We start from the raw sequence: 83,920 nt of genomic DNA, 5'->3' as shown, positions 1-83,920 counted from the left end.
AACCCGAACGGGGGAGCGGAGAACTGGATGCGCAGCACATCGTCGTGGGTGAGCGCATCCTCGAACCGCCCCGACGGCACCCGTCCCCGCCCGCGCCGCACGAATTCCAGTTCGGTGCACACATGGTCGAGGAAGTCGTCGACCTGTTCGATGTCGTACCCGCGATGCCCGCGCGGCGGCGCGTCGAATTCGACCAGGCGGATATCGGCGGCGGTGAGGTGATCGTGTCCCGCGAGGGTTTCGGCTATGCGCGCGCAGAAGGCGTCCACCTGGGCCGGGTGGTAGCCGTGGTGCCCGAACGGCGCATGGCCGAATCGTTTGCGGCGGACGTCCTCGGGGGTCACCCGCGTCATTGTGCCAATGCGCTCATGTCCGAATCGCCGCCGCCCCATGTGAATCCGAATTGCCGGATCAGTCCGCACGCACGCCGTCGATGAGCAGCCTGCGAATGGCCTGGCCGAGCCCCTCGACGGCGGTCATATCGGGATCGCGCAGCCCGTGGATGATGGCCGCCAGAATCATGCCCGTCACGGCGCGCGCGGTGTTGGCGGTATCCAGATCGGCGCGCAGGTAGCCCTGTTCCACGCCGTGTTCGAGATATCCGGCGGTCAGCGCGTCGGCCGAGTCGAGCAGGCCGTATAGGCGCATGGTCAGTTCGGCGTCGATGCCGGTGGCCTGGAACAGAAGCAGCTGCGCCACCCGGTGATCCTCGAGGAATATGCCGATGAGCGCGGTGCCGATGCGGTCGGTCTGGGCTCGGTAGGCCTCCAGCGTGTCGGCCGCGTCGGGGGCATTGTCGGTGCCGAGCGCCTCGATGATGCGCGCGGCCAGATCGTCGATGACGTGATCGATGATGTCGCGCTTATTGGCGAAGTAGCGGTAGAAGGTGCCGTGCCCGATGCCCAGCTCGGCGGCGATATCGGCAATGCCGGTGGCGTGATAGCCCTTCTCGGCGAAGCGGGCGAAGGCGGTGTCGATGATGTCCTGGCGGAGCTCGGCCTTGCGTCGTTCGATTCTCGAGGATGGCTTCGTCACGCTCCCGATGATACGGTGATCACAAACGGAATGATATGTCATTCCGTGATACGGGCATCATTTTCTTTCGGGAGGTTCGGCGTGGCACCTCAGTACGACGCCATCGTGGTCGGCGCGGGCTTCGGCGGTATGGGCGCGGGCATCGAATTGGATCGGCTCGGCCTGAGCAACTTCGTGATCCTGGAGCGCGAGGACGACCTCGGCGGCACCTGGCACGTCAACCGCTATCCCGGTCTGGCCGTGGACATAGCCTCGGTCACCTACTCGTATTCGTTCGAACCCAATCCGCACTGGTCGCGGCTGTTCGCGCCGGGCGCGGAGTTGAAGAAGTACGCCGAGCACGTGGCCGACAAGTACGACCTGCGGCGGCGTATGCGGTTCAATACCGTGGTCGGCGGGGCGCGCTGGGACGAGGAGAACCAGCAGTGGACCGTCGCGCTGGAGAACGGCGAATCGCTCACTGCCCGTTACCTGATGGCCGCCACCGGCTTCCTGTCCCAGCCCTACACGCCGCCGTTCCCGGGCATCGACACCTTCCAGGGCAAGATCATCCACACCACGGCGTGGGAGGACGACTACGACCTGACCGACCGCAAGGCCGCCATTATCGGCACCGGCGCGACCGCCGTGTAGCTGATCCCCGAGGTGGCCAAGAAGGCGCGGGCGCTCACCGTCTTCCAGCGCACGCCGATCTGGGTGGTGCCCAAGGTCGACACCGCCATCCCCAAGCCGGTGCAGAGCCTGTTCGCGCGAGTTCCATTGACGCAGAAGGCCGCCCGCATGGTCAACACCACCATGCTGGAAGCGCTCATGGTGGTCGGCGTGCTGCACTTCAAGGAGGCCAAGCCGCTGAACCGGGCCGCGGGCGTGCTGGCCAAGGCGCATCTACGGGCCTCGGTGCGCGACAAGGAGACTCGTGAGAAGCTCACGCCGGACTACGATTTCGGCTGCAAGCGGCCCACGTTCTCGAACCAGTACTTCAAGATGTTCAACGAACCGCATGTGCGCCTGGAGACCAACTCCATCGATCACCTCGAAGCCGACGGCATCGTGACCGCCGACGGCCACAAGACCGAGATCGACACCCTCATCCTGGCCACCGGATTCAACCTCTGGGGCGTCAACTTCCCGGCCATCGAGATCATCGGCCGTGACGGCGTGAATCTCGGAAAGTTCTGGCGCGACAACCGCTTCCAGGCCTACGAGGGCATCACCGTGCCGAAGTTCCCCAACTTCGTCTCGCTCAACAGCCCCTACTCCTACAGTGGCCTGTCCTACTTCACCACCATCGAGGCGCAGATGAAGCATATGGCGCGCCTGTTCGGTGAGATGTTCCGCCGCGGCGAGCAGGTCTTCGAGATCACCGAATCCGCCAATGCCAAGTTCCTCGACCGCGTGACGGAGAAGCTCGGCTCCTCGGTCTTCTACGGCGGCCAGTGCGCCACCGCCCGCAGCTACTACTTCAACCAGCACGGCGAGGCGGCCCTGTTGCGCCCCACCAGCACCGTGAACGCCCACCGCGAGGCGGTCAGCTTCCCGCTCGACGACTACACCTACGGGGTGAAGTCGGCCTGAGCAGGGAGCGCGCGGTCGGCACGGTCGGCGGTCGACCGCGCGTCCCGGACTCCTCAGTCCGGAAGCACTTGATAACGGGCGCAGGCGAACTCGCCGTTCATCGCGACTTCGGTGAGCTTCAGCTCGCGACGCCGGGGCAGCAGGGGAGCCCCGGCGCCCAGGGTGACCGGCGCGAACGAGACGATGATCTCGTCGAGCAGGCCGTGATCGGCGAACTGCCCGGCCAGATCGCCGCCGCCCATGCCCCAGAGGTCCTTGTCCCCGGCGGCGGCCGCCATCTGCTCGTACACCGCGGGCACCGACTCGGTGGTGAACCGGATATCGCGCCCGGGCGCGGCGGTGAGGTCGCGATGGGTGAACACCCAGACCGGCGCCTTGTACGCCCAGGCGTCCGGGTGGTAGTCGATGATCCACTGATAGGTATTGGCGCCCATGGCGATCGCGCCGATGCTCTCGATGAACGGATCCAATCCCATCGGTCCCTGCTCATCGGATTTCCGGTGCAGCAGCCATTCGAGGGAGTTGTCGGAGTCGACGAGGAAGCCGTCGAGACTGGCGGCGGTGTAATAGGTGGTGCGGGTCATCTCATCCTCTCTGCCGGAGCCACATGATCGGGTCTCCGTAACCGAGTTTCTCTGCGATATCCGGTGATTCGGTGCGCAACCAGTGCCGCACGAGCAGCCGCCGATGCGCGGAGAACGTCAAGACATGCGCGATCACGCTGCCGAGCACGAAGCTCTCCGGCGGTTCGCACAGGGCGTCGATGAGGGTGTCGTTCCAGCCCCCGCGCCGATCGATCTCCGGCACGACCTCCAGCCAGCGCGGCGCGATCTTGTCGAACCGCCGGATCAAGGTGTCGGGATCGTCTGCGCCCTCGGGCGGGGTGTCCTTGCCGTCGATCGAGGTCAGCCACAGTTCCCGGGTCCGCACCTGCCGGTGCAGTACGGCCGCGATGGATTCCTCCGGTCCGTCCCATGGCAGCACCGTCAACCCGGGCGCCTGCACCCGCCGATACCGTTCCTCATCGAGACCCGCTGCGGCCGTGAGCAATTCCCGCGTGTCATCCAGATCGTTGTGCAGCATGACCGCTGTCGGATCCATATCCGCCCGTCCTCTCGGCTCGCTCTCCACCCACAACGACATCGGCGGATGGAAGTGAACCCCATTGACCGCGGGCAGCCACCGCTGCTTCTGCTCGTCGCCGGTCCCACTCGGCGGATGCCCGTACGCCCGGCTGAACGCCCTGCTGAACCCCTCCACCGAGTCGTACCCCCACATCCGTCACGCTCCGCCCCCGGCTCAACTGCCACGCCGCCCGCTCCAACAGCACCCGCCTGCGCAGTGCCACCGGCGTCTCCCCGGTCCCGCGCGAGAACTGCCGCGAGAAATGAAACGGCGAAGCATACGCATCGGCAGCCATCTCCCCGAGCGTGGCGTTGTCCTCGTCGAGCACCGCGTCCAGCAACTCCCGAAGCCGATCTCGTCCTGTGTGCACCGACCCAGTCTGGCGCAACCGCCCGCGCGCCCGCTTGACCGAAATTGCTCACGTGCGCACGGCCCGCATTGACACCGGTCGAGCGCGCCGCGAAGGATGATCATGAACAAGGGAGCGGTGTTGATTCCATCTGCCGAAGTGACCACCGAGATCGTGCGAGCCGGGGACGGGGAGACCTTCGAAGCCCGCGTCTACCGCAGGACCGATGCGCCCGCGGCCCCGGTCCTGATCTGCATGCCCGCCATGGCCACTCGCGCCGCCGTGTACACGCCGTTGGCGGAAGCGCTGTCGCAGGCGGGTTTCCAGGTGGTTCTCGGCGAATTACGCGGTCAGGGAACAAGTTCCGTGCGCATCGAGCGTGGTGTTCGCTACGGCTACCACGACATTGTCACCCGCGACTATCCCGCCCTCTTCGCCATGGTCGACGCCGCCTTCCCCGAAGCCCCCCGCTACCTGCTGGGCCACAGCCTCGGCGGCCAGCTGGGCGCCCTCTGCTTGGGGCAGCACCCTGAAGCCGCCACCGGCGCCATCCTCATCGGCGCCCCTTCCTGCCACCACTCCGGTTGGCCCTTCCCCAAGAATCTCGCCATCCTCGCCGCGTCCCAACTCGCCGCGGCCGTCAGCCCCCTGGTTGGCTACTTCCCGGGCCGCCGCCTCGGCATCCTGGGCAATGACTCGACCCACCTGTTACGCGACTTCGCCACCCAGATCCGTACGGGCCGCTACCGTGTCCCTTCCTCCCCAATAGATTTCGAATCCGCCCTGTCCCGCCCAACCCTCCCGGTCCTCGCGATCTCCATCACCGGCGACGCCATGGCCACCCCTGCGGGCGTTCGAGCCCTCGCCGACAAGCTGACGAGCGCATCCGTCACCCGCTGGACCCTCACCCTCGATGCCCCGGCCAACCCGCACTACGCCTGGATCCGTGACAACTCCGCCCTGATCACACGCATCGACTCCTTCGTGAGTGGTTCTACGCAGCGAATCGGGTAATCGAGCGCAGTCGCCGCGGCTCGCGGTCCCGAAGGATCGACCCGTCCCACTTCGTGAATGGAAGGTCGATCGATGAATCGGGCAGTGCTTATCGGTAGTCAGGTGGTCATCGCGCTTCTCGCGCTCGGCGTACGCTTCGCGGCCCCCGGATGGTGGCTCATCATCGTTTTCATGACCATCGGCTTTGTCGCACTGGCCATTCTCGCCCCGTTGATTCTCGCGACAACCCTCACCGCGGTATTCGCCCCCGCATTGCGCCCCCGCACCCTGATCGCCCTCTGCGTCGCCGATATCGCCCTGCTGACCTTCGCTTCGACGCTCCCCGATTTCACCGATGTCTCCGACCAGTACCCGGTTTCGCTGGCGGCGTTGGCAACCGGCGAGGCCGAGGTTTCCCGGCAGGCGATGGACGTCTTCAGCGCCATCGCCGGGTACGCGCTTCCGGTCTATGCCGCGGCGGCTCTCGTGACCATCGTGCTCGCCGTGCTGGATCACCGTCGCGCCCGCCGTGTGCCGGTCGGACCCCGTCCGGGCGAATTCGGGGCTCCGGCCGTGTGGGAGGGCGCTGTTCGCTGATCGCGGGCGTAGCGTCGAATTCATGGATCGCGAGGGTGTAGCGCGGTGGGTCGGAGCGTACGAACGGGCCTGGCGGACTCCGGGGACCGCGGGGCTGGGGGAGTTGTTCGGCGAGCGGGTGCGGTATGTGGTTTCGCCCTGGGCGAAGCCGATAGTGGGGCTGGAGGCTCTCGCCGCGTTCTGGGAGGCCGGGCGGAGCGGGGCCGACGAGCCGTTCCGAATGATGTCGGAGGTGGTCGCGGTGGAGGGGGGTACCGCTGTGGTGCGGGTTTTCGTGGAGTACGAGAACGATGATCCGGGCAGGTGGCGGGACCTTTGGGTGGTGCGGTTCGATGGGATGGGGCGGTGCGTGTGGTTCGAGGAGTGGCCCTTCGCGCCGGATCAATGGGACGGGCAGGAACGCGTTGGCGGGGTCGGATAGAGAGTCGGCGCGTCTAGTTCGGGTGATTGCTGGCAGACTGTGGGGGACACGCACCCATTCGACCATTGACTAGGGGCTGACTTCGACGATGGACCTTCTGCTGCCGCTGCTGCTGGTTGCTCTGCTCATCCCGATGTTCCTCGGTGTCCGCCGCCAGAAGCGCGAGATGGCCAAGGTTACGGAGATGCAGGAAAGCCTGAAGACCGGCGACCGGGTCGTCACCACGTCGGGGCTGTACGGCACCGTGGTGGACGTCGATGACACCACCGTCGACCTCGAGATCGCCGAGGAGGTCGTGACCACCTGGTCGCGCGCCGCGATCCGCGAGGTGCGCACCGACGATGTCGAGACCACCACCACCGAGGACACCACGGCCGAGACCACCGGCACCGCCGTCAACGGCACCCCCGCGACCGCCACCGAGGCCGTCGCGGACGCCGCCGACGACACCACGCGCCTGTCCAAGGACTGACACAGCCAGCGCCGTCGGCCGCCGGACAATCCGGCGGCCGACGGCGCTGCGGTGTGCCCGCTCGCTCCCCCCGATTCCGCCTAGGAGATAAGTACTGTGCCACCTTCCCAGGGAAAGGCGCGCCATCTGCGCCTGCTCGGCGTCTACGCCGCACTGGTGGCCGTGATGTTCGGCCTGGTGTTCTTCACCGGTGACAAATCCGCGACCCCCAAGCTCGGCATCGACCTGCAGGGCGGTACCCGCGTCACGCTGACCGCCCGCACCGTCGACGGTGGCAAGCCGAGCCAGGACAGTCTGCGCCAGGCGCAGGACATTATCGAGCGCCGCGTCAACGGCCTCGGCGTCTCCGGGTCCGAGGTCGTCATCGAGGGCGACAACCTGGTCATCACGGTGCCGGGTGAGGACGGCGGCCAGGCCAAGTCGCTGGCCAGCACCGCCAAGCTCTACGTCCGCCCGGTGCTGCAGTCCATCCCGCCGCAGGTGGTGAATGGCCAGCCGGTCAATCAGCAACAGCAGCAGCCGGTCCCGCCAGCGGGTGCGACCGTGCCGCCGACCGATGCCACCGCACCCGGCGCGGAAACCGCGACCCCGCCCACCACGGGTGAGGCCCCGGCCGTGCATAACCGCGTGTTCCCGGCCCAGCAGCCGACCGAACCGGCCCCGACCACGGAGCCCGCGCCGACCACCGAACCCGCGCCGACCACGGAACCGGCCCCCACCACCGCACCGGCCCCGACCGCCGAGCCGCAGACCCCGCAGCAGCAGCAAGCACAGGACATCGCGGCCGCGAAGGCGTTGCGGCAGAGCACCGATCAGTCGGTGCAGCAGATCGCCATGATGATCATGGACTGCTCCAAGCCGGATCCGCTGGAAGGCAACGACGACCCGAACCTGCCGCTGGTCACCTGCAATACCGAGGGCACTGAGGTCTACCTGCTCGACGTCTCCAAGCTCGGCGGCCAGGAGATCAAGAACGCCACCGGCGATTTCAACTCGCAGGAATCCAAGTGGATGGTGAGCGTCGAGTTCAAGTCCGGCGGCGCCGACACCTGGGGCAAGCTGACCACCGAGTACTACAACCAGCAGCTGGCCTTCGTGCTCGACTCCAAGGTCGTGAGCGCGCCGGTCGTGCAGCAGGCGGGCCAGTACGGCGGCAGCACCGCCATTTCCGGCACCGGCATCAACAAGACCACGGCCAAGGAACTGGCCAATACCCTGAAGTACGGTTCGCTGCCGCTGTCGTTCTCCACCTCCGAGGCGGAGACGGTCTCGGCGACCCTGGGTCTGTCCTCGCTGCGCGCGGGTCTGATCGCGGGTCTCGTCGGTCTGATCGCGGTCTTGCTGTACTGCCTGCTCTACTACCGCATGCTGGGCTTCCTGGCCGGTTTCTCGCTGCTCGCGGCGGGTGCGGCCGTCTACGCCCTGATCGTGTTGCTGGGCAGGTCCATCGGCTTCACCCTCGATCTCGCCGGTATTGCCGGTCTGATCATCGGTATCGGTCTGACCGCCGACTCCTTCGTGGTTTTCTTCGAACGCATCAAGGACGAAATGCGCGAAGGCCGCAGCTTCCGGTCCGCGGTCCCGCGCGGCTGGGCCCGCGCCCAGCGCACCAACCTGTCCGGTAAGACGGTCAGCCTCATCGCCTCCGCGGTGCTGTACCTGCTCGCCGCCGGTCAGGTGAAGGGCTTCGCCTTCACCCTGGGCCTCACCACCGTGCTCGACCTCATCGTGCTGTACCTGGTCACCGCGCCGCTCATGATGCTGGCGTCGCGCTCGCCGTTCTGGGCGAAGCCGTCGGTGAACGGTCTCGGCGCCGTTGCTCAGATTGCCCGCGAACGCAAGGCGGCCGCCGGCGTCGCGGTGAAGGAGGCGTGATCATGCGCAGCAAATCCAGCACCCCGGTCCTGGACATCGATTCCGAGCTCGACGCCGAGGCCGATCGGAGTACGCCGCAGCACAGCCTGTTCGAGCGGCTCTACACCGGCACCGGCGGTTTCGAGATCGTCGGGCGGCGGAAGTTCTTCTACAGCCTCAGCGCCGTCCTGGTGATCATCGCGATCCTGAGCATCGCGGTGCGCGGGTTCACCCTTGGCATCGACTTCGCCGGTGGTTCCCGCATCCAGCTGCCCGCCGCGGACAATGTCACCACCTCCAAGGTGGAGGAGGTCTACAGCTCGGCGCTCGGCCATGCACCGGTGACGGTGCAGAAGGTGGGTTCCGGTGCGGCGGCGGCCATTCAGATCCGCTCTGACTCCCTCGACGAGGAGCAGACGGTCACCCTGACCGATGCCCTGTTCGACGCCTTCCAGCCGAAGGACTCCGACGGGCAGGTCAACCGCAATGCCATCTCCGTGGCCGAGATCAGTGAGACCTGGGGTGGTCAGATCACCCAGAAGGCCCTGATCGCGCTGGCGGTGTTCGTGGTGCTGACCATGATCTACATCGCCATCCGCTTCGAGAGAGATATGTCGATCGCGGCCATCGGGTCGCTGTTCTTCAACCTCGTCGTCACCGCGGGCATCTATTCGCTGGTCGGTTTCGAGGTGACCCCCGCCGCGGTCATCGGCCTGCTCACGATTCTGGGCTACGTCATCTACGACAACGTGGTCGTGTTCGACAAGGTCGAGGAGAACACCCAGGGCGTGCTGCATCTGCGCAAGCACACCTATGCGGAGAAGGCCAACCTGGCCGCCAACCAGACGCTCATGCGTTCCATCAACACCACCGTCATCGGCATGCTGCCGATCATCGGCATGCTGGTGATCGCGGTGTGGCTGCTGGGCGTCGGCACCCTCAAGGATCTGGCCCTGGTGCAGCTGGTCGGCATGATCGTCGGCGCCTATTCCTCCATCTTCTTCGCGGTGCCGCTGCTGGTGTCGATCAAGGAGCGGTTCGGCCCGGTGGCCGAGCACACCCGCAAGGTGATGGCGCGCCGCTCCGGCGCCGCCAGCGCCCGCGCGGCCGAGGTGGGCGCCAGCCGGGCCGGGGCCGCCAGCCGCACCTCCTTCGAGAAGACCACGTCCTTCGATGGTTTCGCGGCCGGACGGGAGAGCCACGGTCCGCGCACCCGGGACGGGGGCGGTCCACGCCCCGGCGCCCGGCCGAGCGGGAAACGACACAAGAGAAGGCACTGAGCATGCGCAGGGGGTTGCGAACGGTGGGACGGCGAGACAGCGAATCGATCGGCCGGACCAGCGGCCCCCGCGCTCTGCTCCGCCGTGGCCTGATCGTGGCCACGGCGGGTGTGCTGAGCGCCGGTCTGCTGGCCGGTTGTGCGGGCAAGAACCAGGTGCCCTCCATCGGCTACGGCGTGGACACGGCCGTCGCCAGCTACAACGGCAGCTCCACGCTGGGCGCCAACAGCGGTGCGGCGGCGGTCTTCTCGCGCGTGCTGACCGGGTTCTTCTATACCGGTCCGGACGGGCAGCCGGTGGCCGACACCGATACCGGCACCGCCAAGGAGGTGCCGGGGGAGTCGCAGACCATCCAGTACCGGCTGAATCCGGACGGCGTCTACTCCGACGGCACCGCCACCTCGTGTGACGATCTGGTGCTGGCCTGGGCGGCGCGCTCGGGCCGGTTCACCAAAGCCGGTCCGGGCGGGCCAATTCCGATGTTCGACGCGGCGAGCACGCTGGGCTACCGCGATATCGAGCGGGTGGAATGTCAGGCCGGGTCCAAGGACGCGACGGTGACATTCCGTCCGGGCAAGCATTATTCGGCGTGGAAGACGCTGTTCAATGCCGGTGAGATCATGCCCGCGCACGTGGTCGCCACCGCCGCCAAGGTGCCGAATCTGGTGCAGGCCGTCACGACCGGCGATCAGGCCGTCATGGAGCGCATCGCCGACTTCTGGAATACCGGCTGGATCCTCACGCCCGGCAAGCTGGACCTGTCGGTGCTCCCCTCCTCGGGCCCGTACCGGGTGGAATCGTTCAGCAAGGACGACGGCCTGGTGCTGGTCAAGAACGATAAATGGTGGGGCAATTCCGCCAAGACGCCGCGCATCGTGGTGTGGGACAAGAACACCGATCTGCAGAAGGAGGTCGACGACGGCGCGGTCGGCGTGCTCGATATCGGCGGGGGCTCCCTGGGCGAGGTGAGCCTGGACGGCTTCAATGGTGAGACCGTGCCCGGTCGCGGCGCGGAACTGCTGACCCTGAGCACCGGCGGCGTCTTCAGCTCCACCGACGCCCGTCGCGCGCTGGCGTTGTGCGTGCCCCGGCAGTCGCTGTTCGACAAGCTCGGGCATCCCGGCTTCGAGGCCTCCTCCGCGCTGGGTTCGGGTCCGCTGAATTCCCGTACCCTGCAACAGGACTCGCTGTACTACGTGGCGGTCGCGGGTGCCTCCGATCGGTACAAGAACGCCGATACGGCCGCGGCCGGTCAAGCCCTGAAGGCCGCCGGGGTGCAGAACCCGACCGTGCGCATCGGCTATGTGGCCCCCGATGAGCGGCGCGCCCAGACGGTGTCGATGATCGCGGAATCGTGCAAGGCCGCGGGCATCAATGTCGTCGATGCGGGCGCGCCCGATTTCGCCGCGGCGCAACTGGCCGAGGGCAAGGTGGACGCCGTGCTCGGCGGCGCGGCCGCCATGCCCGGTCCGTCGGGTTCGCTCACCGGCACCGACGCGATTGCGGCGCTGTACACAGGTCAGGGTGTGAACTACGGCCGCTTCGGCAATGGCCGCTACGATGCCATCGCGGATCAGCTCGCGGGCGAGCAGGATTCGGCGACCGTGCTGAACCTGCTGACCGAGCAGGAGAATCTGCTGTGGAGTGAGATGCCCTCCATCCCGCTGTTCGCCACCCCGCGCACCATCGCGTTCGGCGACGGCATGGAGAACGGCATCGCCAGCCCGACCCGCGCGGGTGCGGGATGGAATATGGATCGCTGGGTATTGAAACGGTGAGTGCCGTGGTGGCGTTGGTGACGAGGAGCAGGTGCAGATGAGCAAGCACGAGATGGCAGAGACCGCGGAATTCGCCGGGGAGCGGGCCGCCCGCGCCGGGGAGGCGGTGGCGCGGCTGACCCGCTGGCACGACGACTTCCCGACCCCGGGCGTGCGTTTCGCCGATCTGACGCCGGTCTTGGCCGATGCCGACGGCTTCCGCGCCGTGCTGGACTGCTTCGCCTCGTGCGCGCCGGACGCCGATCTGGTGGCCGGTGTGGACGCGCGCGGCTTCCTGCTGGGCGCGGGCGTGGCGGCGGTGCTGGGCACCGGCGTGATCGCGGTGCGCAAGGCGGGCAAGCTGCCGCCGCCGGTGATCTCGCGCGAGTACACCCTCGAATACGGTTCGGCGGCACTGGAAATCCCGGCCGACGGCATCGATCTCGCGGGCCGCCGGGTGCTACTACTCGACGATGTGCTCGCCACCGGCGGCACCCTGGCCGCCGCGGCGGAGCTGTTCAAGGCGGCGGGCGCGGAGGTGGTGGCGGCCGCCGTGGTACTGGAGCTGAGCTTCCTCGGCGGCCGGGACCGGCAGGGCGACTACCCGCTGACATCGATCGTCAAGCTGGACTAGACGGCTGGTCGCCGTCAGTCCGTTATCCGGGCGATGAATCCGGCCACGACGAGCCAGAACACCGCTGCCAGACCGTAATTCACGACAATGTCGAGTTTGCCGTCACCGGTGTGGAACAGGCCGGGGAAGAACAGTGCGAGCGGTTCGGCCAAGGATTTGATGCCTTGGAAGAACCGGTTCGCCTGGTCCGCCTCGAAAACGAGCATGAGAATGTAGATCGCCTCGATGAGGGCGAACAGGGCACCGACGCCCGCGATAATGCGGGCCCCGGCGCCCTCTCGGGTTCGGTACATGTAGGGCATGCTCGGGTGATGCCCGCGGTGTGCCGATCGAAACAGCCCGGTCAGCGGCCGGTTCCAATGGCCTGGCCCAGGAGCGCGGCCAGTGCGGTGGGCAGCACTTCCGAGGCCGTCTGCCAGAAGCGCGGCTCCGCCATCACGAATGTGGGGCTGCTGATCGAACACCCCGTGACCGCCGGTACGCCATTGAGCCGATCTCGCAGGAATTTGATGGCCCCCGGCAGTTGCGCGGCGACGCCGGAAATGTGCTCGCCCACCAGTTCCCGCTCATAGGTGACGCTGGGCGCGCCCTCGGCGCAGTACTTGTCGACGAGGCGGTTCACCCCCGCATTGGGCAGGATCTCGTCGAACTGCGCGTGATAGATGTACACCGGCATATCCGGTGTGGCCTGCCCGAGCGAGTTCTCGGCCAGAAAGCGCTGAATCGCCGGATGCTGGAGCGGATCGCCCTGGAACGCGCCGAGATAGTCGTAGAACGGGACGAGCGCGGTGCCCATCGGATGGCACAACAGGCTCTTCGAGGCCAGCAGCAGCTGGCTCACCGGGTCCACGATGCCATTGCGCAGCATCTCCCGCACTTCGGGGTACTCGTTGGCGTTGCCCGCGAACACCCCCATGACCAGGCCGGTGTAGAGCCCTCTGTTGTTGTGCCGCAACGCATGCCCGAAGTCGGCCGCCGCGATTCCGCCCGCCGCGACGCCGACGATATTCAGCTCCGGCGCGTAGGTCTGGGCGATCTCCGCGGCGAAGGAGGAGGGCACGGTGCCGCCGGAGTAGCCCCACAGCGCCGTCGGTGTTTCCGGCCCGGACAGCTGGGCGGGCGCGAAATTCTCGACCGCCCGGATGCCGTCGAGGGTGGTTTGCGCATTGAGTTTGGAGGTGCCGTAGGAGGATTTCGGGCCCTCGTAGTCGGGCAGCGCTACAGTCCAGCCCTCGCCCACCCCAGCCGCGATGGGGATGAGCACCTCGGCCGCATTGACATAGTCGAAAGGTATTGCACCGGACTGGATCACATACGACGGCGCGCAGTACTGCGCGGCGCTGTCCTCCGCGATCTGATACGACAGCAGCTTGCGTCCGCCCTCCGGCGGGGGCGCTTTGGGCACCAGCACGGTGGTGACCGTGGCAATGGCGTCGCCGAAACTATTGGTCGTCCGGTACAGCAGCTGCCAGGCATCGACATTGAGATGCACGAACCCGAATAACGCGGGCATGATCCGCCGCACCCGCAGGATCTCACCGGGCTGCGCCGCCGCCACCAGCCCGGCCTCGGGCGCGTAGAACTCGTCGAATTCCGGCGGCAGCGTCACCGCTGGCGGCGGCTTGATCGCGACCTCCTTGCTCGGCTCGGCGACGGCGATCACCGGAGCCGCCTCGAACAGCAGTCCGATGGTGACACCGGCCGCGAGCAGCCGTCCCCATCTGCGTGATGTCATCGAATCTCTTTCTGCGCACAGCGATGTGGGCATCAACCGTCTCAGACGAGGGTGGTCGCGGTCTCTGTGCGCGGAATCAGGGTTGGAGTCCGGCATTTGTTCGAATGACAGGATTTCGGCCCGGCTGTGCCGGAACTGTCCTGTTGTGCGCGAATATCCTGCGGGTGCTTTGGTTCAGCGCCACAATGTCGGGATGAGCACCGCATCGGGGGACCCGGCGCTACCCTTCCCCGACTTCGTCAACGACCACCTGCCCGAGGTCGCCCGCGAGGTCATGGCCGCCGTCGTGCGCAGCGTCCCCGACTACGAGCAACTGCCCCGCGATGTGGTCGAACACGATCTGGTGCATCGCGCCGAGGACAATCTGCGCCTGTTCCTGCGCCTGCTGACCGAAGGCCGCGAGCCCTGCGCGGGCGATCTCGACGATATGATCGACGTCGCGGTTCGCCGTGCGCGCGAAGGCATTCCGCTCGACGCCGTGCTGTCGGTGTACCACCGGGGCGCACTAGCGGCCTGGAATTTCCTGGCGGCCTCCGTCCAGGGGGAGGGGCAGCGGGAGGAGCTGCTCGCCGCGGTCCCGCGTCTGCCGGAGTACCTCGGCGCGGTCATCCCCGGCGTCGCGGGTTCGTATCTGCGCGAACGCCAGGACCTGCACTGGGAGCAGCGCGAGGCCAAACGCACCCTGGCGCAGGCGCTCCTACAGGGCAAACCCGTGGAATTGCTGGCCGAACGATTCGGCCTCACCCTCGGCGGCTATCACGTGCTCGCCCTGCGCACCGCCGACGCCGCCGCCACCGCGGACGGGGTGCGCCCGGCCATGCGGGTCATTCACGGCGAGATCGATGCCCTCTCACCGCAGGCGTTGACCCTGCTGGACCGGGCCGGGGGCTGGGTCCTGGTGCCGAGCGGCGAACCGCCCGCCCGGCTGGAAGCCGCGGTGGCGCGTATCGCGGCTGCGGCCGGGGTCCGCGTCATTGCCGGAATGGCCACCGCCGCATCGGTTTCCGAGGTTCCGTCCCGCGCCGAGGAATCCGGCGAGATCGCCCGCTTGGCCCTGGGGCTCGGCCGCCCCACCGGCGTCTACCGCATGGCCGACCTGGCCCTGCAATACCAATTCGCCCGCCCCGGTCCGGCCCGCGCCTGGCTGCTCGAACTGCTCGCCCCCCTCGCCGATCACCTGCATCTCATGGACGCCCTGCGCGCCTTCCTCGCCCACGACCACAATCGCATTGCCGCGGCGGAGTCCCTGGTGGTGCACCGCAATACCCTCAACTACCGCCTGAACCGCATTGCCGCCCTCACCGGCTACGACCCGGGCCGCTCCGAGCACACACCCTTGTTCGCCGCCGCGCTCACCGCCTACGATCTGCGCGCCGCCGACCTCTGAGGGTGAAACGGCCGGAATACCTTCGGAAACCTCCCGCTAATGTGCGACGACCCGGGCGATGAAGCCGGTGACGATGAGCCAGAAGATCGCTGCCAGACCGTAATTGAGGATGATGTCCAGGTCGGGATTGCCGAGTTTGAACAGTCCGGGGAAGAACAGCGCAAGGGGTTCGGCCAGCGATTTGATGAATTGGAAGAACCGATTGGATTGATCGGCGTCCAACAACAACAGCAGTATGTACACGCCCTCGATCAGGGCGAACACGGCTCCGACCGTCCCCATGATGCGGGCGGCCGTTGCCTCATTGCGGGCGACGTACGGCATATGCCCAGGATGCCCGTTCGCGGGCGGCGTTCAAACCGTTCGTCGGCCACGTTCGAGCGACACGCGGGGGAGTGAAAGCGCGTGTCGGGCAACCTCATCCTCGGCGCGAGACATGGCATGATGTCCGGGTGATGACCGCGGCAGCCGGGAGCGTTCGGGCGTGAGGCCCAAGGTCATTGTGGGCGCGGTGTTCGGCACCGCCTTGGCGCTGGTCACGCTGGTTCTCGTGATCATCCTGCCCGCCACCGAAGAGGTGTGCGCGCCGGGTTCGCCGATGATTCCCGCCGCCACCACCGCGCGCACCGAACCCAATTGCCCCGCCACCGGATCACCGGCCGAGGACGGGTTGCAGGACGGCGCCCTGCGCGCACTGCGCTGTGTGGTGGCCCGATTCGGGTTGATGGATATGCGCGGGGTCATTGCCGACGACGACTATCCCGATCATCGCGCGGGTCGCGCGGTGGAGTTCATTGTCGGCGAGGATCAGGCCAAGGGCGAGCAGATCGTGTCCTTCCTGCAGGAGAACACCGCCGCGTTCGGGATCGAGTACGTGATCTGGAAGCAGCGCAGCTGGACTCCCGACGCGGCCGCGGGCATTCAGTGGCGTCCCCTCGAGGATCGCGGGGACGCGGCGCGCAATCATCAGGACCGTGTGCAGATGACCGTCAAGGCGGCCGTGGCCACCTCGACCGTCGCGCCGAGCGTCTCGCTGGCCGCGCAGAATGCCGCGGTCAACGAGGCGGGTCTGCTCGAGGGTCTGGGTCGTCGCCAATACCCTATGGCCGCAGGGACTTTCACCATCTCCGATGTGTTCGGCGCGCGCGGCGGGCACCATCTGGGCATCGATATGGCGGCCGCCTCGGGAACGCCGATCTATGCCGCCTCCGACGGTCTCGTGGTAGCCTCCGGCGCGGCGTCGGGCTTCGGCAACTGGGTGGTCATCGACTCCCTCGACGAGAGCGCCCGCCGCTATTCGACCGTCTACGGGCACATGTACGTCTCGGAGATCTTCGTGAAGGTCGGCGATGTGGTGACCATGGGCCAGCACATCGCCGATGTCGGCAACGACGGCGAATCCTCCTGCCCGCACCTGCATTTCGAGGTCGTGCCCGGCGGCCGCCTCACCGGCGGCTCCCAGGTCGATCCGATCGCCTGGCTGCCCGGGTCCAGCCTGCCCGTGCCCAGTACGCCCCACTGCGACAATGGATTCGGCACCGCGGGCGGCAATCTCGCGTCCGGTAAGGTGCCGCCCGAGCTCGAGGTCTGGTACCGCCGCGCCGGATCGCTGTGCCCGCAGATCTCCTCCTCGTTGCTGGCCGCCCAGGGCCAGGCCGAATCCGGCTTCCGCCGCGGCCTGACCTCCCCGGCGGGCGCGCAGGGGCTGGCCCAGTTCCTGCCCGGTACGGCGGCATCGCTGGCCCCCGACGGCCAGCCCTATGTGATCGACGCCGACGGCAATGGCGTGGCCAGCGTGTGGGACGACGGTGACGCCATCATCGGCCAGGGCCGCTATATGTGCACCATTGCCGCCACCGTGCAGGGCTGGCTGGAAGAGGGCAAGGTCAGCGGTGATCTCACCGAACTCACCGTCGCCGCCTACAACGCCGGTGAGGGCGCGGTGCTGGCCTCCGGCGGCATGCCCAACCAGTACGCCGCCCACTTCAGCGAAACCCGCCCCTATGTCGCGAGAATTCTTGCGGCCGAAGCGGGTTTCCGCAGTATGGGCAGCGGCGGGCGCTTCATCCCCGACGCCGCCGAGGATCTCGGCCCGCAGGTCGTGGAGGCCGCCGACGACTGGCGCGGCACCCCCTACGTATTCGGCGGCGGCGGCCCGCAGGGCCCCACCGGCGGCGGCTTCGACGAGGCCGGATTCACCGCCGCCGCGGTCTTCGCCGCCAGCGGCGGCACCATCACCCTGCCCACCACCGCCGAGCAGCAGTGGGAGCAGGGCGTGGAGGTCCCGCTGCTCAAAGCGCAGGCCGGTGACCTGGTCTTCGGCAATTTCGGCGACCGCGGTCCCGCCACCGTCGGCATCTATCTGGGCAACGGCCGCATGCTGCACGCGGAACCCAATGCCAAGGTCGCCGAGGTGCCCCTCCTCAATGGCATGAAAGCCCGCCGAATCGGCCAGTAATCGCCCGTAGCACATTGCCGCGCATTTCATCGGAGAATGCCGGTCACGACCCAATACCCGAGTGATTACGAAATCCTCGAAACAGGATGAATCACCACTGACTCTGGTAACCATGAATTTGCTATCCGGCTGCCGAAATCAGTGTGCCGACAGCCGCTCCGACCAGCACGGAAAGAGGAGCGATGAGAATCAAACGATTTGCAGCAACCGCCGTGCTCAGCATCGGCGCCATATGTCTCACGGCGGGCGTCGCAGGCGCGGATACGGATGGACTCCCCGTCACCGATCCCTCCGGAGTCGCCGTCCAGGACAATTCCACTCCACCGGGCACCACTCCCGTCGATGCCGCCGAGCAGGAATTGATCACCCGCCAATGCAACGCCATGATCGGCGCCCTGGTCGGCGGCGTCATCGGCGGCACGGGCAGCGCCCTCCCGGGCGCCTTGATCGGCGCCGCCATCGGCGCGGCCGTCGGATACACGATGACCTACCCGCCGGGCCCGCCCCTGGGCTGCTGGCAGGTCCCGGACTGACCCTCGACATCCGCCATCCGAGACGGCTCGCCGCGCCCGGCGGCGAGCCGTCCCGGGCGGGGTGACCGCCTTCACACGGGATTCGCACTTGCACAGTCGCGTTGGCGTTCGCTACCGTGAATGTCGTTCACATCCCCGTTGATCGGAGACAATGCGTTGATTTCCTGAGGTAACCGCCGAGTGGCCCGCATCATGCGCGCCGCATTTTTTCGCGATTACCGGTAGGAGTCCGTATGTCATTTCCTGTTGTTTCCATGTCCGATCTCACCTTCGCGTGGCCGGACGGCACCCCCGTGTTCGAGGGGCTCGACGCTGTCCTGAGATCGGGTCATCTCGGGCTGGTCGGCGCCAATGGCGCTGGTAAATCCACTCTCTTCCGGCTGATCACCGGCGAGCTGCGCCCGCTCAGCGGGTCGATCACGGTGCCCGGGCGGCTGGGGTATCTGCGCCAGGATCTCGGGCTCTCGGCCGGGCAGCGCGTCGATGAGGTGCTTGGGATCGCCGATATTCGGAAAGCATTGCACCGCAACGAATCCGGTGATATCATCGAGGGCGACTTCGATATCGTGGGCAGTGCCTGGGATATCGAAGAACGCGCGGTGGCGCTGCTCGGGCGGCTCGGATTGCATTATGTCGCAAGCGATACCGGGCAGCTGGATCGCCGGTTGGATACCCTCTCCGGCGGTGAGACGGTGCTGCTCGGCCTGGTCGCCGAACTGCTGCGCGAGCCGGATGTGCTGCTGCTGGACGAACCGACCAACAATCTGGATCTGGTTGCGCGCGAACGGCTCTACGACGTGGTGGGGCAGTTCTCCGGAACCGTGCTGACGGTCAGTCACGACCGCGAGTTGCTGGAGCGGGTCGATGCCATCGCCGAGCTGCGGCAGGGCGAGATCCGGTTGTTCGGCGGCAATTTCAGCGCCTACGAGCGGATCATCGAGGCCGAGCAGGAGGCCGCGCGGGCGGCGGTGCGGGATGCGCGCAGCGATGTCAAGAAGCAGGCGCGGGAACTGGTCGAGGCGCGGATCAAGCTCGACCTGCGTTTGCGGTACGGGCAGAAGATGTGGGACCAGAAACGGGAACCCAAGATCGTCATGTCCGAACGCAAACGGCAGGCGCAGGTGTCGGCGGGCAAACTGCGCAACAACCACATCGGCAAACTCGACGATGCGAAGGATGTGCTGACCCAGGCGCAGGAGAAATTGCGCGACGACCGGGAGATCCGGGTCGATCTGCCCGATACCCGCGTGTATCCGGGGCAGGATGTGCTGAAGCTGGAGGAGGCGGTGCTGGCCAATGGGCCGGTGGTGACCCTGAAGGTGAACGGTCCGGAGCGCATCGCCCTCACCGGGCGCAATAGCGCCGGGAAAACCACACTTCTGCACTGCATCTGCGCGGAATCGCCGAAGGTGCCCTTCCGGATGCTGCCGCAGCGGCTGGACATCTTCGACGAGGACAAGTCGGTCTTCGAGAATGTGGCCGCCACCGCGCCGCACGCACTACCCGAACGGATCCGGGGGCAGCTGGCCCGCTTCCTGTTCCGGGGCGGCGACGCCGACGTCCTCGCCGGGGCGCTGTCGGGCGGTGAACGCCTGCGGGCGGCGCTGGCCATGCTGCTGCTGGCCGAGCCCGCGCCGAAGCTGCTGCTGCTCGACGAGCCGACCAACAACCTGGATCTGCCGAGCCTGCGCCATCTCACCGAGGCGCTGGCGAGCTTACAGGGGGCGCTGATCGTGGTCAGCCACGACCCGCGATTCCTCGCCGAGATCGGGGTCACCCGCCGGATCGACCTGTCCGCGGACGGGCTCACCGACATCCCGGTCGGTTAGTCGCGGCGGCGCACGACGTGTGCGGGGTCTCCTATTAATAGGGGGCCCCGCACCGCTGTGCGAACCGGCCGGTAGGGGTGCGACGACCGGTTCGCGGCGCGAATGCGCACCCGGAGCAATCCGGACGCAATGCGGCCTCGAAGTGTCTCCGGTAGCGAGTATCGTTCAATCCCCGACCCGCGCCCGACCGGGGCGGATCCGCGTCCCGTTCTCGAAACGGATCTCGGACTAAAGTGGGTGGTCTGGGAGGTTGAACGGTCCGATAGGGTAACCCGATCGAGGCCGGAGAGGTGGTGGCATGACGCAGAACCTGGAAAAGGCGAATGCCGGGCAATCGGGTAACGGCGACTCCGCCGCCCCGCAGCCCGGTGGTACGCCGCCGCGTAATGCCCCTACGGCCGTGCCCACTTCCGCATCGCGCCGGGTGCGCGCGCGGCTGGCGCGGCGGATGACAGGCCAGCGTGGGATCGCGGCCGTGAAGCCGGTGCTGGAGCCCTTGGCCACCGTGCACCGGGAGTTGTATCCGAAGGCGAATCTGGCTCTGCTGCAACGGGCTTTCGATGTCGCCGACGAGAAGCACCAGCATCAGTTCCGGAAGTCCGGTGATCCCTACATCACCCATCCGCTGGCGGTCGCGAATATTCTGGCCGAGCTCGGCATGGATACCACCACGCTGGTGGCGGCGCTGCTGCACGACACCGTGGAGGACACGGGCTACGCGCTCGAGGATCTGACCAACGAATTCGGTCAGGAGGTCGCGCACCTGGTCGACGGCGTGACCAAGCTGGACAAGGTCAATCTGGGCGCCGCGGCCGAGGCCGAGACCATTCGCAAGATGATCATCGCCATGGCGCGGGATCCGCGCGTGCTGGTGATCAAGGTCGCCGACCGGCTGCACAATATGCGCACCATGCGGTTCCTGCCGCCGGAGAAGCAGGCCAAGAAGGCCCGCGAAACCCTCGAGGTGATCGCGCCGCTGGCGCACCGGCTGGGTATGGCGACCGTCAAATGGGAGCTCGAGGACCTCGCCTTCGCGATCCTGCATCCCAAGAAGTACGACGAGATCGTGCGCCTGGTGGCCGATCGCGCGCCCTCGCGCGACACCTATCTGGCGAAGGTGCGGGCCGAGATCGTCAACACTCTGCAGGCCAGCCGCATCCAAGCGATCGTCGAGGGTCGGCCCAAGCACTACTGGTCCATCTATCAGAAGATGATCGTCAAGGGTAAGGACTTCGACGATATCCACGACCTAGTCGGCATTCGCATCCTCTGCGACGAGGTGCGCGACTGCTATGCCGCGGTCGGCGTGGTGCACTCGCTGTGGCAGCCCATGGCGGGGCGGTTCAAGGACTACATCGCCCAGCCGCGCTACGGCGTCTACCAGTCGCTGCACACCACGGTCGTCGGTCCCGACGGCAAGCCGCTGGAAGTGCAGATCCGCACCCAGGACATGCACCGCACCGCGGAATTCGGCATTGCCGCGCACTGGCGGTACAAGGAGACCCGCGGCAAGCATTCCAACGACTCCACCGAGGTCGACGATATGGCGTGGATGCGCCAGCTCCTCGACTGGCAGCGGGAGGCGGCGGATCCGGCGGAGTTCCTGGAATCGCTGCGCTTCGACCTGAAATCGCCCGAGATATTCGTGTTCACGCCCAAGGGCGATGTCATCACGCTTCCGCAGAAGTCCACCCCGGTGGACTTCGCTTATGCCGTGCACACCGAGGTCGGGCATCGCTGCATCGGCGCGCGCGTCAACGGTCGTCTCGTCGCGCTGGAACGGCAGCTGGAGAACGGTGAGGTCGTCGAGATCTTCACCTCCAAGGCGCAGAACGCCGGGCCCAGCCGCGACTGGCAGAACTTCGTGGTGTCGCCGCGCGCCAAGGCCAAGATCCGGCAGTGGTTCGCCAAGGAACGCCGCGAGGAGGCCCTCGAGGCCGGTAAGGACCAGATCTCCAAGGAGGTCCGGCGCTCGGGTCTGCCGCTGCAGCGGTTGATGAGCGTGGACGCCATGACGGCGCTCGCCCACGAACTGCACTACACCGACATTTCGGCGCTGTACGCCGCGGTCGGTGAGAACCAGGTGTCGGCGCACCATGTGGTGCAGCGGCTCATGGCGCAGCTCGGCGGGGTCAGCGATGTCGAGAACGAGCTCGCCGAACGCTCCACCCCGTCCACGGTGCCGTCGCGGCAGCGGCTCACCGGCGGTGCGGGCGTGGAGATTCCGGGCGCGCCCAGCACGGTGTCCAAACTGGCCAAGTGCTGCACGCCGGTCCCCGGCGACGAGATCATGGGCTTCGTGACCCGCGGCGGCGCGGTCAGCGTGCACCGCACCGACTGCACCAACGCGGATTCGCTGCGCGCGGAACCGGAACGGATCATCGAAGTCAAATGGGCCCCGTCGCCGTCCTCGGTGTTCCTGGTCGCCATTCAGATCGAGGCCCTCGACCGCACCCGCCTGCTCTCGGATGTCACCAAGGTCCTCGCCGACGAGAAGGTGAACATCCTCTCGGCGGCGGTGACGACTTTCGGTGACCGCGTGGCCATTTCGAAGTTCACCTTCGAGATGGGCGATCCCAAGCATCTCGGCCACTTGCTCAATGTGGTCCGCAATGTGGAAGGCGTCTACGACGTCTACCGCGTGACCTCGGCGGCCTGACCGGCGGGAATCCTCACGGATACAAGGGAATCGGCTGGCCCGCGACGCACGGTTGCGGCGCGGGCTCGCCGTAGATGCTGCTGAGGAAGGTCTTGAGCGGGCCGAGCAGCAACGTGACGAGGGTCTGCTGGCTGGGCACCGTCACGCAGTAGCTCGGGCCGGACGGGCCCTGCGGGGAGACCTCGACCGCAACGGCTTTGGACATGAGCGGGTCGGGGGTGACCACGCGGGCGCACGCGTCGGCGTCCTTCTCGATATTGCAGTCGAACCAGTCGACGGAGTAGTTGATCGAGGTGCGCCAGGATTCCAGGGTGCGAGGGAAGAGCATGCCGACGCCGACGGTGTCGTAGTGGCTGCCGCCCTCCAGGGTCAGGAATTGCAGGGGTGCGGTGCCGGTGCGGTTGCGGCGGATCCAGTCGTACCAGGACTTGCCGCCGAGGGCGCCGTCGGTGGGATCGAAACCGATGTGCGCGCCGAAGAAGTCGAAGTCGTTGACCGGGAAGATGCCGCCGCTGGTGAGGCCGGGGATGTCGTTGTCGGAGGTCTGGATCTGGGTCGGCACATCAGCTAGTGAGGGCTCGAATCCGGACAGCAGGACCGCTGCGGCGGGTTTCGGCACCGGGCGGCCGTCCATACCCTGGCCCTGTCCGACCGACCACAGGTAGTGGCTGGTGGCGATGGATCCCATGGACTGGCCCCACACCCCGATCCTGTTGGTATCGAACAGGTCCCGGATGGGGTTGGGTGAATTGTCGCCTACCGGAGCGTAAGCCGGGTCGTAGCGCTGCCCGAGGCGCGGAATATGCACGGTATTCCAGAAATTCACCAGGCTCGACGTGTCGCCGAGCAGGGTCTGCGTATCGGGCGCGGGCAGAATGTCCTCGCCCACCACCCAGCGCATGACGTCCTCGATATCGCGGCACGTGCCGGACGCGAAGCAGTGCGGGGTGTTGTAGGGAATGACGAGATCCAAGGCGGTGCCGTCGCTGGCGCCCTGTCCCGCTTCGTCGTACGTGGGCGCGATGTACCCGCGCCGCACCGCCTGCATCGACCACGCGTAATAGGTGGACTGCAAGGCGATCGCCCCATCGCTGAACACCGTCATCGGGAAGGTGCGTCCCGGCGCCGGGTCGAGCGCCTCCTCCGGCAGCATGATCGTCGCCGCCAGCCGCATGCCCCGCGCGTTCACGATCTGAATCTTGCGTGCCTCACCGAACTTGAAATCCGCGCCCGGCGCATCCCCGGGAACGCAAGTGCCGTCCCGGTTTTCGTACAGCACCACATCGCCCGGCTCCACGCACGGGTACCGGAACCGCGCCACCGCACCCACATTCCCCGCCGAATCCACGTCCAGCGCATCACCATCCAAGGAATTGTCGGCGACCTCGCCGAACACGCCGTTCCCGTTCCAATCCGGCACATACCGCGGATCCCCCGGCGCCAGCTGCGCGCCCGCCAGATTCGGCAGGAAATGCAAGGTGTCGTCGATCAGCTTCTGCACGGTATCCCGCAACCGCTGCTGCCCCTCCTCGCCCTGATACTGCCCCGGCTCCAGCATCGCCCCCAAACTCTGCCCCGCCCGCCCCGGCAGACTCCCGAAATGCTGCAACCAGAACTGCATCAGCGCGGGATCGGTCCAATCCCGCCCGTACCCCTGCAACAGCATGAGCAGGTTCTGCACCACGTACACCGGATCCACCTGCGTGCCCACCGTCGGCGTATCCGCCACGGGCGGCTCCCCGGCCACCGGATCCGCCAGCGCCGGTCCTGTCAGCGCCAGCACCAGTGCCGCCGCCACGGCGACCACACCGATCCGCTTGGTGCGCAGTCGATTCGGCATCTTCATCAGGCATCCTCGGGTGTGACAGTGGTCACAAAGCAGACCTCGACTGTACGTCCGGACCCGCCCGCTGTCCGTGACCGTCGCGGCCAGAGTTGTGACTGTTCACGCCACTTCGGCAACCGGCAGCTCTACGACCCGGCGCTCTCCCGCGCCCGGGAGTGCACGATCACCGGATTGCCGAACAGTACATCCCGTCGCAACTCGGTGAACCCCATCCGACCGGCGACGCGCAGCGAGCGCTCATTGTGTGGCCTGATCATGGCCGTGATGTACGGCACATCCAGGGTCCGGAATCCCCATTCCAAGAAGGCCGCCGCCGCCTCGGTCGCATACCCCCGCCCCCACGCGTCGGCATGCAGCGTCCACGCCGCCTCGACCTCGTCGAACTGCTCCCAATAATTCAGCCCCGCCCGCCCGACAAAGCTCCCGTCCACCCGCGATTCGAGCACGAACTGCCCGTGCCCCCGCTCGGCCCACTGCTTCTCCATCCCGGTCAGCCGCTCGGCAGCACTCTCCCGCGTATACCGCCCCACGAACTCCGACACCCGCTCATCCGCATGCAGCTCCAGCCACAATGCGATATCAGCCTCACCAGAAGTCCACGGCCGCAACCGAATTCGCGCAGTCTCCAGCACAGTCATCCCCCCAACCTACGTCTTCCCCGCCCTGTAGCCGAGCGCAGCGAAGGCCCCCCGCTACGATCAGCGAGTTCGCGACCGCCCGCCAGGGCATGTCCCCAACCGATAGGCTCCCCGCCAGCATGAAGTTCGAGAACGTCACCGTCACCAAGAAGGCCAACGTCTACTTCGACGGCAAGTGCGTCAGCCACAACATCGAACTGGCCGACGGCACCACCAAGTCCGTAGGCGTCATCCTCCCCGCGACCCTGACGTTCAACACCGGCGCCCCGGAAATCATGGAACTCCTCGAGGGCGAATGCACCGTCACCCTCGCCGATGAATCCGAGCCCAAGACCTACAAGGGCGGCGAATCCTTCTCGGTTCCCGGCAACTCCTCGTTCCGAATCGAGGTCCTCGAGCCCGTCCACTACGTCTGCCACTTCGGCTGACGATTACTCGCCGCCCACTGCCGCCGGGGATGATGTTCTGATGGTGGCAGTGCGGCGGATTTCGGTGGTGGGGACTTCGGGGTCGGGGAAGAGTTCGCTGGCGCGGGGGATTGCGCGGCGGTTGGGGATTCCGCATGTGGAGCTCGATGCCATCCATCATCAGGCCGGGTGGACGGCCATGGGGGAGGCGGAGTTCCGGGCGGCGGTGGGGGAGCGGATCGCGGGGGACGCCTGGGTGGTGGACGGGAACTATCACGGGAAGCTCGGCGATCTCGTGTGGCGACGAGCCGATGCGGTGATCTGGTTGGATCTGCCGCGTTCGCTGGTCATGTGGCAGATCGTCACGCGGACCGTGGGGCGGTGGGTCTTTCGGCGCGAGTTGTGGAACGGCAATCGGGAACGGCTGCGGGATATGTTCTCGCTCGACCCCGAGCAGTCGGTGATTCTCTGGGCGTGGACGACGCACGCCAGGAATCGTGAGCGCTATCTGCGGGCGCAGCGTGATCCGACCTACGGGCATATCGAGTTCATCCGGGTGCGCAGCCGTCGGGAAGGCGCGGCCGTGCTGGCCGGTCTCGGGCCGTGCCCGGATGCGGCGCGGATCGATGAGCGAGGGTCAGCTGGCGAGGGCGGTGTGGGCGGCGGAGCGGATGGCTGAGGTGACGGTGTCCGGGTCTTCCATCATGACCAGGTGGCCGCAGTCGGGGAGGCGGATGGCGCGGGCGGGGCAGAGGGATTCGTTGAGGTGGGCGCCTGCTTTGGCGGAGAGGATGCGGTTTTTTGCGCCCAGACTGTGGTGATGGGTGGGAAGTTGGGGGTGGGGTGGAAGTCGTCCAGGGTGGAGAGGGCGTGGAGGTCGCGGGCGATTGCGGCCGGGGGGAGGAGGCGGCGGGGTTCGGACCAGCGGCGGCGGAGGGCGGCGAAGGTTTCGGGGTCGAGGTTGCGGCCGCGGGGGCCGAGTTGTTCGCGGACCACCCAGTTCGCGGCCAGGCCCGGGACGCTGATCGCGTTGGTGAGGGTGTCGAGGGAGAAGTGGGAGGCGGCGCGGGCGGTCCAGCCGGTGGGGGTGGGGCGCAGGGTGGCGGCGGTCAGCGGGCTGCACAGCACCAGGGAGCGGACGCGCTTCGGGGTCTGCCGGGCGTAGAGCAGGGACAATGCGCTGCCGAAGCAATTGCCGACGAGGGTTACGTTGCGGAGGTCCTTGGACTCGATGAAGTCGGAGACCAGGCGGACGTAGTTGTCGACGGTGTAACCCGTGGCGGGGACATCGGATTCGCCGTAGCCGAACAGGTCCATCGCGTAGACGCTGTTGGTGGGGGACAGGGCCTGCACCTGATTGGTCCAGATGCGGCGGTCACCGCCGATATTGTGCAGGAACAAGATCGGATCACCCGATCCGGCGTGGTCGTATGCGACTGATACGCCGTGGAAATCGAACACCGGCATCGGGCGCTCTCCTCATTGAGTAGCGGTGCGGCACTGCATCTCCGCTCATAACTGGTCATCGATCGACACAGCTGTGAGCGTTAATACGGTCCATGCTAGCCGGTACCGCTCGTAACACAAGTTTTGGCCCGGCAGCGCCCGATTGCTGGTCAGCGTGTTATTGCGGCGTTAGACTCCCCACTTTTGATCCAGGATTGCAAGTGAGCCATGCCCGAATCGCGATCTACGACCGGTCGGTATCCGAAATCCCTGGTGGCGGCCCCGGTGTCGTATGTCCCGGTCCGGGGCATGACCGCGACCGAATAACGCGACAGCGGCGGCGTCCAGCGGGTGGCGAGATACGGTACGCGCCGCAGGGATTCGATCACGCACACGACCGCGCTCACCGCACGCGGGTCGAGCTTGCGGCGCGGTGGCTGATAGCCCAGATCGATCGCCACCTGGCTGAGGAACGGCCACACGTTGGTCGTCTCGGCATCGGCGATGAAATACGGTTTGCCGCCGACCTTGTCGCTGGCAGCCGCCTTGACACAGGCCTCGACAGTATTCTCCATGTGACACAGCGAGGCGTAGACGTCCTTGCCGCCGGACAGATCCGGCAGCGTGCCCGCCGCGGCCCGATCCAGCAGCCGCACGATCGGCCCGGACCGGTCGCCCGCACCCCAGGTGGCGCGCGGCCGCAGCGCACAGGTGGTGAAACCCTCGGTATTCGCCTTCAGCACCAGGCGTTCGGCCGCCGCTTTCGTCTCGCAGTAATAGTTGAGATACCGCGTCGGATACGGCACCGATTCGTCGACGTCGACCTGATCGCCCCCGTCGCGATCCATCAGGGCGCTCGGACTGGAGATGAAGACGAACCGCGACGCGCCCCCGGCCTGCGCCGCGCTCACCAGCAGCGAGGTGGCGGCCACATTCTCGGCCCAGAACTGCTCGCGCGTACCGCGCTCGTCCACCCGCGCGGCACTGTGGAAGACGACATCGACGCCCGCGACCGCCCGTTCCAGCGACTCCGCGTCGGCGAGATCGCCGGTGACGACCTCGATCTTGTCGAGCACCGATTCCAGATCGCGCAGATTACTGGTGGGCCGCGCCAGAATCGCCACCTCGTAGTCACCGTCGCGCACCAACCGCCGCGCCAGCGCACCGCCCAGGAAGCCCGACGCTCCCGTCACCAAGGCTTTCACGGCGCCTCCTGCAGTTTCTTGTTCTCGATGGCCCGCACGGCGGTCAGCACCTTGGCCCGCAATCCGGATTCCAGTTCCCGGCGACTGGCCAGCTCATCGGCGGCCATCCCGAGCAGCATGCGCGCGCCCACGATCAGCCCGGCCAGTACGAGCAGCCGATCGAACAGCTGAATCGCCCGCGGCAGTAGGAGTTTCATTATTTCTCCTTCGCATCGGTCTGCTTGGCCGCCCACACCGTCAGCTTCTCCCGCCCGATCTTGGCGTTGTGCCGGATGTCGACGGGGAACTTGGGATGGAAGAGGAAGCCGGTCACCGGCGCCGCGACCTCGAATTCCTCGCGCCGCCGCCGCAACTTGCCCTCGACGGCCGCCTGATCCGCGCCCGCTGCCAGTTCGACGCACAGCACCGGCCGCTGCGCCCCCCGCTCGCCGATGCCGACCAGCGCCGTGCGCGCCACGCCCGGCACGGTATTGAACACCTGCTCTACCTGCACGGTGAACATGGGCCCGTCCGCGGTATCGAGGCGCTGACTCTTGCGCCCGCAGAACCGGATTCGGCCTTCCTCGTCGAGCCAGGCCAGATCGCCGGTGCGATGCCAGATCGTCTCCCCGTCCACGACCTTGCCGATGAGATTGGCCTTCTGGGGCCAGAAGTAGCGGGTGCTGACATTCGGCCCCGCCACCACCAGTTCGCCGATCCCGCGCGACTTCGCCAGATCCGCCGACCGCGCCTCGACATCGTCCCAGGTGGGCAGCGCGTCATCGGTAATGGCGATGATCCGCGCCCGCACATCCAGTGCGGGCTTGCCCACGCACACGCCCTTGCCGCGATGCGCCTGCTCGACGAGATCGCCCAGCAGTTCCCGGGATTCGATGGTCGCCATGGGCAGCGCCTCGGTGGCCCCGTACCCGGAATACACCCGCGCGTCGGTGGGCAGCACCTTGCGCAGCCGCGCGATGACGGTATCGCGCACAGGCGCCCCGCCGGAGTAGATGCTGTCCAGCGTCGGCAGTTTCGCGCCGGTCTCCTCGACATGCGTGAGCAGCGGAATCAACACCGCGGGCGAGGCGAACATGGTCTTGACCCCGTAGCGCTTCACCGCGTCCACCACATGCACGGGATCGGTGGCGCCCACCTTGGAGGGAATCAATGGCGGCAGCACACAGCGCGATCCGAGCAGCAGCTCCAGAATGCCCGCCACCGGCGCGGTGATGAGCGAAGTCCCCGGCGCGATGTGATCGCGCGCCGCGTCCACCTGCCCGATCATGGCGCTGAGATTGCCGTGCGTGAGCACCACCGCCTTGGCCGGTCCGGTGCTGCCCGTCGTATAGGCGATGAGCAGCGGATCGTCATCGGGCTCGGGCTCCCGATCCGGCAGCGCCGCACTGGGTTTGCGGCCCCAGCTCTCCAAAGTCGGTCCCCGCCAATAGCATCGGCCGCCGACCGTCGCCGCCACCTTCACCTTGCGGAAGTAGGCGCGGAACACGATCCGCACCGCCTGCGCCTCCGGCACCCCCACGAATGCCTCCGCCTGCGCCTCCTGCAGGCAGCGCAGCATCTTGAACAACCCCATGCCCGGATCGATCACCACCGGCACCGACCCGATCTTGAACAACCCGTACAGCACCGCGTACAGCTCCGGCCCCGGCCGGACCAGCACGATCGTCCGCATACCCCGGGTGACGCCCGCCGCCGTGAAGTTCTCCGCAATGGCATCCGACCACGCATCCAGCTCGGCATAGGTGATCTGCGTGTACTGCGGCAGCCCGGCGCTCGTCCGCCCCTGCGGATAGATCACCGCTTCCCGATCCGGATGCTCGGCGACGATATCGCGGAACCGGTCGAGTGCACGCCAGTAGGTCGTGTTGATCACTGCATCACCTCGGTGAATTTCGAGCGCACGCGAATTCGAATAGCAATCGCTACCGCGGGTGCGGAAATGATGGATACGGAATGCGACACACTGCCCCCTGAAATGTCGATGAATGCGATGAGCAGTTGGGGGTGAGGGTACCGCAACCCCTCGTGTTCCGCCACCGCGAGAGAGTTGGGAATGTGTTGTCGCACAATATCGTTGGATTGTGTCAGGATGGCGTTGCTGTGAAGCGGGGTACCGACACGAGTTCTCGCGTAACCCCTACTACACCCCTATGCCGCCACCCCTGTCAACAATCCGTAGATCACCTCCCACCTGTGATTTCCCTGTTGCAGGCAGTGAAACACCGGTGTTCCCAGTGTGTTTCGCGAGGCTGCTGGGCCGGAGTGTTACCAGTGAGTACCGGTAGCATCCGAATCGGCATCGAGGCCTCTGGATAACTGTGGGATGGGCCTCGGGAATTCCGATTGCCACTCGCCGCCCCAGAATTCGACGAACGCGAAACAAGCCAGAGAAGAGGGGGCCATGCGTACACGCTCCGAATCGATCGGCGCGTACACACCCAGCACCGTGCGCTCCACGGAAGATGTGATCGCCAGCCTTTCCGTGCCAAGGGCACTGGACCTGGAGCGGATCACCGGAATCAAGAACCGCCACGTTTATAATTCCGATCCGGAAGAATACGAATCCTCGTTCGCACTCGCCCTGCAGGCCATCGGCGACTGCCTCGAGCATTCCGACTACGACGCCGCGGATCTGGACGTCGTCATCTCGGTCTCCATTACCCGTTTCAACGGACCGGGAACCCACACCTACGCACCGTCTTTCGCCACCATGCTGGCCAACAAGATCGGCGCGACGAATGCCAAGCACTTCGATCTGTCCAATGCCTGCGCGGGCATGATCACCGGCTGCCTGCTGCTGGACCGCATGATCAAGGCCGGCGTGGTGCGCAACGGCCTGGTGGTCAGCGGTGAACAGATCGCGCCCATCGCCGAGACCGCCACCCGGGAGATCAGCCAGCCCTACGATCCCCAGTTCGCGGCGCTCACCGTGGGCGACGCCGCGGTGGCGGTCGTGATCGACAACCGTGGTGACGACAATGACGAGATCCACTACATCGAGCTCATGACCACCTCGGCGGGCGCGGAGCACTGCATCGGCATGCCGAGTGAGAAGACCACCGGTATCGCCATGTACACCGACAACCGGGCGCTGGCCAGCGAATCCCGCTATCTGCAGGGCATCAGCCGCATGGCCGATTTCATGAAGGAGCGCGGACTGGCCTGGGAGAGCGAGAAGTTCGACTACTGGGTGCACCACCAGTTCAGCGGCCCGGCCATCGACTACATCGCTCAGCTCACCGAGCGGCACTTCGACACCCCGATGCCGCAGCTGCTGGACGTGTACGCCGAATTCGGCAATACCGCCTCGACCTCGCACTTCCTGGTGCTGCACGAGAGCCTGGCCAAGGATCGAATCCCCAAGGGCTCCAAGGTACTGCTGATTCCCGAGGCATCCGGTGTCGTCTCCGGCCACCTGGCCGCGACCATCTCCCGACTGGAGGCGTGAAACTTCTATGGCAACCGAAATCGTCTCCGCGGCCGTCTGCACCGACGCCGATACCGCCAGCTACTTCGAGCTGGCCGCCCGTGCCGGGCGCAAAGCCCTGGAACAGGCCGGAGTGTCGCCCGACAAGATCGGCCTGGTGGTGAATGCGGGCGTGTTCCGCGACAGCAATATCGCCGAGCCCGCCGTCGCGGCGCTGTTGCAGAAGCGCCTCGAGGTCGGCCTGGAATACGCCTCCGGCGATGTGCCCGCGTTCTCCTTCGATCTGATGAACGGCGCCAATGGCGTCGTGCACGCGCTCATGGCGGTGGATTGTTTCGTCGCCGCCGGTGACCTCGAATACGCCGTGGTGCTGGCGGGCGACACCCACCCGTCGCTGCAGCGCGATCGCGAGGACTTCCCGTACACCGCGAGCGGCGCGGCGCTGGTGCTGCGCGCCTCGGCGGAGGCGGGCGGATTCGGGCGGCTCTACACCACCGCGGCGCCGGACGCCGTGACCACCGCGTGGGCGGATCTGGACGCGGCGGGTCTGGAAGGGCGCGCGGCCCTGTCGCTCGAACCCGGCACGGGCGATCCGCTTGAGGCCGCGGCGCAGGTCGTGGGGGACCTGCTGGGCGGCGAGGGGCTCGATCGCAATGATTTCGCCACCGGCGCCGCGGTGTTGCTGGCGCCCGCGCCGGTACCCGGTTTCCGGGAGCGGCTGGCCTACAAGCTGGGCATCCCCTCCGCGGCGGTCGCCGGGGTGAACCCCGCGGCGGGCGATCCCTATAGTGCGGCCCCGGTGCACGCCTATGTCGGCGCCGCCGAACTCGGGCTGCTCGGCAATGCCCAGGTGGTGGTCTTCCTGGCGGTCGACGACGCCGCCGCGGCGGCGATCGTCTACCGCACACAGCCGCTGGAACTCGCTCGGACTGCCGCCGGAGCCGATTCGAAATATACTGGCGCGGAATGAAATTCATCCGGTAGACCGCCGTCAGCGGGCAGTGGGGCGCGCCGGTGGTTTGCCGGAGACGTTGTGTCCCGGCTGAACCGGACGCCCGCGAGCGTCCACCGCTGCAATGATGCCGCTCCAGCGCACCTCAGCTCGCCGTGCCATCCCTCAGTCGGGCTCATCAGTAACGATGAAGGGATTGGAATGCAGCGGTCGGTCAGCAGGGGGGACCGGAAACATATGGCGATCGTCGGTGGTTCGCGCCCACTCCCGGGTGTGCGCTCCCGACGACCGGAAGAGGAGGGGGAGATCCTCGCCGGATTGCTCACTGGCGGGGATGCGCGGCGACTACGGATTGCCCGCGCGGTGGCGGTCCTGGGCCCGGCCGCCACCGCGAGCCTCGTCGCGACGCTTCTCGACGCGGATCTCGGGGAGATCGAGAAGGTGGTGGGGGAACTGGCGGAGGCGGGCGTGCTGGCGGGGGAGCGGTGTGCCCATCCCGCCATCGCCGCCCGGCTACTGGCGAACCTGTCCGAGCCGGAGGCGCGCGATCTGCACGGGCGGGCCGCGGAACTCTTGCACCGCAATGAATTTCCCGCCGCTCTCGTGGCCAGGCACCTGGTGGCCGCCGGTGACGCCCGCGGCTCCTGGGCGGCCCGGGTGTTGCTCACCGCCGCCGACGAGGCCGCGGGCGTGGACGAACTCGACCGCACCGAGCAGTGCCTGGAACTGGCCTACCGGGCCAGCCGGCGCGCCGACGACCGCGCGGGCATCGCGGTGCGGCTGGTTACGGTGGAGTGGCGCATCAACGCATCGGACCGCACCCGCAATTTCGGCCGCCTCAAGGCGGCGCTGCGCACCGGCCGGGTGCCCGGCGCGGAGCTGCCCGCCACCGTGCTGCACATGCTGTGGCACGGCTACACCCTGCACGCCGATCACGCGCTCAACCTCATCGATCGCGGGCGCGGTGAGGCCGGACCGGCCGATGCGCGCCTGGATTTCCTGTGCGCCTGGCTGCGCTACAGCCATCCGACCCAGGTGCCGGGCCATCCGCGGCTGCTGACCGGCCGCCCCCGGGTGCGCGGATACGATCCGGCGGAGGAGAATTCGCCCTATCGGCAGGCCAGCGAGCTGCTCATCGCGCTGTGGACCCAGCAGCCGCCCGCCGAGATCGCCGCCGCGGCCCAGCGCATTCTGGCCGGGCACCGTCTGACCCTCGATACCGTCGAGGTGCTGGTCGCCGCCGTGGACTGTCTCATCCATTCCGATCGGCTGGATACCGCCGACGCCTGGTGCGCCGCACTGCTGGCCGAGGCCGCCGCGCGCTCGGCGCCCACCTGGCAGTCCGTCTTCGCCGCCGCCCGGGCGGAAACCCTGCTGCGCAAGGGCGATCTCACCGGCGCGGCCGAATACGCCACCCTCGCACTGAATCTGGTGCCCGCCGAGCATCTCGGCGTCTGGGTGGGCCGTCCCATCGCGGTGCTGGTGCGCGCCTGCACCGCCCAGGGCAAGCATGCCGAGGCGGCCGCGCAGCTGCGCCGCCCCGTCCCGCGCGCCCTGTTCGAATCCCGGTTCGCCCTGCCGTATCTGAGCGCCTACGGTGAGCACTGCCTGGCCACCGGGCGCGCGGAGGACGCGCTGCGGCACATACGCCGCTGCGGCAACCTCATGCACGAGTGGAATCTCGACTTCGCCTGGCTGGTGCCGTGGCGCAACGAGCTGGCGGCGGCCTGGCTCGCGCTGGGCCAGCAGTGGCAGGCGCAGACCTTCGTCACCGCGCATCTGGATCTCATCGGCGGCGCCGAGGCCCATCACTCCGGCGGGACCGCGCTGCGACTGCTGGCCGCCACCAGTGACGCGCATCGGCGGGTGGTACTGCTGCGCCGGGCCGTGGCGCTGCTGCGCGCCGGGGCCGACGAGGTGGAATTGGCGACGGCGCTCACCGATCTCAGCGAGGCCTATCGCGCCATCGGCGATGTGGATCGCGCCCGCCCGCTGCTGCGCGAGGCGGCGCGGCTGGCCGAGGGCGCGGGCGCGCAGGTGCTGCGCGGCCGGTTGCGCGGGGTGCGGCCGCTGCCGGAACCGGCGACCGCGCCGGTCGCCGCCACCGCGCGGCTGGAAGCGCTCAGTCCCGCCGAGCGCCGCGTCGCCGAACTCGCCGCGCACGGCCGCCGCAATCGCGAGATCGCCGCCGAGCTCGACATCACCACGAGCACGGTGGAACAGCACCTCACCCGGGTGTATCGGAAACTGTCCGTCGCGCGTCGCAGCGAGCTGCGTTTCGCCCTGGTCGCGGGGGAGGGCGCGGGCGACACCCGGACCGCCGTTGGATGAAAGCAGTTCGAAAGGGGCAGAACATGGTGGCGAACCCGGTCGGTGCGTTGACTCCGGTGAACGCGGAGGCAGCCGGTGCGCACAGGTCCGATGAACCCGAACCGCTACTGCCGGAGGACGATCCGTTCTACCGCTCGCCGCGCGCGCTGACCCGGGTGAAACCCGGCCGGATATTGCGCACGCGGCCCGTGGAACTCGCCGCGCTGGGCCGGATTCCGCAGCGAATCTCGGCCTGGCAGGTGCTGTTCCGCAGTACCGACCTGAACGGGAGGCCCGAGGCGGCCGTCACCACGGTGCTGCTGCCCTGGGGCGCGGATCCGGCGCGCCCGCGCCCGGTGGTGTTGTATCAATGCGCCATCGACGCCGTCGCCTCGAATTGCCTGCCGTCGTACGCGTTTCGCTGCGGCGCGCAGGCCCTGGGCGCGCTGCCGCAGCTCGAACTGCTGCTCATCGTGCACGCGCTGACCCGGGGCTGGGCCATCTCGGTGCCCGATCACGTCGGCACCGCAGGCCATTTCGGCGCACCCCGGGAACCCGGCTACCGCGTGCTCGACGGATTGCGCGCCACCCTGGCCTTTCTCGGCCGCCCGCCCGATACCCGCGCGGCCGTGCAGGGCTATTCCGGCGGCGGCCTGGCCACCGTGTGGGCGGCGGAGGAGGCCGCCGCCTACGCCCCGGAACTGAATATCATCGCCGCCGCCATCGGTTCACCCGTCGGCGATCTGGAGTCGACCTTCTTCCGCCTCAACGGATCCCTGTTCGGCGGCCTGTCCACGCTGTGCCTGGCGGGCCTGCGCCGGGCCTATCCCGAACTCGATCGCGGCCTGCGCGACCATCTCGACATGCCCTCGCTGGCCCTGCTCGACCGCGCCGAGACCAGCACCACCATCCCGATCCTGCTGCGCGGCACCGGGACCCGGGTGGAGGACATCGACGGCGCGGCCCTGGCCACGCTGCGCACCCTCCCGCACATTCGCACCGTGCTCACCGATCTGCAACCCGGCGACCATCCGCCGCGCTTCCCGGTCCTGGCCGTCTAGGGTGTGCACGACCTCATCATCTCCGTCGGCAATGTGGACCGGCTGGTCGACCGCTACCGCGCCGACGGCACGGCGGTGCAGTACCTTCGCGACCTGACCGGCGGCCACATCAGCCTCGGCCTGCTCGCCGCCCCACTCCTGGAGAACTGGGTGGCCGATCGCTTCGCCGATCGCCCCCTCGGCGCACCGACCACGAAAACCGTACTCTCCCTCGCCTTGTCGCCAGCCGCCCTGAGCGGCTACGCGAGCCTGGCTAAGGTCTTGCTGCGGACCGTGACCGGCAGCCCGATCCGCAGCGCCTGACGTGCTGTCAGCGCGGGGCCATCCGGATCGCGCCGTCGAGTCGGATGGTCTCACCGTTGAGCATCGGGTTCTCCACGATGTGCCGGGGAAGCGCGGCGTACTCGCGCGGGTCGCCGAGGCGCGCGGGGTGCGGAACCTGTGCGCCCAGCGCAGCGATGGCCGAATCCGGCAGTGTCGCAAAGAGAGGCGTGTGGAAGAGACCGGGCGCAATGGTCATCACGCGGATCTTGTAGGACGCGAGATCGCGGGCGACCGGGAGAGTCAGGCCGACGATGCCGCCCTTCGACGCGGAATAGGCGGCTTGTCCGATCTGGCCGTCGTAGGCCGCCACCGAGGCGGTATTGATGATGACGCCGCGTTCGCCGTCCACCTCATCGGTGGCGGCGATCCTCTCGGCCGCGAGTCGAATGACGTTGAATGTTCCGATCAGGTTAACGTTCAGGACCCTGGTGAAGGCCTCCAACGGGAACGCGCCCTGCTTGCCGACCGTCTTGATCGCATTGCCGATTCTGGCGCAGTTCACCGTGATTCGCAGTGTGCCCAGAGCCGCGGCCGCATCCAACGCGGCGGTAACGTCCGCCTCGCTCGTCACGTCGCCGGGCGAGGAGGCGACCCGCGCACGGAGTTCCTCGGCCACGGCCTTGCCGTCGGATGAAGGAAGGTCCAGGATGACGACCTTCGCGCCCGCCGCGTGCAGTTCGCGCACGGTGGCCAGGCCGAGTCCGGAAGCGCCGCCGGTCACTACCGCGACATTGTCTGCTGTCTTCACACAACCTCCATAGAACGTGTTCTAGTTAATGTAGATTCTCAGACGCTGTGACGGAAGAGGGCCCCTCCGGCGTGGTGTGCACGGGCGGTCGGTTCTCCTGATATCGCACGCGCGCGGATTCTTAGGTCTGCCTTGCGGCGCGTCGAGTCGTTGGATTCCTGCACATGCGAGAGAATTTCCGATCGGGAACGTCCCATGGCCGACGACAACCGACAACGACCACCGCCGAGAGGGTCCACCATGCAGCACGACGTGCCTGGCGCCGCGGGGACCGGAGGAATGTTGAAGTCGTACAAAAAAGTCTCGCGCTGGTATCCCGCGCTGGAGCCCGCGGCCGGAGAGGTCGCGCCCGCGCCGGTCGACGCCGACGACGTCCTGGACGCGGGGGACGGTCCCGCCCGCTATCCGCACTACATCCACGACGATCCCGAACCCGAGCTGGATATTCCGCCCGTCCCGGATTCGCTGCTGCGCCGCAGTCATTTCAGCGGCGCCTGGTCGGATTGGATGACCGATCGCGAGTCCGCCTCGGGCGCATCGCGACTGCGCTACCGCGGGTCCACGGTGGTGGAGTTCCCGTGGGAGAGCGAGGAAGCCGAGCGCGAGCCCGTGGATCGCGCCACCGCGCTGCTGGACGCGGTCGCTGACGCACCGTCGGCCCCGCGCGAGCGTTCCACCGGGCGAAGGGTTTTCGCCCTGGTCTTCCTGATTGTTGCCATCCTGTTGCTAGCTGTCGTCGGCGGAGTTGCTCTGTATGCGCTCAATTCGCACAGTGACACTTCGCAATCCATCGGCACACTCAATGGGGAGGTCCGTTCCGGTCCGAGCGACCGCCCGGCGGCGTACAACGAGATGACGGCCACCGTGGTGATCGGCGACCATACTCCCGCGGGCATCCCGGCAGGATAAGAGGAGAGCTGAGACGATGGATCAGGACTGGAGCCGCTGGCTCGACGAGGTGCCCGAGGAGGGCGAAGCGTCGGGCCGGGCCGCGCGTTCCAAGGCTCCGGTGGTGCGATTGCGCAAGCGACGTGGGGATTCCGGTGAATCCGAGCCCGCCCAGCGCCCGGTTCTGGTGGTCGGCGGCTGCGGCGGCGCGGGCACCACGACCACCGCGCTGGGCCTCGCGGGGGAGATCGCGGCGGCCGGTGCGCAGACCGTGGCGGTGGACGCCACCTTCGCGGGCAGCGATCTCGCGCTGCGCGGCGCCGATGAGCATCTGAGCCCGATCAGCCTGCAATCGTGGCTCTACGGTCGCGGTGACGACGAACCCGCGCCGCTCAAGGAATGCCTGTCCCGGGCCACCTCCGGAATCGGGCTGCTGTGGCGCGATCCGGCCCCGCTGCGGCGGCGCGCGACCTATCTGACGGTGGCCCGCGGTATCGACGATGCGGGCTACACCCCGGTCTACGACGGCGGAAACCCCATTGCCGGAAGGCATCTGCGGCCGCTGCTGGAGGACGCCGATATCGCGTTGGTGCTGGCCATCCCGGCGCGCGCCGACGCCGCCAACCGGTTGCGGGTGACCCTGGAGTGGCTCGACGATCAGTTCGGCGGGCAGGGCGAGGGTCAGGGCGGCGGAATTGTCGGCGATACGACGATTGTCGTGTCACATCAGTTGCCGGGCACCGATTCTCGGGTCGCTGATCATTTGCGGGAGCATTTGGACGGTTGGGTGCGCGATATTCGCGAGATACCCTATGACCCACACCTCGCCCGCGGAGAGCTGGTGCGGCACAGCAACCTCGCCGCCGAGACACGCCGGGCATATCGCCGCCTGCTTGCTGGAGTGGCATCATGACCGCAGCCATGACCGAACGCCGATCCTCCTCCGAGAACGCCATGGCGGCCGGTGTGGTGCCGCCGCCGGAATCCCGCCGAGCACCCATCTGGGACCGCCCCGTACCCGGCGGTGGCCGCGCACCCCTGGTGTGGCTGCTCGGGGTGCACGGCGGCGCGGGCGCCAGCACCCTCGCGCATGTGCTCGCCCCCGCGGCGGATGCGTACCGCCGCTGGCCCGGCGGGTTCGAACGCGAATCCCCCTTCGTGGTCCTCATTGCCCGCGAGACCATCGCGGGCCTGACCCGCGCCCATGACCTGCTGCGCCAGCATCACGCCGGGCTGGCCGGACCCTGTGAGGTCCTCGGCCTGGTGACCGTCGCCGCGCGCCCCGGCCGAAATCCGGCGCTACCGCGACGTTGTCGGCTCCCTCGCAGGTCAGGTGTGGCAGGTGCCGTGGCACGAGGAGTGGACCCTGGTCGAACCCGATCAGCTCCCCGTCTGGTCGCCCGGCGATCCGGTCCCGGCCCAGCGAAAGCGCAAAACCGACCCGTTGGAAGAGGTTACGGTTGATATCCGGAACCTGGGTGCGGGCATCGTGGCCGCCGCCCAGGAGGCCCTGGACGCGCCGTCCGCCGACCAACCGGACGCGGACCGATGAGCCCCCGCGCCGCGGGATTGGCCCGTGTGATAGAGATTTCCCGCGAAGCCGACTTCGTGGAAGCTGAATTTAGTAGTGCCGCTTGCTATTTGGAGTCACCCGATGTTGGTCAACGCGCTTCAGGACACCGCCGATCTCCTCGCTCAGATCGGGAATCCGACGCCCGACGCGCCGCCCGCATCGGAGAAGGGCCTGCAGATAGTGCGCTATCTGACCTGGCTGGCGCTGATCGTGGGCTGTCTCGGGACGGTCGGCGGCATCGTCGTCGCGGTCGTGCTGGCCATGCGGCGTTCGGATCGGCGCGAGCCGCCCGGCCAGCCGGGTCCGCAGTACCCCTACGGTCCGCCCGGACCGCATTGAGCGTCTTTGTGAGTGACGGTTTGCTAGTGGACAGGGAAAGACAATGAGCATGCTTCTCGCCGTACATGACGCGTACGGCTCGATCCTCGCCCAGGTCGGCAATCCGACCCCCGAGGCGCCGCCCGCGTCGGACAAATTTATGCGACTTGTTCGTTATTTCACGTGGTTCGTGTTGCTGTCGGGAGTCATGGGAATCACCTACGCGGGCGGCAAGTTCGCCTAGGAGAAGTGGACGGGAGGCGGTTTGGAGTCGCCGAAGATGGTGGCGGGAGCCATGATCGGCGGTATCATCGCGACCAGTGCGGGGACGATCATGAATGCCGTGATCACCTAATGTCCGCCACCCTGGCCGTGCTGGCCTACAAGCAGATGCCGGCCGATGTGCTCCGGCCCATCATGCAGCTCATCGACTGGCTGCTGTGGTGCGTACTGCTGTTCTGCCTGGCCTGGATGATCCTCGCGGCGGGCAAGCTCTGGTACGCCTTCCGCGACGATATGGCCGCCAATGACGCGACGCACGGGGTGGTGATGAGCCTGCTGGGCGCCATCATGGCGAGTTCGGCCAGCGGGATCGCATTCGCCTTCCTGCCGACGTAGGGCTCGGGATAGCTGAATTGTCCAATGGCACAGACACTGTGGAGGCGCCGAGATGAGCGAGAAGGAGTCGCCGGAGCGCGACCGCGTCTCGTTCGGCGTCATCGCCTCGGCGGCCGTGGTGGCGCTGATCGTCATCGCGGGCGTGGTGGTGTACATCACCCGCGACGAGGCGCCGGCGAGCGCGACAACCGAAGGGACGCCGTCCACTTCGGTATCGACGGGGCAGACCGGCTTCGCCGCCCCGGAGATCGACCTGTTCGGTCGCCGCGTCGACATTCCGAACAACCCTGCGGGACAACCGTTGCCGCAGGATCCCGGCAAGCAGCGCAAGCCCGCCGACACCGATTGGCTGACGGGCGTCCCGGCCGGGCTCACCGAACCGCACGGCTGGCAGCGGGTGTACGGCGCCTCGGTGCCGTTCTCCACCTCCGACGGTCCGGCGCGCCTGGAAAACGGTCTGGCCGTGGGGTATTCGCACACCCCGCAGGGCGCCGCGCTGGCCGCCGCCCAGATCACCTATCGGCTCAACGCCCGGCCCGCCGACCGGGAACTGTATGTGCGGCAGGTGCGGGTGTCGGCGCAACAGGTGGCCGACTACGACCAGGCGCTGGCCGACGAACGGCTGCCGAAACAGCAGCCGGAGAAGGTCACCCGCTATCTGGTGGCGCCCGACGCCTTCCAGGTGGAGAACTACGCCGACGATATGGCCATCGTGCGCCTGGCCGTCCGGGGTCCGGTGCGCGACGGCCGGGTGCAGTGGGCGGCGGTGCGGTTGATCATGGTGTGGGATGCCGGGGATTGGCGGCTGAAGCCGTCGACCTCCAAGTCCTCGCAGACGGAGCTAGTGGATTCGCTTGCGGGATGGACGAAATGGTGACAGCTGAAGATCTCGTGACCACGTCACCGACCCTGCGACCCTCCAAGGGGAGGACCAAATGGTGAGGCGCCTTCTCACGATCCTCGCGGTCGTGTTCACCGTCATGATCGCATCGCCGACGGTGGCCTACGCGCAGTACGGCTTCGACGAGGCGTGCAACGAATTACACGACTCGCTCGACGGTCTCGGCATCCCCGGTATCTCGCTCGGCGACGCCGCCTCGGCCGCGTGCAAGGCGGGCAATGTCGCCACCCATCCGGGCGAGGCCGCGGACGCCGTGCGCGACAAGGCGTGGGACTCCACCTTCGGCAAGGTGGTGGACTCGCTCATGAGCGGCCTGGGCGAGGCGCTCATCCTGGCCCTCACCTTCTGGATGAAGGTGCCCAACGAGAGAGTCAGCGACTCCGGCGCGCTATTCACCAAGATCAACGACTATACGTATCAAGCGCAGATACTTTTGTTGATGGTCTCGGTGATCATTTCCGGCGCGAAACTGGCCGAGGCCAGGCGCGGGGCCGCGGTCAGTGAGGCGGCCGAATCCTTCCGTATGTTCGCCCGCGTCATCTTCAGCTCCTGGATGCTCGGCGCGGTCATCGTGGCCGCCACCCAGGCCTCGGACAAGTTCTCCGAGTGGGTGATCACGGATTCGACCGACGGCGAGGCCAAGAACATTGCCGAGCTGATGGTGAAAACCTCCAGCCTGCAAGCCTTCTCACCGGGCCTGGTGCTGATCATCGCCATTGTCGGCCTGCTCGGCGCGCTGGCGCAGATCGTGCTCGCCATCGTGCGACAGGGCCTGCTGGTGATCGCGGCGGGCGTCATGCCGCTGGCGGCGGCCGCGTCCGGGACCGGCACCGGAAAACAATCCTATCCCAAGCTGGTCGGCTGGATCATCGCCTTCATGCTCTGGAAACCCGTGGCCGCCATCGTCTACATGATCGCGTTCACCACGGCCGGGCATGTGGACGAGCTGACCGCGGCGGGTTCGCTGCCCTCCGCCGATCAGGCCCAGCGCATGCTGGTCGCCATCGTGCTGCTGTGCAGTGTGGCCTTCGTGCTGCCCGCGCTCATGCGCCTGGTCACCCCGGCGGTGGCCATTGTCGGTAGCGGCGGTTCGGGTTTGACCGCCACCACCGGCGCACTGGTCGGCGTGGCGGCGGTCGGCGCGGTCGGCTCGCGGGCCATCGCGCCGCGCGCGGGGGCCGCACCGGGTGCGGCCGGGTACGTCGGTCCCGGCCGGGGGCCGCGCCCGCCGGGTGGTGCGGGCGGACGCGGCGGTGGCGGTGGCGGCGGCGGCGCGGGCGCTGCCGCGAGTCCTGCGGGTCCCGGAGGTTCGGGCGCAGTACCGTCAGGCGCGGCCAGGGCCGCCAACCGGGTCGCCCAGGTGCGGGCCGCGACCGCGAGTCTGAACCGGGCCGCCGCCGCCATGGGCGATGTCGCCGGTGACCGCTGGGCCAACCGTTCACCCGACCTCGGCAGGAGCACCATTCCGCGATGACGATGACCGACACCTACGAGCGCCGCTCGTACGGCCTGTGGCAGAAGCCCCGCAGCGCAGGACTTTTCGGCCTGCGCTGGGGCGAGACTGTCGTCGGTTTCGCGGTGGTCATCACCGGTCTGCTGACGGCGCTGGTGGCGGGCCCGAAACCGGCGTTCATCGTCGCCGGGATCGGCCTGATCGTGATGGTTCCACTGGTGTGGCGGACGGGGGGCCGCTCCGGCTACGAGAACGGATTGATGATGTTCCATTGGTTGCGCGGCCGCAGCAAGGGCGAGCACGTGTACCGCGGCGGCCGGTTCTCCCGGATTCCGGGCGGCGTCACCCGGCTGCCCGGTCTCATGGCGCCCTCGCGGCTCTACGAGGGCATCGACGCGGGCGGCTACAGCTTCGGCATGATCCACCTACCGCAGTTCGGCCAGTACACGGTCGTGCTGCGGGCCTGGCCGCAGGGCCACGAGGCGGTCGACCAGCCGGTCATCGACCGCTGGGTCGCCGCCTGGGGCAACTTCCTGGCCTCGCTCGGCCAGACCTCCGACATCGTGGCGGTGGTGCCGGTGATCGACACCGTGCCCGAGACCGGAAACCGTTTGCTGACCGAGGTTTCCGCCATCACCCGCCCCGAGGCGCCCGATCTGGCCCAGCAGGTCATGTACGAGCTGGCCACCGAATTGCCCCAGGAGCGCGTGCAATTGCTGCCGCGCGTGGCCATCACCTTCAAGGCCACCACGGCCGAGCGCCGCAAGAACCCGGCGGAGGAAGCGGTCGAGATCGGCCGCCGCCTGCCCGGCATCTGCGCCGCCCTCGCCGAGGCCGGTGTGCGCTGCCAGCCCATGTCCGCCGACGAGGTCATCTCCTTCATCCGCCGCAGCTACGATCCGGCCTCCCAGGCCGACCTCGAGGTCGCCGCGGGCGAACCCGGTGGCCACGGCCTGGATTGGGCCGATGCGGGCCCGGTCTCCCACGAGGAGCGCTGGGACCACTTCATCCACGACGGCGGCCGCTCGGTCACCTGGGAAATGGACACCGCCCCCGAGGGCGCGGTCGACGAGCGCGTCCTCCAGCGCCTGCTCGCCCCCAACCCCGAGGTGCCCCGCAAGCGCATCGCCATCGTCTACCGCCCCCACTCCGCGGGCGACGCCGCCCAAATCGTCGACGACGACTTCAAGAACGCCCTGGTAGCCCAGCAGAGCGAACGCGGCGTCGTCTCCGCCGCCGCCACCCTCCGCGTCGGCGCCACCCAGCAGGCTCGTGAGGAGCAGGCCCGCGGACACGGTGTCACCCGCTTCGGGGCCCTGGTGACCATTACCGAGCCCCTGCGCGGCGATCTCCCGCGCATCGAAGCCATCACCAGGGACCTGTCCACCCAGGCGCGCCTCAAGATCCGGCGCTGCTACCGCTACCAGGCGGCGGCCTTCGCGGCGTCGCTCGGCTGCGGGGTGATCCTCCCGGAACACGCCTCCATCCCGAAAGCACTCGCAGGGTGATCACCCATGGCACGTGACTTCGAACCCCCCGTGCGGGAACGCGATCCCGCACCCCCCGCCCGCCGCGGCCGCCGCGACGAGGACCCGGTCGACCCCACCCCGGTCGCACCGGAGCCCCGCCCCGTCTCCCGCGTGGTCCGCGACGAGCACCGCCCGCGCAAAGGCACCCTGCCCGACCGCCGCATGCTGCGCCGCGACCCCCTCCCGGAGCCCGATGCCCCCGACGCCGCCCCGACGAGCGATGCCCGCGTACCGGATTCGACGTCGCCCCACCCCGGGCATCCGGCGAGTGAGACCGCGCGTGGTGCGGAACCGTCACGCACGCAATCGGTTCCGGATTCCGCCCGCGAACAGTCCAGCGCCACCGCACATTCCGACTACCCGCCGCTCGACGCCGTCTCGGCCGACTCCAGCGCCGCGCGAGCCGGGCACCGCACGTCCGGAAACCGGACAGGCGAGGCGGGACCGGTGCGCGAGCACAGTTCGGGGGCGGCGCGTTCCAGCAGAACGCGTGGTCAGGATCGGGCCGCAGGGGGTGTGGAAGAACCCGGCGAGCGCGGGGTGGATCACCCCGGCGAAGCGCGCACCGGCAACGCGGCCTCGCGTGCGGCGACTTACCCCGGCGCGTCTCGGCCGGATCGCGAGCGTGCGGTCGCAACCGGCGATGAGCGTGAGGCCCGGGCCGCATCCGAAGACCGGACCCGTGCGGCGCGACCGGCCGACGAACCCAGTTCGGCGGAGGAGCGTCCCGGCGGCGGGCGCGGCCCGGACGAAAAGGCGCGCGGCGGAGCCGAGTCCGGGGCGCGCGCGGCGCGTGCGGGTGCGCCGGTCCGCGCGGAGGATTCTCGAGGCGACGTGGCGCCAAGGGTGGACGCGGCCTCGTCCGGCGTGGAAAGCCCCGGTGCGGCGCGCCCCAGCGGCGAGCCGCGGTCCCCACGCGAGCGCGCGCGGGGTGAGATCCCGTCGGGTGACATGCGTGACACGGACAGTGCGCCGGTCCGCGCGGAGGATTCTCGCGGTGCGGGCGCGGCGTCGTCCGGCGCGGAAAGTGCAGCCGGGGTAGGGGATCGCGCGCAGGGTGACCGTGGGCAGCAGCGGTTCCGCGACGGCGCGGCGGGCTCGGCTACCGCAGCAGGTCGCGGGGCGGAGCCCGAGAGCGGGGAGCGGCCGCGGCGGCCCGAACGAGCGGACGACGGTGCGGAATCGGTGCGCCGCGAGCGTCGCGGTGACTCGGCGTCGGCGGAGCGCGACGGTACGGGTGTGGCGAGTGGCGCGGGTGAACGCCCACGTGGGTCCGAACGAGCCAAGGGGGATCGCATGGGGTGGCGTTGTGGCGCAAGGGATTACGCCGCTCATCCTGGCCGACGTCAAACCCGACTACCGCAAGCTGGTGGAGCTGGTCGGCGGGCAGGTCATCGATCTGGGTTACGGCCACGGGCAATTGAATCCGCTGGCCGCCGGTGTGCTCGGGTCCATCGTGCCGCGCCTGGACGATATGCCCGTGCTACAGACCTAGGTCAAGCAGGAGCTGCGGGCGCGGCAGGTCACCCTCGTCGCCGGTCTGGTGGAGCTGGTTCGCGGTGCGCGCGTACGCGATTACGAGGAAACCCTCATCTCCACGGGCCTGCGCATCCTCTACCGCGAGGGCAGCGAGTTCAGCCCGGACCGCCCGCCGATCCTGGAGGATCTGCTGGAGGTGATCGTCGCGGGTGGCGACGAACTGCAACTCGACGCGGGCGCGGACAATCCGGACGAATACCAGAACGCCATCAAGGGCCTGCGCCGCTCCCTGCGCGCGCTCACCCAGGGTCCGTTCGGTGCGGTCTTCAACGGCCACACCACGACTCCCATCGATACCGCCGCCACCGCGGTCTGCATCGACGTCTCGCACATCCCCAATGGCGACAAGAAGCTCAAGGCCGCGGTCATGCTGGCTTGCTGGGCCGACGGTTTCGCCTCCGTGGAGGCCGCGCACGTGCTCGCCGACGCCGATCTGGGCCCGCAGCGCTACTTCCAGGTCGTCATGGACGAGCTGTGGCAGGTGCTCGGCCTCGGCGACTTCATGGTCGACCGCGTCGACGAGCTCACCCGTCTGCAGCGCAGTATCGCCACCTCGCTCATCATGATCAGCCACACCATCAAGGACCTGCAGGCGCTCGGCTCGGAGGCCGCCATCGCGAAGGCGCTCGGCTTCCTGGAACGCGCCCGCGCCAAGATCTTCGGCGCGCTGCCGCCCGAGGAGATCTCCCGCCTGGATTCCACGGTGCCCTTCACCGCTGCCGAGGAGGAAATGGTGACCAGTTGGTCCGCGCCGCAGGCGCTCACCGGTGAGGCCCTCAAACCGGGTCAGCAGCGCCCCTCGGCGCCCGGCACCGGCAAATTCCTGCTCAAGATCGGTGAGGACCGCCGCCCCGGCATCCCGTTCCACATGGAATTCACGCACTCCGAGAAGGAGAGCGGAATCCACGACACCAACCAGCGTTTCAGCGAATTCACCGAGCCCACCGCGCGCGGCGGCAGCGACGGCGACGAAGGGAGTGCCGCATGATGCCGCACCGCTCCTACCGCAGAGTATCCCCGGAGGTCAGACAGGCGGCGGTCGAGCAGGCCATCTCCTTGACCGCCAAAATGCGCTCGGAATCGGAAGCCTGCCGGGTGGTGGCCGAGCAGATCGGCGTGCACACCAACTCGGTGCGCAACTGGGTCCGCGCCGCCGAGAGTCCGGGCCTGGAGCGCATGGACGCCATCGCCCTGCGCCGCAAGGTCGCGCAGCTGCAGCAGCAACTGGCCGCCGCCGCCGAGATGAACCGCACCCTGGTGGAGACCCTCAGCGAAACCAAGCGCGGCACATGACCGCATTCCGAGGATTCGGACACGCCGACTCGGGAAAACCGCTGGTATGGCCCGGGTATCGCCGCGGCCGACTAGCCTGGAAGTCGGTGACGGCCGCGCACGGGAACCCTCGACGCACGAACCTGGTGGTGATGCTGATGATGAGCGTCGCGATGCTGGTCACCGCATGTGGCGGCGACAGCGGTGATTCCGGTTCGAGTACCGGCCCGGGCGGTGCGGCCACGTCCACCACCCGCTTGCTGGAAAGTGCCCCGGCCTCCGATCCCAGCACCGCCGAAGGCGTCGCCGTGGCGGCCCTGACCCAGATCTACACCTGGAATCCGGCCACCGAGGCCCAGGGTGCGGCGCTGGAACGGGCGCGGAAATGGCTGGGTCCCAACCTGATCCGTACACTGGATACACCACCCACCGGCGTCGAGACGCCGAAGCCGTCACTGCAGTGGGCCGATTGGGGGAAGGCCGGCGCCCGCGTCGAGGCCTTCGCGTTCGCGTCCGGGCAGAAAGCGCCCGACGGTCCGGACCCGAACCGGCAGCAGTACAAGATCGGTATCGAGCAGACGGTCGTCTACCCGGACGGACGGCGCGAACCACTACCGCCGGCCACGGTTGTCGCCACCGTCGTGCGCAGCACCGCCGACGGCACCTGGCTGCTGGACGAATTCCGTTGAGCGGCACCGACACACAGGTCATCCCAGGAGGCTGAAGATGGCGAAGAAACCGGTGAAGGACCCGGCCAATCCCGGTCCCGACACCACCCTGTACATCATCTACGCGTGCTTCGTGATCTTCGGAACCCTGTGGCTCGCCTTGCATCTGGGCAATCTGCTGTCCTCACCCAAGCAGGATGTCCCGATCAATCCCATTGCCATCGGCGTCGATCTGGGCAAGGGCAATCTGCACTGGCCCACCGCCTCCACGGTCATCGTGGTGGCGCTCATCATCGCCGGTATCGCCTGGGTGTGGTTCCGGCGCCGGATGAAGGCGCGCGCCAATGTCGGCCGTCTCGCGGTGGACGACAAGGCCGACTACATGGGCAGCGGCGGCGCCATCGCGGCGCTGACCGAATCCGGCGTGCGCGCCAAGGCCGAACAACTCGGTATGCGCCTGGGCCAGAACGATATGCCCGGCGTGCCCATCGGCATGTCCGTCGCCGACCGCAATATGCTCTACGGCTCCTACGAGGATCTGCACGTCGACATCTGGGGCCCGCGCCAGGGCAAGACCACCTCCCGCGTCATTCCGGCCATCCTGTCCGCCATCGGCCCCGCCCTGGTCACCTCCAACAAGCGCGATGTCGTGGACGCCACCCGCGATGTGCGCGACCACAAGGGCAGCCCCATCTTCATCTTCGATCCGCAGGACATCGCTTACGACCCGAAGAATCCGGATGACAAGGCGCGCAACTGGTTCTGGGATCCCCTCGCATCGGTGGACGCCCGCAGCAGCGGGTGCGAGATGCGCGCCGCGCGGTTGGCCGGGCACTTCGCCGACGGCGACGACGGCGGCGGCACCATCTCCACCTCCACCGACAGCTATTTCGATCAGGAAGCCGAGGACCTCCTATCCGGCCTGTTCCTGGCCGCCGCGGTGGACGACCGCCCCATCACGCAGGTCTGGGAGTGGGTCACCAACCCGCAGGACGCCGAACCCATCGAATTGCTGCGCCGCACCGGCCGATTCCACTTCATGGCCTCGGGCCTGGCCCAGCAGTACAACGTGGACGAGCGCACCCGCTCCGGCGTGTTCGGCACCGCCAAGAAGATGGTGCGCTGCCTCAAGCTGTCCAATGTGCACCGCTGGATCACCCGTGAATTCGGCGGCGAGCAGTTCGACGAACTCGCCTTCATTCGCGACAACGGCACCCTGTACTGCCTCTCGCTGGAAGGCCGCGGTTCGGCCGCGCCACTGGTCAGCGCGCTCACCGAGGCCGTCATCGATGTCGCCATGCGCGAGGCCTCCCGCTCGCACGGCGGCCGCCTGGAGATCCCGATGCTCGCGGCGCTCGACGAGGCCGCGAACGTGGTGCGCTGGAAGGATCTGCCCAAGCAGTACAGCCACTTCGGCTCCCGCGGCATCGTCGTCATGACCGTGCTGCAGTCCTGGGCGCAGGGCGCGCGCTGCTGGGGCGTCGACGGGATGGAAGCCCTCTGGGCCGCGGCCAATATCAAGGTCCTGGGCAGCGGCGTGGACGACACCAAATTCCTGCAGGAACGTTCCGAGGCCATCGGCGAATACGAGAGCGTGTCCTCCTCGGTCTCGGAATCCAAGGGCGGCAAGAGCTATTCGCGCTCCCTGGGCTCGTCCAAGACCTTCAATGTGCACGCCCTCGCCACCCTGCCGCGCGGCCGGGCCATCGTGTTCTCCTCCGGCACGCCCGCCGTCCTGGTGCGCACGGTCCCGTGGTGGGAGGGTGAATACGCGGATGACGTGAAACGGTCCATCACACACCATGATCCGTCACCGCGTCGCAAGACGGAGATCGTTGATCTGATCGGCACACCGTCGCTGATCAAAGCGGAACCGGCGACGGACGCCGGGCAAATCGAGGAGGTCAAGCCGCTGTGAGCGAGCGTGCGAGCGAACCATTGATACAGCGTGCTTCACTCGTGGGCACGCCGAGCGCCAGCGAGGTGCGCCCATGAGTGACCAGCAGCAGAAACCAATGGTCTACGCGAGCGTCGTGGAGTTCGTGGAGAACTATCTGAGTCTGGTGTACCGGCGGCAGGTGACCGACATCAGCGATACCGTGTGGTGCCCGGAATGGTGGAAGCACGCGGAGGCGGTGGCGCGCCTGGATGCCATGTGGCGGGCGTGGGAGCATTTCCGGCTGGACGGCAAGACCGGGCTGAGCGTGTGGTTCCTCGATCACGCCGATCCGCACATGGCCAAGCTGTTCGACCCCAAGGGCCCCTTCAAGTACTGCAGTGTGCGCAACGGGCACAAGGACATGCTCACACCGCTGCCGTTGAAGTCCCCGCAACAGGGGCTGTTCAGCAATGCGGCGGCCCCGATGGGGGATTACCCGAGCTAGACATGAGCTGATCCGGTGCGGCTCCCCGGAGCCGCACGATCACGCTGTTCGATTCAGGAGCGAACTCGCTGCAGTCCGCGGGCTTCCACCTCGCGGGCGCGGCGCTGGGCGACCGCGGCTTCCTGCTCACGAGCACGCACGGCCTCGGCGGCCGACTGAGCCTGCCCGACTTCCAGCAGCATTCGTACCGCCGCGAGCTCGGGCGCGATGCCCATGCGCGAAAGATGCTGTGCCAGAGCGGTACGGCGCTCCACCGAGTCGTATCGCACCAGGGATTTGTTCACTGCGGCCTGGGTGGCGGCCATACGCGTGGCCTCGGCCTGAGCGGCGAACCGATCCTTCTCCAGGGATACGCCCTTGTCGAGTGGGGGCCTTTCGATCATCTTGGGGAGTTCGAGATTGCGCGGGTCCTTCGCCTTAGCGTCCGCGGCCTCGCGGAGCTGGAGCTCCCGGGCCTGTTTCTGCCGGGCTTCGGTGACCTTCGCGCGGCCTTCCGCCTCTTTCTGGCCACGTTCCCGGGTGCGCAACGCGACAAGTGTCGCGAGCTGCAACATTTGCCTCATCATCGCCGCTGTTTCGCGGCCGATGTCGTCGAGTTCCTCGGCCATTGCCTGCTCCCCGATGCTGCAGTGATCACTATGGATGATTGTGGTGCTTCGTCATGAACATCGCCACACGAACGGTAATTCGGGTAGCCATGTCCCGCCTGCAACGTGGACACCGGGAGTACGCGGGAGGCGCTGGACGTACCCGTTGGGGGTCACCCGGTGGGTCTTACTACGCCGCTTCGTACTCCGTTCTACGAGATTACCAGCGAAAACTTGGAAACCGCCGTACGCGAGCATCGCGATCCAGCATAACTCGCACAATTCCGGCACTGAACGAAAAAGTTCGGATTTTCTTTGGTTAGGAAAGCCTTACACCGAACGTTCGGCGGCCCCTGGACGGGTGTCCGGCCGAAAAATGAACGGGCCCGGCGTCACTGTGACGTGGCGTATGCCGCACTGTGACGTCGGGCCCGAAAGACCGTGCTGGTCAGTTGATTTGGACCGATTGGATGGTCACATCGGTGGCCGGTTTGCCATCCGGGGCGCCTCCGGCCACGCCCGCCTGAGCGATCTTGTCGAGCGTGGCCAGACCGGCCTCGTCGACGGTGCCGAAGATGGTGTACTGCGGCGGCAGCTGCGAATCGCCGTAGACCAGGAAGAACTGGCTGCCATTGGTGCCCGGCCCGGCATTCGCCATGGCCAGCACGCCGCGCTTGTAGTCGACCGGGAACTGCGCGGCCTGATCGTCGGCCGCATACTGATCGGTCGGGTACTCATTGTCGAACTCGTAACCCGGGCCGCCCATGCCGGTACCGCTGGGATCACCGCACTGCAGCACCTGCAGCCCCTTGCCGGTGGTCATGCGGTGGCAGGCGGTGCCGTCGAAGAAGTTCTGCTTGGCCAGCGACTCGAAGGAGTTCACCGTGCACGGCGACTCCCCGGCGTTCAGGTTCAGGCCGATCTCACCGGCGCTGGTCACCATGGTGGCCTTGGCGTTCGCGGTGGTCGACATGTCCGCGCCCGGCTTGCTGACCTGCTTGTCGGACGGCCGCTGCGAATCGCGGTAGTCGCAGGTGACCGAGGCGGGCTTGGCCTTGGCGGCCGGCGGGGGAGCCGAGGACAGCGAGGCTTCCGGAGTGGAGGTGTCGGTGGCGGTCGTGGACGCGTTGTCGTCACCCTTGGTCAGGAAGTAGATACCGACCCCCGCCGCGACGGCGACCACGACGCCGAGAGCCGACGCGGCGATCGTCATCTGCTTGCGCTTGCGTGCGCGCTGGGCGCGGTTCTCCAGTTGACGCTCCAGCTTCCGTTTCGCCGCAGCGCGTCGCTGTTCATTGCTCGGCACTAGCCAGTCCCTCCGTATCGGTTGCTTCCGGCTTAAGAGTGTGCCATCCCTTCCTGAGCAGCTCCTATATAACCGTCACGCGCCTCGCGGGCGGACCCGGGCATAACCGGTTGGACTTGCGTGGCGGGCGTTTGGAAAACTGGGCATCGTGACCAAGACCAGCAGCTTCAGTGCCCCGAGGGGGGTCCCCGACTATCTGCCGCCCACTTCCGCGGAGTTCGTCGCCGTCCGAGACGCGCTGATTCGCACCGCGCATCTGGCCGGATACGGGCACATCGAGCTGCCGGTCTTCGAGGAGACCGCCCTGTTCGCCCGCGGTGTGGGCGAGTCCACCGACGTCGTGTCCAAGGAGATGTGGACCTTCGCCGACCGCAATGGCGAGAGCTTCACGCTGCGGCCCGAAGGCACCGCCGGCGTCATGCGCGCGGTCATCGAACACAACCTCGACCGCGGCTCGCTGCCGGTGAAGCTCTGCTACGCCGGTCCCTTCTTCCGCTACGAGCGCCCGCAGAAGGGCCGCTACCGCCAGCTGCAGCAGGTCGGCGTGGAGGCCATCGGCGTGGACGATCCGGCGCTGGACGCCGAGGTCATCGCCATTGCCGATGCCGGGTTCCGCTCGCTGGGGCTGACCGATTTCCGCCTGGAGCTCACCTCCCTCGGCGACGAGACCTGCCGCCCCCAGTACCGGGAGCTGTTGCAGGAGTTCCTGTTCGGGCTGCCGCTCGACGAGGAGACCCGCCGCCGCGCGCAGATCAACCCGCTGCGTGTACTCGACGACAAGCGCCCCGAGGTCCGGGAGCTGACCGCGGACGCGCCGCTCATGATCGATCACCTGTCCGAATCCGCCAAGGCGCACTTCGAGCAGGTGCTCGGGCTGCTCGACGCGCTCGGCGTGCCATACGTGGTGAACCCGCGCATGGTCCGCGGCCTCGACTACTACACGAAGACGACCTTCGAATTCGTGCACGACGGCCTGGGCGCCCAGTCGGGCATCGGCGGCGGCGGCCGCTACGACGGCCTCATGGCCGAGCTGGGCGGTCAGCCGCTGTCCGGCATCGGGTTCGGCATCGGCGTGGACCGCACAGTGCTGGCGCTGGAGGCCGAGGGCAAAACCGCCACAGACGGCACCCGCGTCGACGTCTTCGGGGTGCCCCTCGGCGACGTCGTCAAACAGCGCCTGGTCGTCCTGGCCGCCCAACTGCGGGCCGCGGGCATCCGCACCGACCTCGCCTACGGCGGTCGCGGCGTGAAGGGCGCCATGAAGGCTGCCGACAAATCCGGTGCGAGCATCGCGCTCGTGCTCGGCGACCGCGAGGTGGCCGAGGGCGAGATCGGCCTGAAGGATCTGCGCACTGGCGAACAGCGCCAGGTCCCGCTGGACGAGGCCGTCGCCCAGGTGTCGGCCGCCCTTGCGGGCGAACAGGATTGAGTCGGCGCCGCGAGCCCGGACGGTGATGGTGTCCGGGCTCGCGGCGCGTTCGGACGGGTAGGAAGCTACGGATCCGATCGGGATCGACGGCGTCCGGCATGTCGGTTCACACGATTGCCCCCGCCCGGCGGTGATGCATACCGTGATCGCACGGATTGAGCATCGACACGACGGGAATGGGCAGACTTGAGCGAGCCGACGTACTACGCACCCGAGGGCGGCTTGCCGTCACAGGCCACGCTGTTGAGCGACCGGGCCATCGTGAAAGAGGCGTACACGGTCATTCCGCGCGGCGTGCTGCGCGACATCGTGACCAGCAATCTGCCCGGGTGGGACAAGACCCGCGCGTGGATTCTCGCCAAGCCGATCGCGGGGTTCGCCACCACGTTCGCGCAGTACATCGTCGAGGTGTCGCCCGGGGGTGGGAGTTCCGAGCCCGAGCCCGAGAGCGGCGTCGAGTCGGTGCTGTTCCTGTTGACCGGCGATCTGACGGTTGTCATCGACGGTGAGAAGCACGGTCTCACGCCGGGCGGGTACGCGTATCTCCCCGCGGGGGCGAGTTGGTCGGTGGCCAACGAGTCCGCCGGGAAGGCAACCTTTCAGTGGGTGCGCAAGGCGTACGAGCCGCTGGCGGGGTACACGCCGCGGGCGTTCGCGGTGCAGGAGCAGGACGTCGCGCCGACGCCCATGCCCGACACCGACGGGGCCTGGGCCACCACGCGATTCGTCGACCCGAACGATCTGGCCCACGATATGCACGTCAATATCGTGACTTTCGAGCCGGGCGCGGTGATTCCGTTCGCCGAGACGCACGTGATGGAGCACGGCATCTATGTCCTCGAGGGCAAGGCCGTGTACCGACTCAACGACGACTGGGTCGAGGTCGAGGCGGGCGATTTCATGTGGTTGCGCGCCTTCTGCCCACAAGCCTGCTACGCGGGTGGTCCCGGCAAGTTCCGCTACCTGCTATACAAGGACGTCAACCGTCAGATCAGGTTGACCTGACGGCCCGCGCGGAAAAGCGCTGTGCACCAGACGGGCTCGTGGTCGGCGGCGGGAGAAGGATATTCGCCCTGGTCCCTCGAGATCGGGGCATCCGCGCTAGGTTTCTCCGGTGGCTGAACACTCCGATCCCCGACCCGCCGACGAGGTCGGGCTCGATCTCATCGCACCCGAGATGTACGCACCGGCGCTGCGACGGCTGGCCCTGGCCGCGCTCGGCGTCGGGGTCGGGGTGGGGCTGCTGCTCGCGCTGGTGGTGAGCTGGCCGTGGGCGCTGGCCGCGGGACTGGTGCTGGGCGCGCCGACCGCGCTGTACGCGATCGGGGTGCAGCGGCGGCGGATCTGGTTGTCCGGCACGGTGATTCGGGCGCGAACCTGGCTGGGGGAGGCCCGGCTGGATCTGGCGGCGGCCACCGGGGTGGAGATCCTGGTGTATCCGGCGCGGCTGAGCCGGGTGGTGCTGCGGGTGACCGCCGGACCCGATACCCGCATCGTGCCGCTGGCCATGTACACCGATTCCGGCAGCGGACGCGAACTACACATTCTGGGACTGCGCAAGCTGGCCGACGGCCTCGCCGCCTGTCCGCTGGCGGCGGCACTGTCGGTGTCCGGGGTGCTGGTGCAGCAGTTGCGCGCCGAGGCGCGCGACGCGGCGGCGGAGGAGCGCCCGCTGTACCGGGCCATGCAGCTGGTGCGGGATCGGGACGTGGTCTCCATGGTGGTGCTCAGCGACGCCGATATCGCGGAGTTGGCGCGCTAGTCCCGCCGATGTCTGGTTGCTCACGACCGCTGGGGTGCGGCGGTGAGCGATCGTTAGGGTAGGTACGGGATGTCCGCCAACCGCGAGGAGTTCATCGTGAGCAGTGCCGCTCGACCCGTGACCGTCACCGTGACCGGCGCCGCCGGGCAGATCGCCTACGGGCTGCTGTTCCGCATCGCCTCCGGCGCGCTGCTCGGACCGGATACGCCGGTGCGGTTGCGGCTGTTGGAGATTCCCGCCGCGGTCGGCTCGCTCGAGGGCGTGGCCATGGAACTCGAGGACGGTGCGTTCCCGCTGCTGTCGGGCATCGATATCTCGGATGATCCGTGGGTCGGGTTCGACGGGGCGAATATCGCGCTGCTGGTGGGGGCGCGACCGCGCACGGCCGGGATGGAACGCGGTGATCTGCTGGCGGCCAACGGGCCCATCTTCACCGATCAGGGCGCGGCCATCAATGCCAATGCGGCCGCGGACATCAAGGTGCTCGTGGTCGGAAATCCGGCCAATACCAATGCCTTCATCGCCATGGGCAATGCGCCGGACGTGCCCGCCGGGCGGTTCACGGCGCTCACGCGCCTGGATCACAATCGGGCGATCGCGCAGGTGGCGAAGAAGACCGGGGCGGCGGCCGCGGAGATCGATCGAATCGCGGTGTGGGGCAATCACTCCGCGACGCAGTACCCGGATCTGAGCCATGCCGCGGTGGCGGGCCGCCCGGCGCTGGAGGTCATCGACGACCGGGCCTGGGTGGTGGACGATTTCATTCCGACCGTGCAGCAGCGCGGCACCGCGATCATCAAGGCGCGCGGGGCTTCCTCGGCGGCGAGCGCGGCCAGTGCCGCCATCGACCACATTCACGATTGGGTGCTGGGGTCGGCGGCCGGGGACTGGGTGTCCATGGGGGTGCCCTCGGACGGGTCCTACGGGGTGCCGGAGGGGCTGATCAGCTCGTTCCCGGTGACCTGCGCCGACGGCCGCTACACCATCGTGCCGGACCTGGCGATCGACGAATTCTCCCGCGCCCGTATCGATCTCAGCGTCGCCGAGCTGGTGGCCGAGCGGGATGCGGTGATCGAGGCGGGCTTCGCCAAGCGCGGCTGAACCCGCCCCGATCCGACGGTGATCGTCAGCCGAGCTTGGCGATCACATTGTCGCCGTACCACTTGATCTTGGTGATCTTGTCCTCGAGCGATTCGGTGTCGTGCTCCATGGCGTAGGAGTTGCGGAAACCGGTGATGAGATCGGTGATGCCCTTCTCTTCGAGGCGCTTCACACCGTCGGGGGTGTAACCGTCGCGGGAGACGGCGTGGATCTCGAACTCGCCGGGATTGTCGCGCTCGCTGCGCAACTCCTCGATGCGCGCGAGGTATCTGTCGAGATCGTCGCCCTTGCCTCCGGCGTGCATCCAGCCGTCGCACAGGCGCACGGCGCGGCGCAGCGCGGCATCGCTGTGGCCGCCCACCAGGATCGGCAGCGGTGCGGTGGGCGCTGGCGTCATCTTGATCTTGGGAATGTCGTAGAACTCGCCGTGGTACTCGAAGTACTCGCCGGTGGACAGGCCCTTCACGATCTCGATGCACTCGTCCAGGCGCTTACCGCGGCGCTCGAACGGGACGCCCATCATCTGGAAATCCTCCGGCCACGGGCTGATGCCGACGCCCAGGCCGAATCGATTGTTGCTCAACCGAGCCAGCGAACTGGCCTGTTTGGCCACCAGTACCGGTGGGCGGATCGGCAGTTTGAGCACGAACGGGGTGATCCGTAGCGTGGTGGTCGCCGCGGCGATGGCGGCCGAGAGCACGAAGCATTCGATGAACGGCTTACCGTCCAGGAACTCGCGGTTGCCGTCCGGGGTGTACGGATACTTGGAATCCGACTCCGCCGGGTACGCCACGCTGTCCGCGACGGTGATGGAGTGGAACCCGGCCGCCTCCGCCGCCTGCGCCAGCGGGATGTAGTAGTCCGGGTTGGTCATCGCCTCCGCGTAGGTGAAGCGCATCGATCGTCCTCTCGACGGTGAGCAAGTACAAAAACTAGAACAGATTCTAGTTTTTTTTCGGATCATAGTCCCGGTAACCGAGACCATTTTTCGACCTCTCTTGCGGGCCTATTCTGCATCTTGTTCTAATCGATGTCATGACCATTGCCATCACCGGATCCGGATCGGGCATCGGCGCCGCGACCGCCGCCGCGCTGACCGCCGCCGGGCACGACGTCATCGGCATCGATCTGCGCAATGCCGAGGTGACCGCCGACCTGACCGATCCGGTGGCGCGCGCCGCCGCGGTGGAGGCGGTGCTGGAGCGCTCCGGCGGGGTGCTGGACGGGCTGGTGCTGTGCGCGGGGGTGGGGCCGCAGGTGCCGGATCCGAACTTCGTGGTGGAGATCAACTACCGGGCCACCGTGGCGCTGCTCGACGCCCTGCTGCCCGCGCTGCGGAAGGGCGAATCGCCTGCGGCCGCGGTGGTTTCCTCGGTCGCCTCCACCCACATCCAGTGGGCCGAGAATCCGATCGACAAGGGCGCCGAGGCCGAAGCCTTCGCGGCGGCAGGCGATTACGCCGGTTCCTACGCCTATGCCTCCTCGAAGAACGCGGTCACGGTCGCGGTGCGCGAGCGCGCTGTGGAGTGGGGCGGCGCGGGCGTCCGTCTGAACACGGTCGCCCCCGGCAGCGTCGACACCCCGCTGCTGCAGGCCGGACTCGCCGATCCGCGCTACGGAGAATCCATCCGCAACTTCGTGGTAACCATCGGCCGCAATGGCACACCGGATGAGATCGCTTCGCTTATCGTGTATCTGCTGGGTCCGCAGGCAGGCTTCATCCACGGCGCCCAGTTCGTCATCGACGGCGGGATCGACGCGCAGGCGCGTCCCACCGTAGTCTGAAAACCGCAGCGCCCGGCGGACATCGGGCGCCACGGACGGTGGTCGGTGCCCGCGGGGTGTACAGCCGCAGTCGACCCCACAGATGCCGCGGCGGCGGGGCAGCTACCCCGCACGCCGCGGCATCACCTTTCCTCGTGGTCCCGGATGTGCGTGGCGCGCAGGTAGATCAGCGCCATCACGGCAACGGCCGCGCCGACGGCGAACATGGCGGTCGCGCCGTGCCCGACGGTGACGCCACCGAGCAGGGTGCCGAACCCGATGCCCAGATAGATGCAGGAAGCGTTGAGCGCCACCACCAATCCCGCTTCGTGCGGGGCCGCGCCGATGAGCCGATGCTGCTGGGCGGGAGTCTGACGCCAGCTGGCCGCACCCCACACCGCCGCGAGCACACCGACGAGCCAGGCCACATCGGTGCGGGTGGCCGCCAGTACGCCCAGCAGCCCCAAGGCGAGCGCCATCGCCACATAGCCACAGGTGAGCACTCGCGTCGCACCCCACCGGTCGGTCGCGTAGCCGGATGTCAGATTGCCTGCCACCGCGCCGACTCCGTACAGCGACAGCACCCACGCCGTGGCGGCGGCGTCGACACCCACCGCCGCCAGCGCGGGCACGCTGTAGGCGTAAACCACATAGGCAGCACCCATGCCCAGCACCGTCAGCGGCAACACCTTCGCGACCGATCGATTCCGCACCACCGCCAGGCGCGCGGACAATCGCACCGGCGGATTGCCGGGCACGAACGGCACCCAGGCCGCCACCCCGGCCGCGGCCAGCAGGCTCACCATCGCGACCGCGACCAATGCCGACCGCCAGCCCAGCCACTGCCCGACCACGGCGCCGAGCGGCACACCCAACGCGGTCGCGATCGTCAACCCGCCCACGACCACGGCCAGCGCCCGTGCCCGCGCCTCCGGTCGCACCAGGGCGGCGGCCACCGCACCGGCATTCGGCGTGAACGCCGCCGCGCCGATCGCCGCCAGCACCCGGGTGGCCAGCAGCATCGCGAGATTCGGCGCCGCCGCCGTGCCCAGATTGGCCACGCCGAGCACCACCAGGGCAGACACCAGCAGCGCGCGGCGCGGCAGTTGTGCGGTCACGGTGGCCAGTACCGGGGACAGCAGCGCGTAAGCCGCCGCGAACACCGTCACCGCCGCACCGGCGGACGCCGTGGACACGTTCAGCGCCGCTGCCATATCGGGCAGGAATCCGGCCAGGATGAACGCGTCGGTGCCGACGGCGAAGGTGCCCAACGCCAGAATCACTCTGCGCCGCAACCCATCCGACAGCACCGCAGGCTGTGTTCCGGTTGGCGACTGATCTTTGATCGGGATAGACAATGTCCCGGTTCTCCCTTCGAAAAAACCCGGCCCCGCAGGGCCGGGTGTCATTACGAGCGTTGTACTCGCCGCTATGTCGTGAGGCGCTCATAGAAGCGGCGCGCCCGCAGCGGCGCAGTGGCGGGAGCGTCGGCGATCAAGTCCGCGATGGTCTGATTCGCCAGCTCGCGCCGCCACGCCAACTCCGCCCGCCGCATTGCCGTGGCAATGCCGCACGGCTTCGCGAACTCCGATCGCGCCGCCGTCGCACCCGCACCGTTTCGCCGGATCTCGGTGCACCGGAACGCTTCCGTCCGCCCTTCGACCGCCCCGACCACATCCATCAAGGTGATCCGTTCCGGCATCCGCGCCAACCGATACCCCCCACGCGATCCAGCTGTGGACCCGAGAATCCCTTCCCGCACCAACGGCTGCAACCGCTTCTTCAGATACTCCGGCGGCAACTCGAACACCTCCGCCAACTTGGCCGTCGGAATCGGCGCCCGATCATCGAGCCACGCCAGCACCATGCAGCAGTGCAAACCCCACTCGACCCCCTCGCTCATCAACATAAAAGGGATACTACATGTCCCGAATACGTCGATGCAGCGGCAGGATCGAAACCTTCAGTCCGCGAACAGGATCTTGCCCAGCAGTTCGGTGAGCCGCTCGCGCTCGGCGCGGGTGAGAGCGGCGAAGGTGTCGTCGAGGAATCCGGGAATCATCCGCTCCGCGGCGGCCAGCGCAGTCCGGCCCGGCTCGGTGATGGTCACCGCATAGGCGCGCCGATCCGATGGATCGCGTTCGCGGCGAACGTATCCGGACTTCTCCAGACCATCGGCAATGCCGACCATGACACTGCGGTCGATGCGCAGATCGGCGCTGAGCGCCTGCTGGGAACGCGGCCCCACGGCGGCGAGCATTTTCAGCACCAGATGCTGCCCGACCCCCAGGCCGCTGTTCAGTGCGGCGGCATCGGCCGCGCGAGCCACCACCGCCGACGCGCGGCACAGCGCGATGTCCGGGCGTTCCGCGGCGAGCCGGGGGAGATAAGCGTCTTGTGCGCGTTCATCGGTCCTCGACATGGTCGTTGAACCTGTCCGCCGACGAGGTCTTGTCCACCACCCGCGCGGCGCGCAAACGCCTCGACCTCACCCGGCCGGTGCCGCGACGGCTGATCGAGGAATGCGTCGACCTCGCCACTCAGGCGCCCACCGGTCGTAATCGCCAGCGCTGGCATTTCCTGGTGGTCACCGAGAAGGCGCAGCGCGCGGCCGTCGCCGATATCTATCGCAGGGCGCTGCAGCTGGCCGAGGGTACGCCGCTGACCGCACGCGATGTGTACCGCATGAACGCGCACGGTTCCTGGCCGAAGATCGCCGAGGGGCTGGGTTATCTCTACGACAACATTAATCGCGTGCCCGCCATCGTCGTTCCCGCGGTCGAAGGGCGCACCGACAATGTGCGTGTGCCCGAGCAGGCCGGAACCTGGGGGTCCATCCTTCCAGCCGTGTGGAGCTTCATGCTGGCCGCGCGCGCTCGCGGGCTCGGCACCGTCTGGACGACCGCGCAGGCGCCGCTGGAGCGGGAGCTGGCGGAGGTGCTGCGCGTGCCCTACGACCGGGTCATGCTCGCGGCGCTCATTCCGCTCGCCTACACCGTGGGCGCCGATTTCCGTCCCGCCCAGCGCATTCCGCGCGAGGACGTGCTGCACTGGAATGCCTGGTGATCGGTCAGGACTGATCGGTCTCGTAGTCGCCGGTCACCTCGTCCTCGGTCTCGCCGATCACATTCGGGGCGGCATCGCCCAGATTGCCGGTGAGTTCGCTTTCGCCGGAACGGCTTTGGTGCGGGACCACCGTGCGTGAGTACTCCTGATCGGAGCCTCGCTGGCCCGCGCCCGCAGCGTGTGGCGAGCCCATGAAGCCGGGGCTGCCCGCACCGCCCATGCCGGGGAGGCCGCCGGTGCCTGTGCCGAAGGGGCTCGCGGCGCCCGCCGGGGTTTTGCCGCCGGGGATCGAGGAGCCCGGGCCGCCCGGGGTCGACGCGACGCCGCCCAGGCCGCCGCCACCGAGACCGCCGCCACCGGCGCCTCCACCACCGCCACCGAGTCCGGCGGCCTTGGTGTCGACATCGCTCGGGCCGGTTCTGGTCGGGTCGCTGCCGAACGGGCCGGTGGGGGAACCGCCGCCCTGGAGTAGGCCCTTGGCCTGTTCGAGGATCGGCTGGCCGACATTCTGGGCGAGGGACTGGGCCACTTCGGCGGGGTTGGGGCCGCCGCCCTGGCCGAGTAGCTGGGCGACCACGCCATTGAGTTGCGCCGTGTATCCGGCCAGTTCGCCGCGGGTGATGTTGACGACCGTCATGGCCGAGCCCAGGTGCTGGGTGGCGGAGGCGATGAGGGCGGTCTGGGCGGGCGGGGTCATGATGACCGGGGCGAGGGCGGTGGCCTGGGCGGCGAAAGACTGGGCGATGGCGGTGAGCTGGATATTGCCGCGCTGCACCACGGCCGCGGCCTGTTCGGTGACGGCCGAGATGTCGAAACCGCGCTGAGTGGTCTCCTGGCCGTGGTTCTGCGCCTGCTGGCCCGCGGCCTGGGCATTGCGCGAGGCCTGGCCCTGCCAGAGTTGCTCGACGGTCTTGAACGCGCCCTGGCCGACGCTCATGGCGCCTTCGATGAGCTTGGAACCCTGGCTCAGCAGCGAAGCGGGGTTGAGCTGGCCCAGCACGCCGGTGCCGAAGCTGTTGATCAAATCCAGGAACGGCTTGAACAGCGCGTCCATCCCCGGGATGGCGGGCAGCGCCAGGCCCTTCATGAGATCGCCGACCGGATCGGCGGGCAAGGGCGGCAGCGCGGCCGGGTTCAGCCCGGCCTGGGTGAGCGCGGCCTGCGCGGCATTCAGTGCGCCGGGAACATTGTTCAGCGCGGCCTGCGCAGTGCCGAGCATTCCCTGCGCTTCGCCGAGCGCCTGCTGCGCACCCCCCAGCACGTTGTGAGCGGCATCGAGCGCGGGGGAGAGCGGACCCTCGAGCACCGACGCCGCATAAGTGTCGTCACCCTGCGATGTGCCCGGCAGCCCGTGCGGCGTACCGCCGCTCAGCGGCGAGCCGCCCTGCTCGATCTCCTTGCGGGACAAGGCGAATGCGGGCGGCTCGAAGGTGGCCACATCCTCGGGCAACTGCCCGAGCGGCGGGTCGAGCAGAATGCCGGACACAGCCGCGGGCAGGGCGGACTCACCGGGAATCGGATGGGCCGGGGCGATATGCCCGATCACGCCGTCGTCAGAGAACCGCATGCGGGCCCCCGGGATGCTCGGTGCTCACGCCGCGCCGGGGATTCATGCCTGCCCCCCCGAGTTGCCCGGTGATGGAGTTCAGGCCGCCCGCGAAGTCGGCGTCGGCGGCGTCGTAGGTGGCGGCGGAGCCGCAGGCGGCCTGGCCGACGTGGGCGAAGCGGGCGGAGAGAGCGGTGATGTCCTTGTCGTGGAGTAGCTCGGCCACGGCGAAGCTGGCCAGGAAGTCCGCGCCGATGAGGCCGAAGACGGGCGTCATGGCGGCGACGTGGGATACCGTGTCGAGGCCGCCGGTCGCGGCGATGTCGGCGGTGACGCCGTCCTGGGTCGCGGCGAAGGTGCGGACCGCGGTGGTGTCGACCGAGAGATCGGCCATGATGTGCCCCCCCTATCGTCGTGGACATGCGGTGCCGAATATAACCCATCGTTCGTCCAGCTCGGCGTGCCGTCCGGCCCCACACCGAGGCCGGAACTTGTCCCGGACGTTGTTGCAAATTAGAACAAGTTCTATATTCTTCTTGCCATGAAGGTCGCAGTCACCGGCGCTGCCGGGTTCCTTGGCACCAATTTGCTTCGCTTGCTTACGGATCGCGGTCACGAGGTGACTGCCATCGATCGCGTCCGCCCCACCGGTGCGAGCGAACCGGGTGTCACCTGGGTTTCCGGCGATGTACTCGATCCCGCGTCGATGCGCAGTGCGCTCGGCGGCGCGGAGGTCGTGTACCACCTCGTCGCGCTCATCACCCTGGCGCACAAGAACGACCTCGCCTGGCGGGTCAATACCGAGGGCGTGCGGGTGGTCGCGGAGGCCGCCAAGGCGGTGGGCGCGCGGCGCATGGTGCACACCAGCTCGATTCACGCGTTCAACCAGTACACCTGCGGCGGCGTCATCAACGAGCGCGCGCCGCGGTCCATCGACCCGGATCTGCCGATCTACGACCGCTCCAAGTTCCAGGGCGAGGTCGAGCTGCGCAAGGTCATCGATGCGGGCCTGGATGCGGTGATCTGTAATCCGACCGGTGTGTACGGGCTGATCGACCACTCCGATTCGCGCATCAATGTCACTCTGTGGGACTCCGCGCGCGGGCGCACCCCGGTCATGATCGGCGGCGGCTTCGACCTGGTCGATGTGCGGGACGTGGCGCAGGGCCTGGTGCTGGCCGGGGAGCGCGGCAAGACCGGCGAGAACTATCTGCTAGGCGGCAATTTCGTGAACATGCTGGAGATCACCCGGTTCGCGGCCGAGTACAACGGGCGGCTCAAGCCCGCCTTCGCGATTCCGCCGAAGGTCATCAATGTGCTCATGCCGATTCTGGAGCCGGTGTCCAAGGCGCTCGGCAGTGACCGCATCTCCAAGGCGTCCATGGGCGCGCTGCTGTCGGCGCCGGTGGTCGAGCATGCGAAGGCCAAGAGCGAGTTGGGATATCAGCCGCGATCGGCCGAGGAGACGGTCAGCGATCTGATCGACTTCTACAACGGGCGGACGATCACGCCCGACACGCAGAAGATTGCTTGACAGTCGATAGAACAAATGTTCGACTTGGGTGGTGCGCTGGCAAAGCCAAACCCTCGACGCCGATGACGGCGCGCTGCCCGGGCTCGAACGTGCCGGTCTCGTACGCAGCGTACAGACACCGGAGTTCGAGGGCATCACATTCCACGAGGTGCTCTGCAAGAGCGCGCTGAACAAGGTGCCCGAGGGCGGGTCGCTGCCCTTCGGCTGGACCGTCAATCCCATGCGCGGCTGTTCGCACGCCTGCCGCTACTGCTTCGCCCGCGGCTCGCACGAGTACCTGGATCTGGACTCGGGCAACGACTTCGACTCGCAGATCGTGGTCAAGACCAATGTGGTGCCCATACTGCGCAAGGAGCTGCACAAGCGGTCCTGGCGGCGCGAACCCGTGGCGCTGGGCACCAATACCGATCCCTATCAGCGCGCCGAGGGGCGCTACCGGCTCATGCCGGGCATCATCGGCGCGCTCACCGAATCGGGCACCGGCTTCTCGATTCTCACCAAGGGCACGCTCATGCGCCGGGATCTGCCGCTGCTCACCCAGGCGGCGCGGCAGGTGCCGGTGCATCTGGCCGTCTCCCTGGCCATTCTGGATCCCGAACTGCATCGGGCCATCGAGCACGGGACGCCCTCGCCCAAGGCGCGCCTGGAGCTGATCCGCGCCCTCGCGGACGCCGGATTCGCCGTGAATGTCATGGTCGCCCCGGTCATTCCGTATCTCACCGACTCCAAGGCGCATCTGGACGAGCTCATCGGGGCCATCGCCGAGGCCGGGGCCGCCAGCGTCACCGCCTTCCCCATGCATCTCCGCGGGAGTACCCGCGGCTGGTTCCTGGACTGGCTCGCCGAAGCGCACCCGGCGCTACTGCGACGCTACCGGCAGCTGTATGGTCGCGGTACTTCGGTCACTCCGGAGTATTCTGCGTGGCTACGCGGCCGTATCGAGCCGCTGCTCGACAAGCACGGCTTGAACCGCGACCGACCGGCCGAACCCGAGGTGCGTGCCGCCGAATCGCATACGCCCGACCCACAGCTGGCGTTGTTCGCCTGACGCCGGTGTAAATCTCTGCGTTCTACCGCTCACTTTCGCCGGTGTGTCGCGAATAGAGCGGGGTAGTTTGGCGTTGGTACTTCTGACTCGACGAGGAAGTGATGCAGGCGCATGGTTTCGCAGCATGACAACCCGGTGGCGGCGGCCGGAAACGGCGCCGCCGCAGAGAAATTGGAAAAGGTCGTAATTCGCTTCGCGGGCGATTCCGGTGACGGCATGCAGCTCACCGGCGATCGGTTCATGCACGAGGCCGCCGCATTCGGCAACGACCTTGCCACGCAACCGAGTTTCCCGGCCGAGATCCGCGCACCCCAGGGCACCCTGCCCGGCGTCTCCTCCTTCCAGATCCAGATCGCCGACTACGACATCCTCACCGCTGGTGACCAGCCCGATGTGCTGGTGGCCATGAATCCCGCTGCGCTCAAGGCGAATCTGGAGGACCTGGCGCGCGGGGCCACGCTCATCGTCAACACCGATGAATTCACCAAGCGGAATCTGGCCAAGGTAGGGTACTCCGGTGATCCGCTCACCGATGACACGCTGACCGATTTCGTGGTGCACAAGGTGCCCATGACCTCGCTGACGCTCGCGGCGACCGAACCCACCGGGGTCGGCAAAAAGGATGGGCAGCGGGCGAAGAATATGTTCGCGCTGGGATTGCTGTCCTGGATGTACGGGCGGCCCATCGGCGGCACCGAACAGTTCGTGCGGGAGAAATTCGCGGCCAAACCGGATGTGGTCGAAGCGAATATCCTGGCATTTCGCGCCGGATGGAATTATGGCGAAACGACCGAGGCATTCGCCACCACCTACGAGATTGCTCCGGCGACGTTGCCACCGGGCACCTATGGGCAGATCACCGGTAATACCGCCCTCGCTTACGGCATTGTGACCGCCGGGCAACTGTCCGGTCTGCCGGTATTCCTGGGCACCTATCCGATCACTCCGGCCTCCGACATCCTGCACGAGCTGAGCAAGCACAAGAACTTCGGCATCACCACCCTCCAGGCCGAGGACGAGATCGCCGGAATCGGTGCGGCGCTGGGCGCGTCGCTCGGCGGTGCGCTCAGCGTCACCAGCACCTCCGGGCCCGGGCTGGCGCTCAAGAGCGAGACCATCGGGCTGGCGGTCATGACCGAACTGCCGCTGGTGATCATCGATGTGCAGCGCGGCGGGCCGTCCACCGGACTGCCCACCAAGACCGAGCAGGCCGATCTGCTGCAGGCGCTCTACGGGCGCAATGGCGAATCGCCGGTGCCGGTGGTGGCGCCGCGCTCGCCCGCCGACTGTTTCGACGCCGCCGTGGAGGCGGCGCGCATCGCGCTCACCTATCGCACGCCGGTGCTGCTGCTCTCCGACGGGGCCATTGCCAATGGTTCAGAGCCGTGGGCGATTCCGCAGGTCGACCAGATGGCGCGCATCGATCCCGGATTCGAGCCCGGTGGCGAGCAGGACGATTCGTTCCAGCCCTACGCGCGCGATCCGGAGACCCTGGCCCGGCCGCTGGCCGTGCCCGGCACCAAGGGGCGCGCACATCGCATCGGCGGGCTCGAAAAGGCCGACGGGAGCGGCAATATCTCCTACGAACCGGCCAATCACGAGCTCATGGTGCGATTGCGGCAGGCCAAGATCGACGGTATCGCCGTGCCCGATCTCGAGGTGGACGATCCGGGTGAGCGCGCGGAACTGCTGCTCATCGGCTGGGGCAGCTCCTACGGGCCCATCGGCGAGGCGTGCCGCCGGGCGCGGCGGCGCGGGGTGCCGGTGGCGCAGGCGCATCTGCGGCATCTGAATCCGTTCCCGGCCAACCTCGGTGAGGTGCTGCGCCGCTATCGCACCGTGGTCGCGCCGGAGATGAACGGCGGTCAGCTCGCCATGCTGCTGCGCGCCCGCTATCTGGTGGACGTGCAACCGTGGACCAAGATCGCCGGGACGGCCTTCTCCGCGCAGGAACTGGTCGGTGTCATCGACGCGGCCCTTGATGGCTCGATCGCCGAGATGGAACAGAGCAAAGCCTTCGCCGCGCGGGCGCGGGCGACCTATCTCACCACAGGGGGTAAGTGATGACAATCCTCGAAAACCCGCTCGTCGGCGCCGATCTCGGCCTGACCGGTCTGTCCGGCGTCCCGACCGCCGACGGCCCGCAGAAGGCCAAGGACTACACCTCCGATCAGGAGGTGCGCTGGTGCCCCGGCTGCGGTGACTACGTCATCCTCGCGACCGTGCGCGGCTTCCTCGCCGAACTGGGCCTGAACCGCGAGAATCTCATGTTCGTCTCCGGCATCGGCTGCTCGAGCCGGTTCCCGTATTACCTGGAGGCGTACGGGATTCACTCCATCCACGGCCGCGCCCCCGCCATCGCCACCGGCCTGGCGGTCACCCGCCGCGACCTCTCGGTATGGGTGGTGACCGGCGACGGCGACGCCCTCTCCATCGGCGGCAATCACTTCATACACGCCCTGCGCCGCAATGTCAATATGACAATCCTGTTGTTCAACAACAGGATCTACGGCCTGACCAAGGGCCAGTACTCACCCACCTCCGAAACCGGCAAGGTCACCAAGTCCACCCCCATGGGCTCGGTCGACCACCCCTTCAACACCCTCTCGGTCGCCCTCGGCGCCGAAGCCACCTTCGCCGCCCGCGCCCTGGACTCCGACCGCACCGGCCTGAACGAGGTCCTCCGCGCCGCCGCCGAACACCGCGGCACCTCCTTCGTGGAAATCCTCCAGGACTGCCCCATCTTCAACGACGGCTCCTTCGACGCCCTCCGCCGCGAGAACGCCGAATCCCACCTCATCCGCCTCCGCCACGGCGACCCCATCCGCTTCGGCGCCGACCGCGAATTCGCCGTCGTCCGAAACGGTTTCGGCCTCCGCGTAGCCCGCGCCGACACCGTCCCCGAATCCGACATAGTCATCCACGACGCCTACTCCGACACCCCCGAATACGCCTACGCCCTCTCCCGCCTCTCCGACCAGAACCTCGAACACGTGGTCACCGGCGTCTTCCGCAGCATCACCCGCCCCACCTACGACGACGGCGTCCGCACCCAACTCCACACCGCCACCGAAGACAAACCACTACAGGAGAACTCCCTCCAATCCCTCCTCACCGGCCGCGAAACATGGACGGTCGGCTCGACAGCCGCGTCGATCTGACGGGTGATTGCCGCAGACGACATCGCACCTCGAGTCTCATCCGCATGCCCGCCCGTCCGCTGCCCGCCGAGGAATGCGAGCGGCTCTGGCACGCATGGACTCCCGCCGAAGCCGCCGAACGCCTGTCGCACACCCGGCCGTGCTGGTATGTCGCCGCCGGGTGGGCGCTGGATCTGTTCGTAGGCGGCCTCGGACGCGACCACTCCGATCTCGAAATCGGGGTTCCGCGAGCTCGATTCACCGAGATCATGGCGGCATTCCCCGGCTACGAATGGGATGTCATCGGCGACGGGCACGCCTGGCCGTTTCCCGAGCAGTCCCACACCCACCACCAGACCTGGCTCCGCGAACCGGCGATCGGCCGGTACCGCCTGGACGTATTCCGCGAACCGCACGTCGGCGATCGCTGGGTCTACCGCCGCGATCCCGCGATCACCCTGCCCCACGCCGACCTGATTCTCCGCACCTCCGATGGCATCCCCTACCTGACCCCCGAGGTAGCACTGCTGTTCAAAGCGAAATCCCGCCGCCCCAAAGACGAATCGGACTTCCGCCATGTGCTCCCCGCCATGGACCGACCGCAGCGCTCCCGCCTGTCCGTTTGGCTGTCCCGGGCACATCCCGGACACCCCTGGCTCGACGTCCTGTCGAACCACACCGGCTCGCCCACCGCGTAGGCTGCCCGCTTGTGACCGAGCAGGGGCCATACGCCAGATACCGCGAGGATTCGGAGGTGCTCGCCGCGATCGGCGAGTCGATCGCACCTCGAGTCGGCCTCGTGTCGGTTCGCCTGCCGCTGGGGCTGGCCGAGGCGGCTGTGGCTGCCTGGAATCGGGACGAGACCGATGAGCTCGGTGCGGAAACCCCTGACCAGCACGCCCTGCGGGAGCGTGCTGCGGAACTGGCGCTGATCGGGTTGGCTATCTCCGAACGCGGCCGCCGCGAGGGTGATGACATGGTGGTCGAGCTTCATGTCGGGTCGGTCGCGGCCGCGATGGCGGCGGCGCGGCCTCAGTGATGTGTGCCGTCTCCGGTTGGCTCGGCGGGGGCGGAGTGATTGTCCAGGCGGGCGTGTAGGCGGTCTCGGACCCGGTCCGGGGTGTAGGCGCGGCGTTTTCGTTCGGACCGGACGATGACTACTCCGGTTGCGGCGACACCCGCGGCCCCTGCCAAGCCGAGCACTTTCCACCAGCGCATGCGCATAGGGTAGTCGGCGTGCCACGTGAAGCGCTGTCGAGGATCGGTTTGGATGAAGCGGTCGAGCTCACTCGGACCGGTGATCTTTGGTTGTTTCGTGGACATTCCGGTGCGGACCGTGCGATACGCGGGCTGACCAACAGTCCTGTCAACCACGTCGGCATGGCTTTGGTGCTCGATGACCTGCCTGCCCTCATCTGGCATGCCGAGCTCGGCCGGGCGCTGCCGGATATCTGGTCGGGGAACCACCACCGGGGCGCCCAACTGCACGACCTGCGCGCCGCTGTCCTGCGGTGGACTGGCGAGTACGAACAACAAGCCTGGCTCCGCCAACTGGATCGGCCCGTCACCCGCGACATGGAGGATGCCGCGCTTCGCACGGTGGCCCGTTTGGATGGCATGCCGTTCCCCTCGACCAGCGCGCTCGCCGGGCGGTGGCTACGTGGCCGAGTTCCACGTCCGAAGCGCCCGCGCGACACCGAAGCGGGTCTGGAGAACGCCTATTGCGCGGAGATCGTCGCCATGACCTACCAGTCCATGGGGCTGCTACCCGAGAAGCGGCCGAACTGGTATGACCCGGGCAGATTCTGGAGTGGCGGCAACCTCCGCCTGACCGACGGCTACGAACTCGGTGGCGAAATCGCCGTCGACATCCCCGCGCCCTGACACGACCGGGAACTGGTGGCGGCAAACGCCGAGAAGGGGCCGCCACCAGTTCCCGGTCAACGATGTTTCACACCGGGGCGGGGGTGTCGGGTGGGCAGGGGAAGGCGCGGCGGTAGTCGGTGGGGGAGATGCCGATTTGTTTGAGGAAGTGGTGGCGGAGGTTGTTGGCGGTGCCCAGGCCGCTGAGGGCTGCGACCTTCTCGATTGAGAGATGTGTTGTCTCCAAGAGGGTTTGGGCTCGGGACAGGCGTTGGTTCAGGAGCCATTGGAGGGGAGTGGTGCCGGTTGATTCCTGGAGGCGGCGGTAGAGGGTACAGGGGCTCACGGCGGCGCGGCGGGCCAGGTCTTCGATGGTGAGGGGCTGGTCCAGGTTGGCTCGGGCCCAATCGAGGACGGGGGTGAGGGTTTGGTCGTCGGTGGCGGGGATGGAGAGGTCGATGAATTGGGCTTGGCCGCCGGGGCGGTCTGTGGTTCCGCACTGGCGGAGGCTGTACCAGTCGGGGGACAGGTCGGGCTGGGGGCGGCCGAAAATTGTTGCGGGGATGCTCAACTCGTACATGTCCCAGGACGACAACCCGATTTCGGCGGGGACGACGAGGGCGACGGAACCGGCGCTCATGCCCGTCAGGATATGGCAGGAATTTGGTGATACCCGGCATTGGTGTCACTGGTTGTGGAAGATCGAGACTGCGAATCTGGTTGCTGTCAGGACATCGAAGGCAGTACGTCGCAGGGAGATTGCGGGCATGAGCAAGAAGGTCGGGCGATTCGCCGAGCTCGAGTCGGAGTTCAACAGCTACGTCGGGGCCATCAACTACGCGACCATGGTGACCGTCGATTCCAAGAACCGGCCGCGCACCCGGGTGCTGATTCCGGTGTGGGAGAACGTGGATGGGGCGCCGCTGGGGTGGCTGGCCACCTATCGGACCCCGGTCAAGGAGGCGCATCTGGCGCGCAATCCGCACACCAACTTCTCGTATTGGGCCCCGGGCAACAATTCGGTCGCCATCGACGCGGTAGCGGTTGGCGAGGAGGACCTGGCGGTCAAGGAACACGTGTGGGATCTGTACCGCCGCACCAGTCCCCGGGGCGCGGGCTACCACCTCGGGCAGTTCTGGACTTCCCCGGACGACCCCAAACTCCGGGTGCTGCGCCTCGAGCCGTGGCGGATCCAGGTGATCCGGGGCCGGGACCTGCGCAGCCGCATCTGGCAGGCCGATCCCGGCGCGCGAAATCAGCCCGCGACGAAGGAGTTGAGCAACTTGTCGTAGACCGTGGCGAAGCGGGCGCGGGCCGCCTTCTGCTCATCGGTCAAACCCTCGGCGGATTCGGGCGCGTACACGATCAGGTGCACATCCGAATCCGGCGGAACGGGCATGAAGTCGAGGATCAAATTGCCCTGATCGGTAACAGTGGGGGTGCCCAGATCCACCAGCGAGAGAGCACGGATCTCACCCGCGGCCGCGGTGGTCACCTCGGCCGGGACCCTGCCCTGGATTTCCTGCGGACCGCCGTCGGGCCGCTTCACCGCGGTCCCGTCGGAGCGGATTTCGAGAACCGGGCGAAGATCCAGGCGGGCCTGCCAGCCATTGGGCATGGTGGTCAGCGTGAATACGGTGGTCGCCGCTACCGCCGGAGTGGTGGCGGGCGCGGGCGCGGTGGTCTCGGGCGGCATCAACGCCGGATCGTCGGCAGCCGCGAAACCGCTTGCGCCGGTGCACATCGCACCAGCGACCAGCGCCACCACCGCCCCACGCCGCAGCACCTGCCCGAATTGTCTTCTCGCACCCAGTCTTCGCATTCGCATCCTCCGAATCCCATTGCGGGCATGCGCCCGCCGCCGGTGATTCTGCCTCGTGCCAGAGTGGGCAGGCGCCTGGGCACGCCGACAGAAACACACCGCGCCGAATGCGGCGCGGTGTGTGGGGGTTCGGTCTCGGGTGGGTGGTCAGCGCAGGGCGGGCGGGTTGTCGAGATCGCGCGCGGTGTAGGTGTCGCATGCTGCGACCTGGCCGGTTTTGTAGCCGGAGAGGAACCATTTCTGGCGTTGTTCGGACGAACCGTGGGTCCAGGCTTCGGGGTTCACGCGGCCGGTGGCCTTTTCCTGGATGCGGTCGTCGCCTACGGCCGAGGCGGCGGAGAGGCCGTCGCGGACGTCGTTCTCGGTGAGGGGCTGGAGGAAGGGGGTGGTGGAGCCGGGGCGGGGAGCTTGTCGGCCCAGTAGGCCCAGAATCCGGCGTAGCAGTCGGCTTGGAGTTCGGTGCGGACCGCGCCGGATTCGGGGCCCTGTGGATCGCGTTGGGCGCGGCCCAGATCGCCGAGCAGGTTCTGGATGTGGTGACCGACCTCGTGGGCGACCACGTATTCCTGGGCGAGGGGGCCGCCGCTGGAACCGAAGCGGTCCTTGAGCTCCTGGAAGAAGGCGGTGTCGAAGTAGGCGGTTTGATCGGCGGGACAGTAGAAGGGGCCGACGGCCGAGGAGGCGCGGCCGCAGCCGGTGCTGATCACGCCGGAGAACAGGCGCACCGCGGGATCGGTGTAGCGGGTGCCGGTCTGCTTGGCCAGTTCGGCGCCCCACACCGAGTCCAGGCTCTGCACCGTCAGCACCACGCGGCAGTCCACGTACTTATTGGCGTCGGCGCCGGTCTTGCAGTGGTCGGGCGTCCCGGCGACGGTCCCCTCCTGCTGCGCCTGCTCACCGGTGAACTGCCCCAGCACACTTACTGGGATCACCGCCGAGCAGCAGCGTCGCAATGAGCGCGATGATGCCGAGGGCGCCACCGCCGAGGACCATACCGCGGCCCATGCCCGGCCCGCCGCCACCGCTTCGCACCCGGTCCGGGTCGATTGGCAGGCCCTCGTTGAAGGTCATGGCTCATAGCTTGGCACGGCGGCGCGGATATCGGTTTCCTCTAGTCAAACGTGTCTCTCTACGATAAGAGCGCACCCGGCCGACCCCGTGGTGCTTCGAGCCCGTCGAAAGGAATCCCGTGCTGCGCACCCACTTGGCTGGTTCGCTGCGAAGCGAGCACGCCGGTCAGACCGTCACCCTCACCGGATGGGTGGCCCGGCGGCGAGACCACGGTGGCGTGATCTTCATCGATCTGCGCGATGCGTCGGGTGTGTCGCAGGTCGTGTTCCGTGAGGGCGTGCCTGCCGAACAGGCCCACAAGCTGCGCAATGAATTCGTCGTGAAGGTCACCGGAGTGGTCGAGAACCGACCGGCCGGTAGCGAGAACCCGAATCTCCCGACGGGCGCCATCGAGGTCAATGTGACCGACCTCGAGGTGCTCAACGAGGCCGCGCCGCTCCCGTTCCAGCTCGACGACGAGCCCGGCGAGGAAGCCCGCCTCAAGTACCGCTACCTGGACCTGCGCCGCGAAGGCCCCGGTCACGCCATCCGACTGCGGTCCAAGGTCAACGCGGCCGCCCGCGATGTGCTGGGCAAGCACGCCTTCGTCGAGGTCGAGACCCCGACCATGACCAAGTCCACCCCGGAAGGCGCCCGCGACTTCCTGGTGCCCGCGCGTTTGCAGCCCGGCTCCTTCTACGCGCTGCCGCAGTCCCCGCAGCTGTTCAAGCAGCTGCTCATGGTCGGCGGCATCGAGCGCTATTACCAGATCGCGCGCTGCTACCGCGACGAGGACTTCCGCGCCGACCGCCAGCCCGAATTCACCCAGCTCGACATCGAGATGAGCTTCGTCGAGCAGGAAGACGTCATCCTGCTGGCCGAGGACATCCTGGCCGCGCTGTGGAAGCTGGTCGGCTACGACATCCCGACCCCGATCCCGCACATGACCTACGCCGAGGCCATGCGCCGCTACGGCTCGGACAAGCCCGACCTGCGCTTCGAGGTCGAGATCACCGAGATGATGGAGTACTTCAAGGACACGTCCTTCCGCGTGTTCCAGGCTCCCTACGTCGGTGCGGTCGTCATGCCGGGCGGCGGGTCGCAGCCGCGCCGCCAGTTCGACGCCTGGCAGGAATGGGCCAAGCAGCGCGGCGCCAAGGGCCTGGCCTACATCACCTTCAACGAGGACGGCACCCTCGGCGGCTCGGTCGCCAAGAACCTCACCGATGCCGAGCGCGAGGGTCTGGCCAAGCAGGTCGGCGCGGAGCCGGGTGACTGCGTCTTCTTCGCCGCCGGTGAGCAGAAGCCCAGCCGGGCCCTGCTCGGCGCGGCGCGCGGTGAGATCGCCCGCAAGTGCGGCCTCATCGACGAGAACGCCTGGGCCTTCGTCTGGATCGTGGACGCCCCCATGTTCGAGCCCGCCGCCGACGCCACCGCGAGCGGTGATGTGGCGCTGGGCCATTCGGCCTGGACCGCCGTGCACCACGCGTTCACCTCGCCCAAGCCCGAGCATCTGGCCACCTTCGACACTGATCCTGGTGCGGCCCTGGCCTACGCCTACGACATCGTCTGCAACGGCAATGAGATCGGCGGCGGTTCCATCCGTATCCACCGCCGCGACGTGCAGGAACGCGTGTTCAAGGTCATGGGCATCGACCACGACGAGGCCCAGGAGAAGTTCGGCTTCCTGCTCGACGCCTTCTCCTTCGGCGCCCCGCCCATGGGCGGCATCGCCTTCGGCTGGGACCGCATCACCGCGCTGCTGGCCGGTGTGGACTCCATTCGCGAGGTCATCGCCTTCCCGAAGTCCGGCGGCGGCGTCGACCCGCTCACCGAGGCGCCCGCGCCGATCACCTTGCAGCAGCGCCAGGAGGCGGGGCTGAACGTGAAGCTCGACGCGGACGGCAAGCCGATCAAGGACAACGGCAAGGAAACCGGGAAGTAGGCATTCACCCGGATAAGCTGCACCCGGCCGGTATCGCCCGATATCGGTAAACCCGCTGATCACAAGGGGGTATGGGTGCTGCACGTCCGGGTGATCTGTCCGGCCGACACGACCGATGCCGCACTCGCCGTGCTGCACGCCGATCCGGGCGCGACGCTCGTCACGGTGCAGCGCGGCGCCGCGGTGGATCCGGCCGGAGATCTGGTCGAGTGCATGCTCGCGCGCGAATCCGCCGATGTGGTGCTCGAAGGTCTCACCGATCTCGGCATCACGCACAGCGGCGGCACCGGCCTCGAGCAGATCGACACCGTGCTGTCCGATGTCGCCGACGAGGCGGTCGAGGCCGCGCCCGGCAGTCCCTCCGATGCGGTGGTGTGGGAGGAACTGGTCGCGCAGACCGGGGAGGCGTCCACGCTCACGCCCTCGTATCTGGCGTTCATCACCATCGCCTGCCTGCTCGCGGTGGTCGGCGTGGCGACCGACTCGCCGGTGACCATTGTCGGGGCGATGGTGGTCGGACCCGAGTTCGGGCCGCTGGCCGGAACCGCGGTCGCCTTGGTGAGCAAGGACTTCCGGCTCGCCGCGCATTCCTCGCTGGCCCTGCTGGTCGGCTTCCCGGTGGCCATGGTCATCGCCTGGCTGGCCACCCTGCTGTTCCGGAACCTGGGGCTGGATCACTCGGGAAGGCATGGACAGCATCCACAATGTGGACTTCATCTACAAGGTGGGGCCGTTCTCGGTGGTGGTCGCGCTGCTGGCGGGCGCGGCCGGAATGCTGGCGCTCATGACACCGAAATCGGCTGCACTGGTGGGCGTTTTCATCTCGGTCACGACTATTCCGGCGGCCGGTTTCGCGGTGGTGGCGGCCACCGTGGGGGAATGGCACAAGGCGTTCATGTCCATCGGCCAGCTGGCCGTGAACATGGTCGGCATCGTGGTGGCGGGCGTCGTCGTGCTGTGGGTGCGGCCGCACTACGGCAAGCGCGGCGGCGCACTGGACCGGTTGAAGCGGTGGTGGCTGTCCGAGGCGCGCTGACGCTCAGACCTGCACCACCAGGCCGCCGGTGAGGGTGCGGTAGGCGTAGGTGATGGCAATGGCCGACACCGGACCGGCCACCAGCAAACCCAATCCGCACAACAGCATTCCGACCACGGTGATCACCAGCACCGCCAGTGCCAGCAGTACGGTGGGCACCGGATTGCGGATCACCAGCTGGGCGCTGGACTTGATGGCGGTGACCGGATCCTGGTCCTGATCGATGACGAAATGCACTGCGAACATGCACAGCACGCCCACGATGACCGCCGGGAACACCAGGGCCAGCGAGGCGACCAGCGCGCCGATGAAGACGAGCAGCGCGGTGAGCAGCACGCTGCCCGCATTCACGAAGCCGAAGAAGGCGGGGAAATCCGGTGGGGTGCCGTCGGTTTCATAGAGCGCGCCGCGGATCATGGCCGCCTGCAGCAGCCACACGATGAGGGTGGCGACCGCGAACAGCATCAGTACCGCCGGTACCGACCCCACATCGAAGACTCGCACCAGCAAGGTGACCGTGAGCCAGGCGATCAGGCCGAGCAGGCCCATGCCGATCCAGGGAATCGGATTGAGGCGGAAGCGTTCCCAGCCGTAGGCGAGGGCGCGGCCGACATCGAAGGATTCGCTGGATTGATACGGAACGGCCGGTTCGGGAACCTGCGGCGGCGGCATCCCGCCCCCCGGCGCGAAGCCGGGCTGCGGCGGCAGACCGCCCGGCGGCGGCAGACCGCCCGGCGGCGGCAGACCGCCCGGCGGCGGCATGCCACCCGGCGGCGGCATGCCACCCGGTGGCGGAACACTGCCCGGCGGCATGGCGCCCGGCGGCAGTTGCGTTTGCTGGGAATAGCCCGGGGGAGTGCCCGGCGCGCCCGACTGCGGGGGCAGCGGTGGCGGGGGCTCGACGGGTTCGCTGCCGTACTGCGCGGCGCCCGGACCCTCGAACTGCGGGTACCCCGCCCGGCCAGGCAACTCGTGCCGCCCGTGCGCGGGCGGCGCTTCCGGTGGCGCGGAATGCGCTGCGGGCTCGGGGATTTGGTGCCGAACGGCCCGGGAGGCGTGCTGCGAGCCACCCTCCTCGGCGGGCAACTCGCCGGCGGGATCGTTCGGTGCGGAGGGCGGCGTGCCGGTCATGGTCGCGAGCCTTTCACATTTTCCGGTTTACGGTGTGGCGCACGGCAGTTGAACATGAGATAACTAGACCTCCACGGTTGTGTCAAGCAACCAGCGCCGCGTGGGCAAACCCTTCACAAAGACACGCCGGACGACGCGCGAAAGGTTGCGCAACCGCTCGCTGAAAGTGACCTGGAGCGAGTAACTTGGGACGCGATGACCGCACTATTGGCCGAACGCGCCGCCGAAGTCGTGTCCGCGGCACAACAGTTGCTCACAAAGCGAATGGGTGCTCCGGTAAAGCTGAGCGATCCTATGGAACTCAGCGGTAGTGGTAGGACGACGGTGCTACGCGTCCGTGTTGCGGAGAACGCCTTTTCACTTCCGCGCACGCTCATTATCAAGCAGGTGCGCGTCGGAGCCAAGGAACGACGCACCGGCGGTATGGCGCCCGGCGTAGCCAGTATCGATTCCGCCTTCCTGCGGGAGGCGGTGTCGTACCAATTCACCACCGCACTGGGACGTGACCACCGACCCGGTGCGTACCTGCTCGGCTACAGCCTGCCCGACCGCCTGCTCATTCTCAGCGACCTCGGCGAGAACACCTCGCTCACCCAGGTGCTGCAGGCGGGCGTGGAACCGGCGGGGCGCAATGCGCTCATGGCATTCGCGCAGGCACTGGGCCGCATGCACGCCGCGACCGTCGGCCGCGAGGCCGATTTCGTGGCCCTGCTACGCCGCGTCGACGTGGTGCACCGGGTGGACGGCATCGCCCAGCAGGCCGAATCGGCCGTGGCTGAGGTGCCCATCATGTTGCAGCGGGAACTGGGCATCGAGGTGCCCGGGGAGATCGCCGAGCGCATCGTGCGCGGTAATCGGCTGTTCTCCGCCGGTCGGCATCGCGCCTTCAGCCCCTCGGATCTGTGCCCCGACAATGTCATCCTCAATGAGGAAGGCGCGCGGTTCCTCGACTACGAATGGGGCGGTTTCCGCGACGCCACCCTCGATATCGCCTATCCTCTGGTGTCCTTCCCGGGCTGCCTCTGCGATGTCGAACTGTCCCGCGAACGCGCCCGCCAGATGGTGGAGGCCTGGCGTTCCGAGGTCGTGGCGGTCTGGCCATCCCTCGCCGACGACGAGGTCCTGGCGGAGCGGATTCTGGAGGCGCGCCTCATCTGGGTGTGGCTGTCCACCTTCTGGTTCCTGCCCGCCGATCATTCGCGCATTGCCTCGGCGCGCGAGCACGGGCTGTCGATTCCGCGCTCGGCGGCGCTCATCAACCGGTGGGCCGCGCTCGCCGAGGATGCGCGCTGCACCGGCGACGATCCGCTGGGTGATTTCGCCGAGCATGTGTCGGCCACGCTCGAGGAGCACTGGGAGGAGTAGGAGAACCGGCCGCGGTCGCGCGGCCGGTCCTTCGAGCTCTCAGGGCGTTTGTTCAGTTCACCGGTCCGGGGCCGTGTTTCGACACGCCCGGCACCGCTGCGCACGCCGAGCGAGGCGCCGTGGCGGACACCGGTATTCGGATCCGAGGCCGCCGTGACGTAGTACCAGTCCATCTGCGCCTGCCCGGCGGTGACCTCGAAGACGCCGTAGCCGTGCGAGTCGAGTTCGGCGTAGTGCAGGTGCGGGTTGAGGTTCCTGACCGCCTGCTCCAGACCGAGCGAGACCGTGCGCGCCGGGGTGTGCATGATCTCGCCGATGCTGGCCATGGACACCGAGGGCACCACGAATTCGGTCGCGGCGACCCGGCCCTGCGGATACTCGCGCGTGTCGACCGGGACGTCGGCGGCCCACGAGGTGTGGATATCGCCGGTCAGGAAGACCACATCGGAGATGTCGTGGGCGGTGATGGTATCGAACAGCCGCTGCCGGTCGGCGGCGTAGCCGTCCCATTGATCCAGATTGATCGGGATACCGGACTCGGGCGTGCCCATGACGGCCTGGAAGGCGGCCGCCACGGCCGGATTCGTGGTCGGCAGCTGGAGCGGCGCGAACATGACGGGCGTGCCGACCAGCTTCCAGCGGGTCGGCGCGGACGCCAAACCGGCGGTGAGCCAATCCATCTGGTCCTTGCCCGTAATGGAGCGATTCGGATCCTCGGTCTCGCGCCAACCCGCGACCGCGGGCAGCTGTTCATCGCGGTAGGTGCGCAGATCCAGCATGGACAACTCGGCCAGCGTGCCGAACCGGAATCGCCGGTACAGCCGGGCGTTCACGCCGCTGCCATTGGCGCGCACCGGCATCCACTCCAGATACGCCCGCATGGCGGCGGCGCGGCGGGCCTGCCAGTCGCCTTCGCTCGCATCGTGATTCTCCGCGCCGCCAGCCCAGGCGTCATTGGCGGATTCGTGATCGTCCCAGATGGCAATGAACGGATACCGGGCATGCAGCGCCGCCAGATCCGGATCGGTTTTGTACTGGGCGTGACGGATTCGATAATCGGCCAGCGACACGATCTCGTTGACCGGATCGTGTTCGCGCACCAGCGGCAGCAGGCCGCGATGCTTGCCACGGGAGTACTCGTAGAGGTAGTCGCCCAGATGAATGACGGCGTCGAGATCCTCGCGTGCGGCCAGATGCCGATAGGCCCCGAAATAGCCGCCCTCCCAGTTCGCGCAGGAGGCGACGCCGAAACGCAGGCGGTCGGGGGAGTCCTGCGCGGCCGGTGCGGTGCGGGTGCGGCCGGTGGCGGAAACCGCTGTGAGCGCGGTGAATCGGTAGAAGTAGTCGCTGCCCGCCGACAGGCCGGGGACGTCCACCTTGACCGTGTGATCGGACTCGGCGGCGGCGGTGACCTCACCCGAGGCGACCACCGCGCCGAATGCGGCATCGGCGGCAACCTCCCAGCGCACCGGAACCGGTTCGCCGAGACCGGAACCCGGCGTGGCGGTCTCGGACGGCGTGACGCGGGTCCAGATGATCACACCGGTCGGGAGCGGATCACCGGAGGCCACGCCGTGCCGGAATACCGGGCTCGCGGCGTGCGCCGGGGCCGCCGACAGCAGGGTGGCTCCGGCGGCGGCCGTCGCGGTGGTCCTGAACAGGCTCCGGCGGCTCAGCCCACCCGGTCCCGAAGGAATTGAAACATTGGAGTTTTGTTTCACGGATGTATCGAACCCTGTACTCGGAGTGGGCGCTACCGGAAGGTGGGGAGAACTACACGATCGGTCCGGGCCGCGGTTCCAGGCGTCCCCCCCGGCGCACCGCGAACGAGGCGCCGTGGCGCACACCGGCATTCGGATTGGAGACCTCGGAGACGTAGAACCAGTCCATCTGGGCCTGCTCGGCATCGACGTGCAGCACGCCGTAGCCGTGCGAATCCAATTCGATATAGCCCAGGTGCCGGTTGACGCCCCGGATGGCGCCCTCGGCCATCAGCGAGGCGGTGCGCGGCGGGGTCTTGGTCATGTCCCCCATGGAATCCGAGGTCACCGACGGCACCACGAACTCCACGCCCGCGGTCCGACAGGCCGGATAGGTCGCGGCCACCGTCGGGACGTCGGCGGCCCACGAGGTGTGGATATCGCCGGTCAGGAACACCACATCGGAGACCTGATTGTCGGTGATGGCGCCGAGCAGGCGCTGCCGGTCGGCGGTGTAGCCGTCCCACTGGTCGAGGTTGGCCGGAATGCCCGCATCCGGAATGCCGATCAGCTCCGTCAGCGCGGCGGTGCTGGCCGGATCCAGCGGCGGGAACACCAGCGGGGAGATCATGACCGGATTGCCGACCAGCTTCCACCGCACCGGGGCGGAGACCAGAGCATTGGTCACCCAATCCATTTGGTCCTTGCCGGTAATGGTGCGGTTGGGGTCGTCGACCTGCCGCCAGCCCGGACCGGCGTGCACCTGCTCGCTGCGGTAACTGCGCAGATCGAGCATGGACAGTTCGGCCAGAGTGCCGAAGCGCAGTCGCCGGTACAGGCGGCGATCGGCGCCCGCGCGCACCGGCATCCACTCCAGATACGCCTGGCGGGCGGCCTCGCAGCGGGTCTCCCAGTCGCCGTCGCCCGGATTGTGGTTCTCCGCGCCGCCGGACCAGGTGTCGTCGGCGGTCTCGTGATCGTCCCAGGTGCAGATGAACGGCAGCAGGGTGTGCAGGTTCGCCAGATCCGGGTCGGTCTTGTACTGTGCGTGCCGGATTCGGTAATCGGCCAGCGAGATGATCTCGTGCGCGGGCTGGTGCCACCGGACCGAGCCATTGCGGCCGCCGTACTCGCCATTGCCGTACTCGTAGAGGTAATCGCCGAGATGGACGATGGCATCCAGATCGCCGCGATCGGCCAGATGCCGGTAGGCGCTGAAGAATCCGGCCTCCCAGTTGGCGCACGAGACCACGCCGAAGCGCAGGCGGTCCGGAGTGTCGCCGGTGGCCGGGGCCGTTCGGGTGCGGCCGATCGGGGAGGTCTGGTCGAGCGCGGTGAAGCGATAGCAGTAGTCGCTGCCTGGCGCCAGGCCCGTGACGTCGACCTTCACGGTGTGATCGGAATCCGCTGTGGCGGTATGCGTTCCGGAGGCGACGACGGATCCGAAGCTCTCGTCGCGCGCGAGCTCCCAGTGCACCGTCACCGGAGCGCCCGCGCCGGAGCCCGGGAGCGCGTCCTCCGAGGGCGTCACCCGGGTCCAGATAATGACGCCGGAGGGCAGCGGATCGCCCGAGGCGATGCCGTGCCGGAAGACCGAGGCCTCGGCGCGCGCGACGGTGCTGTCGAGTGCGGTGACTGCGGCGGCCGCGGCGCCGGTCAGCAGGACTGCGGCGGTGCCGCCCTTGATCGCTGTGCGGCGATCGATGCGGGCGGAATTGATCTCGGGGAGGCGCACGCCACAGATTCAATCCGATCGGCACTCCGAAAGCAAACTGGACAGATGAACAGTTAGTAAATCGATACCGGCTCGGACCTGCGCGCTCGGACCTGTCGGGGCCCGTCGGTAGGGTCGTGCGGGTGAGTGATGGGTTGTTCGACGCGCCCGGATCGGCGGCCGTGTCCGAGGAGTTCGAGGTGATCAAGCCGACCACGGGTGACAGGTTCGCGCCCTTGGCCGTGCGCATGCGCCCGCGCACCCTCGACGAAGTCGTGGGCCAGGAACATCTCCTCGGCCCCGGCTCCCCGCTGCGCCGTCTCATCGAAGGGTCCGGCGCCGCGTCGGTTCTGCTCTACGGTCCGCCCGGCACCGGCAAGACCACCCTCGCCTCGCTGCTCTCCCAAGCCACCGGCCGCCGCTTCGAAGCCCTCTCCGCACTGTCCGCCGTTGTGAAGGAGGTCCGCGCCGTCATCGACCTGGCCCGCCGCCGCCTCACCGCGGGCGAGCAGACCGTCCTGTTCATCGACGAGGTTCACCGCTTCTCGAAGACCCAGCAGGACGCCCTCCTGGCCGCGGTCGAAAACCGCATCGTCCTGCTCGTCGCCGCCACCACCGAGAACCCGTCCTTCTCGGTGGTCTCCCCGCTGCTGTCCCGCTCCCTGGTCCTGCAACTGAAGTCCTTGTCCGCGGACGATATTCGCGCCGTGCTCACCCGGGCGATCGCCGATCCGCGCGGACTGGCGGGTGAGTACAAGGTCACCGACGCCGCCCTCGACCACATCATCCGGATTGCGGGCGGCGACGCCCGCCGCTCGCTCACGGCCCTCGAGGCCTCCGCCGAGTCCTCCCTCGACGGCGCCGTCGATGTCGAACTGGTCGAGGCCAGCGTCGACAAGGCCGCCGTCCGCTACGACCGCGCGGGCGACCAGCACTACGACGTCATCAGCGCCTTCATCAAATCCCTGCGCGGCTCCGACGTGGACGCGGCCCTCCACTACCTGGCCCGCATGATCAGCGCCGGTGAGGACCCCCGCTTCATAGCCCGCCGCCTCATGATCCAGGCCAGCGAGGAAGTCGGCATGGCCGACCCCACCGCCCTCCAAACCGCCGTCGCCGCCGCCCAGGTCGTCCAACTCGTCGGCATGCCCGAAGCCCAACTGGCCCTGACCCAGGCCACCATTCACATCGCCACCGCCCCGAAATCCGGATCCGTCGTCAAGGGCATCGGCGCGGCCATGGCCGATATTCGCGCGGGCAAAGCGGGCGCCGTCCCGCCGCACCTACGGGACGGCCACTACGCCGGGGCCGAGAAACTGGGCAATGCCAAGGGCTACAAATACCCCCACGACCACCCGGACGGCGTTCTCGCCCAGCAGTATCCACCGGACGAGCTGATCGGCACCGACTACTACCAGCCCACCGATCACGGCTATGAACGCGAGGTCGGCCCGCGCGTCACCAAACTGCGCCGCATCGTCCGCGGCAAGTAGTCCGGCGCATCGCGCAACCCCGCCCGCGCTGCAATCGTGCACTGTGTGCCGAAATCTCGTGTGGTTCAGGCCCGGCCGAAGGCGAGGGCCACATTGTGGCCGCCGAAGCCGAAGGAGTTGTTGAGGGCGTAGTCGATTCGGATTGGGCGGGGGGCGGTGGCGACTATGTCGAGATCGACTGCCGGGTCCTGGTTTTCGAGGTTCAAGGTGGGCGGGATGACCTGGTCTCGGAGGGTCAGGACGGTCAGCACCGATTCGAGTGCTCCGGCGGCGCCGATGGCGTGACCGAGGGCGGATTTGGGGGCGTAGATCGCGGGG

The 83,920-nt window shown here is 67.9% G+C and carries 76 protein-coding genes and 8 pseudogenes; 53 read left to right on the top strand and 31 right to left on the bottom strand.

Going from position 1 to position 83,920, the window contains the following annotated elements:
- Both NC4_RS31370 and NC4_RS31365 read right to left on the bottom strand, forming a co-directional pair.
- The coding region (locus NC4_RS31370) for a DivIVA domain-containing protein (protein WP_218021347.1) at positions 1 to 344 on the bottom strand (344 nt) is incomplete at its 3' end.
- A 67-nt stretch (positions 345 to 411) separates the two neighbouring features.
- Positions 412 to 1,077 carry a TetR/AcrR family transcriptional regulator gene (locus tag NC4_RS31365; RefSeq protein WP_067545633.1) on the bottom strand — a complete coding sequence of 222 codons (666 nt, stop codon included), beginning with the start codon at positions 1,075 to 1,077 and terminating at the stop codon, positions 412 to 414.
- Between the two features lie 39 nt (positions 1,078 to 1,116).
- On the opposite strand from NC4_RS31365, the pseudogene NC4_RS31360 reads away from it, so the two are divergent.
- Positions 1,117 to 2,610: pseudogene (locus NC4_RS31360) on the top strand (flavin-containing monooxygenase).
- A gap of 53 nt (positions 2,611 to 2,663) precedes the next feature.
- Here the strand turns inward: NC4_RS31360 and NC4_RS31355 are convergent.
- From NC4_RS31355 to NC4_RS43465, 3 genes and pseudogenes are all read right to left on the bottom strand, one after another.
- Complete coding sequence (locus NC4_RS31355) at positions 2,664 to 3,194, bottom strand: dihydrofolate reductase family protein (RefSeq protein WP_067545631.1); 531 nt, start codon at positions 3,192 to 3,194, stop codon at positions 2,664 to 2,666.
- Position 3,195: 1 nt separating this feature from the next.
- A complete protein-coding gene (locus NC4_RS31350) occupies positions 3,196 to 3,888 on the bottom strand; it encodes a DinB family protein (protein WP_245722059.1) in 693 nt (230 codons plus the stop codon).
- Positions 3,889 to 3,928: 40 nt separating this feature from the next.
- A pseudogene (locus tag NC4_RS43465) lies at positions 3,929 to 4,030 on the bottom strand (helix-turn-helix transcriptional regulator); the annotation flags it as partial.
- A gap of 177 nt (positions 4,031 to 4,207) precedes the next feature.
- On the opposite strand from NC4_RS43465, the gene NC4_RS31345 reads away from it, so the two are divergent.
- The 8 genes from NC4_RS31345 to NC4_RS31310 all read left to right on the top strand — a co-directional run bounded on the left by NC4_RS31345 (position 4,208) and on the right by NC4_RS31310 (position 12,092).
- Positions 4,208 to 5,098 carry an alpha/beta hydrolase family protein gene (locus tag NC4_RS31345; RefSeq protein WP_169814904.1) on the top strand — a complete coding sequence of 297 codons (891 nt, stop codon included), beginning with the start codon at positions 4,208 to 4,210 and terminating at the stop codon, positions 5,096 to 5,098.
- A 102-nt stretch (positions 5,099 to 5,200) separates the two neighbouring features.
- Positions 5,201 to 5,674 (top strand): hypothetical protein, encoded by a 474-nt coding sequence (locus tag NC4_RS31340; RefSeq protein WP_067545627.1) that lies wholly within the window; start codon positions 5,201 to 5,203, stop codon positions 5,672 to 5,674.
- 22 nt (positions 5,675 to 5,696) lie between these two features.
- Positions 5,697 to 6,095: a nuclear transport factor 2 family protein gene (locus NC4_RS43460; protein WP_067545625.1), complete on the top strand. Its 399-nt coding sequence runs from the start codon at positions 5,697 to 5,699 to the stop codon at positions 6,093 to 6,095.
- 88 nt (positions 6,096 to 6,183) lie between these two features.
- Entirely contained in the window at positions 6,184 to 6,567 is a 384-nt protein-coding gene (gene yajC, locus NC4_RS31330; protein WP_067545623.1) for a preprotein translocase subunit YajC, read from the top strand.
- A gap of 96 nt (positions 6,568 to 6,663) precedes the next feature.
- Positions 6,664 to 8,442 (top strand): protein translocase subunit SecD, encoded by a 1,779-nt coding sequence (gene secD, locus NC4_RS31325; RefSeq protein WP_067545620.1) that lies wholly within the window; start codon positions 6,664 to 6,666, stop codon positions 8,440 to 8,442.
- A gap of 2 nt (positions 8,443 to 8,444) precedes the next feature.
- Positions 8,445 to 9,701: a protein translocase subunit SecF gene (secF, locus tag NC4_RS31320; RefSeq protein ID WP_067545660.1), complete on the top strand. Its 1,257-nt coding sequence runs from the start codon at positions 8,445 to 8,447 to the stop codon at positions 9,699 to 9,701.
- A gap of 2 nt (positions 9,702 to 9,703) precedes the next feature.
- Complete coding sequence (locus tag NC4_RS31315; protein WP_084529946.1) at positions 9,704 to 11,479, top strand: ABC transporter substrate-binding protein; 1,776 nt, start codon at positions 9,704 to 9,706, stop codon at positions 11,477 to 11,479.
- A 37-nt stretch (positions 11,480 to 11,516) separates the two neighbouring features.
- Complete coding sequence (locus NC4_RS31310; RefSeq protein WP_067545654.1) at positions 11,517 to 12,092, top strand: adenine phosphoribosyltransferase; 576 nt, start codon at positions 11,517 to 11,519, stop codon at positions 12,090 to 12,092.
- A 14-nt stretch (positions 12,093 to 12,106) separates the two neighbouring features.
- Here NC4_RS31310 and NC4_RS31305 read toward each other — a convergent pair whose 3' ends face one another.
- Together NC4_RS31305 and NC4_RS31300 are read right to left on the bottom strand one after the other, a co-directional pair.
- Complete coding sequence (locus tag NC4_RS31305) at positions 12,107 to 12,385, bottom strand: hypothetical protein (RefSeq protein ID WP_067545651.1); 279 nt, start codon at positions 12,383 to 12,385, stop codon at positions 12,107 to 12,109.
- A gap of 50 nt (positions 12,386 to 12,435) precedes the next feature.
- Positions 12,436 to 13,827 (bottom strand): lipase family protein, encoded by a 1,392-nt coding sequence (locus NC4_RS31300; RefSeq protein WP_067545617.1) that lies wholly within the window; start codon positions 13,825 to 13,827, stop codon positions 12,436 to 12,438.
- 193 nt (positions 13,828 to 14,020) lie between these two features.
- On the opposite strand from NC4_RS31300, the gene NC4_RS31295 reads away from it, so the two are divergent.
- Positions 14,021 to 15,214 (top strand): PucR family transcriptional regulator, encoded by a 1,194-nt coding sequence (locus NC4_RS31295; RefSeq protein WP_067545613.1) that lies wholly within the window; start codon positions 14,021 to 14,023, stop codon positions 15,212 to 15,214.
- Positions 15,215 to 15,250: 36 nt separating this feature from the next.
- On the opposite strand, the gene NC4_RS31290 is transcribed toward NC4_RS31295, so the two are convergent.
- A complete protein-coding gene (locus NC4_RS31290; RefSeq protein ID WP_067545610.1) occupies positions 15,251 to 15,538 on the bottom strand; it encodes a hypothetical protein in 288 nt (95 codons plus the stop codon).
- Positions 15,539 to 15,698: 160 nt separating this feature from the next.
- Here NC4_RS31290 and NC4_RS31285 point away from each other — a divergent pair, with 160 nt between their 5' ends.
- From NC4_RS31285 to NC4_RS31270, 4 genes are all read left to right on the top strand, one after another.
- The gene (locus tag NC4_RS31285) at positions 15,699 to 17,672 is read left to right on the top strand and encodes a peptidoglycan DD-metalloendopeptidase family protein (protein ID WP_245722058.1); all 1,974 of its coding nucleotides are present in this window, start codon (positions 15,699 to 15,701) and stop codon (positions 17,670 to 17,672) included.
- A 182-nt stretch (positions 17,673 to 17,854) separates the two neighbouring features.
- A complete protein-coding gene (locus NC4_RS31280; protein ID WP_157555339.1) occupies positions 17,855 to 18,205 on the top strand; it encodes a glycine zipper domain-containing protein in 351 nt (116 codons plus the stop codon).
- A 233-nt stretch (positions 18,206 to 18,438) separates the two neighbouring features.
- The gene (locus NC4_RS31275; RefSeq protein ID WP_067545604.1) at positions 18,439 to 20,034 is read left to right on the top strand and encodes an ABC-F family ATP-binding cassette domain-containing protein; all 1,596 of its coding nucleotides are present in this window, start codon (positions 18,439 to 18,441) and stop codon (positions 20,032 to 20,034) included.
- Between the two features lie 298 nt (positions 20,035 to 20,332).
- Entirely contained in the window at positions 20,333 to 22,693 is a 2,361-nt protein-coding gene (locus NC4_RS31270; protein WP_067545601.1) for a RelA/SpoT family protein, read from the top strand.
- A 13-nt stretch (positions 22,694 to 22,706) separates the two neighbouring features.
- On the opposite strand, the gene NC4_RS31265 is transcribed toward NC4_RS31270, so the two are convergent.
- Both NC4_RS31265 and NC4_RS31260 read right to left on the bottom strand, forming a co-directional pair.
- A complete protein-coding gene (locus tag NC4_RS31265) occupies positions 22,707 to 24,539 on the bottom strand; it encodes an alpha/beta hydrolase family protein (RefSeq protein WP_067545597.1) in 1,833 nt (610 codons plus the stop codon).
- Between the two features lie 125 nt (positions 24,540 to 24,664).
- The gene (locus tag NC4_RS31260) at positions 24,665 to 25,177 is read right to left on the bottom strand and encodes a GNAT family N-acetyltransferase (RefSeq protein ID WP_067545594.1); all 513 of its coding nucleotides are present in this window, start codon (positions 25,175 to 25,177) and stop codon (positions 24,665 to 24,667) included.
- 119 nt (positions 25,178 to 25,296) lie between these two features.
- Here NC4_RS31260 and ppnP point away from each other — a divergent pair, with 119 nt between their 5' ends.
- The gene (ppnP, locus tag NC4_RS31255) at positions 25,297 to 25,605 is read left to right on the top strand and encodes a pyrimidine/purine nucleoside phosphorylase (protein ID WP_067545591.1); all 309 of its coding nucleotides are present in this window, start codon (positions 25,297 to 25,299) and stop codon (positions 25,603 to 25,605) included.
- Between the two features lie 40 nt (positions 25,606 to 25,645).
- Positions 25,646 to 26,263 (top strand): P-loop NTPase family protein, encoded by a 618-nt coding sequence (locus tag NC4_RS31250; protein ID WP_174566908.1) that lies wholly within the window; start codon positions 25,646 to 25,648, stop codon positions 26,261 to 26,263.
- Between the two features lie 23 nt (positions 26,264 to 26,286).
- Here NC4_RS31250 and NC4_RS31245 read toward each other — a convergent pair whose 3' ends face one another.
- The 4 genes from NC4_RS31245 to NC4_RS31230 form a co-directional block, all read right to left on the bottom strand.
- On the bottom strand, positions 26,287 to 27,051 hold the full coding sequence (locus NC4_RS31245) for an alpha/beta fold hydrolase (RefSeq protein ID WP_067545585.1): 765 nt from the start codon (positions 27,049 to 27,051) through the stop codon (positions 26,287 to 26,289).
- A 149-nt stretch (positions 27,052 to 27,200) separates the two neighbouring features.
- Positions 27,201 to 28,235 (bottom strand): NAD-dependent epimerase/dehydratase family protein, encoded by a 1,035-nt coding sequence (locus tag NC4_RS31240; protein ID WP_067545583.1) that lies wholly within the window; start codon positions 28,233 to 28,235, stop codon positions 27,201 to 27,203.
- Positions 28,232 to 28,432, bottom strand: coding sequence for a hypothetical protein (locus NC4_RS31235; RefSeq protein WP_067545580.1), 201 nt, complete (start codon positions 28,430 to 28,432; stop codon positions 28,232 to 28,234). The genes NC4_RS31240 and NC4_RS31235 overlap by 4 nt, the downstream gene beginning before the upstream one ends.
- Positions 28,432 to 30,108 carry a fatty acid CoA ligase family protein gene (locus NC4_RS31230; protein ID WP_067545577.1) on the bottom strand — a complete coding sequence of 559 codons (1,677 nt, stop codon included), beginning with the start codon at positions 30,106 to 30,108 and terminating at the stop codon, positions 28,432 to 28,434. The genes NC4_RS31235 and NC4_RS31230 overlap by 1 nt, the downstream gene beginning before the upstream one ends.
- A 528-nt stretch (positions 30,109 to 30,636) precedes the next feature.
- Between NC4_RS31230 and NC4_RS31225 the strand changes: the two genes are divergently transcribed.
- From NC4_RS31225 to NC4_RS31210, 4 genes and pseudogenes are all read left to right on the top strand, one after another.
- Positions 30,637 to 31,683: a 3-oxoacyl-ACP synthase III family protein gene (locus NC4_RS31225; protein WP_067545574.1), complete on the top strand. Its 1,047-nt coding sequence runs from the start codon at positions 30,637 to 30,639 to the stop codon at positions 31,681 to 31,683.
- Positions 31,684 to 31,690: 7 nt separating this feature from the next.
- Complete coding sequence (locus NC4_RS31220) at positions 31,691 to 32,632, top strand: beta-ketoacyl-[acyl-carrier-protein] synthase family protein (RefSeq protein ID WP_067545571.1); 942 nt, start codon at positions 31,691 to 31,693, stop codon at positions 32,630 to 32,632.
- Between the two features lie 255 nt (positions 32,633 to 32,887).
- The gene (locus tag NC4_RS31215; RefSeq protein ID WP_157555338.1) at positions 32,888 to 34,945 is read left to right on the top strand and encodes a helix-turn-helix transcriptional regulator; all 2,058 of its coding nucleotides are present in this window, start codon (positions 32,888 to 32,890) and stop codon (positions 34,943 to 34,945) included.
- A pseudogene (locus tag NC4_RS31210) lies at positions 34,942 to 36,288 on the top strand (lipase family protein). The gene NC4_RS31215 and the pseudogene NC4_RS31210 overlap by 4 nt, the downstream one beginning before the upstream one ends.
- 7 nt (positions 36,289 to 36,295) lie before the next feature.
- On the opposite strand, the gene NC4_RS31205 reads toward NC4_RS31210, so the two are convergent.
- The gene (locus tag NC4_RS31205) at positions 36,296 to 37,057 is read right to left on the bottom strand and encodes an SDR family NAD(P)-dependent oxidoreductase (protein ID WP_067545565.1); all 762 of its coding nucleotides are present in this window, start codon (positions 37,055 to 37,057) and stop codon (positions 36,296 to 36,298) included.
- Between the two features lie 279 nt (positions 37,058 to 37,336).
- Between NC4_RS31205 and NC4_RS31200 the strand changes: the two genes are divergently transcribed.
- From NC4_RS31200 to NC4_RS31130, 15 genes and pseudogenes are all read left to right on the top strand, one after another.
- On the top strand, positions 37,337 to 37,966 hold the full coding sequence (locus NC4_RS31200) for a flagellar basal body-associated FliL family protein (protein WP_067545562.1): 630 nt from the start codon (positions 37,337 to 37,339) through the stop codon (positions 37,964 to 37,966).
- A gap of 16 nt (positions 37,967 to 37,982) precedes the next feature.
- Positions 37,983 to 38,858, top strand: coding sequence for a MinD/ParA family ATP-binding protein (locus NC4_RS31195; protein ID WP_084529943.1), 876 nt, complete (start codon positions 37,983 to 37,985; stop codon positions 38,856 to 38,858).
- Complete coding sequence (locus NC4_RS31190) at positions 38,855 to 39,409, top strand: hypothetical protein (protein ID WP_245722057.1); 555 nt, start codon at positions 38,855 to 38,857, stop codon at positions 39,407 to 39,409. Before NC4_RS31195 ends, NC4_RS31190 begins: the two co-directional genes overlap by 4 nt.
- 190 nt (positions 39,410 to 39,599) lie before the next feature.
- Positions 39,600 to 39,857, top strand: coding sequence for a hypothetical protein (locus NC4_RS31185; RefSeq protein ID WP_067545559.1), 258 nt, complete (start codon positions 39,600 to 39,602; stop codon positions 39,855 to 39,857).
- Between the two features lie 43 nt (positions 39,858 to 39,900).
- Positions 39,901 to 40,191: pseudogene (locus tag NC4_RS31180) on the top strand (hypothetical protein).
- Positions 40,191 to 40,454 carry a hypothetical protein gene (locus NC4_RS31175; RefSeq protein ID WP_067545557.1) on the top strand — a complete coding sequence of 88 codons (264 nt, stop codon included), beginning with the start codon at positions 40,191 to 40,193 and terminating at the stop codon, positions 40,452 to 40,454. The pseudogene NC4_RS31180 and the gene NC4_RS31175 overlap by 1 nt, the downstream one beginning before the upstream one ends.
- A gap of 52 nt (positions 40,455 to 40,506) precedes the next feature.
- Complete coding sequence (locus NC4_RS31170; RefSeq protein ID WP_067545553.1) at positions 40,507 to 41,331, top strand: DUF8175 domain-containg protein; 825 nt, start codon at positions 40,507 to 40,509, stop codon at positions 41,329 to 41,331.
- 58 nt (positions 41,332 to 41,389) lie between these two features.
- On the top strand, positions 41,390 to 42,829 hold the full coding sequence (locus tag NC4_RS31165; RefSeq protein WP_067545550.1) for a hypothetical protein: 1,440 nt from the start codon (positions 41,390 to 41,392) through the stop codon (positions 42,827 to 42,829).
- Positions 42,826 to 44,316 (top strand): SCO6880 family protein, encoded by a 1,491-nt coding sequence (locus NC4_RS31160; RefSeq protein ID WP_067545547.1) that lies wholly within the window; start codon positions 42,826 to 42,828, stop codon positions 44,314 to 44,316. Before NC4_RS31165 ends, NC4_RS31160 begins: the two co-directional genes overlap by 4 nt.
- 1,330 nt (positions 44,317 to 45,646) lie before the next feature.
- Positions 45,647 to 45,832, top strand: coding sequence for a hypothetical protein (locus tag NC4_RS43455; RefSeq protein ID WP_245722056.1), 186 nt, complete (start codon positions 45,647 to 45,649; stop codon positions 45,830 to 45,832).
- 48 nt (positions 45,833 to 45,880) lie between these two features.
- Positions 45,881 to 46,864, top strand: coding sequence for a putative type IV secretion/conjugal transfer ATPase (locus NC4_RS31150; protein ID WP_245722055.1), 984 nt, complete (start codon positions 45,881 to 45,883; stop codon positions 46,862 to 46,864).
- Complete coding sequence (locus NC4_RS31145; protein ID WP_067545541.1) at positions 46,861 to 47,169, top strand: transposase; 309 nt, start codon at positions 46,861 to 46,863, stop codon at positions 47,167 to 47,169. Before NC4_RS31150 ends, NC4_RS31145 begins: the two co-directional genes overlap by 4 nt.
- Positions 47,170 to 47,255: 86 nt before the next feature.
- Positions 47,256 to 47,837, top strand: coding sequence for a hypothetical protein (locus NC4_RS31140; protein ID WP_245722054.1), 582 nt, complete (start codon positions 47,256 to 47,258; stop codon positions 47,835 to 47,837).
- Positions 47,838 to 47,874: 37 nt separating this feature from the next.
- Positions 47,875 to 49,734: a type IV secretory system conjugative DNA transfer family protein gene (locus tag NC4_RS31135; RefSeq protein ID WP_067545535.1), complete on the top strand. Its 1,860-nt coding sequence runs from the start codon at positions 47,875 to 47,877 to the stop codon at positions 49,732 to 49,734.
- Positions 49,735 to 49,807: 73 nt separating this feature from the next.
- Positions 49,808 to 50,200: a DUF4913 domain-containing protein gene (locus NC4_RS31130; RefSeq protein WP_067545532.1), complete on the top strand. Its 393-nt coding sequence runs from the start codon at positions 49,808 to 49,810 to the stop codon at positions 50,198 to 50,200.
- A gap of 53 nt (positions 50,201 to 50,253) precedes the next feature.
- Here the strand turns inward: NC4_RS31130 and NC4_RS31125 are convergent, their stop codons facing one another.
- Both NC4_RS31125 and NC4_RS31120 read right to left on the bottom strand, forming a co-directional pair.
- On the bottom strand, positions 50,254 to 50,808 hold the full coding sequence (locus NC4_RS31125; protein WP_067545528.1) for a hypothetical protein: 555 nt from the start codon (positions 50,806 to 50,808) through the stop codon (positions 50,254 to 50,256).
- Between the two features lie 427 nt (positions 50,809 to 51,235).
- Entirely contained in the window at positions 51,236 to 52,093 is an 858-nt protein-coding gene (locus NC4_RS31120; RefSeq protein ID WP_067545525.1) for a peptidylprolyl isomerase, read from the bottom strand.
- 148 nt (positions 52,094 to 52,241) lie between these two features.
- Between NC4_RS31120 and hisS the strand changes: the two genes are divergently transcribed.
- The 4 genes from hisS (at position 52,242) to NC4_RS31100 (ending at position 56,385) form a co-directional block, all read left to right on the top strand.
- Positions 52,242 to 53,522, top strand: a complete 1,281-nt coding sequence (hisS, locus tag NC4_RS31115) for a histidine--tRNA ligase (RefSeq protein WP_067545523.1) — start codon at positions 52,242 to 52,244, stop codon at positions 53,520 to 53,522.
- A 186-nt stretch (positions 53,523 to 53,708) separates the two neighbouring features.
- Positions 53,709 to 54,527, top strand: coding sequence for a bifunctional allantoicase/(S)-ureidoglycine aminohydrolase (locus NC4_RS31110; RefSeq protein WP_067545520.1), 819 nt, complete (start codon positions 53,709 to 53,711; stop codon positions 54,525 to 54,527).
- 109 nt (positions 54,528 to 54,636) lie between these two features.
- Positions 54,637 to 55,284: a hypothetical protein gene (locus tag NC4_RS31105; RefSeq protein ID WP_084529941.1), complete on the top strand. Its 648-nt coding sequence runs from the start codon at positions 54,637 to 54,639 to the stop codon at positions 55,282 to 55,284.
- Positions 55,285 to 55,380: 96 nt separating this feature from the next.
- Positions 55,381 to 56,385, top strand: coding sequence for a malate dehydrogenase (locus tag NC4_RS31100; protein WP_245722053.1), 1,005 nt, complete (start codon positions 55,381 to 55,383; stop codon positions 56,383 to 56,385).
- Positions 56,386 to 56,410: 25 nt separating this feature from the next.
- On the opposite strand, the gene NC4_RS31095 is transcribed toward NC4_RS31100, so the two are convergent.
- Positions 56,411 to 57,283, bottom strand: a complete 873-nt coding sequence (locus NC4_RS31095) for a TIGR03619 family F420-dependent LLM class oxidoreductase (protein ID WP_067545511.1) — start codon at positions 57,281 to 57,283, stop codon at positions 56,411 to 56,413.
- A gap of 137 nt (positions 57,284 to 57,420) precedes the next feature.
- Between NC4_RS31095 and NC4_RS31090 the strand changes: the two genes are divergently transcribed.
- Entirely contained in the window at positions 57,421 to 58,170 is a 750-nt protein-coding gene (locus NC4_RS31090) for an SDR family oxidoreductase (RefSeq protein WP_067545506.1), read from the top strand.
- Positions 58,171 to 58,292: 122 nt separating this feature from the next.
- Here NC4_RS31090 and NC4_RS31085 read toward each other — a convergent pair whose 3' ends face one another.
- The 3 genes from NC4_RS31085 to NC4_RS31075 form a co-directional block, all read right to left on the bottom strand.
- Complete coding sequence (locus NC4_RS31085) at positions 58,293 to 59,432, bottom strand: MFS transporter (protein WP_245722052.1); 1,140 nt, start codon at positions 59,430 to 59,432, stop codon at positions 58,293 to 58,295.
- A 146-nt stretch (positions 59,433 to 59,578) separates the two neighbouring features.
- Complete coding sequence (locus tag NC4_RS31080) at positions 59,579 to 60,052, bottom strand: RrF2 family transcriptional regulator (RefSeq protein ID WP_369690803.1); 474 nt, start codon at positions 60,050 to 60,052, stop codon at positions 59,579 to 59,581.
- A gap of 60 nt (positions 60,053 to 60,112) precedes the next feature.
- Positions 60,113 to 60,571 carry a MarR family winged helix-turn-helix transcriptional regulator gene (locus tag NC4_RS31075; protein ID WP_067545639.1) on the bottom strand — a complete coding sequence of 153 codons (459 nt, stop codon included), beginning with the start codon at positions 60,569 to 60,571 and terminating at the stop codon, positions 60,113 to 60,115.
- 5 nt (positions 60,572 to 60,576) lie between these two features.
- On the opposite strand from NC4_RS31075, the gene NC4_RS31070 reads away from it, so the two are divergent.
- Positions 60,577 to 61,215: a nitroreductase family protein gene (locus tag NC4_RS31070; protein ID WP_245722051.1), complete on the top strand. Its 639-nt coding sequence runs from the start codon at positions 60,577 to 60,579 to the stop codon at positions 61,213 to 61,215.
- A 4-nt stretch (positions 61,216 to 61,219) separates the two neighbouring features.
- On the opposite strand, the gene NC4_RS31065 is transcribed toward NC4_RS31070, so the two are convergent.
- Positions 61,220 to 62,782, bottom strand: a complete 1,563-nt coding sequence (locus NC4_RS31065; RefSeq protein WP_067545497.1) for a hypothetical protein — start codon at positions 62,780 to 62,782, stop codon at positions 61,220 to 61,222.
- Positions 62,769 to 63,155 carry a type VII secretion target gene (locus tag NC4_RS31060; RefSeq protein ID WP_067545494.1) on the bottom strand — a complete coding sequence of 129 codons (387 nt, stop codon included), beginning with the start codon at positions 63,153 to 63,155 and terminating at the stop codon, positions 62,769 to 62,771. The genes NC4_RS31065 and NC4_RS31060 overlap by 14 nt, the downstream gene beginning before the upstream one ends.
- A 147-nt stretch (positions 63,156 to 63,302) precedes the next feature.
- On the opposite strand from NC4_RS31060, the gene NC4_RS31055 reads away from it, so the two are divergent.
- The 6 genes from NC4_RS31055 to NC4_RS31030 all read left to right on the top strand — a co-directional run bounded on the left by NC4_RS31055 (position 63,303) and on the right by NC4_RS31030 (position 69,522).
- On the top strand, positions 63,303 to 64,295 hold the full coding sequence (locus NC4_RS31055) for an NAD-dependent epimerase/dehydratase family protein (protein ID WP_067545491.1): 993 nt from the start codon (positions 63,303 to 63,305) through the stop codon (positions 64,293 to 64,295).
- Positions 64,296 to 64,326: 31 nt separating this feature from the next.
- Positions 64,327 to 65,343: an Rv2578c family radical SAM protein gene (locus NC4_RS31050; protein ID WP_067545637.1), complete on the top strand. Its 1,017-nt coding sequence runs from the start codon at positions 64,327 to 64,329 to the stop codon at positions 65,341 to 65,343.
- A 111-nt stretch (positions 65,344 to 65,454) separates the two neighbouring features.
- Complete coding sequence (locus tag NC4_RS31045) at positions 65,455 to 67,407, top strand: 2-oxoacid:acceptor oxidoreductase subunit alpha (RefSeq protein WP_067545488.1); 1,953 nt, start codon at positions 65,455 to 65,457, stop codon at positions 67,405 to 67,407.
- Positions 67,407 to 68,504, top strand: a complete 1,098-nt coding sequence (locus tag NC4_RS31040) for a 2-oxoacid:ferredoxin oxidoreductase subunit beta (RefSeq protein WP_067545485.1) — start codon at positions 67,407 to 67,409, stop codon at positions 68,502 to 68,504. The genes NC4_RS31045 and NC4_RS31040 overlap by 1 nt, the downstream gene beginning before the upstream one ends.
- A gap of 44 nt (positions 68,505 to 68,548) precedes the next feature.
- Complete coding sequence (locus tag NC4_RS31035) at positions 68,549 to 69,181, top strand: hypothetical protein (protein WP_067545482.1); 633 nt, start codon at positions 68,549 to 68,551, stop codon at positions 69,179 to 69,181.
- Between the two features lie 11 nt (positions 69,182 to 69,192).
- Complete coding sequence (locus tag NC4_RS31030) at positions 69,193 to 69,522, top strand: hypothetical protein (RefSeq protein WP_067545478.1); 330 nt, start codon at positions 69,193 to 69,195, stop codon at positions 69,520 to 69,522.
- On the opposite strand, the gene NC4_RS31025 is transcribed toward NC4_RS31030, so the two are convergent.
- A complete protein-coding gene (locus tag NC4_RS31025) occupies positions 69,516 to 69,701 on the bottom strand; it encodes a hypothetical protein (RefSeq protein WP_157555337.1) in 186 nt (61 codons plus the stop codon). The two genes, NC4_RS31030 and NC4_RS31025, sit on opposite strands and share 7 nt — an antisense overlap.
- A gap of 18 nt (positions 69,702 to 69,719) precedes the next feature.
- Between NC4_RS31025 and NC4_RS31020 the strand changes: the two genes are divergently transcribed.
- Positions 69,720 to 70,367 (top strand): hypothetical protein, encoded by a 648-nt coding sequence (locus NC4_RS31020; RefSeq protein ID WP_218021346.1) that lies wholly within the window; start codon positions 69,720 to 69,722, stop codon positions 70,365 to 70,367.
- A 67-nt stretch (positions 70,368 to 70,434) separates the two neighbouring features.
- Here the strand turns inward: NC4_RS31020 and NC4_RS31015 are convergent, their stop codons facing one another.
- Complete coding sequence (locus tag NC4_RS31015; RefSeq protein ID WP_067545472.1) at positions 70,435 to 70,986, bottom strand: GlxA family transcriptional regulator; 552 nt, start codon at positions 70,984 to 70,986, stop codon at positions 70,435 to 70,437.
- A 127-nt stretch (positions 70,987 to 71,113) separates the two neighbouring features.
- On the opposite strand from NC4_RS31015, the gene NC4_RS31010 reads away from it, so the two are divergent.
- Positions 71,114 to 71,638 carry a pyridoxamine 5'-phosphate oxidase family protein gene (locus tag NC4_RS31010; RefSeq protein ID WP_067545469.1) on the top strand — a complete coding sequence of 175 codons (525 nt, stop codon included), beginning with the start codon at positions 71,114 to 71,116 and terminating at the stop codon, positions 71,636 to 71,638.
- On the opposite strand, the gene NC4_RS31005 is transcribed toward NC4_RS31010, so the two are convergent.
- Positions 71,602 to 72,168 carry a hypothetical protein gene (locus tag NC4_RS31005; RefSeq protein WP_157555336.1) on the bottom strand — a complete coding sequence of 189 codons (567 nt, stop codon included), beginning with the start codon at positions 72,166 to 72,168 and terminating at the stop codon, positions 71,602 to 71,604. The genes NC4_RS31010 and NC4_RS31005 overlap by 37 nt on opposite strands.
- Before the next feature lie 147 nt (positions 72,169 to 72,315).
- A pseudogene (gene ypfJ / locus NC4_RS31000) lies at positions 72,316 to 73,239 on the bottom strand (KPN_02809 family neutral zinc metallopeptidase).
- Positions 73,240 to 73,357: 118 nt separating this feature from the next.
- Here ypfJ and aspS point away from each other — a divergent pair.
- The gene (gene aspS / locus NC4_RS30995; protein ID WP_067545463.1) at positions 73,358 to 75,163 is read left to right on the top strand and encodes an aspartate--tRNA ligase; all 1,806 of its coding nucleotides are present in this window, start codon (positions 73,358 to 73,360) and stop codon (positions 75,161 to 75,163) included.
- 75 nt (positions 75,164 to 75,238) lie between these two features.
- Positions 75,239 to 76,199, top strand: a pseudogene (locus tag NC4_RS44875) (DUF389 domain-containing protein).
- A gap of 3 nt (positions 76,200 to 76,202) precedes the next feature.
- On the opposite strand, the gene NC4_RS30985 reads toward NC4_RS44875, so the two are convergent.
- Positions 76,203 to 77,330, bottom strand: coding sequence for a DUF2189 domain-containing protein (locus NC4_RS30985; protein ID WP_067545460.1), 1,128 nt, complete (start codon positions 77,328 to 77,330; stop codon positions 76,203 to 76,205).
- 195 nt (positions 77,331 to 77,525) lie between these two features.
- On the opposite strand from NC4_RS30985, the gene NC4_RS30980 reads away from it, so the two are divergent.
- A complete protein-coding gene (locus NC4_RS30980) occupies positions 77,526 to 78,695 on the top strand; it encodes a phosphotransferase family protein (protein ID WP_067545456.1) in 1,170 nt (389 codons plus the stop codon).
- Between the two features lie 77 nt (positions 78,696 to 78,772).
- Here NC4_RS30980 and NC4_RS39540 read toward each other — a convergent pair.
- Positions 78,773 to 80,416 (bottom strand): annotated as a pseudogene (locus tag NC4_RS39540) (alkaline phosphatase D family protein); the annotation flags it as partial.
- Between the two features lie 52 nt (positions 80,417 to 80,468).
- Positions 80,469 to 82,130 (bottom strand): alkaline phosphatase D family protein, encoded by a 1,662-nt coding sequence (locus tag NC4_RS30975; RefSeq protein WP_067545453.1) that lies wholly within the window; start codon positions 82,128 to 82,130, stop codon positions 80,469 to 80,471.
- Between the two features lie 122 nt (positions 82,131 to 82,252).
- Between NC4_RS30975 and NC4_RS30970 the strand changes: the two genes are divergently transcribed.
- Positions 82,253 to 83,602, top strand: coding sequence for a replication-associated recombination protein A (locus NC4_RS30970; RefSeq protein WP_084529937.1), 1,350 nt, complete (start codon positions 82,253 to 82,255; stop codon positions 83,600 to 83,602).
- A gap of 65 nt (positions 83,603 to 83,667) precedes the next feature.
- Here NC4_RS30970 and NC4_RS30965 read toward each other — a convergent pair.
- Positions 83,668 to 83,920 (bottom strand): annotated as a pseudogene (locus NC4_RS30965) (beta-ketoacyl-ACP synthase); the annotation flags it as partial.

It is taken from the genome of Nocardia crassostreae, assembly GCF_001613405.1.
Lineage (GTDB): Bacteria > Actinomycetota > Actinomycetes > Mycobacteriales > Mycobacteriaceae > Nocardia > Nocardia crassostreae.
Note: the sequence above shows the minus strand (reverse complement) of the source record. Positions and strands in the feature narration are given on the sequence as shown.

Coding starts and splice junctions, on each gene's coding strand:
- NC4_RS31365 (WP_067545633.1), bottom strand. CDS start 1,077: ATGACATATCATTCCGTTTGTGATCACCGTATCATCGGGAGCGTGACG.
- NC4_RS31355 (WP_067545631.1), bottom strand. CDS start 3,194: ATGACCCGCACCACCTATTACACCGCCGCCAGTCTCGACGGCTTCCTC.
- NC4_RS31350 (WP_245722059.1), bottom strand. CDS start 3,888: ATGTGGGGGTACGACTCGGTGGAGGGGTTCAGCAGGGCGTTCAGCCGG.
- NC4_RS31345 (WP_169814904.1), top strand. CDS start 4,208: ATGAACAAGGGAGCGGTGTTGATTCCATCTGCCGAAGTGACCACCGAG.
- NC4_RS43460 (WP_067545625.1), top strand. CDS start 5,697: ATGGATCGCGAGGGTGTAGCGCGGTGGGTCGGAGCGTACGAACGGGCC.
- yajC (WP_067545623.1), top strand. CDS start 6,184: ATGGACCTTCTGCTGCCGCTGCTGCTGGTTGCTCTGCTCATCCCGATG.
- secF (WP_067545660.1), top strand. CDS start 8,445: ATGCGCAGCAAATCCAGCACCCCGGTCCTGGACATCGATTCCGAGCTC.
- NC4_RS31315 (WP_084529946.1), top strand. CDS start 9,704: ATGCGCAGGGGGTTGCGAACGGTGGGACGGCGAGACAGCGAATCGATC.
- NC4_RS31310 (WP_067545654.1), top strand. CDS start 11,517: ATGAGCAAGCACGAGATGGCAGAGACCGCGGAATTCGCCGGGGAGCGG.
- NC4_RS31305 (WP_067545651.1), bottom strand. CDS start 12,385: ATGTACCGAACCCGAGAGGGCGCCGGGGCCCGCATTATCGCGGGCGTC.
- NC4_RS31300 (WP_067545617.1), bottom strand. CDS start 13,827: ATGACATCACGCAGATGGGGACGGCTGCTCGCGGCCGGTGTCACCATC.
- NC4_RS31295 (WP_067545613.1), top strand. CDS start 14,021: ATGAGCACCGCATCGGGGGACCCGGCGCTACCCTTCCCCGACTTCGTC.
- NC4_RS31290 (WP_067545610.1), bottom strand. CDS start 15,538: ATGCCGTACGTCGCCCGCAATGAGGCAACGGCCGCCCGCATCATGGGG.
- NC4_RS31280 (WP_157555339.1), top strand. CDS start 17,855: ATGAGAATCAAACGATTTGCAGCAACCGCCGTGCTCAGCATCGGCGCC.
- NC4_RS31275 (WP_067545604.1), top strand. CDS start 18,439: ATGTCATTTCCTGTTGTTTCCATGTCCGATCTCACCTTCGCGTGGCCG.
- NC4_RS31270 (WP_067545601.1), top strand. CDS start 20,333: ATGACGCAGAACCTGGAAAAGGCGAATGCCGGGCAATCGGGTAACGGC.
- NC4_RS31265 (WP_067545597.1), bottom strand. CDS start 24,539: ATGAAGATGCCGAATCGACTGCGCACCAAGCGGATCGGTGTGGTCGCC.
- NC4_RS31260 (WP_067545594.1), bottom strand. CDS start 25,177: ATGACTGTGCTGGAGACTGCGCGAATTCGGTTGCGGCCGTGGACTTCT.
- ppnP (WP_067545591.1), top strand. CDS start 25,297: ATGAAGTTCGAGAACGTCACCGTCACCAAGAAGGCCAACGTCTACTTC.
- NC4_RS31250 (WP_174566908.1), top strand. CDS start 25,646: ATGGTGGCAGTGCGGCGGATTTCGGTGGTGGGGACTTCGGGGTCGGGG.
- NC4_RS31245 (WP_067545585.1), bottom strand. CDS start 27,051: ATGCCGGTGTTCGATTTCCACGGCGTATCAGTCGCATACGACCACGCC.
- NC4_RS31235 (WP_067545580.1), bottom strand. CDS start 28,432: ATGAAACTCCTACTGCCGCGGGCGATTCAGCTGTTCGATCGGCTGCTC.
- NC4_RS31225 (WP_067545574.1), top strand. CDS start 30,637: ATGCGTACACGCTCCGAATCGATCGGCGCGTACACACCCAGCACCGTG.
- NC4_RS31220 (WP_067545571.1), top strand. CDS start 31,691: ATGGCAACCGAAATCGTCTCCGCGGCCGTCTGCACCGACGCCGATACC.
- NC4_RS31200 (WP_067545562.1), top strand. CDS start 37,337: ATGTTGAAGTCGTACAAAAAAGTCTCGCGCTGGTATCCCGCGCTGGAG.
- NC4_RS31195 (WP_084529943.1), top strand. CDS start 37,983: ATGGATCAGGACTGGAGCCGCTGGCTCGACGAGGTGCCCGAGGAGGGC.
- NC4_RS31190 (WP_245722057.1), top strand. CDS start 38,855: ATGACCGCAGCCATGACCGAACGCCGATCCTCCTCCGAGAACGCCATG.
- NC4_RS31185 (WP_067545559.1), top strand. CDS start 39,600: ATGTTGGTCAACGCGCTTCAGGACACCGCCGATCTCCTCGCTCAGATC.
- NC4_RS31175 (WP_067545557.1), top strand. CDS start 40,191: ATGTCCGCCACCCTGGCCGTGCTGGCCTACAAGCAGATGCCGGCCGAT.
- NC4_RS31170 (WP_067545553.1), top strand. CDS start 40,507: ATGAGCGAGAAGGAGTCGCCGGAGCGCGACCGCGTCTCGTTCGGCGTC.
- NC4_RS31165 (WP_067545550.1), top strand. CDS start 41,390: ATGGTGAGGCGCCTTCTCACGATCCTCGCGGTCGTGTTCACCGTCATG.
- NC4_RS31160 (WP_067545547.1), top strand. CDS start 42,826: ATGACGATGACCGACACCTACGAGCGCCGCTCGTACGGCCTGTGGCAG.
- NC4_RS31145 (WP_067545541.1), top strand. CDS start 46,861: ATGATGCCGCACCGCTCCTACCGCAGAGTATCCCCGGAGGTCAGACAG.
- NC4_RS31135 (WP_067545535.1), top strand. CDS start 47,875: ATGGCGAAGAAACCGGTGAAGGACCCGGCCAATCCCGGTCCCGACACC.
- NC4_RS31130 (WP_067545532.1), top strand. CDS start 49,808: ATGAGTGACCAGCAGCAGAAACCAATGGTCTACGCGAGCGTCGTGGAG.
- NC4_RS31125 (WP_067545528.1), bottom strand. CDS start 50,808: ATGGCCGAGGAACTCGACGACATCGGCCGCGAAACAGCGGCGATGATG.
- NC4_RS31095 (WP_067545511.1), bottom strand. CDS start 57,283: ATGCGCTTCACCTACGCGGAGGCGATGACCAACCCGGACTACTACATC.
- NC4_RS31090 (WP_067545506.1), top strand. CDS start 57,421: ATGACCATTGCCATCACCGGATCCGGATCGGGCATCGGCGCCGCGACC.
- NC4_RS31080 (WP_369690803.1), bottom strand. CDS start 60,052: ATGAGCGAGGGGGTCGAGTGGGGTTTGCACTGCTGCATGGTGCTGGCG.
- NC4_RS31075 (WP_067545639.1), bottom strand. CDS start 60,571: ATGTCGAGGACCGATGAACGCGCACAAGACGCTTATCTCCCCCGGCTC.
- NC4_RS31065 (WP_067545497.1), bottom strand. CDS start 62,782: ATGCGGTTCTCTGACGACGGCGTGATCGGGCATATCGCCCCGGCCCAT.
- NC4_RS31060 (WP_067545494.1), bottom strand. CDS start 63,155: ATGGCCGATCTCTCGGTCGACACCACCGCGGTCCGCACCTTCGCCGCG.
- NC4_RS31055 (WP_067545491.1), top strand. CDS start 63,303: ATGAAGGTCGCAGTCACCGGCGCTGCCGGGTTCCTTGGCACCAATTTG.
- NC4_RS31045 (WP_067545488.1), top strand. CDS start 65,455: ATGGTTTCGCAGCATGACAACCCGGTGGCGGCGGCCGGAAACGGCGCC.
- NC4_RS31040 (WP_067545485.1), top strand. CDS start 67,407: ATGACAATCCTCGAAAACCCGCTCGTCGGCGCCGATCTCGGCCTGACC.
- NC4_RS31035 (WP_067545482.1), top strand. CDS start 68,549: ATGCCCGCCCGTCCGCTGCCCGCCGAGGAATGCGAGCGGCTCTGGCAC.
- NC4_RS31025 (WP_157555337.1), bottom strand. CDS start 69,701: ATGCGCTGGTGGAAAGTGCTCGGCTTGGCAGGGGCCGCGGGTGTCGCC.
- NC4_RS31015 (WP_067545472.1), bottom strand. CDS start 70,986: ATGAGCGCCGGTTCCGTCGCCCTCGTCGTCCCCGCCGAAATCGGGTTG.
- NC4_RS31010 (WP_067545469.1), top strand. CDS start 71,114: ATGAGCAAGAAGGTCGGGCGATTCGCCGAGCTCGAGTCGGAGTTCAAC.
- NC4_RS31005 (WP_157555336.1), bottom strand. CDS start 72,168: ATGCGAAGACTGGGTGCGAGAAGACAATTCGGGCAGGTGCTGCGGCGT.
- NC4_RS30985 (WP_067545460.1), bottom strand. CDS start 77,330: ATGACCGGCACGCCGCCCTCCGCACCGAACGATCCCGCCGGCGAGTTG.
- NC4_RS30980 (WP_067545456.1), top strand. CDS start 77,526: ATGACCGCACTATTGGCCGAACGCGCCGCCGAAGTCGTGTCCGCGGCA.